The organism is Amycolatopsis sp. NPDC043885 (genome assembly GCF_056435685.1).
The window spans coordinates 304,959-417,855 of the sequence record NZ_JBWKEA010000004.1 but is presented as its reverse complement, the minus strand read 5'-3'; the positions used below and the strand labels follow the sequence as shown (position 1 = coordinate 417,855).

The 112,897-nt window shown below is 68.7% G+C and carries 108 protein-coding genes and 5 pseudogenes (1 of these 113 running past the window's edge); 61 read left to right on the top strand and 52 right to left on the bottom strand.

Annotated elements, in window-relative coordinates:
• On the bottom strand, positions 1–951 hold the 5' portion of the coding sequence (locus AC069I_RS17055; RefSeq protein ID WP_478230819.1) for a hemolysin family protein. 411 nt of this gene lie to the left of the window's left edge; only the first 951 of its 1,362 coding nucleotides appear in the window; the start codon lies at positions 949–951; the stop codon falls past the left edge of the window.
• Positions 952–1,340: 389 nt separating this feature from the next.
• Here AC069I_RS17055 and AC069I_RS17050 point away from each other — a divergent pair, with 389 nt between their 5' ends.
• The 3 genes from AC069I_RS17050 to AC069I_RS17040 all read left to right on the top strand — a co-directional run bounded on the left by AC069I_RS17050 (position 1,341) and on the right by AC069I_RS17040 (position 4,106).
• Positions 1,341–2,225 (top strand): universal stress protein, encoded by an 885-nt coding sequence (locus AC069I_RS17050; RefSeq protein WP_478230820.1) that lies wholly within the window; start codon positions 1,341–1,343, stop codon positions 2,223–2,225.
• Positions 2,226–2,553: 328 nt separating this feature from the next.
• Positions 2,554–3,291 carry an ANTAR domain-containing protein gene (locus AC069I_RS17045; protein WP_478229003.1) on the top strand — a complete coding sequence of 246 codons (738 nt, stop codon included), beginning with the start codon at positions 2,554–2,556 and terminating at the stop codon, positions 3,289–3,291.
• 590 nt (positions 3,292–3,881) lie between these two features.
• Complete coding sequence (locus tag AC069I_RS17040; RefSeq protein ID WP_478229002.1) at positions 3,882–4,106, top strand: hypothetical protein; 225 nt, start codon at positions 3,882–3,884, stop codon at positions 4,104–4,106.
• A 342-nt stretch (positions 4,107–4,448) separates the two neighbouring features.
• Here the strand turns inward: AC069I_RS17040 and AC069I_RS17035 are convergent, their stop codons facing one another.
• A complete protein-coding gene (locus AC069I_RS17035; protein WP_478229001.1) occupies positions 4,449–4,727 on the bottom strand; it encodes a hypothetical protein in 279 nt (92 codons plus the stop codon).
• Positions 4,728–4,887: 160 nt separating this feature from the next.
• Between AC069I_RS17035 and AC069I_RS17030 the strand changes: the two genes are divergently transcribed.
• Positions 4,888–5,214 (top strand): hypothetical protein, encoded by a 327-nt coding sequence (locus AC069I_RS17030; RefSeq protein WP_478229000.1) that lies wholly within the window; start codon positions 4,888–4,890, stop codon positions 5,212–5,214.
• Between the two features lie 17 nt (positions 5,215–5,231).
• On the opposite strand, the gene AC069I_RS17025 is transcribed toward AC069I_RS17030, so the two are convergent.
• Positions 5,232–7,997, bottom strand: a complete 2,766-nt coding sequence (locus AC069I_RS17025) for an AfsR/SARP family transcriptional regulator (protein ID WP_478228999.1) — start codon at positions 7,995–7,997, stop codon at positions 5,232–5,234.
• A gap of 198 nt (positions 7,998–8,195) precedes the next feature.
• Here AC069I_RS17025 and AC069I_RS17020 point away from each other — a divergent pair, with 198 nt between their 5' ends.
• The gene (locus tag AC069I_RS17020) at positions 8,196–9,179 is read left to right on the top strand and encodes an ArsR/SmtB family transcription factor (protein WP_478228998.1); all 984 of its coding nucleotides are present in this window, start codon (positions 8,196–8,198) and stop codon (positions 9,177–9,179) included.
• A gap of 49 nt (positions 9,180–9,228) precedes the next feature.
• Here the strand turns inward: AC069I_RS17020 and AC069I_RS17015 are convergent, their stop codons facing one another.
• Positions 9,229–9,591: a hypothetical protein gene (locus AC069I_RS17015; protein ID WP_478228997.1), complete on the bottom strand. Its 363-nt coding sequence runs from the start codon at positions 9,589–9,591 to the stop codon at positions 9,229–9,231.
• A 194-nt stretch (positions 9,592–9,785) separates the two neighbouring features.
• Here AC069I_RS17015 and AC069I_RS17010 point away from each other — a divergent pair, with 194 nt between their 5' ends.
• The 6 genes and pseudogenes from AC069I_RS17010 to AC069I_RS16985 all read left to right on the top strand — a co-directional run.
• Complete coding sequence (locus AC069I_RS17010) at positions 9,786–10,172, top strand: SDR family oxidoreductase (protein ID WP_478228996.1); 387 nt, start codon at positions 9,786–9,788, stop codon at positions 10,170–10,172.
• Positions 10,103–10,654, top strand: coding sequence for a Rossmann-fold NAD(P)-binding domain-containing protein (locus AC069I_RS17005; RefSeq protein ID WP_478228995.1), 552 nt, complete (start codon positions 10,103–10,105; stop codon positions 10,652–10,654). Before AC069I_RS17010 ends, AC069I_RS17005 begins: the two co-directional genes overlap by 70 nt.
• A complete protein-coding gene (locus AC069I_RS17000) occupies positions 10,563–11,831 on the top strand; it encodes a cytochrome P450 (RefSeq protein ID WP_478228994.1) in 1,269 nt (422 codons plus the stop codon). Before AC069I_RS17005 ends, AC069I_RS17000 begins: the two co-directional genes overlap by 92 nt.
• Before the next feature lie 127 nt (positions 11,832–11,958).
• A complete protein-coding gene (locus AC069I_RS16995; protein WP_478228993.1) occupies positions 11,959–12,123 on the top strand; it encodes an aspartate 1-decarboxylase in 165 nt (54 codons plus the stop codon).
• Positions 12,124–12,153: 30 nt separating this feature from the next.
• A complete protein-coding gene (locus tag AC069I_RS16990; protein ID WP_478265800.1) occupies positions 12,154–12,975 on the top strand; it encodes a CPBP family intramembrane glutamic endopeptidase in 822 nt (273 codons plus the stop codon).
• 131 nt (positions 12,976–13,106) lie between these two features.
• Positions 13,107–13,325, top strand: a pseudogene (locus AC069I_RS16985) (ANTAR domain-containing protein); the annotation flags it as partial.
• A gap of 228 nt (positions 13,326–13,553) precedes the next feature.
• Here the strand turns inward: AC069I_RS16985 and AC069I_RS16980 are convergent.
• Positions 13,554–13,910 (bottom strand): hypothetical protein, encoded by a 357-nt coding sequence (locus AC069I_RS16980; RefSeq protein ID WP_478229010.1) that lies wholly within the window; start codon positions 13,908–13,910, stop codon positions 13,554–13,556.
• Between the two features lie 422 nt (positions 13,911–14,332).
• Here AC069I_RS16980 and AC069I_RS16975 point away from each other — a divergent pair, with 422 nt between their 5' ends.
• From AC069I_RS16975 to AC069I_RS16940, 8 genes are all read left to right on the top strand, one after another.
• Positions 14,333–20,872, top strand: coding sequence for a LamG domain-containing protein (locus AC069I_RS16975; protein WP_478265799.1), 6,540 nt, complete (start codon positions 14,333–14,335; stop codon positions 20,870–20,872).
• Positions 20,873–21,765: 893 nt separating this feature from the next.
• Positions 21,766–22,881: a FecCD family ABC transporter permease gene (locus AC069I_RS16970; RefSeq protein WP_478265798.1), complete on the top strand. Its 1,116-nt coding sequence runs from the start codon at positions 21,766–21,768 to the stop codon at positions 22,879–22,881.
• Positions 22,878–23,690: an ABC transporter ATP-binding protein gene (locus AC069I_RS16965; protein WP_478228971.1), complete on the top strand. Its 813-nt coding sequence runs from the start codon at positions 22,878–22,880 to the stop codon at positions 23,688–23,690. The genes AC069I_RS16970 and AC069I_RS16965 overlap by 4 nt, the downstream gene beginning before the upstream one ends.
• Complete coding sequence (locus AC069I_RS16960) at positions 23,683–24,681, top strand: ABC transporter substrate-binding protein (RefSeq protein WP_478265797.1); 999 nt, start codon at positions 23,683–23,685, stop codon at positions 24,679–24,681. The genes AC069I_RS16965 and AC069I_RS16960 overlap by 8 nt, the downstream gene beginning before the upstream one ends.
• A complete protein-coding gene (locus AC069I_RS16955; RefSeq protein WP_478265796.1) occupies positions 24,678–26,336 on the top strand; it encodes an ABC transporter ATP-binding protein/permease in 1,659 nt (552 codons plus the stop codon). Before AC069I_RS16960 ends, AC069I_RS16955 begins: the two co-directional genes overlap by 4 nt.
• Positions 26,333–27,991: an ABC transporter ATP-binding protein gene (locus tag AC069I_RS16950; RefSeq protein ID WP_478265795.1), complete on the top strand. Its 1,659-nt coding sequence runs from the start codon at positions 26,333–26,335 to the stop codon at positions 27,989–27,991. The genes AC069I_RS16955 and AC069I_RS16950 overlap by 4 nt, the downstream gene beginning before the upstream one ends.
• A 157-nt stretch (positions 27,992–28,148) precedes the next feature.
• Positions 28,149–29,339, top strand: coding sequence for an NUDIX domain-containing protein (locus AC069I_RS16945; RefSeq protein WP_478265794.1), 1,191 nt, complete (start codon positions 28,149–28,151; stop codon positions 29,337–29,339).
• Between the two features lie 133 nt (positions 29,340–29,472).
• Complete coding sequence (locus tag AC069I_RS16940) at positions 29,473–30,438, top strand: NAD-dependent epimerase/dehydratase family protein (protein WP_478228966.1); 966 nt, start codon at positions 29,473–29,475, stop codon at positions 30,436–30,438.
• A 149-nt stretch (positions 30,439–30,587) separates the two neighbouring features.
• Here the strand turns inward: AC069I_RS16940 and AC069I_RS16935 are convergent, their stop codons facing one another.
• From AC069I_RS16935 to AC069I_RS16925, 3 genes are all read right to left on the bottom strand, one after another.
• Positions 30,588–30,803: a hypothetical protein gene (locus tag AC069I_RS16935; protein ID WP_478228965.1), complete on the bottom strand. Its 216-nt coding sequence runs from the start codon at positions 30,801–30,803 to the stop codon at positions 30,588–30,590.
• Positions 30,800–31,177, bottom strand: coding sequence for an N-acetyltransferase family protein (locus AC069I_RS16930; protein WP_478265793.1), 378 nt, complete (start codon positions 31,175–31,177; stop codon positions 30,800–30,802). The genes AC069I_RS16935 and AC069I_RS16930 overlap by 4 nt, the downstream gene beginning before the upstream one ends.
• Positions 31,178–31,486: 309 nt before the next feature.
• Complete coding sequence (locus tag AC069I_RS16925; protein WP_478228964.1) at positions 31,487–32,272, bottom strand: S1 family peptidase; 786 nt, start codon at positions 32,270–32,272, stop codon at positions 31,487–31,489.
• 445 nt (positions 32,273–32,717) lie between these two features.
• On the opposite strand from AC069I_RS16925, the gene AC069I_RS16920 reads away from it, so the two are divergent.
• Positions 32,718–33,545 carry a hypothetical protein gene (locus AC069I_RS16920; RefSeq protein ID WP_478265792.1) on the top strand — a complete coding sequence of 276 codons (828 nt, stop codon included), beginning with the start codon at positions 32,718–32,720 and terminating at the stop codon, positions 33,543–33,545.
• Between the two features lie 110 nt (positions 33,546–33,655).
• Here AC069I_RS16920 and AC069I_RS16915 read toward each other — a convergent pair whose 3' ends face one another.
• Positions 33,656–34,213, bottom strand: coding sequence for an SMI1/KNR4 family protein (locus tag AC069I_RS16915; protein WP_478232495.1), 558 nt, complete (start codon positions 34,211–34,213; stop codon positions 33,656–33,658).
• Positions 34,214–34,324: 111 nt separating this feature from the next.
• On the opposite strand from AC069I_RS16915, the gene AC069I_RS16910 reads away from it, so the two are divergent.
• Positions 34,325–35,107, top strand: coding sequence for a hypothetical protein (locus AC069I_RS16910; RefSeq protein WP_478265791.1), 783 nt, complete (start codon positions 34,325–34,327; stop codon positions 35,105–35,107).
• 16 nt (positions 35,108–35,123) lie between these two features.
• Here AC069I_RS16910 and AC069I_RS16905 read toward each other — a convergent pair whose 3' ends face one another.
• The gene (locus tag AC069I_RS16905; RefSeq protein ID WP_478228959.1) at positions 35,124–35,645 is read right to left on the bottom strand and encodes a CGNR zinc finger domain-containing protein; all 522 of its coding nucleotides are present in this window, start codon (positions 35,643–35,645) and stop codon (positions 35,124–35,126) included.
• 104 nt (positions 35,646–35,749) lie between these two features.
• On the opposite strand from AC069I_RS16905, the gene AC069I_RS16900 reads away from it, so the two are divergent.
• Together AC069I_RS16900 and AC069I_RS16895 are read left to right on the top strand one after the other, a co-directional pair.
• Positions 35,750–36,637, top strand: a complete 888-nt coding sequence (locus AC069I_RS16900) for an alpha/beta fold hydrolase (RefSeq protein ID WP_478265790.1) — start codon at positions 35,750–35,752, stop codon at positions 36,635–36,637.
• Between the two features lie 44 nt (positions 36,638–36,681).
• Positions 36,682–36,912 (top strand): hypothetical protein, encoded by a 231-nt coding sequence (locus AC069I_RS16895; RefSeq protein WP_340682811.1) that lies wholly within the window; start codon positions 36,682–36,684, stop codon positions 36,910–36,912.
• An 8-nt stretch (positions 36,913–36,920) separates the two neighbouring features.
• On the opposite strand, the pseudogene AC069I_RS16890 reads toward AC069I_RS16895, so the two are convergent.
• The 6 genes and pseudogenes from AC069I_RS16890 to AC069I_RS16865 form a co-directional block, all read right to left on the bottom strand.
• Positions 36,921–37,682, bottom strand: a pseudogene (locus tag AC069I_RS16890) (ABC transporter permease).
• An 11-nt stretch (positions 37,683–37,693) separates the two neighbouring features.
• A pseudogene (locus AC069I_RS16885) lies at positions 37,694–38,207 on the bottom strand (ATP-binding cassette domain-containing protein).
• Between the two features lie 28 nt (positions 38,208–38,235).
• Entirely contained in the window at positions 38,236–38,562 is a 327-nt protein-coding gene (locus AC069I_RS16880; RefSeq protein WP_478265789.1) for a DUF1048 domain-containing protein, read from the bottom strand.
• Between the two features lies 1 nt (position 38,563).
• Positions 38,564–38,920, bottom strand: coding sequence for a DUF1048 domain-containing protein (locus tag AC069I_RS16875; protein WP_478228956.1), 357 nt, complete (start codon positions 38,918–38,920; stop codon positions 38,564–38,566).
• Positions 38,917–39,243, bottom strand: coding sequence for a PadR family transcriptional regulator (locus tag AC069I_RS16870; protein ID WP_340682815.1), 327 nt, complete (start codon positions 39,241–39,243; stop codon positions 38,917–38,919). The genes AC069I_RS16875 and AC069I_RS16870 overlap by 4 nt, the downstream gene beginning before the upstream one ends.
• A gap of 54 nt (positions 39,244–39,297) precedes the next feature.
• The gene (locus AC069I_RS16865; protein WP_478265788.1) at positions 39,298–40,269 is read right to left on the bottom strand and encodes a GlxA family transcriptional regulator; all 972 of its coding nucleotides are present in this window, start codon (positions 40,267–40,269) and stop codon (positions 39,298–39,300) included.
• Positions 40,270–40,341: 72 nt separating this feature from the next.
• Here AC069I_RS16865 and AC069I_RS16860 point away from each other — a divergent pair, with 72 nt between their 5' ends.
• Positions 40,342–41,154, top strand: a complete 813-nt coding sequence (locus AC069I_RS16860) for a dienelactone hydrolase family protein (protein WP_340682817.1) — start codon at positions 40,342–40,344, stop codon at positions 41,152–41,154.
• A gap of 36 nt (positions 41,155–41,190) precedes the next feature.
• Positions 41,191–41,748 carry a GNAT family N-acetyltransferase gene (locus tag AC069I_RS16855; protein WP_478265787.1) on the top strand — a complete coding sequence of 186 codons (558 nt, stop codon included), beginning with the start codon at positions 41,191–41,193 and terminating at the stop codon, positions 41,746–41,748.
• On the opposite strand, the gene AC069I_RS16850 is transcribed toward AC069I_RS16855, so the two are convergent.
• A complete protein-coding gene (locus AC069I_RS16850; RefSeq protein WP_478265786.1) occupies positions 41,708–42,484 on the bottom strand; it encodes an endonuclease I family protein in 777 nt (258 codons plus the stop codon). The two genes, AC069I_RS16855 and AC069I_RS16850, sit on opposite strands and share 41 nt — an antisense overlap.
• A 176-nt stretch (positions 42,485–42,660) precedes the next feature.
• On the opposite strand from AC069I_RS16850, the gene AC069I_RS16845 reads away from it, so the two are divergent.
• The 3 genes and pseudogenes from AC069I_RS16845 (at position 42,661) to AC069I_RS16835 (ending at position 45,085) form a co-directional block, all read left to right on the top strand.
• Entirely contained in the window at positions 42,661–43,092 is a 432-nt protein-coding gene (locus AC069I_RS16845; RefSeq protein ID WP_478265785.1) for a PPOX class F420-dependent oxidoreductase, read from the top strand.
• 290 nt (positions 43,093–43,382) lie between these two features.
• Positions 43,383–43,751, top strand: coding sequence for a hypothetical protein (locus AC069I_RS16840; RefSeq protein ID WP_478232487.1), 369 nt, complete (start codon positions 43,383–43,385; stop codon positions 43,749–43,751).
• Positions 43,752–43,860: 109 nt separating this feature from the next.
• A pseudogene (locus AC069I_RS16835) lies at positions 43,861–45,085 on the top strand (HNH endonuclease signature motif containing protein).
• 66 nt (positions 45,086–45,151) lie between these two features.
• Here AC069I_RS16835 and AC069I_RS16830 read toward each other — a convergent pair.
• Positions 45,152–46,345, bottom strand: a complete 1,194-nt coding sequence (locus AC069I_RS16830) for an FAD-dependent monooxygenase (protein WP_478265784.1) — start codon at positions 46,343–46,345, stop codon at positions 45,152–45,154.
• An 18-nt stretch (positions 46,346–46,363) separates the two neighbouring features.
• A complete protein-coding gene (locus tag AC069I_RS16825) occupies positions 46,364–47,806 on the bottom strand; it encodes an MFS transporter (protein WP_478265783.1) in 1,443 nt (480 codons plus the stop codon).
• 99 nt (positions 47,807–47,905) lie between these two features.
• On the opposite strand from AC069I_RS16825, the gene AC069I_RS16820 reads away from it, so the two are divergent.
• From AC069I_RS16820 to AC069I_RS16810, 3 genes are read left to right on the top strand one after another with little or no spacing between them, the layout of a single operon-like run.
• Positions 47,906–48,541 carry a TetR/AcrR family transcriptional regulator gene (locus tag AC069I_RS16820; RefSeq protein ID WP_478228950.1) on the top strand — a complete coding sequence of 212 codons (636 nt, stop codon included), beginning with the start codon at positions 47,906–47,908 and terminating at the stop codon, positions 48,539–48,541.
• A 41-nt stretch (positions 48,542–48,582) separates the two neighbouring features.
• Positions 48,583–49,197, top strand: a complete 615-nt coding sequence (locus AC069I_RS16815) for an alpha/beta fold hydrolase (protein WP_478265782.1) — start codon at positions 48,583–48,585, stop codon at positions 49,195–49,197.
• Positions 49,142–49,471, top strand: a complete 330-nt coding sequence (locus AC069I_RS16810; protein ID WP_478265781.1) for a hypothetical protein — start codon at positions 49,142–49,144, stop codon at positions 49,469–49,471. Before AC069I_RS16815 ends, AC069I_RS16810 begins: the two co-directional genes overlap by 56 nt.
• 6 nt (positions 49,472–49,477) lie before the next feature.
• Here AC069I_RS16810 and AC069I_RS16805 read toward each other — a convergent pair.
• Positions 49,478–50,013, bottom strand: a pseudogene (locus tag AC069I_RS16805) (LuxR C-terminal-related transcriptional regulator); the annotation flags it as partial.
• A gap of 189 nt (positions 50,014–50,202) precedes the next feature.
• Between AC069I_RS16805 and AC069I_RS16800 the strand changes: the two are divergent.
• Together AC069I_RS16800 and AC069I_RS16795 are read left to right on the top strand one after the other, a co-directional pair.
• On the top strand, positions 50,203–52,512 hold the full coding sequence (locus AC069I_RS16800) for a PQQ-dependent sugar dehydrogenase (protein ID WP_478265780.1): 2,310 nt from the start codon (positions 50,203–50,205) through the stop codon (positions 52,510–52,512).
• Between the two features lie 165 nt (positions 52,513–52,677).
• Positions 52,678–53,268 carry a hypothetical protein gene (locus AC069I_RS16795; RefSeq protein ID WP_478265779.1) on the top strand — a complete coding sequence of 197 codons (591 nt, stop codon included), beginning with the start codon at positions 52,678–52,680 and terminating at the stop codon, positions 53,266–53,268.
• Between the two features lie 8 nt (positions 53,269–53,276).
• On the opposite strand, the gene AC069I_RS16790 is transcribed toward AC069I_RS16795, so the two are convergent.
• The 3 genes from AC069I_RS16790 to AC069I_RS16780 form a co-directional block, all read right to left on the bottom strand.
• Positions 53,277–53,711: a VOC family protein gene (locus tag AC069I_RS16790; protein WP_478228944.1), complete on the bottom strand. Its 435-nt coding sequence runs from the start codon at positions 53,709–53,711 to the stop codon at positions 53,277–53,279.
• Positions 53,711–54,697 carry an aldo/keto reductase gene (locus tag AC069I_RS16785; RefSeq protein WP_478265778.1) on the bottom strand — a complete coding sequence of 329 codons (987 nt, stop codon included), beginning with the start codon at positions 54,695–54,697 and terminating at the stop codon, positions 53,711–53,713. Before AC069I_RS16785 ends, AC069I_RS16790 begins: the two co-directional genes overlap by 1 nt.
• Positions 54,698–54,760: 63 nt before the next feature.
• On the bottom strand, positions 54,761–55,315 hold the full coding sequence (locus AC069I_RS16780; RefSeq protein WP_478265777.1) for a cysteine hydrolase family protein: 555 nt from the start codon (positions 55,313–55,315) through the stop codon (positions 54,761–54,763).
• Positions 55,316–55,409: 94 nt separating this feature from the next.
• Here AC069I_RS16780 and AC069I_RS16775 point away from each other — a divergent pair, with 94 nt between their 5' ends.
• A complete protein-coding gene (locus tag AC069I_RS16775) occupies positions 55,410–57,218 on the top strand; it encodes a glycoside hydrolase family 5 protein (protein WP_478265842.1) in 1,809 nt (602 codons plus the stop codon).
• 5 nt (positions 57,219–57,223) lie between these two features.
• Here AC069I_RS16775 and AC069I_RS16770 read toward each other — a convergent pair whose 3' ends face one another.
• Complete coding sequence (locus tag AC069I_RS16770) at positions 57,224–57,571, bottom strand: VOC family protein (protein WP_478229007.1); 348 nt, start codon at positions 57,569–57,571, stop codon at positions 57,224–57,226.
• Complete coding sequence (locus AC069I_RS16765; protein ID WP_478228941.1) at positions 57,549–58,118, bottom strand: PadR family transcriptional regulator; 570 nt, start codon at positions 58,116–58,118, stop codon at positions 57,549–57,551. The genes AC069I_RS16770 and AC069I_RS16765 overlap by 23 nt, the downstream gene beginning before the upstream one ends.
• A 123-nt stretch (positions 58,119–58,241) precedes the next feature.
• Here AC069I_RS16765 and AC069I_RS16760 point away from each other — a divergent pair, with 123 nt between their 5' ends.
• Entirely contained in the window at positions 58,242–58,625 is a 384-nt protein-coding gene (locus AC069I_RS16760; protein ID WP_478265776.1) for a nuclear transport factor 2 family protein, read from the top strand.
• A 610-nt stretch (positions 58,626–59,235) separates the two neighbouring features.
• Here AC069I_RS16760 and AC069I_RS16755 read toward each other — a convergent pair.
• Positions 59,236–59,892 carry a DNA alkylation repair protein gene (locus AC069I_RS16755; RefSeq protein WP_478228939.1) on the bottom strand — a complete coding sequence of 219 codons (657 nt, stop codon included), beginning with the start codon at positions 59,890–59,892 and terminating at the stop codon, positions 59,236–59,238.
• A gap of 317 nt (positions 59,893–60,209) precedes the next feature.
• Here AC069I_RS16755 and AC069I_RS16750 point away from each other — a divergent pair, with 317 nt between their 5' ends.
• Positions 60,210–60,611, top strand: a complete 402-nt coding sequence (locus AC069I_RS16750; protein WP_478265775.1) for an STAS domain-containing protein — start codon at positions 60,210–60,212, stop codon at positions 60,609–60,611.
• 22 nt (positions 60,612–60,633) lie between these two features.
• Positions 60,634–61,878 carry a PucR family transcriptional regulator gene (locus AC069I_RS16745; RefSeq protein ID WP_478228937.1) on the top strand — a complete coding sequence of 415 codons (1,245 nt, stop codon included), beginning with the start codon at positions 60,634–60,636 and terminating at the stop codon, positions 61,876–61,878.
• Between the two features lie 27 nt (positions 61,879–61,905).
• Here the strand turns inward: AC069I_RS16745 and AC069I_RS16740 are convergent, their stop codons facing one another.
• Together AC069I_RS16740 and AC069I_RS16735 are read right to left on the bottom strand one after the other, a co-directional pair.
• Positions 61,906–62,172, bottom strand: coding sequence for an STAS domain-containing protein (locus AC069I_RS16740; protein WP_478228936.1), 267 nt, complete (start codon positions 62,170–62,172; stop codon positions 61,906–61,908).
• Between the two features lie 171 nt (positions 62,173–62,343).
• Positions 62,344–62,535: a DUF2795 domain-containing protein gene (locus AC069I_RS16735; protein WP_478228935.1), complete on the bottom strand. Its 192-nt coding sequence runs from the start codon at positions 62,533–62,535 to the stop codon at positions 62,344–62,346.
• A 118-nt stretch (positions 62,536–62,653) separates the two neighbouring features.
• On the opposite strand from AC069I_RS16735, the gene AC069I_RS16730 reads away from it, so the two are divergent.
• Positions 62,654–63,592: a universal stress protein gene (locus AC069I_RS16730; protein ID WP_478265774.1), complete on the top strand. Its 939-nt coding sequence runs from the start codon at positions 62,654–62,656 to the stop codon at positions 63,590–63,592.
• 10 nt (positions 63,593–63,602) lie between these two features.
• On the opposite strand, the gene AC069I_RS16725 is transcribed toward AC069I_RS16730, so the two are convergent.
• Positions 63,603–63,962 (bottom strand): hypothetical protein, encoded by a 360-nt coding sequence (locus AC069I_RS16725; protein ID WP_478232471.1) that lies wholly within the window; start codon positions 63,960–63,962, stop codon positions 63,603–63,605.
• 70 nt (positions 63,963–64,032) lie between these two features.
• Here AC069I_RS16725 and AC069I_RS16720 point away from each other — a divergent pair, with 70 nt between their 5' ends.
• Positions 64,033–65,121 (top strand): carboxylate-amine ligase, encoded by a 1,089-nt coding sequence (locus AC069I_RS16720; protein ID WP_478265773.1) that lies wholly within the window; start codon positions 64,033–64,035, stop codon positions 65,119–65,121.
• 91 nt (positions 65,122–65,212) lie between these two features.
• Here AC069I_RS16720 and AC069I_RS16715 read toward each other — a convergent pair whose 3' ends face one another.
• The 4 genes from AC069I_RS16715 to AC069I_RS16700 form a co-directional block, all read right to left on the bottom strand.
• A complete protein-coding gene (locus AC069I_RS16715) occupies positions 65,213–65,659 on the bottom strand; it encodes a DUF6098 family protein (protein ID WP_478265772.1) in 447 nt (148 codons plus the stop codon).
• Between the two features lie 151 nt (positions 65,660–65,810).
• The gene (locus tag AC069I_RS16710; RefSeq protein ID WP_478228930.1) at positions 65,811–66,734 is read right to left on the bottom strand and encodes an alpha/beta hydrolase; all 924 of its coding nucleotides are present in this window, start codon (positions 66,732–66,734) and stop codon (positions 65,811–65,813) included.
• Positions 66,721–68,745: a CocE/NonD family hydrolase gene (locus tag AC069I_RS16705; protein WP_478265771.1), complete on the bottom strand. Its 2,025-nt coding sequence runs from the start codon at positions 68,743–68,745 to the stop codon at positions 66,721–66,723. The genes AC069I_RS16710 and AC069I_RS16705 overlap by 14 nt, the downstream gene beginning before the upstream one ends.
• 3 nt (positions 68,746–68,748) lie before the next feature.
• The gene (locus AC069I_RS16700; protein ID WP_478265770.1) at positions 68,749–70,047 is read right to left on the bottom strand and encodes an ATP-grasp domain-containing protein; all 1,299 of its coding nucleotides are present in this window, start codon (positions 70,045–70,047) and stop codon (positions 68,749–68,751) included.
• A gap of 74 nt (positions 70,048–70,121) precedes the next feature.
• On the opposite strand from AC069I_RS16700, the gene AC069I_RS16695 reads away from it, so the two are divergent.
• From AC069I_RS16695 to AC069I_RS16685, 3 genes are read left to right on the top strand one after another with little or no spacing between them, the layout of a single operon-like run.
• Positions 70,122–71,636, top strand: a complete 1,515-nt coding sequence (locus tag AC069I_RS16695; RefSeq protein WP_478265769.1) for an FAD-dependent oxidoreductase — start codon at positions 70,122–70,124, stop codon at positions 71,634–71,636.
• Positions 71,636–72,733: a carboxylate-amine ligase gene (locus tag AC069I_RS16690; protein ID WP_478265768.1), complete on the top strand. Its 1,098-nt coding sequence runs from the start codon at positions 71,636–71,638 to the stop codon at positions 72,731–72,733. The genes AC069I_RS16695 and AC069I_RS16690 overlap by 1 nt, the downstream gene beginning before the upstream one ends.
• 18 nt (positions 72,734–72,751) lie before the next feature.
• The gene (locus AC069I_RS16685; RefSeq protein WP_478265767.1) at positions 72,752–73,762 is read left to right on the top strand and encodes an iron-containing redox enzyme family protein; all 1,011 of its coding nucleotides are present in this window, start codon (positions 72,752–72,754) and stop codon (positions 73,760–73,762) included.
• Here AC069I_RS16685 and AC069I_RS16680 read toward each other — a convergent pair.
• The gene (locus AC069I_RS16680) at positions 73,730–73,945 is read right to left on the bottom strand and encodes a CDGSH iron-sulfur domain-containing protein (protein ID WP_034322975.1); all 216 of its coding nucleotides are present in this window, start codon (positions 73,943–73,945) and stop codon (positions 73,730–73,732) included. The genes AC069I_RS16685 and AC069I_RS16680 overlap by 33 nt on opposite strands.
• Complete coding sequence (locus tag AC069I_RS16675) at positions 73,929–74,621, bottom strand: methyltransferase (RefSeq protein ID WP_478228924.1); 693 nt, start codon at positions 74,619–74,621, stop codon at positions 73,929–73,931. Before AC069I_RS16675 ends, AC069I_RS16680 begins: the two co-directional genes overlap by 17 nt.
• A gap of 356 nt (positions 74,622–74,977) precedes the next feature.
• Here AC069I_RS16675 and AC069I_RS16670 point away from each other — a divergent pair, with 356 nt between their 5' ends.
• The 3 genes from AC069I_RS16670 to AC069I_RS16660 are packed head-to-tail and all read left to right on the top strand — an operon-like array spanning position 74,978 to position 77,655.
• Complete coding sequence (locus AC069I_RS16670; RefSeq protein ID WP_478228923.1) at positions 74,978–75,409, top strand: DUF4383 domain-containing protein; 432 nt, start codon at positions 74,978–74,980, stop codon at positions 75,407–75,409.
• A gap of 28 nt (positions 75,410–75,437) precedes the next feature.
• Positions 75,438–76,403 carry a glycosyltransferase gene (locus AC069I_RS16665; RefSeq protein ID WP_478228922.1) on the top strand — a complete coding sequence of 322 codons (966 nt, stop codon included), beginning with the start codon at positions 75,438–75,440 and terminating at the stop codon, positions 76,401–76,403.
• A 31-nt stretch (positions 76,404–76,434) separates the two neighbouring features.
• Positions 76,435–77,655, top strand: coding sequence for a glycosyltransferase (locus AC069I_RS16660; RefSeq protein ID WP_478265766.1), 1,221 nt, complete (start codon positions 76,435–76,437; stop codon positions 77,653–77,655).
• A gap of 217 nt (positions 77,656–77,872) precedes the next feature.
• Here AC069I_RS16660 and AC069I_RS16655 read toward each other — a convergent pair whose 3' ends face one another.
• From AC069I_RS16655 to AC069I_RS16645, 3 genes are read right to left on the bottom strand one after another with little or no spacing between them, the layout of a single operon-like run.
• Positions 77,873–78,778, bottom strand: coding sequence for a glycosyltransferase family 2 protein (locus tag AC069I_RS16655; protein WP_478265765.1), 906 nt, complete (start codon positions 78,776–78,778; stop codon positions 77,873–77,875).
• Positions 78,768–79,640 (bottom strand): glycosyltransferase family 2 protein, encoded by an 873-nt coding sequence (locus AC069I_RS16650; protein ID WP_478265764.1) that lies wholly within the window; start codon positions 79,638–79,640, stop codon positions 78,768–78,770. Before AC069I_RS16650 ends, AC069I_RS16655 begins: the two co-directional genes overlap by 11 nt.
• Entirely contained in the window at positions 79,637–80,524 is an 888-nt protein-coding gene (locus AC069I_RS16645; RefSeq protein WP_478228918.1) for a polysaccharide pyruvyl transferase family protein, read from the bottom strand. The genes AC069I_RS16650 and AC069I_RS16645 overlap by 4 nt, the downstream gene beginning before the upstream one ends.
• A gap of 70 nt (positions 80,525–80,594) precedes the next feature.
• Between AC069I_RS16645 and AC069I_RS16640 the strand changes: the two genes are divergently transcribed.
• From AC069I_RS16640 to AC069I_RS16590, 11 genes are all read left to right on the top strand, one after another.
• Complete coding sequence (locus AC069I_RS16640) at positions 80,595–81,554, top strand: NAD-dependent epimerase/dehydratase family protein (protein WP_478265763.1); 960 nt, start codon at positions 80,595–80,597, stop codon at positions 81,552–81,554.
• Positions 81,555–81,849: 295 nt separating this feature from the next.
• Positions 81,850–83,472, top strand: coding sequence for a carbamoyltransferase family protein (locus tag AC069I_RS16635; RefSeq protein WP_478265762.1), 1,623 nt, complete (start codon positions 81,850–81,852; stop codon positions 83,470–83,472).
• Between the two features lie 15 nt (positions 83,473–83,487).
• Positions 83,488–84,051 carry a D-sedoheptulose-7-phosphate isomerase gene (locus AC069I_RS16630; protein ID WP_478228915.1) on the top strand — a complete coding sequence of 188 codons (564 nt, stop codon included), beginning with the start codon at positions 83,488–83,490 and terminating at the stop codon, positions 84,049–84,051.
• Positions 84,048–85,406, top strand: a complete 1,359-nt coding sequence (locus tag AC069I_RS16625) for a PfkB family carbohydrate kinase (protein ID WP_478265761.1) — start codon at positions 84,048–84,050, stop codon at positions 85,404–85,406. Before AC069I_RS16630 ends, AC069I_RS16625 begins: the two co-directional genes overlap by 4 nt.
• Positions 85,406–86,092 (top strand): SDR family oxidoreductase, encoded by a 687-nt coding sequence (locus AC069I_RS16620; protein WP_478229006.1) that lies wholly within the window; start codon positions 85,406–85,408, stop codon positions 86,090–86,092. Before AC069I_RS16625 ends, AC069I_RS16620 begins: the two co-directional genes overlap by 1 nt.
• Positions 86,083–87,027 carry a glycosyltransferase family 9 protein gene (locus tag AC069I_RS16615; RefSeq protein ID WP_478229005.1) on the top strand — a complete coding sequence of 315 codons (945 nt, stop codon included), beginning with the start codon at positions 86,083–86,085 and terminating at the stop codon, positions 87,025–87,027. Before AC069I_RS16620 ends, AC069I_RS16615 begins: the two co-directional genes overlap by 10 nt.
• A 4-nt stretch (positions 87,028–87,031) precedes the next feature.
• On the top strand, positions 87,032–88,330 hold the full coding sequence (locus AC069I_RS16610) for a UDP-glucose dehydrogenase family protein (RefSeq protein ID WP_478265841.1): 1,299 nt from the start codon (positions 87,032–87,034) through the stop codon (positions 88,328–88,330).
• On the top strand, positions 88,327–88,938 hold the full coding sequence (locus AC069I_RS16605; RefSeq protein WP_478228913.1) for a flavodoxin family protein: 612 nt from the start codon (positions 88,327–88,329) through the stop codon (positions 88,936–88,938). Before AC069I_RS16610 ends, AC069I_RS16605 begins: the two co-directional genes overlap by 4 nt.
• Positions 88,939–88,979: 41 nt before the next feature.
• Positions 88,980–89,360 carry a hypothetical protein gene (locus AC069I_RS16600; RefSeq protein ID WP_478228912.1) on the top strand — a complete coding sequence of 127 codons (381 nt, stop codon included), beginning with the start codon at positions 88,980–88,982 and terminating at the stop codon, positions 89,358–89,360.
• Positions 89,361–89,458: 98 nt separating this feature from the next.
• Positions 89,459–90,133, top strand: a complete 675-nt coding sequence (locus AC069I_RS16595; protein ID WP_478228911.1) for a DUF6766 family protein — start codon at positions 89,459–89,461, stop codon at positions 90,131–90,133.
• A gap of 62 nt (positions 90,134–90,195) precedes the next feature.
• Positions 90,196–90,759, top strand: a complete 564-nt coding sequence (locus tag AC069I_RS16590) for a hemerythrin domain-containing protein (RefSeq protein ID WP_340682858.1) — start codon at positions 90,196–90,198, stop codon at positions 90,757–90,759.
• Between the two features lie 132 nt (positions 90,760–90,891).
• On the opposite strand, the gene AC069I_RS16585 is transcribed toward AC069I_RS16590, so the two are convergent.
• The 6 genes from AC069I_RS16585 to AC069I_RS16560 are packed head-to-tail and all read right to left on the bottom strand — an operon-like array spanning position 90,892 to position 96,594.
• A complete protein-coding gene (locus tag AC069I_RS16585) occupies positions 90,892–91,563 on the bottom strand; it encodes a phosphate signaling complex PhoU family protein (RefSeq protein ID WP_478265760.1) in 672 nt (223 codons plus the stop codon).
• Positions 91,560–92,297, bottom strand: coding sequence for a metallophosphoesterase family protein (locus AC069I_RS16580; RefSeq protein ID WP_340682860.1), 738 nt, complete (start codon positions 92,295–92,297; stop codon positions 91,560–91,562). Before AC069I_RS16580 ends, AC069I_RS16585 begins: the two co-directional genes overlap by 4 nt.
• The gene (locus tag AC069I_RS16575) at positions 92,294–93,103 is read right to left on the bottom strand and encodes a nucleotidyltransferase family protein (protein WP_340682861.1); all 810 of its coding nucleotides are present in this window, start codon (positions 93,101–93,103) and stop codon (positions 92,294–92,296) included. The genes AC069I_RS16580 and AC069I_RS16575 overlap by 4 nt, the downstream gene beginning before the upstream one ends.
• Entirely contained in the window at positions 93,100–94,155 is a 1,056-nt protein-coding gene (locus AC069I_RS16570; RefSeq protein ID WP_478228907.1) for an NAD-dependent epimerase/dehydratase family protein, read from the bottom strand. Before AC069I_RS16570 ends, AC069I_RS16575 begins: the two co-directional genes overlap by 4 nt.
• Positions 94,156–94,183: 28 nt before the next feature.
• Complete coding sequence (locus AC069I_RS16565) at positions 94,184–95,230, bottom strand: FUSC family protein (protein WP_478228906.1); 1,047 nt, start codon at positions 95,228–95,230, stop codon at positions 94,184–94,186.
• Positions 95,230–96,594 (bottom strand): aldehyde dehydrogenase family protein, encoded by a 1,365-nt coding sequence (locus AC069I_RS16560; protein ID WP_478265759.1) that lies wholly within the window; start codon positions 96,592–96,594, stop codon positions 95,230–95,232. The genes AC069I_RS16565 and AC069I_RS16560 overlap by 1 nt, the downstream gene beginning before the upstream one ends.
• A gap of 106 nt (positions 96,595–96,700) precedes the next feature.
• On the opposite strand from AC069I_RS16560, the gene AC069I_RS16555 reads away from it, so the two are divergent.
• Genes AC069I_RS16555 through AC069I_RS16545 form a run of 3 tightly spaced genes read left to right on the top strand, consistent with a single transcriptional unit; the run spans position 96,701 to position 101,354 of the window.
• Positions 96,701–98,806 carry a catalase gene (locus AC069I_RS16555; protein WP_478265758.1) on the top strand — a complete coding sequence of 702 codons (2,106 nt, stop codon included), beginning with the start codon at positions 96,701–96,703 and terminating at the stop codon, positions 98,804–98,806.
• Between the two features lie 38 nt (positions 98,807–98,844).
• Positions 98,845–100,332: an HAD-IIIA family hydrolase gene (locus AC069I_RS16550; RefSeq protein ID WP_478265757.1), complete on the top strand. Its 1,488-nt coding sequence runs from the start codon at positions 98,845–98,847 to the stop codon at positions 100,330–100,332.
• Positions 100,329–101,354: a glycosyltransferase family 9 protein gene (locus AC069I_RS16545; protein ID WP_478228902.1), complete on the top strand. Its 1,026-nt coding sequence runs from the start codon at positions 100,329–100,331 to the stop codon at positions 101,352–101,354. Before AC069I_RS16550 ends, AC069I_RS16545 begins: the two co-directional genes overlap by 4 nt.
• Here AC069I_RS16545 and AC069I_RS16540 read toward each other — a convergent pair.
• From AC069I_RS16540 to AC069I_RS16505, 8 genes are all read right to left on the bottom strand, one after another.
• On the bottom strand, positions 101,317–102,171 hold the full coding sequence (locus tag AC069I_RS16540) for an SDR family oxidoreductase (protein ID WP_478228901.1): 855 nt from the start codon (positions 102,169–102,171) through the stop codon (positions 101,317–101,319). The two genes, AC069I_RS16545 and AC069I_RS16540, sit on opposite strands and share 38 nt — an antisense overlap.
• Before the next feature lie 250 nt (positions 102,172–102,421).
• A complete protein-coding gene (locus AC069I_RS16535) occupies positions 102,422–103,435 on the bottom strand; it encodes a TauD/TfdA family dioxygenase (protein WP_478228900.1) in 1,014 nt (337 codons plus the stop codon).
• A gap of 6 nt (positions 103,436–103,441) precedes the next feature.
• Entirely contained in the window at positions 103,442–104,863 is a 1,422-nt protein-coding gene (locus tag AC069I_RS16530) for a cation:proton antiporter (protein ID WP_478265756.1), read from the bottom strand.
• A gap of 13 nt (positions 104,864–104,876) precedes the next feature.
• The gene (gene ddaH / locus AC069I_RS16525) at positions 104,877–105,689 is read right to left on the bottom strand and encodes a dimethylargininase (protein ID WP_478228898.1); all 813 of its coding nucleotides are present in this window, start codon (positions 105,687–105,689) and stop codon (positions 104,877–104,879) included.
• A gap of 79 nt (positions 105,690–105,768) precedes the next feature.
• Positions 105,769–107,022: an ATP-grasp domain-containing protein gene (locus tag AC069I_RS16520; protein ID WP_478265755.1), complete on the bottom strand. Its 1,254-nt coding sequence runs from the start codon at positions 107,020–107,022 to the stop codon at positions 105,769–105,771.
• Entirely contained in the window at positions 107,019–108,176 is a 1,158-nt protein-coding gene (locus tag AC069I_RS16515) for an NAD(P)/FAD-dependent oxidoreductase (RefSeq protein WP_478228896.1), read from the bottom strand. The genes AC069I_RS16520 and AC069I_RS16515 overlap by 4 nt, the downstream gene beginning before the upstream one ends.
• A 102-nt stretch (positions 108,177–108,278) precedes the next feature.
• On the bottom strand, positions 108,279–109,847 hold the full coding sequence (locus tag AC069I_RS16510; RefSeq protein WP_219152840.1) for a carbamoyltransferase C-terminal domain-containing protein: 1,569 nt from the start codon (positions 109,845–109,847) through the stop codon (positions 108,279–108,281).
• Positions 109,848–109,934: 87 nt separating this feature from the next.
• A complete protein-coding gene (locus tag AC069I_RS16505) occupies positions 109,935–111,395 on the bottom strand; it encodes an NB-ARC domain-containing protein (protein ID WP_478228895.1) in 1,461 nt (486 codons plus the stop codon).
• A gap of 187 nt (positions 111,396–111,582) precedes the next feature.
• Between AC069I_RS16505 and AC069I_RS16500 the strand changes: the two genes are divergently transcribed.
• Positions 111,583–112,275 (top strand): hypothetical protein, encoded by a 693-nt coding sequence (locus tag AC069I_RS16500; RefSeq protein WP_478265754.1) that lies wholly within the window; start codon positions 111,583–111,585, stop codon positions 112,273–112,275.
• Entirely contained in the window at positions 112,259–112,609 is a 351-nt protein-coding gene (locus AC069I_RS16495) for an MmcQ/YjbR family DNA-binding protein (protein WP_034319694.1), read from the top strand. The genes AC069I_RS16500 and AC069I_RS16495 overlap by 17 nt, the downstream gene beginning before the upstream one ends.
• Positions 112,610–112,897: the final 288 nt, after the last annotated feature.

The following is a 112,897-nucleotide window of genomic DNA, read 5'->3' as shown; positions in this document are numbered from 1 at the left end:
GGCGAACTCCTCACCCTCCGCCCGCAGCAGCTCCAGCACACTCGGCAGCGGCAGCGATGAGGGCACCATCACCGTCGGACGGGCCACCTCCCGCGCCGGCGACCCCGCCGCGGCCTCGGTGTCCAACCTGAGCACATCACGCAGGCAGATCACCCCGATCACGTCATCGATGTCCTCGCCGACCACCGGCAGCCGGGAATGCCCGCCGGCCATCACCGCGAGCACCTCGCTGACCGGCTGGTTCGCCGCCACGGTCGTGACCCGCGGCCGGGGGATCATCGCGTGCTCGGCGGTGCGCTCGTGCAGATCCAGCGTCCGGTCCAGCAGCGCCGACAACTCCACCGGCAGATCCCCGCTGTCACGCGACTCCGCCACGATGTGCTCCAGATCCCGCGCCGTCGCGGCATGCTCCACATCGTGCACCGGCTCGATCCGCAACATCTTCAGCAGCAGGTTCGAGGCATGATCGAACAACCGGATCAGCCACCCGAACAGCGCGAGGTACAGCTTCGTGGACCACGCCAGCCAGCGCGCGACCGGCTCCGGCCGCGCGATCGCGAGGTTCTTCGGGAACAACTCCCCGAACACCATCTGCACCACGGTGGAGAAGAGCAGCGCCAGCACCGTGCCGACCGCGACCCCGACCGCCTGTGGCACACCGACGCCGCCGAGCAGCTCACCGATCCCGGCACCGACCAGCGGCTCGGCCACATACCCGACCAACAGGCCGGTCACCGTGATCCCCAGCTGAGCACCCGACAACATGAACGAGGTCCGCCGCGTGATCCCCAAGGCCCGCTCGGCACCCACATCACCGGCAGCAGCCGCGGCCTTCAGCCGAGACCTGTCCACCGCCATGTAACCGAACTCCTGAGCGACGAAATAGCCGGTCAGAGCGGTCAGGAGCAGCACCACGACCATCCCGAGCAGGATGGTCAACACCGTCATCATCGCGCCGTCACCACCGGGAAACGGTCACCGGGAGGGCGCGTGCGGCGAACAAGAATCAACAACGTGGAAGGGCAGCGTCCGATAAGGACGCTGTCCGTACTTCGGGAGGGGTCCATGATCCTCTCACTTCGGATGTCAGTCGAGTTCGGCCGGCACCCAGTATGACGACTGAGCGTTTTGCGAAGTTCCGCCCCGCCGCCATCTGGGGAGGCGGCGCACCGTGAGGTGAGGCGAAAGTCCCCGTCGCTCGACGGCCATCGTCCCTACTCAACGCCTACACCGGCCCCCCATCATCGGAACCAGCCGGGCAAACAGGGCGTAGCACTGGGCACCACCGATCTCCCGCCGCGGCGCCATCCACAAAGGACCGGCTCGAGGAGAGGACTCTGATGACTGATGCTGCGAATCGGCCGGTCGTGGTCGGGGTGGATGGATCGGCCTCGGCCGGGCGAGCCGTGCGCTGGGCCGCACGCGAGGCCGTCCGACGTGACACGACACTGCTGATCGTGCACGTGTGCGCGCTCGTTCCCGTCGCCGTGCCGCACGCGATGGCACTCGGGCCCTACCGGCACGCCCTGGAAGAACAGGGCCGCGAATGGCTCGCGGAAGCTGCCGCCGAAGCCCGGAGGACAGCACCCGACGTGCAGGTGAATACGGAAATGACCGGCGGCTGGGCGGCCGAACAACTGATCGGCCGCTCAGCCTCAGCCGACCTGGTGGTACTCGGCTCACGCGGACTGGGCGGTTTCACCGGGTTGGTCGTCGGGTCGATCGCCGTCGCGGTCGCCACGCACGGACACTGCCCGGTCGTGGTCGTCCGAGAACCGGCCCCGCACAGCGAACCCCCACCGGACGGCCCAGTCGTGGTCGGCGTCGACGGGTCACCGGCCAATCAGGCGGCGATCCCCTTCGCCTTCCAAGCCGCCTCCTGTCGGAACGTGCCGGTGGTGGCTGTGCACGCCTGGAGCGACCTGCCCATCGCGACGGCCTGGGAACTGACAACGGATTGGCAGTCCATCCAGGAACAAGAGTCGAAACTACTGAGCCAGTGGCTGGCCGAATGCCAGGCACGCTATCCGGATGTGCCGGTCGAGCAGGTCGTGGCCCGCGACCGCCCGGCCCACATTCTGCTCGACCACGCCACCAGCGCCCAACTGGTCGTGGTCGGATCCCGCGGCCGCGGAGGGTTCCGCGGCCTGCTGCTGGGCTCCACCGGGCAAGCCCTGATCCACCACGCTGCCTGCCCAGTGGCGGTTGTCCCACCGCACCGCTAGCCCGCTCGTTCTTCGCACGCCGGACATGGTCACAAAGTGTTTGGCAGACCCGCTCGAATGCCTTCCGTGATGGAGCAACCGAAAGGAAGCGATACGTGTTTCCCTTTCCCGCGTGGAAACTTGCTACGGTGGGCAATGAATCGTGAGGCTGCTCAGGCCGTGTGGAACCGGCCGGAATGCGGTCTCAGGCGGGCCGACCGGGATCGAGGCGAGCCGTACACCTGCCAGCGGCATGTCGTACTCCCCTGCGGGTTTATTCTCCTGAGTTCACAGGTGCCCGCAGTTCAGCGCCTCCGTGGTCGGGAGCCCAAGCGAAAGGGTGGCTCCGTTGCCCACCACCGACCGTGAATTCGTTGTCGCCGAAGCCGTCCTCAACCTGGTGGACCGCGGAGACGACTTCGACCCGCTGGACATGCTGCATGACCTGACCACGCACGTGGTAGCCCTGCTGCCCATCCGGTCCGCGGGAATCACCCTCCTGGACAAGCACGGCCAGGTCGACTACGTGACCGCGTCCGACGAGATATGCCGCCGGCTCGAAGAAGACCAGATCAAGCTGGGCGAAGGACCCTGCGTGGACAGCACCCGCACCGGGACCGCCCTCGCCCCGACCGCACTGCACCGGTACGGCCCCGCCCCGCTGCGCTGGCCCCGGTTCACTCCGCGCGCCCTCCGCGCGGGCATCACCAGCGTCGCCGCCGTGCCCTTGCGTGACAGCGACACCGTTATCGGTGCCCTCAACCTGATGATCGCGGCCTCCTCAGTGCCTACCCGCCATGACCTGCGCCTGGCGCAAACGCTGGCCGACACCGCCGTCCTCTGTCTGCGGCAGCGCCGCGTCCTGCTCGGCAAAGAGGCGATCATCGACCAGCTCCAAACCGCTCTGGACAGCCGCATCGTCATCGAACAAGCCAAAGGATTTCTCGCGGCACACTGCCAGATCACCGTCGACGAGGCCTTCCTCCGACTACGCAGCCACTCCCGCAACAACCACCACAAACTCAGCGATCTCGCCTCCCAGATCGCCCAAGGAACCATCCCCACCCACTTCGGACCGCCACCCTGACGGACCCGGCCCCTCGATCAGGGTGCCGTGCTGGATCGCCGAGGCATGTGTCTCTTCCCTACGCTGTCTCGTCGGGCGGTGAGGTCGTTGCGGAAAGCCCTGACCGGATCGCTTCCGGGAGAACTCGATGAACATTCGGCGGACAGCGCCGCCAGAACCCGCGAGGCAGGCGGAACCGCCAGCATGCGCACACCGGAATTCGGGGCTGCGCGCGGGATCGCGCGCACCGCGAACCAGGTGATGCGCTCGGTCGCCGGAGCGACCACCATGATCGTCCATCGGTGCCGGCGTGCGCGGACGCGGTCTCTTCGGCGGATCACCACGGGGCCTCCGTCGATGTCGATGTCGCCACGCAGACCAAGATTCTCAGCTCAGTGATCTTGTGGCGCTGATGAGCATCGCGGTGTGCACGGCCAAGTACACCGTCCCTGTCCATGCGAGGTCGCGTCATCGGAGTGATGATCTTGGTGCGGTCGGGTGCTCCATCACGGTGATAGTGACGAACAATTCGGTCATGGACACCAAAGCGGACCACACGTCGATAGGGTGGTGTCGTCATAATCGACAACGTGTGTGAAGGGATGGCACCAGTGGCTGTTTCCGTGGACCTGGCCAAGCAGTTGGACAAGGCGTACGAGGAGCTCTCCGTATCCGAGGTCCTCGACGCGCCCGTCGCGGCACTGGCAGGGGTCAGCGAAGGCGACGCGGAGAAACTGGCCGCGGCCTTCGGGGTCAAGACGGTGCGCGACCTGGGAACCAACAAGTACTTCAAGCTCGCCGCGACGCTGGCCGAGCTCGACCAGGCCACCAAGTAAGCCCTCGGGCACAGCTGTCCTGACGGGGTGTGGGCGCTTCCAGCCCACACCCCGTCAGCTTTGTCCAGGTCATCGGGATCGCGCCGGACGGCCGTGCCCGGACTCGACGCGTGGCCGCTGACGGAACAGCCGGTCGGCGGAGAAGAGACCAAGCAGGTTTACCCTGGACGCCAATCACTGCCAGTCACCCAGTGCGCTCCTCGCCATCGCTAATGGCTAATCAGCGGGTTCGCGGCTGGCCGGCCAGTAGGAGCAACTCTCAACTTTGACCGCTACAATGCGCAGCTCCATCGAAACCCATCTGTTGTTGTGGCACTGCTGGCCGCTGCCTTTCTTCGCCGCTCAGAGCACGTTTTCCAGATAGCGGGAACGCGCCCATTCGACATCGTGAACCACCTCGGCTCCTGGCTCGCCGGGAACACGCTCACCCGCCCGGCCATGAAATGGCTTTGCGGCCACACGATCGCCCGCCTCCACCACCGTCTCAACGCCGAAACCGACTCGCCTGCGGCATGTGCTACCCGGACCGATGGGCCCTTCTTCACCGGCCAGACACACCAGGGCCAGTCCCCCGCCCTTGCCCGCGGCCGCCTGAACAGGCTCGGTTTCCGTCGTCGCCATACCGGCAGCATGTCAAAGAGGTGCACAACCGACTGCTTCGGTAAGCGACCCTCCTCGGTGCTGGGAATCTGCGAGGAGCCCGCAAGGCCGGGCTCTTACGTTCTGTCATGTGGTCGCCCACGCGGCCACGCACTGTCGTCTCATCACAGGAGGTCATCCGTTGAAGCGTCTCGCAACCGCCATCCTCATCGGCGCCGCGGCGGTCGCCCTGCCCGCCACCGCCGAAGCGGCACCCGCGTCCGCGCTGATCACCTGCGGTACCCACAGCGAGGACCGGGGCGACCACACGGCCTACTTCTACGGCAACTGCAACAGTGGCGGCAGGGAGGTCGTCGTCCAGGTGTGGATGAATTGGAACGGCGTGCAAAACATCTACCAGCACGACATCTGCGTCGCGCCGCACGAGGTGGGGCATCTCGGGAACTCGCCCAAGGACGCCGCGCCTTCGTACAGCTACTTCGGCAAGAACACCGGCCGGGCCTGCTGACCGGTGCCGCCACGAGCTTAGCCTCGATTCGACTCGGACTTCGGCGACAGTTCGTGGAGATGACCGCGTACGACGTCCGCCATCGGGTCGGCGAGGATGCCGAGCACCGGGAGGGCTTCTTCCCAAGCGTTCCTGGCCTGTTCCGGATCATCGTCGGCCCTGCGGGCGTACCCCAGGTCTACGAGTGCCGCCGCCAGTTCGAGCTGATCACCGCTTTCGCGCAGTGAGTCCACCGCCTCGTCGAAGGCGGCGAGCGCCTTTTCGGGACGGCCCATACAGCGGTACAACCGGCCGAGATTGGTGAGGGTGACACCTTCTCCCCAGCTGGAGCGAAGTTCACGATGCAGGCGCAGCGCGTCGGTACAGCAGCGCAGCGCCGAGTCATGCTCGGCCAGTACCCGATGGGCGCCGCCCAGGCTGTTCAACGCGACCGCCTCGCCCCAGGTATCCCCGAGCGCGCGCGAGGACTCGACGCAACGATGAAACACCCCGACGGCGTCCTCCGGTGTTCCCGCGGTCACGAGAACCTCGCCGAGGGTGTGCAGGATCGCGCTCTCACGGCGGTGTTCGCCGGTCTCGCGGCACTGTGTCATCGCGTGCCGCAGTGTCCGCTTCGCGTCCTCGCATCGGCCGATCCAGTATTGAAGTGTTCCCAGGGCGTGCAGAATCCGCGTCTGGCCGGGCTGTACGGGTCCGCTCTGTCCGGTGGGCGGGCGACCGGGGCGGAGCAGCTGCACCCAGTCCTCGAGCGACACCCGGCCGTGGTGTGTCGCCGTATCCGTGTTCGGTGTCAGGCTGAGACTCGTCTGATCGACGTGAGACCAGTCGACGAACTCCTCGTAACCGCTGAAGGTACGGACGAGTCCCTTCGGCATGGCGAGGCGGACGCCGGCCCGGTCGCCGGGAAAGAACCGCCGATAAGCCGCCGTCATCGTGTTCACGTAGTACTCCAGCACCCGCGACTGCGCCCGCTTGCGGTCCGGTTGTGACTCGCTCGCGAGTCCCTGTTCGCGCGCATAGGCACGCAGCAGGTCGTGGAACTGGTACCGCTCGGCCTTGACCTGCTGGATCAGGCTCGCGTCGACCAGGGACTCCACGTGCCGGTCGGCGTCGTCAGGTGAGGTGCCGAGAAGCGCGGCCGCCTCGAAGCGATCCACATCCGGACCCAGATGGAGGCCGAGGAGGTGAAAGGCCCGCCGCGAGTCCGGCGGAAGCCGGTGATACGACAGGGCGAACGCCGCGGCGACACTGCGGCTGCCCGAACGCAGCCGCGGCACGATGTCGCGTTGGTCGCTGAGCCTGCGGCGCAGTGCCGTCACCGGCAGGGACCGGGACAGCCGGGCTCCGGCGATCCGGATGGCCAGCGGCAGTTCGCCGCACAACCGAACGGTTTCGGCGATCGCCGCGCGGTCCGACTCGGCGCCGCGGGCGGTCGCGATCCGGGTGAGCAGCTGACCCGCGTCGGCGGGCGAAAGCGGATCAAGGGTGAGCTGGCACGCCCCGTCGAGGTCCAGCAGGCGATGCCGGCCGGTGATCACCACGGCACAGCCCGGTCCGGCCGGGAGCAGGGATTCGACGCGCACGCCGTCTCCCACGTTGTCCAGCACCACGAGCGCCCGCCGCTCGGCAAGGGCGTCGCGCCAGAGCATGGCCCGCGTCTCCGTGTTCTCCGGTATCGCCTCCGCGGGGACGCCGACGGCACGAAGCAATACGTGGAGCGCATCGTGGGCGTCTCGCGGTTGCAGACCCGGCGTGTGCCCGTACAGGTCGATGTAGAACTGCGCGTCGGGGAACCGGTCCGCCAGTGAATGCGCCAGATGGACCGCGAACGCCGTCTTCCCGACCCCGGCCATCCCGTCGACGGCGACCACCACCGGCGACGTCCGGTCGGCGCTCGCCGAACACAGTTCCGAGATGAGGCTCGTCTCGGCATGGCGTCCGGTGAAGTCCGCGACATCGGGCGGCAGTCCGCGCAACCCGGCGGTCCTGGGACCCCACGCTCCGACTTCGTCCCTCGGGGATTCGTCCTGTAGCCGTGGCACCGGGTCGGCCTGCTCCAGCACCCTCCGATGTGCCTGCCGCAGCCGCGCTCCCGGCTCGACCCCCAGTTCCGCCACCAGGAGTTCACGGGTCTGGCGGAACACGTCCAACGCCGCGGCCTGCCTGCCTGACCGGTACAGCGCCACCATGAGCTGCTCGCACAGCGACTCCCGCAGCGGGTAGGCGGTGCGCAACCGCTGCAGTTCGGCGATCACCTCGGCGTGGTTTCCCAGTTCCAGTTCGACCGCGAGGCGTTCCTCCTGCACCGCCAGCCGGGTCTCCGCCAGCGCGTCGGCGTTGGTCCGGGCGAACGGTCCCGGCACTCCCGCGAACGGGCTGCCCCGCCACAGTTTCATCGCGGAGTCGAACTCGACCACGGCTTCCGCCAACCGGCCGGCCGTGACGGCTTCGCGCCCCAGCGCGACATGGTCGTCGAACACGTCGAGGTCGAGTTCACCCGGGTCGACCCGGATCCGGTAGCCGCCTGCTTCCGAGACCAGCCTGTCACCGCGTTCGGCTGCGGCGAAAGCGCGCCGGAGGCGGGACACGTAGGTGCGCATCGTGTCCACGGCCGTGGGCGGCGGCTCCTCGCCCCAGAGGGCATCGACCAGCGATCCCAGTCCGACCACCCGGTTGGCGTTCACCAGCAGCGCGGCCAGCACGGCCTGGGAGCGCGGCCCGCCCAGCTCGATCCGCCCCAGCGTCCCCCACGCCCCCACCGGACCGAGAATCCCGAACCGCACCGCGCCCCCCAAGACACCGCCGAAGACTCCTCTATACCGCAGCCTCGCAGGAAAGCACAAATGGATTAACGCGGGCGTGGGGCCGCCAGTGAGATCGAGGTCGCGCTTGCTACCTCCTTTCCATTCCGGTGCAATGCCGCCGTTTTACCGTTGCCGACACGACCGAGGGCTTTCTCGTTTGAAAGGCGACTCACCTGAATGCCACTGCACATCCATTTCTCGGCCGCCGATCTGGCCCGTGTCACCCTCTCCACCGAGCCGGATCCGTTATGGGAAGTGCTCCTGAGTCTGCATGTCCTGCAAAGCCCGACGGTGGAGCCGCGCCATGAACGCTGGCGCGCGGGGCTGACGCTGAGCCCCGCCATGCGAGCCCTGTTCCACTTGGCGCCGCCACGGGGCTATTCACCGGATTTCCTCACACCGGCGGAATCGGCGGTGGGCCTCGAAAGCGGGCTCGCCGCACTGCGGCGCACGCCGCGTCATCGCCTGCGGGCCGAACTCGCGCGGCTCGCCGGGCGCGCGATGCCGTCACGGTGGGCCGCCAGGCTGGCCTCAGGTGACCACGCCGCCCTGACGGACCTCACGCGCGGACTCGCCGACTACCACCGGACGGCGGTGGAGCCATCCTGGACGCGGATCGAGCACCACGTACGTGACGACGCCGCCGCCCGGACGCGGGTCCTGGTGTCGAAGGGGACGGGCGGGCTGCTGGCATCCCTGCATCCGGCGCTCACCTGGCGTGGTGACGCGCTCCGACTGGACGGCGACCACCTCGTCCGGGACCTGTGGCTCGACGGGCGGGGATTGCGGTTGCTGCCGTCGTTCTTCTGCCACGGACGGCCGACGGTGCTCGCCGACCCCGCCCTGCCACCCGTGCTCGTCTTCCCCGCGACCACACGTCCGGCGCCGGTCACCTGTCCTGCTCCGGCGGGTGTCACGGACGCGAAGCCGCTGGAAGATCTGCTGGGGCCGACCCGCGCCGGGGCGCTCCGTGCCGTCGGCGACGGCTGCACGACGACGGAGCTGGGCCGACGGGCGGGCGTCACCGTCTCCGTGGCCAGCTATCACGCGTCGATCCTGCGCTCCGCCGGGCTGATCACCACCGAGCGGGCCGGACCGGCGGTGCGTCATCGGCTGACCCGCTTGGGAGCGAACCTCCTCGGCCACCGATTCCCGGCGTGAAAAGCGCGGGGCCGCCTCCGCGGTCTTGGAGGCGGCCCCTGGTTCACGCTCAGTCGATGTTCACCTTGTAAATGGTGCAATCGCCGAGCGATTCACTCTGCCACGCGATGAATCGCTTGGCAGGATAGTGCGTCCCGTGGCATTCGTACCAGAAGTACCCGGTGTTCGCTCCCGACTGCCAATGAACGGTGTTGAACGAGCGCGCGAGACTCGACCCGGAGTTCGCGTAACACGTCCAGGAGCCGTTCTTGTTCTTGGCCGCGAAGAAATCCGCCGGGCCCGCACAGGGCCACGCGTCGGTCTGCACCCCGGCCTCGGACGCCCCCGCCGGAGCGGCCGCGATCGAAACCGCGGCGAAAAGCGCCGCGGCACCGGCGACGACCCCCGTCATCCGCCTGCTCGGAACCTTCATTTTCCATCCTTCCCTCGGTTGCCCTTGCCGACCGAACATAACCGGACGGAGAATCCCGATCCAAGCCTTTCCACGACCGTTCAAAAGCAGGCGGAAATCGCCAGCCTCAATGGCGCTGCAAGGAATTTGCCATGTGCGCGTCGTAAGGTTTCGCGAACGCCAGGGAATCATCGTCGTTTTATGAGGAGCTGCTCATGAGGATTCTGGTCACCGGTGCCACCGGTACCGTCGGCCACCGGATCGTGGCCGGCCTGGTCGAGACCGGCCACGAAGTACGGGCGTTGACCCGCGACCCGGCGAAGGCCGGCTTCCCGCTGGGGGTGGAAGTCGTCCGGGGAGATCTCACCGAGCCCGACAGCGTCGCCGGTGCCCTCGATGGCGTCACCGGTTTGCACCTGATCACTTTCGGGGGCGATGACGGCGCCCCACTGGAAACCGGCCCGCAACTGGTGGAACTCGCCCACCGGACCGGAGTGAACTGCCCTGGACTCTTCTGCTGCCGGTGGAATTCATGGCGAACGCGCTGGAATGGGCGGACTCGGTGCGCACGGAAGGGGTCGTGCGGGTCTTCGGCAACCTGACGGGATCGGTGGTGCACGAGTCCGACATCGCCGGCGTGGCGGTGGCGGCCCTGACCGGTGACGATCATGCCGGGAAGGCCTATCCGATCACCGGGCCGGAACCGATCACGCCCGAACGGCGCGTCGCTCTGATCGCCGAGGCGATCGGCAGGCCCATCCGGTTCGAGCAGTTGTCCGATGAGCAGGAACGCGCTCGTCTCTCGGCGTTGGGCTGGGGGCCGGACGACGTGGAGTTCGGCATCCAACTCGGCCTGAACCCACCCGAAACGGGTGCCGCGGCCGAGCCGACCGTGCGGGAGGTCACCGGCAGACCACCGCGTTCCTTCGCCCAGTGGGCGGCCGAGAACGCGACCGGTTCCGGTAGCCGCCGGCAATCCGAAGGAGGAAGCGATGAACGCCTTGGGCCCCGCCGACGCGCTGCGGCTCGGTGCGCAGATCCAGGTCTCCAAGACCGTCAGCCGGCTGCTCGGCGGGCTCGGTGACCTGCTCGTACAGGTGGAGCATCCGAAATGGCGGGAAGACCCGTATCCGTTGTACGAGCGGATAAGGGCGAAAGGCCCGCTGTACCGCGGTTTGAGCGGGTCGTGGGCCACGGCTTCCTTCGCGCTGTGCGATCAGGTCCTGCGGGATCGCCGGTTCGGCATGAAGTACGCGGACGGCACGCCCGCGCTCACCGGCGCGCTGGGCATGGTGTCCCAGACCTACCCGGAGAGCTTCCTCGACCTGGATCCACCCGATCACACCCGGCTGCGCAGGCTCGCCGCGCCCGTGTTCAAGCCCGGGCGGGTGGACCACTACCGGCCGACGGTGCAGGCGGCGGTGGACTCACTCCTGGCCAAGGTGGCCGGACAGGAGACCTTCGACCTGGTCAAGGATCTGGCCGCACCGCTCCCGATCACGGTGATCAGTGACCTGCTCGGTATCCCGGCCGCCGAGCGGTCGGTCTTCGCCGAGTACGGCACTTTGATCGGCGAAGGCCTCAGCGGTGTGCACTCGGTCCGGCAAGCCGAACAACTGATCACCGTCGGCGAGGACCTGGTCGTGTTGTTCGACCGGCTGCTTCACGAGCGGACGGCGATTCCCGGTGACGACGTGATCAGCGATCTCGCGGCCGCTGTCGGGGACAAAAGGATGACCGCGCGGGAGCTGCACGGCACCGCGTTGCTGTTGCTGATCGCCGGTTTCGAGACCACGGTCAACCTGATCGGCAACGGCGTCCGGGCGCTGCTGGACCACCCCGGACAGTGGGAGCTGCTGTGCTCCGATCCGAGTCTCGCCGCCGCCGCGGTGGAGGAGGTACTGCGCTACGACCCCCCGGTGCAGGCGTCGCTGAGGATCGCGCACACCGAGGTGGAACTGGCCGGGCGCACGATCAGGCCGGGCCAGTTCGTCGCCGTGCTCCTGGCCGCGGCCAACCGTGATCCGGAGGTGTACGAAAGGCCGGGCGAATTCGACATCACCCGCTCCGGCGCATCGGACCACCTGGCGTTCTCCAGCGGAATACACTATTGCCTCGGCGCCAGGCTGGCGCGTATCGAAGGCGAAATCGTCTTCCGCACCCTCGCGGAGCGAATGCCGCTCCTGCGCCAGGCAGGTCCGCTTCGACGCCGGGAAGGCAATTCCATCCGAGGCCTGAGCCACTTTCCCGTCACGGCCTGAGTTCGCTCCTCTCGTCGGCCGGACGGTTGCCGAAATCATCGACGACATTCGGAGGACGCGACCATGGACCGAACCCTGATGAGATCAAGATCCACCGAGCCCGAGTCACCCAGGCAGGAGTATCGGCGTGGACGGCGTCGCCGCCCGACTGATCGGCGTCGGCGATCTGGTGATCATCATCGCTTACGGGATGGTGCCCGACGTCGAGGTCCGACCCGTCAAGCCGCGCGTCGTGCAGGAAAGCGCGGGCCCGGCTGATACGAGCCCGGCGCGAGGTGACATGGCAAGTTGAGGGTCAGCCAACGAGGAAAGAAGCCGTTTCGTGCCTGATGCGACCACCCGAACCGAGACGGGGGCATCGAGTCTCGGCGCCCGGTCCGCCACGGCGGCGGCCTGTCTGCTCATGGCGGCACCGGTCTTACCCGGCGCGCCATGGTTCTCCTTTGTCGTCGCCGCCGGGCTCGTGGCATCCCTGGTGGCGGCCATGCGGAGCCGCTCGGCGCCAGGCATCCGCGCCGCGACCGTCGCCGCTGCCGTCTCGGTCGTGTTCCATGTGACGATCCTGCTGGACTGGCCGCCGGCCGTGCGGATCGCGCTCGCGCTCGTCGTCGTGTTCGGCTTGTCGGCCGGACTCGGCAGGCTCCCGTCGATCGGGACGGCGTTCGGCTGGGTCGAACCGGGCCGCCTGACCTGGCCGCTTGCCGCTTCCGTCGTGGTGCTGATCGTGGGCACCACGGCGGCACTCGTCGTCTGGGCACGGTTCACGGATCCGGTGCTGCCCGGCTACATCGTCGCGGCCAAGGACAGTCCGCTTTGGCAGGTAGCACTCGCCGTCATCGCTTTCTCCCTCTTCAACGCGGCACTGGAAGAGAGCCTGTTCCGGGGTGTGCTGCTCGACGAGATGGCCGCGATCTGGACGGTACGAGCAGCCCTGATCGTGCAGGGTGCCGCGTTCGGGCTGTTCCACTTCAAGGGGTTCCCATCCGGCTGGACCGGAATGGTGATGGCAGGCGTCTGGGGCTACCTTCTCGGCGTCTTGCGTGTGCGGAGTCGCGGGCTCCTGTTGCCGTACATCGCGCACATCGGTGCCGACGCGACCATTGCCGTCATCACGGTGGCCGGCTTGTCGGGCCGACACTTGTAAGCACTGTTCGACTGTCCTGCATTTGTGTTCACAAAACCAGTTGGACCAATTCTGATCGGTCACATAAGAATATCCTGCCACATACGGTCGAGGGGCGCATAAGTTTTGACAGATAATCACTCCAAGCCGCCGTCGAAAGCCGTGCCGTCATCGGCATGACCAAAGGCATTCTCATGCTCCGCCACTGCCTCACCCTCCAAGCCTTCCAGCTTCTGGTCGAGTCCTCGGCAACCGGCGACGGGGGCCGACCGGCCCGGTTATTGAGGGGTAAGGCAAACGTGTCGGGTGCGATGGGCGGTCCGCTCATGGCCGCCTTCGATCGTGTCGCGAAAGCCACGTCGACGGCGTAGCGAAGGGCTCCTTCCCTACCTTCAGGGTAGGCAAGGAGGCCTTCACCACCACCCGGGTCGATCACTTTGAACTGACGGTGCGAAAGTGGCTTGCGCAACACGCCACATTTGCCTTACCCCCTCAATAGCCGCTGACCGCAGGTATAGTCCGTCGCATGAATACGCATCCCGCGCATGGATGCCACGAACAGGTGCTCGAGTCCCTCGGACACATCACTACCCCACGCCTCACTCAAGATCACTTGAGCGAGGCGTTTGCCTTTGGCCCTCGTCCAGCATCCGACGAGAGAGGTCGCATTCGGGTGCGAGGGTCACTCCCCCGCTGTCGCAGACCACTATCGACCCGCTAGCCCGGAGTTCCGCGGCAACAAGACAGGTGCGCACGTGACCCCGGGCATCGTGATCGTCCAGGTCGCCGAAGTGCGCGGCGATGCGATCGATCAGACGGTCTTCACGACGGTAGATCGTCTTCGGACGTCCGGCGGTGGACTGTCGGGCGCTGGAGTGGCCGTGGCGGCAGCGATAGCCGGGTCGGTCGTGCACCCAGTGCGAGTCCATCCGCCGCGCGCAGACCCCACACCGCACCAACCCTGCGAGAGCGTAACTGCGGATCGCGCCGTCCTTCGCGGCGCGTTCACCCTCGGCTGCGGCGACCCCGAACTCGGCAGCCACCTTCCGGCGCCGGTGGCACTGCACCCGGGAACACCCGCGGTGAAACCGATACTCCGCTGATCGGGAACACGTTCCTGAGCGGTGGGCCTCCTTCGGTGGCGCCCGGGCCAACTGTGTCCTGGCCGTCGACCGGAACGACCTGGCAGGCGGTCGCACCGCCCAGCGACAAACCCCGAGAAACACACTGTCGGAAAGCCATCGTCCCGAACAGGCTCACCAACCGCCGTCCGGAAAAACGGTGCGTCACCTTCTTTCACTATTCCAGGGGGCTGTCCGCGTGCTCCTGCCTCAATAACATGAAAGATCGCCGACATTTCCCCGAGTGAGGGATGGCTATGACGACCTCGGAACAGACCTGGCCCTCGACCGACTGCAACGGTATTACGCTGGTCGATCCCGTCGCTCTCACTCTCGCGGGAACAGTGGTGCTACTCGCCCGAAAAGCCGCCACGACGGTCGGTTCGCTGTACTACAACGTACGTGTCTCCGGGACGGATCCCGGTGTTCCCCAGGAATGGGCGGGCTGGAACGAACTGCGGCTCACCGGGAGAACCGCCGGGTCGGCGGACGACCGTCCACTGTTGCGGATCGCCGGCATGGACCTGATCACCGTCGATTCGGCCGCCGCCGCTCCGAAGCCCGCGGACGCGCCTTTCCGGGCCGTCACCGACGGCAGGTACATCTCGTGCTTCCGCCAGTCCGCCACCGGCACTCTCTACGTGGATCGCTTCGCGCTCGTGCGGACTCCGCCACAGCGGACCAGCGGCTCGCGTGACGGTGAGAACCAAGGCGGCTGGCGGATGGAGCGGGTGTGGGAGGTGCGGTACCGGCGCAGTGAACGCCGCGACGCACCGGCGGGCCCCGGCGACGAACTCGGCTTCCGCAACATGATCGACGAGCCGTTCCCGGAGCCCACCATCGAACTGTCGGCGCTGTCCGGTATCACCGGCGGCCGTTTCGACGTCGTTCTCGCGCCCACTTCGGACGCCGATGTCCGCCGCTGGCACATCATCGCCGTCACCGGCGAAGTCCTCACCTTCGTCTCGTATCCGCAGGACAGCACGGGCGGCATCGAGGTCGATCCGGCGCTGGCACGTACCTTCACGATCACCCCCACGCTCTGGAATTCGGGAAAGAGCACCCCGTTGACCCCGACCGCCGGTGTCGGCGCGAGCCTGTACGCCGAGCAGGAAAGGACCGGCGCGGAGCCGGGTCTGCCGTCGAGCCTGCGCCGGGCCGTCCGGCTGGGCGTCACCGTCCCGGTCGCCAACGCCGGGGCCGGACTGCCGGGAGCGCTGGCCGTCTACGACTTCGGCGTGCTGCCGGACGGGACCATCCCGACGTTCCCGGCGGGGATCGGCTGTGTGCTGATCGACGGCACACTCAACGGCGGTGGTTTCACTCCGGGCACCGGCGACCACCCCGTCCCCGCCAAGGCGGTGCGCTCGGCCGGTACCGGCACGGTGAGCGCGGTCCTGCTGGGCACGCCGAGACCGGCCGCCGCACCCGCCGTCCTCGACAGTGCCGACGGGCTCGTGCACTGCTACTTTCCCCAGCCGTCCAGCCCGGCGGGCACCGAAGCTTTCGCGGTCGCCCAGTACGACCCCACGGTGACCAGGACCCGGCTCACGATGCCCTGGAACGCCGACGACCAGAGCGGCACGTTCCCCCTGATCGCCCGGCGCAGTGGCAGCACGTTCGACGACGTCGTGGCGACCGTGGCGCCCTGCGTCCGTGACGGCCTCACCGCGTCCGACCTCTGCGACGTGACGATCGACTACGGCACCGCCGCCGGCCTGCCGCACGAGAACTGGGGCGGTGTCCCGCGAGACGTCCGGACCATGGTCTCGGTCCTCAACGGAGCGTTCTCCGACGACCCCGCCGACAAGGCGGTCCTGTCCGGAGCCCGGCCGTTCTACGACTTCCTGGGCCACCAGCCGTCGGTACGGTTGCCCCTGGCCTCCGCGGGCAGGCTCGTGCTGATCTCCCACCGTCCCGACATGCCGCTCTCCCGGGTCGAGGTCACCGCTGCGGCGAACGGGACCGTGGATCTGATCATGCGCTACACCTCGGACACCGGTGTCACCGCGGTGCAGACCTGGCAGGCAGTGCCGTCAAGCACCGTCGACGCGGCGCCGGTCCTCAACGGTGACGCGGCTCCGGCGACCTACCCCTATCACCGGGCCGCGGGCGACACCCCCGTCTACGCGTTGAGCACCGGCGGTGGCAGCATCCTGCTCTTCGGCAAGACGACCGGGAACCCGTCGCTGACGATCTCACCCGCGGACGGCGATCCGGCGCACTGCACCATTTCCCTCGTCACCGGCGGGCAGCCCGCCGTGAAACTCGAGAACGTTCCCCGTGACCAGGCGGGTTTCGTCGCGCGGTTGCGTGCCTGGAGCGCGGCCGAAGCGGTGTTCAGCCATATCTCCGCCGATCCGAAACCCGGGCCTGTCGCCGACCAGACCTTCACAACTCCCCTGGATCTGCGCGGTGGCTCGGTGCTGTTCGACGTGCTCCAACCGGCCGACGTGGGAGAGCTCGCCGCCGGGCAGGTCGACGCGGCGAACTGGCAAGGACGTTCGCTGAACCCGGCACCACCGGACACCACCGTCGGCCGGGCGATGATCGCGATGACCGCGCTCCAGCCGGAAAGCGCGCTGTTCGGCCGGGCACCGCTGGCGGTGGACGGAACGAGTACCCGGACGGTGAGCGGCGACAACGGCAAATGGCTGGCCGCGCACCAGGCGAAAGCGCTCGCGCTGAACGGCCGCCAGGCGATGAGCGTCGCGCTCACCAACACCCAGTTGGCGCCGGGATCGGTTTGGACCATGGAATCCTGGATCCGGCCGGAAGGCAGCGACCCGGCCACGGTGATCACCTACGACAACGGGCCGGCGAAGGGGCTGGGCGAACTCACGCCGTCCTACTATCTCGGCGTCGCCGGCCTGCCCACGGTGCGCTTCGGTGCCTTCACCCAGAAGAAGAACACCAAAAGCTCCTACCTCGCGGTGCCGTCGAACCCGGCGTTCACGCCCGGCCCCACCGGCTTCACCTGGGAGGCGTGGATCAAACCGGACCAGAAGCCGTGTCCCAAGGCGAACCGGCTCGGCAGCGTCCTGCAGGTCTGCGACGCGAAGAGCAAAAGCAAGCCGCTGCTCAATCTCGGTCTCGACGTCGGGCGCCACCTGTCGCTGGGCTACCGGCCGCAAAGCCACGAGCCGAAGTCGAGCTACCTCACGGCCGGGAATCCCCTGCCCGCCGGTGTTTGGTCGCATGTCGCGGCGACGGGGGCATGGCAGAACGGGACCTGGACGCTGAAGATCTACGTCGGCGCCGTGCTGGTCAACACCGTGCGGAACGTCAAGCTGCAACCACCGTCGAAGTCGACCTCGCCGTCGCTGGCGATCGGCGCGGCGATCGGCCCGCACGTCAGCATGTTCGGCGCGCTGTCGGATGTGCGTCTCTGGTCCTTCGCCAGGACGGCCGCGGAACTGCGCCAGACGAACACCGCGGCGCTGACCGGAAGCGAACCGGGGCTGGAGGGCGCCTGGTCCTTGGCCGAGGGGCACACCACCGCCAAGTCGGTCTTCGCCAACCACGCGACCGCGACCGGGCCCGCGCTCGACGCCCAACTGAAGCTCGCCAAATCCCAAGCGGTCGGCTCCAGCGATGACGACCCGTTCCTCGGCATCGTCGCCGGCGTCGGCGGGACGGCGCCAGTGCGAGCCCGGGCGCGCCTGCGTCCCGGCGAGTGGAACCATGTGGCTGTCAGCTATCAGGCGGCCGGCGCACTGAAACTGAACCTCGCGGGCGCGGCCTCGGCTCCACCGTCCTACGGCGTCTGCCCCGAACCCGGCGACCTCGCGTTCAACGGCCAGTTCAGCATCGACTGCTGGGTGGAGGGAGTGGGCTCCACCGGTCTGCAGCAGACGATCCTCTCGCAGTGGGGAGAGTCCGAAAAGGACCAGTCGTTCCGGCTCGCGCTGGACTCCGACGGGAATCCGTTCTGCACGGCCGGAATCGTCGACCCGGCGAGTGGCGACCGGAGCCGGCTGACCGTGCGGGGCAACGCATTCGTCCTGCGCGGCCCGGCCGTCCACATCGCCGTGACGCTGACTTCGGCTCAGGTCAAGGCGGGTCTGCGGTGCACGCTCACGATCTACGTCAACGGTTTCGAGAACGGAACGGCGCAGACGACACTGAGTGGCGCGAAAACCGTGACGTCCGTCGATTCCTCGGCACCACTGACACTCGGCATCGGCACTCCGCCGTCGAAGGCGGGCCGGGTGGCCTTGGAAGCGCAAGCGCGCTTCACCGGTGCCTTGGGCGGGCTGCGATTTTGGTCGGCAGGCTTGTCGGCGGCCCAGGTGCGGTCGGTGCTGCGGCGCAATCAAGCCGCCGACACCGACCACGGCGTGGTTTCGGCGTGGTGGTTCACCGAAGGTTCCGGCAATGTCGCCGCGGATTCGGTGAACGACAACGACTTCCTGCTGACCGACACGGATCTGTGGGGTGTGCTCCAGAACGTCGGCCGGTACCGGTGCTACCACGACGGCCTGCCGATCGGGTCGGTGCTGCCCGCGGGCGAAGTCGACGGCTATCTCGGGTACGACCAATGCACCTTCGGCGCCTACCAACAGGGCGCGGGAAAGCTCCAGGACACCCTCACCGGATCGCTGGCCGAGGTACGGATCTGGCGCTCCGCGCGCACCCGCTCCCAGATCACGTCCACCCTGTTCCGGAAGCTGAAGGGCGACGAGACCGACCTGGCGGGCTACTGGTCATTGGATAACACCAGCGCGGACCTGACCGGCCGGGGCGCGAACGGGCGTCTCATCGGCGCACCCGGCTATGTCGCCTCCACCGCGCCCGTCGCGAACGAGGGGCCTCAGCTCACCAACGTCTACCAAGGTCCGCGGACCCGATTCCAGCGCCCGCTTTCCGGCAAGGCCGCGGTCGTCGAATACCCGGAGATGGAAACCCACGGGGACGGCACGCCCTACGCGGTGATGCGTCGTGCCTATTTCTTCGAAGACACCGCGCTCACGTTGTCCACCGGCTACGGCATGGGCGAGACGGATCTGGTGTACCTGGGCCAGGTCCAGACCCGGCCCACGCTGATCGGGTACATCGAGGGCGCGCCGCCGGTGCCCAGCGAGAACCTGTCCCGCCCGCTCTACGACAGCCCGTTCGGCTACAACTCCTATCAGGACGCGTCCACGGTCACCGTCCGGTCCGAGGAGAGCACGTCGGTCAAGTTCACGTCGTCGGACTACAAAACCGCGTTGAAAATGGAGATCGACACGAAAGCCGGGGTCGCCGCGAAATGGGCGGACAGCGCGTCCGTGCTGGCGTGGACGCATCTGCTCACCGCCGGTACCGGGAAGATCGGCGCCCGGCACAAGTCGAACCTGGAAATCGCCCGCCAGCGGGACGAAACGTACCTCTCCGCGTGGACCCGCACCACGACGGACACCTTGGGGCTGCGGGGAATGTGGGAACAGGCGCGGCCGGACCGGTCGGACTACCTCAACCCGGTGGTCGGCCGCCGCTACCAGCCGCTGAACCTCGGGTACGCCCTCGTCGAGTCGATGACGGCCGATCTGTACGCGATGCGGCTGCGCTCCACCGGGGCGATGGTCGGCAAGATGGTGCTGCCCGATCTGGACATCCCGCCGGACCGCAACATCATCACCTTCCAGATCGACCCGCGCTATGTGAAGAACGGGACGCTGGACGGGAAGGTCGGTCTAGTCAACGACGCCGACTTCCCGCGCGCCGACGTCGCCAGAGGCAGCTACTTCAAACCGGACGAGGCCTACCGGCTGGCCGCGAAGATAGCGCAGTCCGACGCGGCCATGCGGAGCAGGTACAACCAGTTCAAGGCGGCGAGCCTCGGTGAGAAAGGCAGCGCCGACCTGGACGGGATCAAGGACGAGCAGTTCTACGACTTCGGCAGGGACGTCCCGACCCGCGGCATCGCCAACCGGTACGTCTGGACGGCGTCCGGCGGCCTGCACACCGAAACCGAGCAGTTCTCCGCCGCCCACGAACGCGTCTACACGGGATTCAGCGACTACACGCATCTGACCGGCCTCACCGGCGAGATCACCTTCACCGCCCAATACGGTCTGTACGGCGCGATCGACGCGTTGTTCGGCGGACACGTCAAAGTCCAGGTCGGCAAGTCGGAGAACGAGTCGCGAGGCTTCTCACTGGCGGTGACCTGCCCTGGCGATCCGATGCTGCAGGGCTACCACGCGGAGACCGGCTACACCCCGGATTACTGCCCCGGCAAGGTCGACGCCTACCGGTTCATGTCGATCTACCTGCCGTCTTCGGCGGACAATGGCGACACGTTCCACGATCAGGTGATCGACAAGGAATGGCTGACCTCCAGTAGCGACCCGGACGCGGTGGCCCTGCGCAACGTCCAGCTGACCGGGCAGGGCGCGTGGCGGCTGCTGCACCGCGTCACCTACGTCAGCCGGGTACCGCCGCAGTTCGACACCAATCCGGACCAGACGGTCTCCCACGAGCCCGCGCAGGTGATCGACCTGGCCGACAACCCGCTGCTGATCGAACTGGTCGAGGACGAGGTGCCGGCCGAGCACCCCTCCCCCGCAGACATCGGGAACGGGGTGGCGAACGTTCTGGCGCCGCTGGACGGCCACACGGCATCGAAACTCGGCGATCTCGTGCCGTGGTGGGCGGCGTTCCTCGCCGCGACCCGCCTCGCGAAGCCGGATCCCGCGAAAGTGGCGCTGTTGAACCGAATCCTGACCGACACGGTGGCGTACTTCCAAGCCGGATACGCCTCCGGTCTGCTGCCGCGGCCGGAAACGGGCGCCGCGGGCACCTCGTTCCGGTGACCGCGGACTTCGGAGAGTATGAGCGCATCGGTGCCTGTCGGGGCATGAGGTGGGTGCCAGGCCTCGTGATCCCGAGTACATAAACAACCTCACTCGCCCATTCGACACCACCAGCCACGACAACGGCGCCTAGAAACCCCCTACCCTCGGCTCAGCTGAGGAAACGCGACCTTCACACCTTCCCGCGGCCGAAGGCTCAAGGTAGCGGGAAGGTCTCCGAGCTGATTTCCCTCTCACTCCATTCCAAGTTACCCGGACCACGGACAACATGGGCTTCATAGGAGATGTGTTTGAGATCGGCGACGCATCGTCGGGTACGTCCACCGGGCGAGCGGCCGTTGCCCCGATTCCCTTGCGAATTAACGCATCCGAACGCCTCGGCCAGACCGGCTTGTGCCGCACCGGAACCTGGTGCGCCTTCGAGCACGACTGGCTTCATCACGCGTCCGGGAGCGCGGCCCGGGTGTGGTCCAGGTCGGAGAGCAGGGGTCGCCGAGTTGATCGACGCGGTCGAGGACGTCGTCGGCGGTGAAGACCAGGTCACTCGAGCGTCGGCACCGATCGACTTCCTCCCAGGTGATCGGCGTGGACACGACAGGTGGCGGTGTCCCATGCCGCCCAGCTATAGAAGCCACGGTCGGCGGTCAGCAACTCGTCCGGGCGCAAACGCGGGTAGAGACGCTGCGCCAGGGTGTTCTCCCCGACCGCATAGCCGCCGACCTCGCCCGCGGGGCGCGCGTGCGTGCCGCACTCGGCCAAAGCGACCGCACGATGTCGTGACCGACTCGACCCGCCAAGCTGTGATGATAATCATTACCGATTATCTGTTGATAACGATTATCGGGTGCGGTTAGGCTCCGGTGTCCTTCCACCACAGATCGATCGGCGCCCCCATGGTTGTTCGTTCGCGGCCGTCCGCGTCGCCCTCGGGCGTTCGCGACCGGCAGGCGGCACTTGCCCGGTCCCGGCTTCTGCACCGGGGGACGGTCACGGTCCTCGCTGTCGCGATCCTCGTGATGCTGGTCGTATCCGGTTCGGTGGGGACGGTCGAGGTCGGGCTCGCGGACGCGGCGCGGATCGTGGTCGGTCATCTGGTGCCGAACGTGCCGTGGATGTCGGACGGCAGCCTGACCGTGTTGCAGGACCAGGCGGTATGGCAGTTCCGGCTCCCTCGCGCGCTGCTGGCGGGGCTCGCCGGGGCGGGACTGGCGCTGGCCGGGGCGATCATGCAGGTGATCGTGCGCAACCCGCTCGCGGAGCCGTACCTGCTCGGTGTGTCGTCCGGCGCGGGTGTCGGCGCGGTTCTCGTGATCACCTTCGGTTCGGCCGCCGTGGGCGGGCTTCCCCTGGGCGCGGCGGCCTTCGCCGGGGCCTTGGTGGCCAGTGTGTGCGTCGCGCTGGTCGCCCGGCATCGCGGCATCCTGTCGCCGACCAGGATGATCCTTTCCGGTGTCGCCCTCGGTTCCCTGTTCAGCGCGATCACGAGCTATCTGACGCTGACCACTGAGGCGCAGAACGTCTTCAGCGTGCTGTTCTTCTTGCTCGGCAGCGTTTCCGCCGCCTCGATGGCTTCCTTGGCCGTGCCGGCGGTGGCGTTCGCGGCCGCCTGTGTCGTCGTCGGACTGCGGACCAGGGCCATGAACGCGCTGCTGAGCGGCGACGAATCCGCGACCGCACTGGGAGTCGACGTGAACCGGCTCCGTGCCGTGCTTCTCGTGACCGCCGCCCTCCTGACCGGGTCGATCGTGTCGGTCAGCGGCGGCATCGGTTTCGTCGGTCTCGTGATCCCGCATGTGGCGCGGATCCTCGTCGGCTCGGACCATCGCCGGATGCTGCCGGTCGCGGTACTCGGCGGCGCCCTGTTCCTCATAATCGCCGACCTGCTCTCGCGCACGGTCGCGGCGCCTGGCGAAATACCGATCGGGATCCTCACCGCGGTCGTGGGCGCGCCGTTCTTCCTGTGGCTGATGCGCCGGGACACGGCCGCGCGGGCGGGGTTCGGCCGATGAAGGTCCATTTCCACGACGTCAGCGCCACGCTGGGCGGTGACCAGGTGCTGCGGAATGTGGACATCGAGGTCCGCTCCGGCCGTTTCCTCGGGCTCGTCGGCCCGAACGGCAGCGGCAAGTCGACCTTGCTGCGCACGCTTTACCGCGCCGTCGCGCCGTCATCGGGCCGCGTGCTGCTGGGCGAGCACGACGTGTGGCGCACCGACCGGCGGACCGTCGCCAGGGCGGTGGCGGTGATGACTCAGGAGACGTCGTCCGAGTTCGACCTGACGGTCCTCGACGTCGTGCTCCTGGGCCGGGTGCCCTTCCAGCGCGGATTCGGCCGCGACACCGAAGCCGACCTCGATCTCGCGTGGACCGCGCTCGACCGGGTCGGCGCCACCGACATCGCCGACCGGTCCATCGGACGGCTGTCGGGCGGGCAGCGGCAGCGGGTGATGCTGGCCCGAGCGCTGGCGGCGGACTCCCCCGTCCTCGTCCTCGACGAACCGACCAACCACCTCGACATCGCCTTTCAGCTGGAGCTCATGCGGATCGCGGCCGGGCTCGATCGCACCATCGTCGCCGCCCTGCACGACCTCAACCTCGCGGCCACCTACTGCGACGACATCGCGGTGCTCGACGCCGGCCGTGTCGTCGCCACCGGAACGCCGGACGCAGCGCTCGCCCCACGCGTCGTGGAAGACGTGTTCGGAGTCGCCGTCGATCAGCTCACCCATCCACGCGACGGCCGGCCGGTGCTGGTCTTCGGCCGTCATGCGGAGACCCGTTCACCTCTCAGCACACCCGGAAAAGAGAACCATGCTTAAAACCCTGTCCTTTGCCGCGTTCGGTGTCGGCATGTCGCTGATCGCGGGTTGCGGTACCTCGGTCACTCCGGCCGCTCCGTCGAACAACGCGAGCACGGCGGTCACCGTGTCCAACTGCGGCCGGGATGTCACCGTCAACGCCGTTCCCCGCGCCGCGGTCGGGCTCAGCCCGTCGCAGACGGAACTGTTGCTGCGGCTGGGTCTCGCGGGCTCGCTGGTCGGCCAAGCACAGACCGCCACCGCACCGCTCCCGGAAGACGTGGCCGGACAGGCCGCCGCCATCCCGGTGCTGAGCGAGTCGGGACCGCCGAGCCGGGAGAAGCTCCTGTCCGCGAAGCCGGACTTCGTCTTCTCCCCCACCACCTACGAGTTCACCGCCGAGAAGGGCTTCGCGAGCCTGGAGCAACTGCGGCAAAGCGGCGTCGCCGCCTATGTCGCCGCGGGCGGATGCGCCGAACGCCGCATGAACGGCACGGTCGAGGATCTCTTCACCGACCTGGAGAACCTCGGCAGGATCTTCGCCGTGCCGGACAAGGCGAAGGCACTGGTCGACCAAGGCCGGGCGGATCTGGCCGCCGTGGACAAGGCCATCACGGGCCGCCCCAAACCCACCGTCGCCCAGGTGTTCCTGGAAGGTGCCACCGTCACCGCGATCGGCGCGGGCATCGAGTACGACATCATCCGCAGGGCGGGCGGCGACAACGTGTTCTCACCGAAGGACCCGCAGTTCGCCAAGTTCTTCGCCGCGCAGATCACCCCCGAGGCGCTCGCCGAGAAGAATCCCGACGCGATCGTGTTCGCCGTCAACGGGGCCGCGCAGAAGCAGGCGAGCATCGATTACCTCACCCGTACTTTCCCAGCCATGACCGCCGTCCGCGAACAGCGCTTGATCGCGATCGACGCCGCCGACACCTATCCGGGCACCCTCGGGAACATCTCGGTGGTGCGGGAGATCGCGCAACGGCTCCACGCGGACGCGTTCACCCGGTGATCCATCGCAGGCTCCTGCGGCTGGCGGGTGTGGTCCTCGCTCCCGTCCTGCTGCTCGCGGTGCTGTCGATACTCGTGTCGGCCTGCTACGTCGGCGGAGCCGTCCTGACGGCGTCCGTCCTCACCGATCTCACTCGCGGCGGGGGCTTCGCGACCGTGACACCCGCGATCGCGGCGTTGACCGGTGTCGTCGTGGTGCGCGCGATCCTGCTGTGGGCACGGGAGGTCGCCGCGGCCCGGTTCGGCATCGCCATCCGCACCAGGCTGCGCGGCAAGCTTCTGCGCCGCATCACCCTGCTGGGACCGGCCTGGACGCGGGGAGAGCGCGCGGGGGCGATCACGCACACGGTCGTCGACGGGGTCGAAGCCCTCGACGCCTACTACAGCCGTTATCTGCCGCAGCTGCTCGTGACCTGCCTGGTTCCGGCCGCCGTCGCCGGGTGGCTGTTCACCGTGTCCGTCCCCGCCGCCGCGATCCTCGCGACAGCGGTCCTGTGCGCCGTGGCCGTCCCACGCTTCTGGGATGCCCGGCTGCTCCGGACGGGCCGAACCCGGTGGAGCGCCTACGAAAAGCTGGCGGCCGACTATCTGGAGGCGACCCAGTCGATCGCCGTCATCCGGCTCTTCGGTGCGGGCCGCCGGGCGGGCGAGGCACTCTCCCACCGCGGCGACCGCCTGCACCGGGTCACGATGGCCCAGCTGCGTGTCTCGCTGGTGGAAGCCGGAGTCAGCGCCCTGGCACTGCACCTCGGCCTCGCGGCCACGGTGGTCGTCGCGTGCGCCGGGATCGTCGGCGGTCAGGCGCCCGCGGCGTCGGTGTTCATGTTCTTGTTGTGCGCCAGGGAATGCTTCCGGCCCGTGCTCGACCTGTCCGCCCACTGGCACGTCGGCTACCAAGGGCTGGGCGCGGTCGAGGGCATCGACGAGATCATGACGGCGCGTCCGCAGGTCGCCGACACCGGCACCCGCACCGAACCCGCTCGGCACGGGGCTCGGCTGCGGCTGCGGGACGTCGGATACCGCTACCCGAACGGCGCGGGCGTTTCCGGCATCAGCTTCGAATGCGCGCCGGGGAACACGACCGGGATCGTGGGCCCGTCGGGCGCCGGGAAGAGCACGATCGCCCGGCTTCTCATCCGCGAGGCCGACCCGCAGCAGGGGACGATCGAACTCGACGGAACCCCGATCGCCGGGTACACCCTCGCCGCTCTCCGCGCGAGCATCGGCGTCGTCGGCCAGCACACCTATCTTTTCCATGGCACCGTGGAAGAGAACCTCCGGCTCGCCCGGCCCGGCGCCACGCACGACGAGATCCGCGCCGCCGCCCACGTCGCGGACGCGATCGAGTTCGTCGAAGCACTCCCCCGCGGCTTCGCGACGGTCCTCACCGAGAACGGGACCCAGTTGTCCGGCGGCCAGCGGCAGCGCCTCGCCATCGCCAGGGCCGTGCTCGCCGCGCCTCCGGTGCTGCTGCTCGACGAAGCGACCTCGGCCTTGGACGTCGACACCGAGAAACGCGTCCTCACCCGGCTGGCGGAACACTGCGATGGCACCACCCGCGTCGTGATCGCCCACCGCGAGACCGCCCTGCGTGACGCCGGCGCGATCGTCACGATCGAGTCCGGCCGCGTCACCGGGCAGGCGGTCCACTCGTGAGCGGACCGCTCCGGCGGCTGCTGCCGGTCGTCGGCGAGCAGCGGGCCACCTTCGTCTGGACGGTCGCGAGCAACGCGGCCGTCCAGCTCGGTGCGCTGACGACGACCGTGCTCGGCACGTGGCTGGCCGGGCGGGCCGCGGCGACCAGTACCGCGCCACTGGCCATCGTCGCAACCGTCCTGTGCGGCCTGGCCGTGGTGACCGCGGCGATGACCTGGCGCGAGTCCTGGGTCTCCCACGATCTGGCCTACCGGCTGATCGGCACCTTGCGTGCCCGGGTGTTCGACCGGCTCCGCGTGAGCCTGCCCGACCGCCGGAAGCCCCGCAGGAGCGGTGATCTCGTGTCCGTCGCCTTCGCCGACATCGACCGTCTCGAATGGCTCTACGCCCACACCGCGGCCCAAGCACTCACCTCGGCCATGATGGTCGCCGCCACCGCGACCCTGTCGCTCCTCGTCACGCCGTGGCTGCTGCTGGCGTGGGTACCGTTCGTCGTCGTGACCGCGGCGCTGCCGTGGCTGTCCGGCCGAGCGGGAACGCGGCAGGGCACCGAACTCACCGAGGCCGCCGCGACCCTCAACGCCGAACTCGTCGACACCGTCCGGGGACTCGGCGAACTCAGCGGTGCGGGAGCCCTGCACCGTCGCACCGCCGCCCTGGAGAAACGGACGAGTGCGCTGACCGCCGTGCAAACGAGGATCGGCTCCCGGGTCGGCTGGGAGCGCGCTGTCACGGACGCGGCTCTGGCGCTCAGTGCGATCGGCGCGCTCGCGGTCTGCGCGGCGAACCTCGACACGATCGACCGCGCGCTCGCACCGGTCGCCATGGTGCTGGCCACCGCGGCACTCGGCCCGATCGCACAGATTTCGGATCTGCTGCGCAACGTCGGCACGTTGCGCGCCGCCGGTACCAGGATCACCGAAATCCTCGACCGGGCACCGGCGGTCCAGGAGCCCCGCGCGCCCCGGCCCCTGCCGTCCCGTGATCGCGCGACCGGGCTCGTCTTCGATCACGTGTCCTTCGGTTACCGCGACGACGCTCCGCCGGTCCTGCGCGACGTGTCGTTCACCGTCCGCCCCGGCGAAAGGGTCGCCCTCACCGGGCCGTCCGGGGCGGGCAAGACCACGTGCGCGCTGCTCGCGACCCGGATGTGGGACCCCGACGCCGGCCGCATCACCCTGGACGGCGTCGACCTCACCGAGCTGACCGACGACGACCTCCGCCGCGCGATCAGCGCCGTTCCCCAGGAACCCGGCCTGCTCACCGGGACGATCGCCACCAACATCCGGCTCGGAAACCCGGATGCCGGCGACACCGAAGTCGAACGAGCCGCGCGGCGGGCGGGGATCCTCGACCCGGGAGCCGGATTCCCCGCCGGACTCGCCACCGTCGTCGGCGAATCCGGTGACGGACTGTCCGGTGGCCAGCGAGCACGAGTCGCCGTCGCCAGGGCGCTGCTGGTGAATCCCCGGATCCTCATCCTCGACGAGGCCACCGCCAACCTCGACCCCGAAGCCGACGAAGCCATCACCGCGGCCCTCGCGTCGGCCGGGAACGACATCGGTGTCCTCGTCATCGCCCACCGCCCCGCCACACTGGCCGGCTGCCACCGGGTAATCGCCTTGCGAGAAGGCGGACGCGTCGGCCGATCGTGAGACGTCACGCGGTTCCCGCCTCCGGCCGTCGCGAGATCATGGCCAATCTCGTTCGCGATCGGTCAAAGGCGGAAGGCTTCCTGTGGCAGGTTCAGCTCGGCGCGGCACTGGCCGGCTCAGCGTCATCGCGATCGCGACCATCCTCCTCGTCGGGTTGATGCTGTTCTTCGGAGGTCCGGCGACCAGCGTTGCGGGGAAGGACGTCGCCTATATCTCCGGTGACGAGGCGAACGTCCGGCGATGCCCGTCAGTCGAATGCGAGTCGACCGCGACATACCACCGGGGCCAGCAGCTGATCATCCTCAAGGCCGATGTCACCGGTGGCGAGTCGCATGGTTCGCGGCGATGGCTGGAGATCCGATACGGCGACGAAGTCCGTTACACGCACTCGTATTTCGTCACCGAAAAGTCGGACTCGCGGGCAGAGACGCTCGAACTCCTGGTTTCCACGGCGGCCGTGCTGGTCGGTATCGCGATACTCGGTCTCACCGGCCGGCGACGAGGCCAGACCTGGGCGGCCATGAAAGAGAAACGACGAACTCCCTTCTCGCGGCAGGCTGGTCGGTGCGGCGGTGACCTTCGTTCTTTCCAGGTCTTTCTCAGCCGCCGAGCGCCTTCACGAGAACAGGTGGCGGAACTGCAGGCACAATTCTTCGAACTGAGGCATACTCTCGAAGGAACCCACGCGGCGGCCGCGCCACCTTTCGTGCCCGCCCAGCCCGCCGAGGAACAGCTTTCGGATCTTGCGCTTGGCTCTCCTGGCGACCGCGGTCGCGTGGATCCCGCGGCAGGCACGAACCTCCGGCAACTCCTTCCGCCGATGATCGGCTCACACCCAAGGGAGACGGCTGTACTGTCACTACCGAACTCCGGGACAGTTCTCCCGAACCCGAGAATCCGTGTCGCCGCCTACGTCATCCGCCCGAGACCACAGCCTGAACTCCTGATCTTCGAGCACATCGACGTCCCCGAAGCCGGACAACAAGTCCCTGCCGGAGGAGTGAACTCCAACGAAGACCTCCCGAAGGCAGTGCTGCGGGAAGTCCTTGAGGAAACAGGGTTGGCCGGCGTCACTGTCGTCAAGGCGCTGGCGACCGAGGACAAACCCCATCCAGAGACCGGACAACTCCGTCGCACCACTTACTTTCACCTGCTGGCGCCCAACGACACAGCCGATGACTGGATACACTGTGCCGGGGGAACCGGCAGCGACGCCGGCATGAGGTTCGCCTGCCGGTTCCAGCCGCTTCCCCTTCCGCGTCCGCTGACCGACGACCAGGACATCTGGCTCCGGCTGATGGATCCAGCACTGGCCACGCGGCCGCGATCAAGACGGCACCCAAGATGATCTACACCTGCCGGCTGGGCCGAAGTCTGCTGCGCCGGCGCCGACACGGCCCAAAAGACTCGACGGCGCCTTCAGTCAAGCGGTGCTCAGCAGGACGACAGGTACTTACCGCCCCCGATGAAAGGACAGCCCTGTGAAGGTCCTGGTAGTAGGCGGAACCGGGTTCATCGGACATCACATCGTGCGCGAACTACTGGCACGCGGGCACGACGTCACGGTCCTGGTCCGCACGCCACCCACGAATCTCCCCGCCGCGGTAACGGTCCGACTCGGCGACCTCACCGACCTGTCCGACGAACGACTCGACACGATCGTCGCCGGCCACACGGGCATCGTCATCGCATCGGCCGCCGCCGTCGCCGCACCGCGCGGCGCCGACATCGCCGCGTTCTTCCACGACACCAACGTCGCCCCCGTCGCGAGATTGCTCACCGCCGGATGCCGGGCACAATGCGACCGCGCTGTCATCCTCGGCAGTTTCTACGCCACCCTCCAGCGCGAACAGCCGGCACTCCGCCTGGCCGAACTCAACCCGTACATCGCCAGCAGAATCGAACAAGCCGAGCACGCACGCGCCGCGGTCAACACGGAAACGTCCGTGGCCGTTCTGGAACTCCCCTACGTCGCGGGCACAACCCCCGGCCGGCAATCACCTCTCGCGCCCATGCTGCACAGCCTGTCCATCGGTGACGCAGGCATCTTCGCCTACTCCGGCGCCACCGCCGTGGTCACCGTCACCCAAGTCGCGCGAGCCGCCGTCGCGGCACTGGACCGTCGCGCCAATGGCGACTATCCGATCGTCACCGCGAACCTCGCTTGGGCCGATCTCTTCACCCGCCTCGCAACCGCGAGCGGCCGCCCTCCCCAACGCGTCTGGAAGCTTCACTCACGCGTCATCGAACTCCTGATCCGCTTCGAAGGCATCCGCCGGCGCCGCCAAGGCTTCACCATCGGCTTCCATCCGGCACAGTGGAGCAAACTGCACGCCACCGCCATGATCCTCGACCCGGAAATCGCGCGAACCGAACTGGGCGTCGAGCCCGACGACCTCCACAACGCGCTCCAAGACTCCGCTCCGGACACTTCACCACGAGGTTGACCGCGGGACATCAGCTCAGCCGACGTCAGGACGGCCGGGCGCGTCACCCCTGCCGGCAAGCCTCGGCTGTACCGCGGAGGGCGGATCAACGGGAAGTGCCGCCGCAACCAGGCGGTCGAATGACCGGTGACCATGGCCTCCGGACAGCGTCAACCCGTCGCCAGTGCCCGCCGCGACACACTGCCGGCGTGCACCGGGGCGATGAACACGCTGCGAGGCGGCGCCGGTCTCTCGTCATCCGGCAGGTCAAGGGCTTCCAAGCCGTCCTGCCACCGCACCCAGTCCTGGACGCACAAGCCCAGCCAGAACTCCACATCGTCGCAGTCGCGGCGGCGGCAACGGTTTCTGCTGCTATCGATCGTCATAGACCCAAGGAACCCTCCTCCCCCCATTCAGCTCCACACAGTACTGCGACGCCCTGGCCACCCGTTTCGCGACATGCCAACGGGTTGCTATCGAACGACGTCGTCCGCCGAGTTCCCGGACGCGCGTCCAGGGGCACCGTGAGACAGGTGAGATCCGGTTCGACCTGCTCGGCTTGGGCGCCGGCTCGCCGCATCGCGCGGATCATCGCCGTGTTCGCGTCCTGGGCGATCGCGACGAGTGCCACGCTGTCGTCGGCGCGCGCGAGGGTGATCAGCCGGTCGAGCAAAGCCGTGCCGACGCGGCGGCCTTGCCACTGGCCCTCGACGGGGATGCCGACCTCCGCGCAGCGGCCGCTTCTCCGCAGCGTCGCCACCCCGGTGACCAGACCCGCCCGGGTTTCGGCGAGGAGGGTCCGAGTCCCCTTGTGCCCGAGCAGGCGCTCGATGCCGGTGGCCGGTCACGGCCGTACCGCCGGACGCGACTCTCTTCGCTACACCGAGCGTGCATCTCGTCGATCGCCGCCCCGTCGCCGGGAGTGGCGGGACGGATCACCACGTCCGCGCCGACCGGCGGCTCCGGTGGCCCCGCGAGGCGGCGGTTGAGGGCGAGGACGGCCTCGTCAGGTGTGTCGCGAAAGCCACTTCCGCGGTGCCGAAGGTGGCTTTCACGACACGCCCCTACATCACGCCACGGTCTGCGTTCGGCTCGTTTGCTCGGCGATCCAGTCCCGGTACACCGTCACATCGGTCCAGATGCCCAGACCGCTGGCGCATTTCGGATCCGCGTCACCATCGCGGCTGGTGGCGCCGACCAGTTCCCACTCACCGGGCCTGCCCTTGATCTGCGGACCGCCGGAGTCGCCGTAGCAGCCCATCGCGTCCGGAGTGTCGGAACCGGTGCAGATCTCCTTGCCCGCGGCGATGGTGCGACAGTCCTCCGCCGGCCTGACCTCGGTGTCCAGTTCCTGGAGGATCTCCGGCGCGCCGCAGTTCTGGTCGGCGCAGTGCTCACCCCAGCCGAGGATCCGGGTCGCCGTTCCCGCGTCGCCCACGGCCTCGGCGATCTTGATCGGCCGCTCGGTCACCGGTTTGTCCAGCCGCACCAACGCGATGTCCTGGCCCAGCGGCTCCTTCCCGGTGAAGTCCGGATGCACGATGATCCGGCTGACCCCGGTCTCGGTGCCCCCGCCGGCGTGCTGCCGCGCCCCGATCCTGGTCCTGATCTGCCCCGGCTGCGCTCCCTGCACGCAGTGCGCCGCGGTCACCACCCAGTCCTCACTGATCAGCGAGCCGCCGCAGAAGTGCCTCCCGCCCTGCTGCAACGACACCATGAACGAGTAATCCTCGGTGGCGTCGTGCCCGCCGATGACGTAGGGCGTCGGCCCGTCAGCCGCCGCGGCGATCCCCGGTACCAGCACCGCTCCCGCCGTGGCCAACCCGATCATCAGTACGCCTGTTTTGCGAAGCATTATCGTGAACTCCCCGAAGACGACGAATTGCTGACAGTCGTCACGCTATGGGGTGATGATCACGACTGGATCGGCTCATCGGCCGGGGTGCACATCGGCCGAATGGCCGACCCAGCGTGACGCCGCATCCGAGCAGCGACCCGATGAGTGGACGCCTGTCGACGAACTCGCCGATCGCCGCAGCGAGGCCGACCTCCGTCTTTTCCACGCGCGTCAGATGGACCACCGTCGGGCGGCCGGGATCTACCGGCGGACAGTGAGTCACCACTCCGGACTCGGCCCGGCGAGAGGACGCCGAACGGATCGTGCCCCACCTTGGCACCGCGGTGCCATCACACCCGGACAGTGGGCACCGGCCTTCGCCACCGGGCGGCAGGTCAGCGGTGGAAACCCCTTCACGACGGACCACGACTCCCTCATCCTGGGGACGCTGTTCCTTGCCCCCATGGCCTTCGGTCAAAGCGACGGCTGCCTCGACGTCCACACAGGACTTGGCGAGTTCAGGAGCCACACCTGGCCTGATCGTCCTCGACGCTTCGCGTTCCACCGCCGTTGTCGGTCGATTTCACGGCGCCTCGCAATTCAGCCACGGTTCTCGATCCAGAACATCGCCAGGCTGATCACGGCGCCGCCGGCCGCCGTCGCCGCTCCGCGGACGAAACACCGCCGCACCAGTTCGCCGAATGGCAAGTCTTTTCGACCGGATCGCCGCGCCCGCCGTCGCGACCGTCGCTCTTCTGTCATTTCGCCGACGATTCGACGCTTCATTTGCTGGCTCCTCGAACATTGCCGCGTTCCTCCAGGGGAATACGATGCGATGACGGCCGGGTGCGCCATGCGCTTCGCGCTGCAGAAGTTCAAGTCGGTGCGGAGCTCGACTGCCGATTTCGTCGACCGGCTGTTGGCTCATCATCGCCGCGGAGTCACCGTACGGACGGACTCCGATGCCGATTCTCGGGGGCAAGACGAAACGGCGGAAAGGATTTCGCAGGCTGTCCTTCCAGTGATGATTCCAGGTGTGTGCAACTTGGCTGTCGAAGCCATGCTGAAGTTCGAAGAGCTCGCCGAGGACGACGGCGTGGAGTACGCCGTCTTCACCCTGTACCTCTTCTTCCTCGTCGCCTTGTCCTTCAGCTACGTGGCGGATCTGTACAGGATCACCTTGGCCGCGGGCGAATCGACCCGGGAGCTGACGGCCGAAGAAGCACATACTTTGTTTCGAGTCCGCAGTCGCCGGTGCGGGCGTCGCGAAGATCGCCGTGGAGATCGCTGAGGCCTTGCTCATCGACGAACTCGTCCAGCACCTCAGTGAACGAGGATGACGAACAGCCCCGACCTGGCTCCGACGACACCGAAGAGCACCTCGGCGCCCGGCTCACCCGTTCAGCAAAGATCGGGGACGACGAACGTGCTGTCTTCGACCTTGACGTGCCCGGCTTCGACGAGGTCGGCGGCACGGGCGAGAAACGCGGTGAGCGACGGCGCTTTCGGCTCGTCGAGCTCAGGGACGTTGGGACGGAACACGACCTGACCGCGGGTGCCACGTTCGCCGGGATCCAGGTCCAGGAAGTGGCAATCGCCCTGGAACGCGAGGAACGGCAGCCAGGATTCCGACCACACCGTCCACCGGTAGCAGGAAGGTTGCCCGACGGGCGTGGCCATGTCGCCGACCACGTCGGTCAGCATCCGGTGCATCTCGACGATCTCGTCGATGGTCAGGAAATGCTGGAAGTTGAGCGGGCCGTTCAACTCGTCGGGGTCGTCCTGGCCCGCCGACACGCTCAGCAGGGCGCACAGTTCGGGCGGCAGGACAAGCCCGGTCTCGGTGGCGAGCCGGTCGAGGTCGCGTTCGGTCGCGCCGGGCAGGAACGGCGCGGCGCCGGGTAGTTCCCGCTCGATCAGACTTCGTAACCGTGCGAACTCGCGGGCGGTCTGGTTCATGACGGCCAGTATTACGCAAGCGCCGGTCTCTGCGGCCGCACGAACACCTGGATGACCTTGTTCGGGTCCGCCCAGTAGTCTCCAGCGGACAGTGCGACAGAGGGAGTTATCGTGGCCAGCCATTTCGAGGCGATCGGGATCGGCGTCACCAGTCAGGACGAGTTCGGGGAACTGGTGGTCTCCTCGATCAGCGCGGGCACGGCCCGGCAGATCGACAAGAAGACCAGCGAACATGTCTGGACCGACCCTTCCGGCGCCCGGCTGGTCGCGCAGGTTCGCAAGGGCGAGATCGACTTCCTTCTGCCCTGCCTGGCCGGCACGACGACGGCGGTACCGGTGCGCGACGTTCGCCTCGTCGACGCCGAGACCGCGATGCTCGACCTCCTCGACGGCGTCGCCGGGGAGATGATCTGCCCCATCGCGGTCGAGCTGGAAGACCGGGCGGTCCTCGCCAACGCCGGCGGGCGGCTCGAGTCCGGCTCCCTGGTGCTGGCGGCTCTCGCCGAAGACGTCACCGTGCACGCCGACGCCGATGCCTACGCGGCCTCCCAGGACGACGACGGACTGAAATTCGCAGCCGACCACTTCATCCCGTCCGGCACCTTCGCGCCCGAGGAGCCCTCGCCCGACTGGACGCCGTCCGCCCACGCGCTGTTCGCCGGCGAGGTCGTCGAGGCCGAAACTCCCGTGAATACGGTCACCGGCAAGGCATTCCATCGGATCCGGGTCCGCACCATCGCCGCGATCGAGCTCGACGTCGCCATCGCGGCCACCGAACTGGAGCAGCCGCCCGCGCGCGGCAACATCGTGACGGGAACCTTCTTCCTGACCGGAAGGTTGGGACTACAGCCTGCCGACACCGAGGAAAAACGGCGCCGCTGGTTCCGGCGGTAGCCCTCGAGGGCGGGCGCTAGGCCGACCGTTCGCGGCGATAGTGACGAGCGGCCTTCGCCCGGTTGCCACAGGTTTCCATGGAGCACCATCGCCTGGTGCCGTTGCGGGTCGTGTCGTCGAAGTACAGCGTGCACACCGGATACGCCGAGCATCGCTTGATCCGTTCCGGGCGCGTGCGAAGCAGGGTCAAGTAGCCGTATGCCGCGAGCCATGCCGGTCGCCAGGCCGCTTCCTCGACCTCGACCACTTCTTCGGGGCCGCCTTGCCGCAGCTCCGGCCGCAAACGTCCGCGCGCCAGGACCTCGTTCAGCGCGCGTTCGGCGGAAACGCCGGGGCTTTCGAGCACCTCGCGCAGGACGGAACGCGTGTGACGCAACGGTTCCTCCGCTCCCGGCACATCCGGGAGGCCTCGCTCGGCCAGCCAGGCGCCCACCCCGCCGGGTTCGTCGAAGACGTCCCGCTGCTCACCACGGTCGGGCCACGTGGTGTTCAGCAGGTCCAGGGCGATCGGCTCGCCGACCAGGGGGCGTTGCAGCACAGCGTCATCCTACCCTCCGTCAGCCGCTTGACAGGTTAGGTCGCCCCATGTTTACCTCTAACCGTTCAAACGTATTTAGACAGTTAGAGCAAGGAGCACCTGACATGCCCGAAGCAACCCGGTCCGCCGACGAGGTCTTTCACCGCACGGCGACCATCGACGGCCGCAGCGTGTTCTACCGGGAAGCCGGCGACCCCACCGCGCCCACCGTGCTGCTGCTGCACGGTTTCCCCACGTCGTCGCACATGTTCCGCACGTTGATCCCCGCGCTGGCCGACCGCTATCACGTCATCGCCCCCGACCACATCGGCTTCGGGTACTCGGACGCCCCGCCCGTCGATCGGTTCGACTATTCGTTCGAGAATCTGACCGCGATCACCATGGGGCTCATCGACGCGCTCGGCCTGGACCGTTTCGCCCTCTACATCCAGGACTACGGGGCACCCATCGGGCTCCGCATCGCGAGCCGTCATCCGGAGCGGGTCAGCGCGCTGCTGGTGCAGTCCGGCAACGCCTACGTCGACGGCTTCACACCGTTCTGGGATGTGCTGTTCGCGCACGCCAAGGACCGCGAAACCCACGAAGAAGCCGTGCGCGAACTCCTGGAGCCCGCGGCGACCCGCTGGCAGTACACCCACGGTGTCCCCGCCGACCGGCTGGACCGGCTCACCCCGGACACCTGGACCCTCGACCAGGCCCTGCTCGACCGCCCCGGCAACAAGGAGGTGCAACTGCAGCTGTTCTGGGACTACCAGTTCAATCTCGACGTCTACCCGGCCTTCCAGCAGTACTTCCGCGACCACCGTCCCCCGACGCTCATCACCTGGGGCGAGCACGACGAGATCTTCGGCGCCGACGGAGCCCGCGCGTTCCTTCGAGACCTGCCCGACGCCGAACTGCACCTTCTCGACGCCGGGCATTTCGCCCTCGAAACGCACGGCCCGAAGATCGCCACCCTGATCCGGGACTTCCTCGACCGCACCTCGCGCTGACCGCCCGGCGCCGCCGTATCCTCGAGGCGAGGCGGAGGTGGGAAGTGACGGACGAACAGCTGCTCATCGAATTCGCGCTGACCCGCATGGACCATCCCGAACTCGACCTCGAGGAAGTGGCGACGCTGACCGTCCGGCGCCTTGGTGAGGACCGGATGCTGGACTTCGCCGGACGCACCCTCGTCAGCCGCGGCGAACTACGCGGAGCCGCGTTCCCGGCCGCGGTCGAACACGTGCTCCGCGTGGTCCTCACCTTGCGCGGCCCGGACGACTGACCGGCAGGTCAGGAGATCTTGCGCCGGTAGGTGATCGTGGCGAAGAAGTACGCGACGACGAGAAGACCGGCACACCAGGCCAGGGCGATCCAGATGCCGTCGCCGACCGGTTGCCGGCCGAACAGGGCACGGATGGCGTTGACGATCGACGTCACCGGCTGATGCTCCGCGAAGGCGCGCACGGGGCCCGGCATGGTGGCGGTGGGCACGAACGCCGAGCTGAGGAAGGGCAGGAAGATGAGCGGGTAGGAGAACGCGCTCGCCCCGTCGACGGATTTCGCGGACAGGCCGGGGATGACGGCCAGCCACGTCAGCGCCAGGGTGAACAGCAGCAGGATGCCGGCGACCGCGAACCAGGTCAGCACACCCGCCCCCGAACGGAAGCCCATGAGCAGGGCGACGCCCACGACGATGACCAGCGAGAGCAGATTGGCGGCCAGCGAGGTCAGTACGTGCGCCCACAACACGCCCGAGCGCGCGATGGGCAGCGATGGGAATCGCTCGAAGATCCCGCTCTTCATATCGGTGAAGAGCCGGAGCGCGGTGTAGGCGACACCCGACGCGACCGTGATCAGCAGGATGCCGGGCAGCATTTAGTTCACATACGAATCCGTCCCCGTTTCGATCGCGCCGCCGAAGACGTAGACGAACATCAGCATCATGGCGACCGGCATCATCGCGGTCGTGATGATGGTGTCCATGCTGCGCGTGACATGTTTCATCGAGCGTCCCAACAGGACGGTCGTGTCACCGAAGAAATGTTCGCTCATCGTCTTCTCCCCTACTTGCCCGCGCCGACGATGGCCAGGAAGACGTCCTCGAGAGACGGCTGTTTCTCGACGTATTCGACCTCGGCGGGCGGGAGCAGCCGCTTCAGTTCGGCGAGCGTGCCGTTCACGATGATCCGTCCTTTGTGGAGGATCGCGATCCGGTCGGCGAGCTGCTCGGCCTCGTCCAGGAAGATCACCGGCGGATTCCCGATGAGGCTCATGGCGATGTCCAGCCGACGGCGCATCCTGCCCGAATACGTCGACACCTTCCGCGTGCCCGCGTCGGTCAGCGAAAACCGGGCCAGCAGATCGTCCGCGATCTTGCCTGATGCTTTCCCGCACGTTCGCCGGTCGCGTGGCGACATCCCAGCCATCGACACTCGCCTTCCCCGCGTCCGCCTTGAGCAACGTGGACAGGATTCTCACGACGGTGGTCTTGCCGGCCCTGTTGGAGCCGAGAAGGGCGAAGATGCTACCCCTCGCCACCTCGAAATCCACGCCCCGTACGACATGCAGGGCCCACACCGAACCGCCCCGAGAGCGGTACTAGGCCTTACTTCCCGGCCGTGCCGGATCGCCCGTCGAGGGACTCCTGATAGACGTCCGCGTAAGTGGGTGTGTCCTTGATCAGCTCGTCACAGAAGGCGGCGACGTCTTCACCGATGAGCTCCAGCACTCCCTTTCCGGACGCGGCTCCTTCCTCGAAGAAGTCCACGATCCCGGGCAGCAGGGGCCCGTCGGCCAGATCGACCGGTCCCACCTTGAAAAGGTACTTCTGCATCTCCTTGTAGACGATCCGATAGTCCGGCGGGAGCGCCTTGACCCGCGCCACGTGCGCACGCCACTGCTTCTTGCCCTCGATGATGTCCTGGATGCCCACGTCAGCCTCCCAGCTGCTTCAGTTTCCTGGCGACGTTCCTGTTCAGCTGCTGACGCCAGCGGTCGCGATAGCCACGGCCACGCTCCCCGCCTGCCAGCGCCGCGCAGAAGCCCTCGATGTCGTCACCCAGCACCTCGCGCGCACTCTGCCCGTCCGCCGCCGTTTCCTCGAGCAACCCCAACGCGCCGTCGAGGATCGGCATCAGATTCCGGCCGGTGAAGTCCGAATAGGATGAAAGATGCCCGGCGATCTGTTCCCACGCCGCCCGATGGTCGGCGGGCAAGGCCCCGACCCGGACCTCGAAGGCCTTCCATTCCCTGGTGAGATCGCCGCCCGTGATGGTGTCCCAGAACTTCATTTCCCGCCCTCCTTGAGCTTGTCGATCCGCGACGTGACGTACTCCCACTTCGCCCAGAACCTCGCGAGCTCCTCGCGCCCCGCGTCGTTGAGCGCGTAGAACTTACGCGGCGGCCCCTGCTCGGACGGCCGTTTCGTCACCTGGACCAGTCCGTTCTTCTCCAGCCGCAACAGGATCGCGTACACCGTCCCCTCGACCACTTCCGCGAAACCGAGCTCGTTCAACCGGCGCGTGATGGCGTACCCGTAGGTCTCCTCACCACCGACGATCTCCAGCACGCAACCCTCGAGCGTGCCCTTCAGCATCTCGGTCAGACCGTCCATCGCGCCCCTCTTCGGCTCCCGGTAGTCAGTGACACTGACTACCACTACAAAGTATCACAGAGTACTGGAGTCGCGGCGGAAGGCGGCCCGATAGTCACCGGGCCGCCTTCCCGTGTGCTTCGCGAAAAGCGCCGCGAACGTCCCCGGATCCCGATACCCGACGGCGGCGCAGATTCCGGCGACCGTCCGATCCGTCGTTTCGAGGAGATGCCGGGCGCGCCGGACACGTGAGGAATGCAGGTATTCGAGCGGCGTCTGTCCGGCCTCCTCCGCGAAGCGCCGCAGCAACGTCCGGGTGCTGACGTTGAAACGTCCGGCCAAGGCGGCGAGGTCGTAACGAACGGTCAGGTTCTGGTCCAGCCATCGCATGACCCGACGGGAAAACGCGTTGCCGGGCTGCGGCAGGAGGCGCGTGTCGACGTACGGTGTCTGCGACGACCGCGCGTCGTCCACCAGTGCCACCCGTGCCGTCGTCCGTGCCACTTCGGCGCCGCTGTGCTCACGGATCAGTTCGAGCGCGAAGTCGTACATGGCGCTGAACGCCGCCGTCGTCGTGACTCCCCTGTCGGTCACGACGAGACGCTCGGGCCGGACTTCGGTTTCGGGGCACCGCTGAGCCAGTTCGTCCGCGAAGAGCCATGAGGTGGTGGCGCGGCGATGGTCGAGCAGGCCGGCCGCGGCCAGCAGGAACGCGCCGACACAGAGCGAGACGACGACGTCGCCCGCGGCGGCATGCGACCGGATCGCTTCGATCTCCGGTGCGAGGTTCGCGATCTTCGCGTCGATGTCCTGTCCCGGCGTGAGCTCGAATCCCGGGACGACGAGGACGTCGACTTCACGCAGCGGCGAGACGGTCACCACGACACCGCCCGACGCCGAGACCCTGCGACGAGGGGAAACGACGAAAACCTCATATCCGGCGTGGTCCGGACCCGCGACGTGCGTGGCCATCGTCAGGAGATCGGGAACACCGAACACCTCGGACGCGAAGCAGCCAGGGTAGGCGAGGACTCCCACTCGCAGCATGTGGCGAGATTACCCCGATATCCGGCGATCTGGCCTATCCCTCCGAAGGCCGCGCCGGTCGAAGCTTTCGCCATGCGTGGACACCTGGACGATGCCATCACCGACTTCTCACACCGGCTCGTGGAGGTGGACGGCGTGACGAAGACGGTTCACGTCGCGGGATCCGGGCCCGGAGTGGTACTGATGCCGGAAATGCCCGGCATCAGTCCTGACGTCCTTCGGTTCGCGCGGTGGGCGCGAGACGCCGGCTTCACCGTCTACGTTCCCTCGCTCTTCGGGCGCGACGGCGCCTATCCCACCGCGGAGGCAGGCGAGGAGGTGGTCCGCCGCGCTTGTGTCAGCGCCGAATTCCGCGCGTTCGCCGGAGGCGGCACCAGCCCCGTCACGCGGTGGCTGCGGGGGCTCGCGCGGATCGCCCACGCCGAATGCGGCGGTCCCGGGGTCGGCGCGATCGGCCTGTGCTTCACCGGCAACTTCGCCCTCACCATGGCGCTCGAACCCGCCGTCATCGCCCCCGTGGTCAACCACCCTTCGCTACCCCTGGACGACCCGGGAGCGCTCGAACTCGCCGAAGAGGACGCGATCGAGGTCCGGGACCGGATCGCGCGCGACGGCCTGAAGGTGCTCGCCTATCGCTTCGACGGCGACCGCTGGTGCACCGGACAGCGGTTCGCCGCCTACCGGGCACTCCTCGGTGACGCTTTCGACGGACGGGTGCTGCCGGACAGCGCCGCGAACACCGACCCTCCCCCGTTTTTCCGTGACCTGGTGGGCACGCCGCACAGCGTCGTCACCGCCCACCTCGTCGACTCCGCCGGGAATCCCACACTGCGCGCGAGGGACGAGATCCTCGCCTTCCTCGCCGACCGGCTGACGACCCGGTAGAACGGTGAGGCGACGAGATCGGCCGAGAGGAGAGCCATGTCCGAGCCGCGCCGAGCCCACGTCTCCGACCACAGCGCGATCGTCGACCGGGTCCAGCGGTGGTGGGGCGACTCGCGCACCCCCGCCCAGGCCCGCGAACTTTCCCTGCTGCTCCCCAAGCTGTTCCTGCAGTTCTTCTCCGGCACGAGCCTGGTCTTGGAGGACGAAACCGGAATCAGGGCGTTCCTCGTCGGCTTCCACTCCCCCGACGACGACGCCGGGGCGTACATCCATTTCGTGGGCGTGGACCCCGAACTTCGCGGGCAGGGGACGGCCCGCCGCCTGTACACGACATTCTTCCAGCGCCGCCGAGGCGGGCCGCACGGAAGTCCGTGCGATCACCTCGCCGGGGAACACCGGATCCATCGCCTTTCATCGCGCCATGGGGTTCACCCTCGAACCAGGGGATCGAGAGGTCGGCGGTCTCCCCGTGCACAGCGACTACGACGGTCCCGGCCAGGACAGGATTTGCTTCTTCAGGAGAATCGCCTAGAACAGACTTACAGGACAGCGCCTAGCCGTAGATGGAGGCCGCCCATTCCGGATGGTCGATGAACGGGTTGCGGTTGTGCTGGAACTGGTCGTGGATGACCTGGTTACGGCGCTGCTCGGTGGCGTCGGGCGGGTCCTGGGTGTGCCAGCTCAGCAGGACCGAGACCCGGCCGATGTGGGGTTTGGACCCGTTGTCGACGGCGTCGTTGGGTTCGAGGTCGGGGAAACCGTCGGTGCCGTCGTACCGGACGCCCATGTACAGGATCATGCGGGCCACGTCGCCCTTGACCGCGTCGCGCGGCTCGAACGAGTCGTCATCGGTCAGGCTCCCGGGCGCTTCCTCGACCGGAGAACCACCGGCGTCGAAGTCCTTGCTCCCGCGCGTGCTGTTGACCGACGCGTCTTCCGCGCGCAGGTGGTGCAAGTCGGTACCGGGCCCGACCGCCGTGCCGAAGTCACCGTGCGACTTGGCCCAGACGTGTTCCCGGTTCCAGTCGTCGACTCCCCCGCCGTTGGCCGTCTTCGCCTGCGAGCGGCCGCTGTAGAGCAGTACGACGTTCGCCTTGTCGGCCGGATCCTCGTCGGCGACCCTGATCCCGTCCCACACCTGTTCGTACGTCAGCTTGGTGTTGGTACTGATGATCTTGTGCAACGCCGCCTTGAGCTCGGGGCCGGTCTTGCCGAGTGCGTCCTGGTAGTAGTCGTCACCGGACGGACCCGCGAGGGTCGGCGACGCGAAGGCGATCCCCGCCGCGACACCGAGCGCGAGTACGACAGAGATTCGGCGGGCTGGCCGCATGGACAGTTCCTCTCCCCAGAGGCGCCGGCCCGGATCGTCGTCTGCTCCGCCACAACCCCGGCAACGCACTAGTCGTGCAGTTGGAAAAATACTGTCATAAGTGTCAAGGGGCGACACCAGGTGACATCCGCGGTCGGCCACGCGACAATCGTCGTCCTGACTCACTGGAGGGCCCTGTGGCTGAGCTGAGCGAGCAGATCCGCGACTGGGTCGCGGCACCGAGGTTCTGGCACCTGGCCACGGTGAACCTGGACGGTTCCCCCCAGGTTTCCGCCATGTGGATCGACCTCGAAGGCGACCACATCGTGTTCAACACCGCCGTCGGCCGGGTAAAGGAGGAGAACCTGCGCCGCGAGCCTCGGGTGTCGTTGTCCTGCCTGGACAACGAGAATCCCTACGACCGGGTCGTGCTCCACGGCCGGGTCGTCGAGTTCGCCGAAGGCGTCGAGGCGGATCGGTGCATCGACCGGCTGGCGAAGAAGTACGTCGGAACCGACCGTTTCGAATGGCGGGTCCCGGAAGAACGGCGGGTCAAGGTCCTCGTCGAGCCGACCCGCGCTCGCCATGTCGTCGGCGTCGAACCTTTCCGGCGCGGACATCAGCCGTAGGACACCCGGTCACGACGCAGTTCTGTCCATTTCGGACACACAGTCGCCGGAACTCTGCGAACGAAACGGTGCTCTCGCGAGTGACGTCGTTCTCGATCGTCACGGTAGCCTTGGTCGCGTCGAGCAGGACGTTGAGGTCATGGTCGACCTCCGGCCGGAAAGATATCGCTTCGAGACCCGAACGGCGCAACCGAGGGAATGGCCCACTACGTCCACGTCACATGAGATGGATCGCGGTGTGCCTTCTACTGGTCGTGGCGGGATGCGGTGTGGGCACGGGCAAAGGACAGGTGGAGCTCGAGACCTTCACGGCACTCGGCTCAGCCCGCGGGCTGGCGGGCTTGGAACCCGCGGAGCTGGGAACGGCCGACGCACAGGATCTCCAGCGAACCCTGGAGCGCGCCAAGATCTCGAACCTGGACGAAGTCCGTGCCGCCTTGTCGTTCGCGTCGCCGGCCGACCGGCGCGGCTTCGCCTTCGTCGTGCCCGGTTGCGCCGAGGACGGCGCGGAACTGACCGTCGAAGGCGATACGTTGAACGTCAACCTCACCGGCGGGGAAAACGTCAACTGCGCTACGGCGAACTACTTCCTCACCGTTTTTTCCGTCGAACGTGACTCGATCCCGGCGACACCGAAGTTGTCGACGATGCGCCGTTAGCCCGTGTCCTGTGAGCCTGTTCGAGGATGATGTCGTGATGGCGAGTTCGGCCTGAAAGCAGCCGGCGCTTCTGGCGTAGGCCTCGGCATCGAAGCCGGGCGGTCCGGTCATCGCGTTGCCGCAAGAACTGTGGCGCGCCGACAAGCTGGAGCTTGCCCATGGCGTGCAACAGTCCTTGCGGGTGATTCGGATGGCTACCGCCGGATTGGGGCAATTCCTGGCGGAGATCGAGTCTCGTGGTGCGAAAGACTTGTACGGCTATGGCCGCACGGCCAACTGGTTCGCCGATATGGCGGGGTTGTCGGTCGGTGAAGCGCGTGCGGTGGTGAACCGGGCCGTCGCGCTGAACCCCGCCCGCGCGTTGGACGGCACCGAGGTTCCGCCTGTGGCTCCCGCGACCGCCGTAATGGCGGCAGAGGGGTTGGTCGGAATGAGCGGATCGAGCAGATCCTGGAGATCTTGAAGAAACTCCCCGCCGACACCTCTGCTGAGGACCGTGCCAGTGCGGAGAAAGTCCTGGCCGACCTCGCCCGGGATGCCGGTCCCGTCAGCTCGCCGAGGCCGAAGCGAACCTGCTGGGCTGGCTGGACCCCGACGGCAACGAACCGAAGGATCCCGAGCCCAAGGAGCCGCGCCGGGAAAACACCCTGGAGCGCCGCAAGGACGGGTTCTGGAAGCTGACCGGGCTGCTCGATGACGAGACCGGTGCCCGCACCGCCGCCGCACTGGAGGCCTACGCCGCACCACGGCCCGTGGACGAGTTCGGGCAAGCCGATCTGCGAATGAAATGCGAACGCCTGGGCCGACATCCTCGACCTCGCCATCGCCTGCCCCGACCAACCCGGCACCAGCGGCTACCGCACGTTGCTGCACGTCACCATCGGACTCGACGAACTGAAATCAGGCCTCGGCACCGCGTGCCTCGATTTCGTCGAGACGATGACCGCGCGGGAAGCCCGGCTGGCTGCCTGCGATTGCCTGATGTTGCCGGTCGTGATGAGCGCCGCGGGCGAACCCTTGGATGTGGGACGACTCAGACGCTTCGTCACCCCAGGCCAGCGGCGTGCGTTGAACATCCGCGATGGGGGCTGTGCGTTCCCCGGCGTTCTGTCATCGGAAGCCGAAGAACTGCCACGCACACCACATTCATCACTGGGCAGACGGAGGACCCACCGATCTCCGGAATCTGGTGCTGCTGTGCGGTTTCCATCACCGGCTGATTCATCACGGTGACTGGGAAGTCCGCATGGCCGCCGACGACCCACCGGAGTTCATCCCACCCCAATACCGCGATCCGTTCCGAAACCTCGGCGCAATACCTCCACCACGTCTGACCACCGAGGAGGCCGCCAGTCGCACCGGCGACGGCCCTCTCGCCCCATCACCGTCATCCTGGAACCTCAATCCGCGTCCTGATACGCCACGGTGGAATCAGGCAGGATAAGGGCGGTGTGCTCGGGTCGCCCGCCGTCCGGCGGCAAGGTGCTGAGACCACGGAGCCGGCTGTCCCGTCGCGCGAGGGCTTCGGCGGTGACCGGGAAGAGTGCCGCGTCGCCGACGCCTACCTGCGCCTGGTTCAGTTCGACGAATTCCCGCGTTTCCCTTTCGTAGGCGTCGAAAGCCCCGGTGGTGGCGAGCGACCTCGCCAGCATGTAGGCACCGACGAGCGCGAGGCTGGTGCCTTGTCCTGTCAGGAAAGACGGCGCGTAGGCGGCATCGCCGACCAACCCAACGCGGCCGCTGGACCAGCGTGGCTGGTGGATCTGGCTGACGGTGTCGAAGAACAGGTCGTCCGCGTCGCGCATGGCGCCGAGCATGGCCGGGATTTCCCAGCCGTCGCGGGCGAAGGTCGTCGCGATGAGGTCTCGCCACGCTTGGGGATCGCGGAGGATCTCGTACGGCGGTTCGGGACGGGCGGCGACCAGGAAACCGTGGAGCTGGTCGCTTCCCTTGACCGCGTACAGCGCCGCCCCTCGGCCGGGCGCGTTCCAGAGCACACCTTCCCGCGACAGGCCGAATTCGTTGGGCATGGTGAAGCCGGCGAAGCAATATCCCAAATAGCGGCGATAGTGCTGCTCGGGACCGAAAACGAGTTCCCTGGTGCGAGAGTGCAGTCCGTCGGCTCCCACCACCAGGTCGAAACCGCGCCGCGCTCCACTGCGGAAGGTGACATCGACACCGTCCTCGTGCTCGCTGAGCGTCTCGATCGAGTCGCCGAAGACGTACTCCACGTCGTCGCGCGTGGCTCCGTACAGGATTTCCGCCAGATCGCCGCGTCGCACCTCGACGTCGCGCCCTTCGACCCCGCCGGTCACCGTCTCCGGATGTACCGACGCCACCTCGCCGCCGTCGGCGCCGACGAAGGTCAGCAAACGAGTCTCGATATGCGCTTCTTGAAGCTGTGGCAGGATTCCCATGCGGCTGGCCACCTCCAAGGCGGTGCCGCGGACGTCGATCGGATATCCGCCGCCGCGCAGTCCGCCCGCCTTTTCCACCACCGTCACGGAAAATCCGTGACGTCGCAGCCAGAACGCGACGGCGGGGCCTGCGATGCTCGCTCCAGAGACCAGAACAGTGCCTTTCACGGTGTTCATTTCCTTTCTCCGTTTCCGTCAGAGAGAAGCCAGTGACGGGGTTTTGTTGCTGGAGCGCGACTCTCGCACCAGCATGACGACGAGGACGGCGGCGATCGCGAAGGCGACGGACGCGATGGTGACGTAGGTGAAGACACCCGTTCCCGAGTTCACCGTCTCGCCGCCGACGGACACGGCAGTCGACTTGAGCACCGCGGCGCCCACGAAGTCCAGCACCACCGATCCGATCGCGACGACGACCATGACCAGGCTGGAGACGATGCCCTGCCGTTCGGCCGGCGCGAGGCCGCCCGCCAGGTTGAAGCCGGAGGTCCCCAGCGCGCCGACCGTGAAACCCAGCAGGAAAGCGAAGAACACCGCGACGGGGAACTGCGAAACACCGACGAACATCCCGAGGGTGGCCACGGTTCCGAGCGCGATTCCGCCGGCCAGGGTCATCGCCGGCCCGACTCGGGTGGCGAGCATCCCGGCCACCGGGCCGCCGATCATGACGCCGATACCGGGTGCCGCGAGAAGCAGCGCCAGCGTTCCCTGACCTGCCAGGCCGTACCCGAGCCCTTGGTCCGCTGAGACATCGCTGACCAGCGGGATGAGCTGGAGCATGCTCTGGTACGAACCGGTGCCGAGGACGAGCACCAGCAACGTGAGCGCCAAAGGCGCACCGATAAGCCGGACGTCGATCAGCGAATCGGGCTTCCGGCTCGAGACGAGGAACCACCTGGACAAGGCCGCGGCACCGCCGGCGAGCAGGACCACCGGGCCCAGTCCGAGCCAGCCGAACTCCGAGCCGAGGCTGACGTAGCCGAGCACTCCGGCAAGGCCGCCGCCGAGGAGCAGCGCCCCTCCGGCGTCGATCCTGCCCGGGGTCTTGAGCACGGATTCGGGAAGGACGGCGCGGACGCAGATCGCCATCGCGATCGCGACGACGGCCGACACGAGGAACAAGATCTGAAAACCGAACTCCGCGGCCAGTTTCTCGGTGAGGAAACGGGAACCGATGTTGAGCACCGCGGACCCGGAGGTCACGATGCCCACCACGATCATGGCGATCCGCGGTGCGCAGATCTCACGGACGATCGCGACCGAAAGGAACAAGGCGGCCACGGCCGCCCCTTGCAACAGGCGCCCGGGCACGAAGACCCAGAGACTTGGTGCGACCGCGCAGACGAGCGCGCCCGCGCAGCTGAGCAGCAAGGTCAGCACGAGCACCTTGCGTTTGCCGTGCACGTCGGCGCTCTTGCCGAGCAACGGCGCCCACATCACGCCCGCCAGCATGGCGCTGGCGTTGAGCCAGGCCGTCTGATCGGTGCCGAAGTGGTCGAGCATCTCCGGAAGGACGAGCAGCGGTGCGGTGATGGCCGTGTCGACCATGAAGTTGACGAGCACCAGCACCGCCACGAGGCCGACGAGCCGTCCGTTCCATCTTGTGTGTGGTCCTGCGCCGATCCTGCTCTCCTGCATGAAGGACTCCTTGTGCGGGATTCAGGGAAAGGCGGATCCCCCGCCTCAAAAACTACACTACACGGTGCAGTTTTCTGTGGCTGAGAATACGATGAGAACATGGCGACCCCGAGAGCTACCGCACGGACACCGGGCCGTCGGCTGCAGGCCGAGACCAAACGAACGGCGATCCTTGACGCCGCCGAAGCGTTGTTCGTGTCGGACGGCTACGAACTCACCAGCGTCGACGCGATCTCGGCACGGGCCGGAGTGTCCAAACGCACCGTCTACGACCACTTCGGTGACAAGCAGACCCTCTTCCGCGGCGTGCTCGGCCGCGCCAACGAAGCCGTGGTCGCGACCGTGCGCAAGGCGATCGACGAAGAACTCTCCGACGACCGCGACGTCCGCGACGCCTTGCTCGGTTTCGCGCGGCGGGTGACGACGGGGATGTTCCCGACTTCGGACTACGCGACGTTCCGGCGGTTGAGTTCCCAGGCCCCGGTGGCGCCACGACTGCCTGAAGCGGCACGGGACGAACCCGAACGGATGATGGAGGAACGGTTCGCGAAGTTCGCGGTGGACGGCAAGCTCCGGCTGACCGACCCGCGGCGCGCCATGCAGCACTTCGTCGCCCTGACCATGCGTCTGGTCCTCGACGTGACCGACGAGGACCAGACGGGCGCGGTGGGCGAGCCGGAGGTCCTCGCGATCCTCGCCGACGGGGTGGACGTGTTCCTGCGCGCCTACGGCTGACGTCCTGTCACCCTTGAGAGCTACGCGCAGGTGCACTCCGCATGGTGACGATTCCCGGCCGCGTGATCCGTAGCGTGCCGGGTGAATCGTTCCCCCAGTACCAGGAGTTCACCATGTCCCGTAAGGCATCCGCTCTGATCGCACTGTGCTGCGCCGTCGCAGGCGTGACACTGTCGGCCTGCGACGAAGCCACGGAAGCGGAACCGGAGGCGCCCGCGAGCAGCAGCGCCGCCACACAGGATCGAGCCGCGTTCACCGGAACGCAGAAGATCAAGGTCGGCGAGCGTGCGGTGAACGTTTCGTGCGCCGGTGAGCCGGCCGTTGGGCGGCCGGTCGTCGTCCTGCTGCACGGCGGGGGCGACGACGTCACAAAGCTGGCCGGACTCCAGAACACGCTGGCCGCGCAGGGCCAGGTCTGTTCCTACGACCGGCCCGGCGCGGGCGCCAGCGACCAGCCCGACGGACCGCAGAGTTTCGAAAGCATCGGGAAGATCCTGACCGGGGTGCTCGACCGGGTCGCCGCCGGCAAGCCGGTCGTGCTGGCCGGGCATTCACTCGGCGGGCTGATCGCCGCCAGGTACTCCCCCGACCACCACCGGGATGGCCGCCGAACTACGGCAGCAGACCTTGGCGGTGTTCGCGGGTCAGGGCCCTGAGAAGCTGGTGGTCACCGACGGCGAGGTCCGCTCCGCCGGGAACATTCCGGTCGAGGTGATCCAGCACGGCAAGCCGTACCTCGCGGCCGTCCCCGAGTACGGCGCGGGCCTGGAGCGGGCGTGGTCGGATGGCCAGCGGAAGTGGCTCGCGCTGTCCGGCCGCAGCAATCTGAGCACGGCCGCGAACAGTGAGCACTACATCTACGTCGACCAGCCGGATCTCGCCGTCCGGGCGATCCAGCACGTTACCGACGAAGCCGCGAAGTCCAAATAGGACAGTTCAGGTGACGAGGCCGTGACGGAAGGCGTAGATGACCGCCTGGACCCGGTCGCGGAGCCCGAGTTTGGCGAGCATGCGTGACACGAACGTCTTGACGGTCTCCTGGCTGATCATGAGGGTCGCGGCGATCTCGCTGTTGGAGAGGCCGTCCGCGATGAGGCGGAGTACCTCCAGTTCCCGCGGAGTCAGCGGGCTGCCGTCCGGGTCCTCGTCCTCCGGGGGCCGGATCCGGGCGGCGTACCTGCCCACCAGCCGGCGCGTCACCTCGGGATCCAGCAGGGCCGCGCAGTCGGCCACGGTGCGGATCCCGTTCAGCAGCCGGTCGGGCGGGGTGTCCTTGAGCAGGAACCCGCTCGCACCGGCGCGCAACGCCCGGTAGACACGCCGGCGCCCGCCATCAGGCGGGTGGCCTCGATACCGTCGAGCACCGGCATGCGCACGTCCATCACCACGACGTCCGGGCGCAACCGGGCGGCGAGCTCGACCGCGGTCCGCCCGTCGCCGCATTCGCCCGCCACCTCGAGGTCGGGCTGGGCGTGTGTAGGGCGTCGTACCCGGAACCGAGGATGTCGCCTGGGCGCCCGCGCTGGCGTGACCATCGCGTCGACACCCGCTGCGCCGCGAAGTTCTGCGCGTTTCTCGCAGACGCGTAACAACTTTCGGCCTTCTCGCGGCATACCGGAGAGCCGTCTTGTTCCGGCCGGTCCCCGCGCGGAGGAGTTCGTGTGCTGAGTTCCCGTCGTTTCCCGTTCCCCCGAAGATCACGGCGCGCGCTGGCGGTGGGCGTGGTCGGCCCGCTGATCGGCGCGCTCGCGGTCGGTCTCGTCACCGTCGCCCCCGCCGAAGCCGCGGTACCCGCCGGGTTCACCGACACGGTGTCGATCGGCGGGCTCAGCTCGCCGACCGCCACCGCGTTCGCGCCGGACGGACGGGTGTTCGTCGCCGAAAAGAGCGGTCTGGTCAAGGTCTTCGACTCGCTCGCCGACACGACGGCGATGGTGTTCGCCGACCTCCGCACCCAGACACAGGACTTCTGGGATCGCGGCTTGCTCGGGCTCGCCGTCGACCCCGCTTTTCCCGCCAGGCCGTACGTCTACGTCTCGTACACCCTCGACGCGGAGCCCGGCGGGACCGCGCCGCGATGGGGTGACACCTGCCCGACCCCGCCCGGCGCCACGGACAAGGGATGCGTCGTGACCGGCCGGGTCTCCCAGCTGACGATGGGTTCGGCCGGCACGGCCGTCAGCGAAAAGCCTCTGGTCACGGGGTGGTGCCAGCAGTTCCCCAGCCACTCGGTCGGTGCGCTCGCCTTCGGGCCGGACGGTGCTCTGTACGCGGGCGGCGGTGACGGCGCCAGCTTCACCTTCACCGACTACGGCCAGGCCGGGAACCCGTGCGCCGATCCGCCCTCGCCTGCCGGGACGAACCTCGCGCCGCCGACCGCCGAGGGCGGCGCGCTGCGTTCGCAGTCGCCACGGCGCCCTGCCGGGCAGCCGGTCCTGCTCAACGGAACGGTGCTGCGCATCGACCCGGACACCGGCGAAGGCGTCCCCGGCAACCCCTTCGCGAACAGCGCCGACGCCAACGCCCGGCGCGTGATCGCCTACGGCGCTCGCAACCAGTTCCGGTTCGGCTTCCGGCCGGGCACCGGCGAGCTCTGGGCGGGTGACGTCGGCTGGGACACCTGGGAGGAGATCAACCGCGTCGCCAACGTCGGTGACGGCGTGGCGGAGAACTTCGGCTGGCCCTGTTTCGAAGGCAACGCCAGGCAGGCAGGCTACGACGGCGCGAACCTCGACCGCTGCGAGTCCCTGTACTCCTCCGGCGGGCACTCCGTGCCCTACTACGCCTACAACCACCGCGCCAAGGTGGTGGCGAGCGACCCCTGCCCCACCGGAGGCTCGTCGATCAGCGGCATCGCGTTCGAATCCGGCAGCAACTACCCCGCCGACTACTCCGGCGCGTTGTTCTTCTCCGACTCGTCCCGTGGGTGCATCTGGGCCATGCAGGCCGTCGACGGCCAGCCGAGCCCAAGCCGTCTCGTACCGTTCGTGACCGGCGTCAACGTCCCGGTGCAGGTGCTCACCGGACCGGGCGGCGACCTGTTCTACGTCGCGCTGGGCAGCGGCGAACTCCGCCGCGTGAGCCATCCGGGCGGCACCAACCGGCCGCCTTCCGCGGCGTCCACGGCGAATCCGACGAGCGGACCGGCTCCGCTGACCGTGCGGTTCGACGGCACGTCCTCCACCGACCCGGACGCCGGGGACACCCTGTCCTACGCCTGGGATCTCGACGCGGACGGCGCGTACGACGACTCGTCGGACTCCGCCCCCACCTGGACCTACACCGCGGCCGCCGCCGTCGATGCCGGATTGCGGGTGACGGACTCCCACGGCGCGAGCGCGACCACGACGGTGCGGGTGACCGTCGGCAACCCGGAGGGCCTCGACCCGGTGCCGGTCATCGACAGCCCGGCAAGCACGCTGACCTGGTCCGTCGGCCAGAGCGTGTCCTTCTCCGGCCGCGCCGTCGACGCCCAGGACGGACAGCTCCCGGCGGCGGCGCTCTCGTGGCGGCTCGCGATCCGGCACTGCGCGACCAACGGCACCTGCCATACGCACAACGTCCAGGACTTCCCCGGCGCCGCGGCGGGCTCGTTCGTCGCACCGGACCACGACTACCCGTCGTACCTGCGGCTGACCCTCACCGCGACCGACTCGACCGGCCGGACCGGCAGCAAGACCGTCGACCTCCAGCCCCAGACGGTGTCGCTGAGCTTCACCTCCAGTCCCAACCAGGCGATGCTCACCGTCGGCGGCACGCAGCAGCGCACACCGTTCTCCCGGACGGTGATCGCCGGCTCCACCAACTCGATCAGCGCGGACAGCCCGCAGAATCTGCCGCCGCTCAACCTGAAGTACGCCTTCACCGGCTGGGCGCACGGCGGTGCGCGGACGCAGAACATCATCGCGCCGGGTACATCCACGACCTACCAGGCGAAGTACCGGCTCTGCTGGCTGTTGCAACCCTGCTGAAGTCCAAGACGGCGGGTTCGCGTGTCACGCGAACCCGCCACAGCATGCTTTTCCTTGTCGCGGAACACCTTTCGCCACAACCGTAAGATCCTCGAAAGGGTCGGAACCCCCACCGGGAACACCTCGTCGGATCGCCGATCCAGATCCGCACGAAGGGTGAATCCGATGACCTATCCAGGCCTGCCCGACCAGCAGAACACCCAGTCTTCGACTGTCAAGCCCGGTGTGGCCATCGGGATCCTGGTCGCGGTGATCGCGCTGGTCGCCTTCTGCGTCACCGGTTTCGCCGCGCCCGGTTTCCTGCTCCGCAAAGGGCCCGGGATCTCGTTGCCCGCCCCGCTCAGCAGCCCGACGACCAGCTCTTCACCCACGAGCACCACGGAAAGCCCGACCAGCACCAGGGTCAGCCGTCCGAGCCGCCAGCGGATCACCATCACCAGGCGCCCGGTTCCGCCGCCCGAAAAGGGTATTCAGGTGATCGCGGACTTCCTCTCCAAGATCGCCGCCGGGGACAAGCCGTCGGCGATCACGCTCGCTTGCGAGGCGCAGAAGAGGTTAACGGACGACAAGATCGATTCTCTTCTCCCGCTGGGTTCACGCGTTCAAATAACGAATACCGGCGGGACGGCCAAGTTCGTCTTGGCCGACGTCGCCGGAGTCGTCAAAGGACGGTCCGCCAGGGGCACCGTGATCGCGGACCGCACGGAGGACGGCGGCTTCTGCATCACGACGTTCAGCATTCGCGACGCGCGATGAGCACGGCCTCAGTCGAGGCAGAACTCGTTGCCCTCGATGTCCTGCATCACGATGCAGGACTCGTTCTCCCCGTCGGCGAGCATGACCCGCTCGCAGACCGCACCGAGCGCCTCCAAGCGGGTGCGTTCGGCCTGGAGGGCGGCGAGACGCTCTTCCCCCACGAGCCCGGTGCCCGCCCGCACGCAGAGATGCACCCGGTTCTTGACGACCTTGCCTTCGGGGACACGCTGGAAATACAGCCGCGGGCCCACCCCGGTGGGGTCGCTGCAGGCGAAGCTGGCGTCCTGTTTCTCGGGCGGCAGCGTGCGGGTGTGGTCGTCCCAGGTGGCGAACCCCTCCGGCGGCGACGGCACGACGTACCCCAGCACCTCGCACCAGAAACGGGCGAGACGCTCGGGTTTCGCGCAGTCGAAAGTGACCTGGACCTGTTTCACCGACACCATCAGACCACCCTAGTCGCTGTCGAACCGATCAAACCCGCGGCGCGCAGATCGGCCCAGACCTGTGCGGGCACCTCCGCGGCGAAGGACTCCACGTTGCGTCGGACCTCTTCGGCGGACCGCATCCCGACCGCGATGCCGGCGACGGCCGGGTGCTGGAGCGGGAAGGCCATGGCCGCTTGGGGAAGCGTCACGCCGTGCGCCTCGCACACGTCGGCGATCCGGTTCGCCCGCTCCACGACTTCCGGTGATGCGGTCTCGTAGTCGAAGTGCGCTCCCGCAACCGGCCTCGGCACGGCGAGCAGCCCGGAGTTGAAGACCGACGCCGCGATCACCGAGACACCGCGTTCCTCGCACGCGGGCAGGAAAGTGTCGAGCGCGCTGTGCTCGAGCAGCGTGTGGCGGCCGGACTGCATGATCACGTCGACATCGGTCTCCTCGACCAAAGTGGTCAGCATGGCCGTGTCGTACATACCGGCGCCGATCGCGCCGACGATCCCTTCCGACCGCAGTTCCGCGAGGGCTGGGTAGCCGTCGCGCATCGCGTCGTCGAAGTACTCCTCGGCGTCGTGCAGGTACAGCACGTCGATCCGGTCCAGGCCCATCCGCTCCAGGGAATCCTCGACGCTGCGCCGGATCCCGTCGCGCGTGAAGTCGCGTACCCGGCGATGCGTCGCGGGGACGTGGAAGCCCGCCGGATCCCTTTGCCCGTCCGCATCCTGGGGTACCAGCAGGCGGCCGACCTTCGTCGACAGGACGAAGGAATCACGCGGCCGCGAGCGCAGGAACTCGCCGATGCGGCGTTCGGAATGCCCGATCCCGTAATGCGGTGACGTGTCGTAGTACCGGATCCCGCCGTCCCAGGCCGCGGCCAGCGCCCCCGCCGCGGTCTCGTCGTCCAGTGGCGCGAACAAGCCGCCGAGCGGCCCGCCGCCGAAACCCAGCCGCGTCACCTCGACATCGGTGCGCCCGAGTCGCCTCGTCTCCATAACAGGCCCCCTTGATCAGGTCGGCGACCACGGTGCCACATCCGGGCGATCCGGTCCCGCGATTTATTCGCCGCCGACGAGCCACTCCGCACACGAGACGACCTCGAAGCCGCGGCTCGGGAACACCTTGTCGACGAAGAAGCCGTGCATCGCCAGATCGCCGTCGGCGCAACCGTCGCGCAGCACGGTCACGTGATAGCCGCGGTCCGCCGCGTCGTAGGCCGTCGCGGCCACCATGGCGCTGGTCGCGACTCCGGCGATCGCGACCGTGTCGACCCTCCTGGCGCGGAGCACCAGATCGAGATCGGTGCCGGCGAACGCGCTGGCACGGCGTTTCAGCACGACCACGTCCTCGTCGGCGACCGGCAGATCGATCTCCGTCCCGGCCGAACCCTCGTGGAAGGTGTCCCCCACCTCGTGGAACGTCTTGAACAGCGCGTTCCCGGGCGGCAGGTCGGCCCCGTTGCCGCGGAGTGCGAAGTGGACGAACACGACGAGCGCGCCGCCCGCACGCGCACGCGGCAGCAGACTCTTGATCGGCGGCAGGACTGTTCCGGTGAACGGGTAATTCCCCGTGATACCTCGCTGGAGGTCACCGATGATCAGCGCGGTGGTCATGCACGGAAGCTACCCGATCGTCCGTATACAACCGGCCGCGCGACTGGCTAGCCTCCGGCGGGTGAGGATCAAGAGTGTGCTGCTCGCCGTCCTGATGACCGCCGGAATCGTGATTCCCCCGCCCGCCGTCGCCACGGCGGACCCGTCGGCTTGGGTGGCGCCGCTGAGCACGCGCGGCCGCTACATCGTCGACGCGGCGGGCGACCGGTTCAAGCTGAAGGCCGCCAACTGGCACGGCGCGAGCGGTACGTGGACCGGCTCGGGCGACGTGAACGATCCGGCCGCGCACCACGCCGGTGAGATCGCCTACCAGACTCCGCTCGGGCTGGACCGTGCCTCGATCGACACGATCATCGACGGGCTGGCGGAGCTGGGCCTGAACAGCGTCCGGCTTCCCTTCTCCAACGCGATGATACACGACACCAGGCCGGTCCCCGACCTCCCGGCGAACCCGGAGTTGCGCGGCCTCACTCCGCTGCGGGTCTACGACCGCGTCGTCGCGCGGCTGACCACGCGCGGGTTCGCGGTGATCCTCAACAACCACACCACGACCTCCCGCTGGTGCTGTGGCCTCGACGGCAACGAGCGCTGGAACACCGCGCAGACCGAACAGCAGTGGCAGGACGACTGGCTGTTCATGGCGCGCCGCTACGCCGCGAACAAACGGGTGGCCGGCGCCGATCTGTACAACGAGGTACGCCGCAACGTCTTCGACGATCCCAATTGGGGCTGGGGAAACGGCACGGACTGGCAGCGCGCGAGCCAGCGGGTGGCCGACCGCGTCCTGACCGAGGCCAATCCCGACCTGCTGCTCATCGTCGAGGGCATCAACTGGACCGGCCTGCCCGTGGACGGCCTTCCCCACGGAAGGCCGACGCTGGAGCCTGCCCGCACGCTGTCGCATACGCTCGTGGACTCCGGGAAACTGGTCTACGCCGCACACTTCTACGGGTACACCGGTCCGAACCATTCCGGGGCGACCGGCACCGGCGAGACCCACGACCCGCGCTACCGCGACCTCTCGCCGCAGGAACTCCGTGATGTCCTTTACCGGCAGGCGTTCTTCGTCTCGGCGGAGACCGGCAAGCACTACACCGCGCCGCTCTGGATCAGTGAGTTCGGCGAAGGACGTCACACCACCGACGCGGCGAGCCGAGCCTGGTTCGAAAACTTCGTCGGCTACCTCGCGGAGACCGACACCGACTTCGCCTACTGGCCCGCTGTCGGCTTCCACGAAGGCAGCACGGGCAACGGCTGGTCCTTGCTCTCGTGGGACGCGGCCGGCCGACGCGTCGACGTGCTCGACGGCACGGACTGGCGTGGCCCCGCGTGGCGACGGCTGGTGAACGCGCCATCCCGCTCCGGACGGATCCCCGAGACCGAACGCTGGTCGATGCTGAACCTCGACTACGCGGATTTCCAGGCCTCGCGCAAGGTTCGCGCGATGACGGACTGGAATCCGGGCGCGCGCAAGGGAGCCTGTCCCGACGGCCAGCGCCTCACCGGTCTTTCCCATACCGGGAACCGGGGCCTCTGCACCGGCAGGCTCGCCGCCCCGGCGGGTTACGTCGTGGTCCGCGGGGAGACCTATGTGGACATCGACTGGGCGTCCGGCTACACCAAGGTGCAGTGCCCGCCCGATCACGCCGCGGTCGGCTACAGCGTCACCGGCGCGGCGTTCTCCGCACTCCTGTGCGGCGGATCCACCACTCCGCTCGGCCGGACCGGCCGGACCGTCTGGTTCGACCGCGGTGACAACCGGCCGTCCGGGAGCCCCGGCGGCGACTTCGCGTCGGGCCACTACAAGGGCCAATGCGCTCCGGGCGAATACGTCGCCGGTGTCGCGTACACCGGGCGCGTCGGCTCGAATCGCACTCCCGACGCGCTGCTCTGCCGCGCCTGACGCGTTCAGGCTACCAAGATGCAGAACGGATGCCCCGCCGGATCCGCGTAGACGCGCAAGGGTTCTTCCGGGTCTTCGCTGCGGTCGTACCGGAGCCGCCCGCCGAGTTCGAGGACGCGGGTGTGCTGCGCCTCGAGCTCCTCGACCGAGTCCACGGTCAGGTCCAGGCGCAGTTGCTGAGGCACCGGTTCGGCGTCCGGCCAGCTCGCTTCGTCCAGCCGGTCGACCTGCTGGAATGTCCACACCAGCAGGCGCCGGTAGAACTCCGCCAGCCCACGGGCGTCCGTGCAGTCCAAGACCACCTGACGGAACTTCGGACCCGTTTTCCGGTCAACCAAGCCGATCACCTCCATCACGCCGATCGAGTACCGCGAGAACCGTTTCACACCAACGAATGTTCTCCTGTTCGAACGCGATCCCGCGGGCGAGGGTCAGATACGGCCCGACACGGGGAGCGGTGGCGAGGAACTCCGCTTCGGCGGACTCGCCGAGCAGACGCTCACGAAGGCGCTCGAAGCGTTTGAGCTTCGTCTCGGCGATGGCCTTCCTGTCCGCGACGGCGCGCCGGACCTCCTTGTCGTCACCTGCCTCGAGGGCTTGGACCTGGACCAGCAGCTCGTCGCGGATCGCGGTCGGCTTCGGCACCCGGGTGGTGAATGCGGCGAGCTCGGCCGCGCCCGCGTCGGTCAAGGAGAAGAGCCGCTTGTTGGGACGCCGTCGCTGTTCGACGACTCGCGCCGCCACCAGGCCCTGCGACTCCATTTTGTCCAGTTCGCGGTAGAGCTGCTGTGGTGTCGCGGTCCAGAAGTTGGCGACCGACGCGTTGAAGCTCTTCGCCAGGTCGTAGCCCGAGGACTCGCCGTCCAGGAGCGTCGCGAGGATCGCGTTCCGCAGCGCCATGGCGCGATGATAGTGCCACGCGGATTAGTCGCAAAGTTGATTAGTCACTTTGATGGACAGTGGCGCGATGATCACCTACGCTCGGCGGCATCTACTCAACAAGTTGACTATGAGGAGATCGCCATGCTCACGTTCCGTGAAGCAGTCGAAGCGAAGGACGCCGCCGCGCTCGAGGCATTGCTCGCCGACGACGTGGTCTTCACCAGTCCGGTGGCGTTCAAGCCCTACCAGGGGAAGGCGATCACCGCGGCGATCCTGCGCGGCGTGCTGCGCGTGTTCGAGGACTTCCACTACGTCCGCGAGATCCACGACGACGCGCACCATGTTTACGAGTTCGAAGCGACGGTCGACGGGCTGAAGATCAACGGCTGCGACCTCCTGACCTTCGGCGCCGACGGCAAGATCACCGATTTCAAGGTGATGGTCCGGCCGCTGCGCGCGGCCGAGGCGCTCGCGGCACGGATGGGCGCCCAGTTCGAGGCCATCAAGGCGGACGCGCTCGGCTGAGGCTTCCCGCACTTGGGCCAAGAGCGGCGATCACGCGCGGCGTCCTGCCGTCGCACTGCCCAGCCGCCACTTCTCAACTGTCCCCAAGGGACACTTTTCGCGATATGAGCGCCCGATTGGAGTACTTTGCGGGGATTGGGGCGAGGTCGTGAGCGATAAAGAGGGTTAGAACCCCAATGCCACGTAGCTTAAGTTGATCTTGGGCGGGATTGACGGGTGGGGTGAAGGCTCCCTTCGCTGCGCCTGATGCGACGAAGGGCCGGTCATGGGTCGGGTTGGTCGTGAGTGGCGTTTCGGGTTCTAACCCGAAACGCCACTCACGACCCCCTCGCGCAATCGCCCATCCGGGCATCAATCGGACATTGAGCCAGCGAAAAGTGTCCTTAGTGGACACTCAGGGGGCGCGGTCGGCTCCTGCCAGCCAGGGCAACCGAGCGCGTGACCTGCGGCAATCCTCACCGCTTACGATCAAGACCCCCATCCAAGATCAACTTAAGCTACGCGGCATTGGGTTAGAACGATCTTTACCACTCACGACCCCGCACACATTCGCCCGAATCGCCCGAATTGGACACTTCGCCTCGAACGGGCGTCCCTTGTGGACGGCGCGTCACGACTGCCGTCGCACCATCTCGGCGATCCAGACGGGAGCGAACGGCGACGTGCAGTTCGGCGGGGTCGGATAGTCCTTGAGCACTTCGAGGCGCTCCCCGATGCCGATCGCCCGGGCACGTTGCTCCGCGTGCTCGATCCCGATCTGCGCCAGGCAGTGGTTCATCGCCCACTGCAGGCGATCCGGCGCGGTCTTCATCTCCGCTTCGATGACGTCGAGCAGCCGGGTGAGGTCGAGGCCCTCGGGCTTCTTCGCCACGCGTTCGGTCGTCAGGGCCCAGCCGGCGCTCGCGACCACGGGGTCCGGATCGGCCGACCACGCCAGGCGCAGCTCTTCGGCGTGCGGGCTCTTCTTGACCACATAGTTCACGAGCCAGTCGTGCACCTTCGGGGTACGCGCCTCACGCACCATGCGGTCCAGCTCGGCGCGGTCGAACGCCTTCGGGCGGCAGATCAGGAGCGCGAGCAGTTTCGCCGCCGTGTCGTCCGTTTCCCAGAGCTCGCGCGCGAGCTCCTGCTGGGTTTTCAGCCGCTTCGCGAGCGCACGCAGCTTGCCGAGGTTCACCCCGTGGTCGTCGCCATGCTTCTCGTTCACCTGCCGTGCGCGCGGGTCCTCGAGCGCGGCCAGTTCGGCCATCACCTCGGCTGTCGTCATCTCGGCCTCCCGACGTTCAGCCTACGAGGCGTGCCGGGTGGAGGAGCCGGTCGGGAACGGGGAAACCGCTCGCCGGCAGGGTGCCGATCGCCCGGTCGCCGAACTCGCGCCGACGAGATGCACCCCGACCTCGGCCAGGTGGTGGTCGGCGAAGCCAGGGCGTGACGGCCTGCCGGGCACCGCTCACCCGGCGTACCGAGTCACGGGGCTGCTACGGTTGACCCGTCGCGGTTCAGACACCAGCCGCCGGATCCATTCTTCCGGGTTCGGCCTGTCCACCGGGCAGCGGCCGGCCCCCGTACCGGCAAGGAGTCAACTTGACCGACTACCGCGCTCCCGCTTCTCATCCAGCACCTTCGACTCGGAGATTCGTTTCCTCTCTCGACATTTCGATCATCGCTTCCGCCGATGACACGGTGGTCACCGTATCCGGTGAGATCGACCTCGGTGTCTCGGACGACCTGCGACGGGCGCTGGACGAGGAACTCCGATTCAAGCCGTCGGCGCTGATCGCCGATCTGTCCGCGGTCAGCTTCTGCGATTCGTCCGGCTTCACCGTTCTCGTCCAGATCCGGGCGAAGGCCGAGGAAGCAGGCGTCCCGTTCATCATGGTCACCCAGGAACGGGCCTTGCTGCGTCCGATGGCGCTGCTCGGCCTCGACGCCGTCTTCACCGTGCACCCGACCCTCGATTCGGCACGGGACATGCTCACTCGCTGACCGGCTGCCATGATGGGCGGTTGTGACGAGTGACAAGGGTTCGGGCTTCCGTATCGGCGGCCGTCCACTGGCGGAACGGCTGACCGAAGTCCTGCCATCGCTCGCGAAGACGGTGCTGGCCGAGATCGTCTCCCGGATCCCGGAGTACGGCCTGCTCCCCGCCGAGGAACTCAGCGGCGACATCACGCAGGTGATCGAGCAGAACCTGCGCTCGTTCATCGACACTCTGCGCACCGGGTCCACACCGGCGCGCGAGGAACTCGACTTCCTCCGCGAGTCGGCGGCCCGGCGCGCGGAGGAAGGCATCCCGCTCGACGTCGTGCTCACCGCGTACCACATTGGCATCCAGGTGGTCTGGGCGTCACTGACGCCGGACGCGCGTCCGGAGGAGGTCGCCGACGTCCTGGCCGTCAACGCGCTGACCCTGCGTTACCTGGAGGTGGTCACGCCCGCGGTCGGCGCCGGGTACCTCGATGAGCGACAGACGATGTTCGACGACGAGCGGTCGGCGCGGCACACCGTGCTTTCCGCGCTGCTCGACGGCGAACCCGCGGAGGTCGCGGCGGGACAGGCCGGATTGCGGCTGCCGCCGTGCTACCTCGTCCTCGCGGCGTCGGTCGGGGCGCATCCGGACGAGGAGATCGACGGGGTCGACCCGCTGGTCGCCGGGCGACGAAAGCTCCGGCGGCTGCGGGTCGAACTCGAGCGCCAGATCCGGGACACCGTCCTGACCTCGCTCACTCCCGAAGGCGGCATCGCCTTGCTACCGCACGAAACCCCGGCCGGCGAACTGTCCACTCGCGACTGGGCCCGGCTGGAGCGTGTCCTCGTCGACGTCGCCAGGACGGCGGGTGCCGAGGTCATCGCCGGGGTGGCCGCCGCTAAACCGGCCGAGGTGCCCGACGCTGCGAAGCTCGCGCAGGACGTGCTCGCGGTCGCCATCGGAGCCGGACGGCCGCCGGGCCTGTACCGCCTCGACGACGTCCTGCTCGAATACCAGCTTTCCCGTCCCGGACCCGCACTCGACCGGCTGGCCTCCAGGCTGGCGCCGCTCGACGGCAACGAGGAACTCCTGCTGACGCTGGAGACCTTCCTCCGCCGGGGAGGGCGACGGCAGACCGCCGCGGCCCTGCACGTCCACCCCAACACGGTCGATTACCGGCTGCGCCGGATCGCGGACCTCACCGGGCTGGATCCCACGAGGCTCGAACACGTCGCCCTGGTGAGCGCGGCGCTCGCCGCTCGCGCGACCCGAGGCCGTTCTTGAGCCTCTTGTGACACGTCACCAACGACCCTACAAAACGTGAAGGTCCTCGCTGTCGCGGAGGTCGAGCAGCCGACGGGCGGAACGGCACTCACCAGGGAAGATGAAGAGGAGCGTGTGCGTTTCCTCGGCGAGCAGATGCGCTCGTTCGAGCACCCGCATGCCGGTCGTGCCGAAGAACTCGAGTTCGGACAGGTTGAGGATCACCCTGGTACCGCAGCCGTTGAGCCGCTGGCTCAGCATGTCCCACAGCCTCGGCGCGGTGCCGAGATCGACCTCGCCATTCGCCTTGACCACGGCGGTCCTCCTGGTCGGCCTGCTCACGTGCAGTCGGAGACGTCCCCGAGATTCCTCGAGCGCCCGCGGTGCGCGGGAGGCTGAGACTGCGCGCTTGCGGTCAAGCGCGCGGGGTGTCGACAAGGAAGTCATATATGGAAGTACCCAGGCGCGTCACCAGGTGAAACCGGCCTACCCCTTCGCGATCTCCTTGTTCACGCCGCTCGGGCCTTCGTACTCCCGGTCGGGAAGGTTCCGCAGCAGGTCGAGCGTCCGGTCGTCGGCGCCGTTGCCCTCGGCGGCCCGGACGAGATCGTCCCTGCCCGCCGGGTAGTCGACGCCCGAGAGGCACTTCTGGATTTCGATCGGGTTCGCGTCGCTCACGGTTTCTCCTCGCTTCCGATGGATTGTCCACTCCGCGTACCCGGCGAGCGACCGGGGAAACGCCGCGCTTGAAGGCCGGGGAAAGCGGGTATCACCAGCGTGTCGGAGGTGATGTTCCATGTCCGCTGCACAGACTGGCACCGGGCCGGTCGTGACCGGTTTCGACGGGTCGCCCGAAGCACGCCGCGCCGTCCGCTGGGCGGTCGCCGAGGCGAAGACCCGCGGCCTCGGCCTGGTCCTCGCGTACTGCACCCATGACCGGCTTCCCCCACCCGGCTCGGACCCTGTCGCGACGCCGCTGAACGAAGCGGTTCCCCAGGCCGCCGACGAAGCGGCCGACGTGGAACCTGCCCGTCGGCAACTCGCTTCGATGGCTGAAGCCCTTAAGCGCTCCGACCCCGGGCTCGACGTCCGCACGGTCGTCCGCGGCGGCATTCCGGAGGAGGTCCTGACCTCGGTCGCGGACGAGGTGGACGCGGCGATGATCGTTCTGGGTGAATCCCACACCGGGTTGTTCACCAAGGCGGTCCTCGGCTCGACCGAATCCGGCGTGACCAAGACCGCCGGCCGTCCCGTCGTGGTGGTGCGCGGGGACGAGCCGCCGCGGGGCGGACCGGTGATCCTCGGTACCGACGGCTCCGCACAGAGCGCTCAGGCGGCGGGGTTCGCGTTCGACTTCGCGGCTCGTCACGGGCTCACCGTGCACGCCGTCCACGTCGCGCGGATGCCGATCTGGGGGCCCGCGAGCGAACCCCTGCTCGGCGGTCCGGTACTGGACCCGGCGCCCGGCCTTCCCCAGGAGGTCGCCGACGAACTCGTCGCCCGGCAGCTCGAACCGTGGCGGGAGCGCTATCCGGACGTCGCCGTGGAGATGGTGCACGGCGTCGGTCCCGCCGCGCAGGCGCTGACCGTGCAGTCCAGTGAGGCCGCGCTGCTGGTGCTCGGCCGGAGCGATCACGGCGATCTCCGGCGTCTGCTGCTGGGATCGGTCAGTGACGACGCGTTGCATCACGCGCACTGCCCGGTGGCGGTGGTCCGCGCCCAGCCGGTCAGCTGAGCACCGAGTGTCACGAAGAGGTCAGTTCTCCGAGTGTTCGCTGGGAAACTCGCAGTTCAGCGGCCAGTAAGAGGCCGCCCGTACGAGCCTGCGCGAGCGCGTAGCCGACCTCGGAGACCTTGTCCCAAGCCTGCCGCGGCGTGTCACCCGCACCCACCCGGCCGGCCAGGAGGCTCTCTTCGAGCTGTTCCTGCAAGCCCGGCAGGACGTTGGCGAGGTCGTCGGCGAGCCGCTGCAACGCCCCGATGGTGCGGCAGAGGTCGGCGGGCGAGGCGGACTCGTCGTCCCGCAGCCTGGTGTACAGGCGGCGCACGACCGTCCCGGCCTGTGCGGCCAGCAGGTACGGCGGCTCTTCCGACTTCGGACTCATGCCCTGAAGTACCCCGTCCACGACCTGCGAAAACAAGTTTGTGCCGAACGAGCCGGGGGTATCAGCGGCTGTGAACAAGGACGTACTCACCTTCGGAGTCGAGGAAGAATTCTTCGTAGTGGACCGGGCCGGTCACCTTTCCCCGACAGGCGGCGCCGTCGTCGACGCCGCGGACGAAGAACAGGGCGAACTCCAGCAGGAGCTCACCCGCTCCCAGGCCGAATCGGCCACCGGCATCTGCACGACCCATGACGAGGCGGAGCGACAGCTGTCGACGATGCGGGCGGAACTGGCCGAGGCCGCCGCCCGGCGGAGCTGCCGCCTGCTGCCCAGCGGCAGCGCACCGCTCGCGGAGACGACCTTGCCCGCCATCACCCCGAATCCGCGTTACGAACGGATGTCCGAACATTTCGGGGCGACCGCCCGGACGTCGCACACCTGCGGCTGTCACGTCCACATCGCCGTCCCCGACCGGGAAACCGGGATCCGGGTGATCAACCGCGTCCGGCCCTTCCTGCCCGCGCTGCTGACCGTGACCGCCAATTCCGCGATCTGCGACGGGTACGACACCGGGTACGCCAGCTGGCGGTATCAGCAGTGGAACCGCTGGCCCTCGGCAGGCTCGCCGCCGCTGTTCACCTCGCTGGACCACTACGAAAGCGTCGTCGACGCCTGGCTCCGGGCGGGCGCCATCCTCGATCGCGCGATGGTCTATTGGGACGTGCGGCTTTCCGAGAAGCAGCCGACCGTGGAGTTCCGGCTCGGCGACGTCGCGGCCACGGCCGGCGAAGCGGTCCTGTTCGGGGTGCTGATCCGCGGGCTGGTCGGCACGATCCTCGCGACGGAGGAGCACCCGCCGAACCTGTCCAACGAGGTCCTTCGGGCGCAGATCTGGCGCGCGTCGCGGGAAGGACTCTCCGGCCGCTGCCCGCATTTCCGGACCGGCGACCTCGCCCCGGCGAGCGACGTGCTCGACGAGGTCGTCACCTTCGCGGCCGGTGCCCTCGAAGAGACGGGTGACCTCGATTTCGTCCGCGACGGCTGCGCCCGGCTCGTCGCCGAAGGCAGCGGGGCGGACCGGCAACGGGACCGGTTCGAGAAACGGCAACGCGCGGAGGACGTCGTGGACCTCCTCGCAATCCACCCCGAACTCGCGTGATTGGAGCCGTAACTCGCGTGATTGGAGGCGGAACTCACGAGTTACGGCTGTACGCACGCGTGTTACGGCTCCAATCACGCGAGTTACGGCGTCAGGTCCGGCCCAGTTCAGGCGGGCGGCGCAAGGGGCCCCAGTCCGCGTCGTGCCGGGCCCTGTCCCGCAACAGATCGCGAGCTTCGCCGAGGACGGCGGTGGAGATCCTTCCGACCGGTTCGGGGTCGGTCAGCAGAGGCTCGTTGTCCGGACCGGAGCCCACGATCCGGCCCGCCAGTACCCAGGGCTTGGTCTCGCGACGGCGTTCGTGCCGGAGGTGGCAGTAGTCGTAAAGCCGCCTGGCCAGCCAGAGTTCGAGTGGCTGATCGCGCCACCATGGTTCGGGATCGAGGGGGTTCACCGAGAGTCCCGGCAGTTCCGCGCCGGTGAGTTCGCCCCGGCTCGTGCCGGGGCGATGTTCGGGAGTCGGCGCCCACCGGACGTACAGGCCTTGCCACCGCCGGACCAGCGCGGCGAGTTCCCCCAGTGATTCCAGCTGCTGCATCGGGCGCTCCTGCGCGACGGGTGGACACGGTGACCGGCGCGCCGGCGTCCCTGCCCCGCCGGGGTTGCCCACGCCGGTCCACCTCACGGCCGGCGGACGTACAACCTCGCTGCGCCGGCCGTTGCCTTCCGGTTACCCGCTCTTCACGCGGCTACACCGATTTCACCAGAGCCCGGTCCACGAGATGCGCGATCTCCTCCAGCGCCAGCCTCGCTTCCGGGATCGAGGCCAGCATCCACGCGTGGATCATGCCCTCGTACTCGTGATAGCTCAGCGGTACACCTTGCTCGGTGCACAACGTGTGGAGGCGCCGGGCGTCGGAAAGAAGGACGTCCTTGGTTCCGATGTAGACGGTCAGCGCACCGAGCCCGGAAAGGTCGCCGAACACCGGGCTGAGCCTGGGATCGGTACGCGGCAACTGGCCACTGTAGAGCCTGGCGGCCTCGGTGAGGCCGGTGAGCGCGAGATACGGGTCGCGCTCGTCCAGCGCGGGTTGCGCCGGATGGCTCATCGTCAGGTCCAGCCACGGCGACAACAGGACCGTCTCCTTGGGCACCGGCCTGTCTTCGTCCCGCAGCGCCTTGGTGAGGGCGAGCGCGACCCCCGCACCGGCGGAGTCCCCCATCACGATCTGCTCCTCCGGGTCGACTCCCGTGGAGAACTCGTCGTACGCGCGACGGACGAACGCGATGGTCTCGGGGCACTGGTGCTCCGGGGCCAGCGGGTAGATCGGCACGGTGACCGAGCAGCCGGTGCGGTCGATCAGCCGTCCGAAGAACCGCCAGTGATCGTGCTGGATCTGGTGCACATAGGCACCACCGTGGAAGTACAGCACCTTCCTGCCGTCCCCGCGGACGCGCGGCTTGATGGTGTAGCAGGGTCGTCCGTCCACTTCGGACCGGCTGACGTCGAACCGGCGCCTGATCGAGCGGATCGGCCCCCGATCCCCCTTCGCCTGGCTGCTTTCGATGCTCCGCCGGAAGCGGTCGAGGTCGGCGTAGGTGCGCTTCCGGCCAGTGAGGCGCAGCCACGCGAGCAGCGACTTCGCCGGAAGACTCAGCTTAGACTTGATCACGAGGAACCGTCCGATACCAGTTGCGGGAGAACGTCCTTCGCTCCCCTTCGTATGCGTCGAGCTGTGCGTCGATCACGAACTCGGTGGGAGTGCAGGACACCCGGGTGCGGGTTTCGGACCTCGCTTCCCAGTCACCGCGGGCGAAGGTCATCGACCAGGCCGTCTCCGCCACCGGGGAACAGAAGTCGTCGGCCACCCACGAGTAACGTTCGAAGACGTTCCTGGTGACGTCGAGATCGATGTCGTCGAACCGCACCTTGCCCTCGTTCTTGACGATGTCGAGCGCGGACCGGTAGTCGATCAGGTCCCGGGAGACGGTCCAGCGCTGCTCACCGGGCTCGATCTGGGTCGCGGGCAACGGTTCGGTCCCTTCGGGTTCGCCGAACGGCCGTGCCGGGACCTCGTCCGCCTCCGCCATCGGCCGCACCGGCAGTGTGAGCGTGCTCTGTCCTGTGTGGACGGTCACCATCGCCGGTTCCGGTGGCGGCCACGCCAGCGGCCAGTACGACGACGAGATCGACAGCCGGATGCGGTGCCCGGCGGGGAACGCCTGTGCGACGGCGTTGAGCTCGACGCGCACCCGGTACCGCTTGCCCGGTTCGAGCGGCTCCGGCTCGTCGTGCCCGTCCCGGTGGGTCAGGTTCAGCAGCCCGTAGGTCACGCGCGTGGCCCTGCCGTCCGGGGCGACGTCGGACAGCCGGACGGCGACCTGTGCCACCGGTTTGTCCGCGGAGACCTCCAGGTCCACCACCGGTGAGCCGAGGATTTCACACGGCTCGGTGAGTTCGTCGGTGTCGAAGACGAGCGAGCCGCCGTCCTCCTCCCGCTGGTCGTACGGAAGGTCGGGTGGAGCGCTGTAGGAAGCCCACTTCCCGGCGAACTGGCCGACCGAAAGCGGCGACTCCACCGACAGGTTCTCCACCGGGACCTCCTCGCCAGGACGGGCGATCCGGTGCCGGGCGAGCCGGTGCTCGGACGGGCGCACATGCGGCGAAGGCCAGGTCGGCTCGCCCACCCAGCGGCCGGGACGGTCCTCGTACGAAGTCGACGGTGGCACGCTGTCCTGCATCCAGGTCTGGAGCATCGGCCCGTCCATGACGCCGTTCTCGACGTCCTTCAGCCAGTGGTCCCACCAGCGGACCAGTTCCTGCAGATACCCGATGGCGGGGCCGGGCCGTCCGAGATGCGGATACTTGTGGGACCACGGCCCGATCAGCCCGCGCCGGGGCACGTCGAGATTCGACAGCAGCCGCGAGACCGCGTTCGAGTACCCGTCCGCCCAGCCGCTGGAGGCGAGGACCGGCACCTGGACGTCGCTGTAGTTCTCGCAGACCGACGCGTGCCGCCAGTAGTCGTCCCGGCGCTGGTGGCTCAGCCATTCACCGGCCCAGAGGCTGCAATTCTCCAGCCGTTCGTGCCACAGCTCGCGCCACCGCTCACCCGCCAACGCGGGGTCGGGCGGCAACGTGGCGTAGGCGAACATCGTGGAGGCTTCGGCGACGTTGTCCGAGAGCAGGCAACCGCCCATGTAGTGCATGTCGTCGGAGTAGCGGTCGTCGGTGAACGACGAGATCGCGATCGCGGTCAGGCTCGGCGGTTTGCGCGCCGCCACCTGCAACGCCGCGAACCCGCCCCACGAGATCCCCATCATGCCGGTCCGGCCGGAGCACCACGGCTGCGCGGCGATCCACTCCAGGACGTCCTCCGCGTCGAGTTGCTCCCGTTCGAGGTACTCGTCGGCGAGAACGCCCTCCGACTCCCCCGAGCCGCGGATGTCGACGCGGACACAGGCGTAGCCGTGCCCCGCGAGGTACGGATGGTGCACGGAGTCCCGCACCGAGGTCAGGTCGCGGTGGCGGTACGGGATGTACTCCAGGATCGCGGGGACCGGCTCACCGTCCGAAGCGACCGGCCGCCAGATCCGGGCCGACAGCCGGACGCCGTCGGAGACCGGGATCCAGACGTGGTCCTCCTCGGTGATCTCGTACGGCAGCGAAGCCACCGTCCGCATGGGCTATCCCTCCTCGAAGTCGAACCGCAGCGCCTCGACGCACCGGCGGTACTTGCTCTCCATCTCCCGTTCGGTCTGCGCCGCGACGAAGACATGCGCGAGCTCGTAGCTGTAGCTGTCCTGTTCGGGCAGGTCGGAGAGCCGGATGCCCTTTTCGGCCACCGGCTCGATCTTCACCCCGGGGATCTCCGCCTCCAGGTCCGCGATCTCGCCGCGGGTGGGCACCCGGGTGACCAGCCCGTCGCTGAAGCGGCGGTAGTACCACTTGCCCGCGATCCGGTAGTCGCCCCGGTTCCGCCGCGTCCGGGGATCCTGGCCGAGGCCCAGCTGGACCATGATCTGGTGGTTCGCCACGCCGTCGACGTATTCGAACAGCTCCGCGTGGGACTGCGAATGCCGCGGGTTGATCTCCAGCAGGCAGACCTGCCCGGATTCGGGGTGGCAGAAGAACTCGATGCTGAACGTGGCGTTGTCGAAGCCGATCTGCTCCATCACGCGGGCGGAGATCTCCTTCATCCGCTCGACGGCGTCCTCGGGCAGCTGCGACGGGTACTGATGCCGCTGGAACGAGGCGGTATCGGGGTAATTGATCGAATCGAGGACACCGTAGACCGTGACTTGTCCTTTGTAGACATAGCCTTCGGTCGCGGCCTGGACGCCGTTGAGCTCACCTTCCGCGAGGCACGCCGCTCCACCGGCGTCGGCCACCTCGGCGGGGAGGTCGACCGTGGCGAGCACACGCTCGAAGGGCTTGCCGACCCTGTCGACACCCGCCCGGATCTCGGCGACCGCCTTGTCGAACTCGTCTTCGTCGGCGACGTGGAAGGCCAGCTCCGACGAGAAGGACTTCACCGGCTTGAGCCACATGGGGTAGCCGACGCCCTCCGGCGGCCGGGGATCGTCCTCATCCAGGTCGACGATGCCGAACGCCGGTACCTCGTCGATCACCTTCGACTGTTCGAGGCGGCTCCAGTACTTGTGCTCGCACTTCAGCACGGCCTCGAGCGAAACACCGGGAAGACCGTACTTTTCGCACAGCATGGCGACCATCGTCGAGGACGGGAAATCCCAGTAGCTGACGATCGCGTCGACAGAGCAGTCGAAGGTGTCCAACTGCGCCACCGCCTTCTCCACGAGTTCCACGATCGGGATCTCGCCGTGCTGGAGTTCCCCGGGCGACAGCAAGGCATGGAAGCGATACCGGTCGGCGCCGGGGATTCGTCTCAGCACCTCGTCATTGCCGTCGTCGAGACCGATGACGAAGATGTTCTTTTCCTCTGGGGGCCTGGAGGATGTGGTCATAGGGCAGTGCTACCCGCTCCGAAGTTCCGGAAAACCCTGGTTTGCCCCCGTGGTCACCTGGGAATCCGGCCGTCATGACCGAGTTGCCCGGAACGCGTTCACTGTGGCTCGACACCGCGCCCGCTCCCGACCGCACCGGAACGCCGTTGCCGCCGGAGGTCGACGTCGCCGTGCTCGGCGGCGGTATCGCCGGGCTCACGACGGCGTACCGGCTGGCCAGGGCCGGGCGCTCGGTCCTGGTGCTGGAAGCAGGCCGCCTCGCGGCCGGGGTTTCCGGCCACACCACGGCGAAGATCAGCGCCCAGCACGGGCTCAAGTACGCCACGCTGGCCAAGACCAAGGGCTCCGAAGCCGCCGCGATGTACGCGTACACGCAGGCGGCCGCGTTGGACTGGATCGCCGCGGCCACGGCCGAACTCGGCATCGACTGCGGGTTCACCCGCGCCGACAGTTTCGTCTACACGACCAACCCCGGAACGGTCGAAAGCCTCGAACGTGAGGCGGAAGCGGCCGCCGAGGCCGGTCTCCCGGCCTCCTACGTCACCGAGGTCGACCTCGACGTACCCGCCCTCGGCGCGGTGAAGTTCGCGTCACAGGCGCATTTCCACCCGCGCCGCTGGTTGCTCGCCCTGGCAGACGAGATCGAACGCGCGGGAGGGACAATCGTCGAGGGGGTGCGGGCGGAAGGCGTCGACGAACTCGGCGGCACCACCGTGCGCACCAGTTCCGGCGACGTGCGTGCGAGCGAAGTCGTGGTGACGACCCATTACCCCGTGTTCGACCGCGGCCTGTTCTTCGCCCGGCTCGACCCGGTCCGCGATCTGGTGGTCGCCGGGCCGGTCGAAGGCAACCGGCCGCCGGAAGGGATGTACCTCGACGCGGACACTCACCACTCCGTGCGGAGCTACCTCAAGGACGGTGTCCCGTACGCGGTCGTCGGCGGCGAGCACTACCGTGTCGGCGACTCCGTCGACGTCGAAAGCCGCTACGAACGGCTGGCGAGTTGGGCGAGCGAGCACGCGGCCGTGCACCGGGTCACCCACCGGTGGTCCGCTCATGACCTGTCCACTTTGGACTCCGTGCCGTACGTCGGGCGTTATCACCCGGCGAGCCGCCATCTCTGGGTCGCCACCGGGTTCGGCCAGTGGGGCATGACCGGCGGCACCGCGGCCGGGCTGCTGCTCGCGGATCTCCTCACCGGACGCGAAAACCCGTCCGCGGGTCTGTACGACCCGAACCGCTTCGACCTCCGGTCCGCGATCTCGTCCGTGGAGAACAACGCCACCGTGGCGAAGTTCCTGGTCGGCGACCATCTCAGCGCGCTGCGCAAACCCGCCTCCGTGGACGAAATCCTGCCCGGTGAGGCGAAGGTGACCCGTGACGGCGGTGAACTCGTCGCCGCCTACCGCGATCCGGGCGGCGAACTGCACGCCGTCGGCGCCCACTGCACCCATCTGGGCTGCCTCGTCGCGTTCAACAACGCGGAGAAGACCTGGGACTGCCCTTGCCACGGTTCGCGGTTCGGCCTGGACGGGTCGGTGCTCCAGGGGCCGGCCGTGCGGGCGCTGCCGAAGAAGCGGGAGCGCTGATGACCGGTATCGGTATCGAAGAGGAGTTCCTGCTGGTCGATCCCCGGACCGGGGTGAGCTGTCCCCGGGCCGAGGCGGTGCTCGAACGGCACCGGATCTGCTGTCCGCTGCCGGACGGCGCCGCGGTCCACCGCGAACTGCGGCCGACCCAGATCGAGGCCGCCACGGGTGTCTGCGAAACCGCCGACGAGCTGTACGAGCACCTGACCGCCGGACGCCGCACGCTCGCCGAAGCGGCCGCGGGCGAGGATTGCGCCATCATCGCCGCCGGCACTCCCCCGCGTCCCTCATCCGAACGCGACCACGGTGCCGACGACCGGTTCGGCAAGGTCGACGCGCTGTACGCGGGCGTGATCAAGGCGTACGAGGCCTGTGGATGTCACGTGCACGTCGGCGTGCCCGACCGGGAGACCGCGGTCGCCGTCGTCAACCACCTGGGTGAATGGCTGCCCACGTTGCTGGCGCTGTCGGGCAACTCGCCCTTCGAGGACGGCCGCGACACCGGTTACGAGAGCTGGCGGATGGTCGAGCAGAGCCGTTTCCCCGGCTCGGGCGTCGCACCGTACTTCGCCGACGCCGCCGCCTACGAGGAGCAGGTCGGACGGCTGGTGGACTGCGGTGTCCTCGTGGACGAGAACCAGACCTTCTGGCTCGCGAGGCCGTCCGCGCGGTGGCCGACGGTCGAGGTCCGCGCCGCCGACACCGCGTCCACCGTGGACGAGGCCGTCTTGCAGGGGCTGCTGACCCGCGCGCTGGTGCGCACCGCTCTCACCGAGCTGGACCACGGGGTGGAGGCCGCGCCGCTGGATCCGCAGATCGCCGCCGCCGCGGTGTGGGCGGCCGCGCGTCACGGTCTTTCGGGGTCGGCCGTCGACCCGGTGGCAGGAAAGCCGGTCCCCGTGGGCGACCGGGTCGCCGCGCTGCTGGCGCATACCAAGCAGGCACTGGAGGACACCGGCGACGCGGAACTCGTCCGCACCCTGCTCGGGCAACTGGAGCGGGAGGGCACGGGCGCCGAACGGCAGCGCCGGGCCGCCGCCGACGGAGAGGTCGCGGTCTTGCGGATGCTCACCGAAGAGACGGTTCCGCACGGCTAGATCGGGTACTCCCGGGGCATGACGACGACCGACGGTGCGGTGGCCGCGAGGCTGCCCGAGATCCGCGGCCCGCTCTCGGCCGCCGTGGTGGACACCCTGGCGGGCGGACGCCGTGACGACTTCGACCTCGAGGCGGCGACCGACGCCGACCCGTTCGGCGAGGACCTGCAATTGGCCCTGTACGTCTGCTACGAGCTGCACTACCAGGGCTTCGACGGTGTCGACTCCGAATGGGAATGGGACTCCCGCCTGCTGGGCTTCCGATCCGTCCTGGAGCACGCGTTCCTCGACGGGATCCGCGCCGCCGTCCCCGGCGGGGACGACGTAAGCGGGCTGCTGGACGAATTGCTCGTCGAACCGGTCGACGGCGGCGGCGTTTCGCACTTCCTGCGTGACGAGGGCGAATGGTGGCACGTCGAGGAGTACTTCGCGCATCGGTCGATCTATCACCTCAAAGAGGCGGACCCCCACGCCTGGGTGATTCCCCGGCTGCGCGGCAGGGCCAAGGCGGCGCTGGTCGCGGTGGAGTTCGACGAGTTCGGCGGCGGGCGGGCCGAGCAGGCGCATTCCCGCCTGTTCGCGGATCTGCTGACCGCGGCGGGCCTGTCCTCCGGGTACCTCGCCTACCTCGACCACGTCCCGGCCCAGATGCTCGCGACGGTGAACATGATGTCGCTGTTCGGCCTGCACCGAAGCCTGCGCGGTGCACTCGTCGGGCACTTCGCCACCGCCGAGATCACCACCGCGCCCGCCGCCAGGCGGCTGGACCAGGCCTTGGAACGCCTCGGCGGGCCGGCCGAATGCCGGTACTTCTACACCGAGCACATCGAGGCCGACGCGGTGCACGAACAGGTGCTGCGGCACGACGTCGTCGGCGACTTGCTCGACCGCGAACCGGAACTGGCGGCGGACATCGCGCTCGGCATCCAGGCCACCGATCTTCTGGAGGGCCGGCTGACCAGGCACCTGCTCGACGCGTGGTCAGCCGGGGAGAGCTCACTCCTGAGGCCGCTGCACCCCTTGCCGTGAACGGCGGCGGTGGCTGGTGTCGCAGAACGGGTAGCGCTTGCTGCGGCGGCAAGCGCAGAGGGCGACCACGAAGCGATCCGAGGTCACCGTCTCGCCGTCTTCGGTGACGATCTCGACCGGCCCCTCCACCAGGAGGGGCCCGCCGGGTTCGATCCGGACCCTGGTCTCACGGCCGGTCGGCACGGATCACCACCAGTTCCTCGTGCCGCTGCTCGGCGCCGATCAGGCCCGCCGCTTCGAGGAAGGCCGCCCGTGCCCGCATGACGGGCCCGAAGGGGATCGACCGGGTGGCGACCACCGAAGGCGTCATTCCCGCCGCCCGCAGCTGCTCCAGCGACTTGTCGGGTCCGGCGACCGCGGAATGGACCATCATCAGGTAACCGCCCGGCGCCACCAGGGACGACGCCCCGGCGCACACCTGGTCGAGCACGATCCGGCCGTCCGGCCCGGCGTCCCACGCCCGCGCGGCCCCGGCCGCGGGCACCGGGGACGGGACATACGGCGGGTTCGCCAGCACGACGTCGAACGGCCCACCGCGCGCCGCTTCGGCCAGGCCGCCCCGAAGCGGCCGGACCGGGAGCCGGCGCAGCCGCGCATTGACCCAGACCGCGGCCAGCGCCCGCCGGGAGATGTCCACCGCGGTCACGGACCCCACGCCGTGCGCCGCGGCCGCCAGCGCGAGAGCGCCGGTCCCGGTACAGAGGTCGAGAACTCTTGCCCCGGCGGGCATTCCTGACGTGCTCAACGCGCTCGCCAGCATCCAGGTGTCGTGTTGCGGGCGGTACACCCCCGGGGGCCGCAGCAGCCGTGGCCGCGCCGGGGCAAGTGGAATCGCTGCTGCGTTGGAGATCGCGGTCATGTCCCCTCCGGGTTCGCCGATGTTGCTCCCGGCTACCCCGGCCGCACGGTGCCAAACGTCCACAATGGCCTGCGACCGGAGGGTTGGACGCGCTCGGAACGGGGTAGCCGCAGGAAAATGACCGAAGGAGGCCCCGATGGAGAGAAAGGCCGACACCGGCGAGAAACGGGACGAGGAAGAACGCGAGGAGGTCCGAGGGGAGCAGGGCACGTCATCCGGTGATCCCCACGACGACACCGACCCGCAGTCCGGCTGAGCCGGTGCGCGGAACTCCCCCGGCTCGCCCGGCCGGGGGAGTTTCACGGCGTCTCCACGGGGTATCCGACGGGTCTTCTGGCGAAACGGAGGCGTTTCCGATGAATCCGCGTACGACAGGCTTTCTTCTGCGACCGGCGGTGCTGATCATCGCACTGGTCCATCTCGTCTTGGGGGTGCTCGGCTTCTTCTTCCTTCCCGAAGCGAACCAGGCGGGCGAGAACACACTGTGGATCTTCAGCGCGACCGGGATGCTCGACGTCATCCGCACCGTGCTCGGCGTGCTCGGCCTGGTCGCGGTGCTCAAGCCGTCCGCGATCCCGGCCTACTGCTGGCTGGCTTTCGTGGCCTTCGCGGGTTTGACCGCGTTCGGGGTGCTCTCGGCGGGGACCGACACGTCCGGTGACGCCGTCAACTTCAGCTGGGCCGACAACGCCCTCCACGCGCTGACCTCGCTCGCGGCACTCGCGGTGGGCATCGCCGCCACGCGTGTTTCCCAGCGGAAGCAAAGTGAGGCAAGGGAAAACGTTTAGTCCGTCCACAACCGGCAACCTGGCGGGTATGACGAAAAAGGCCCCGCTCCGGATCCTCCTGTGGCACGTCCACGGGTCCTGGACCGAATCCTTCGTGCAGGGCGGCCATCGTTACTACCTGCCGCTGCTCGCCGAGGGCGGGCCTTGGGGACGCGGCCTCAGCGGCCGTGACTGGCCCTCCGCCGAGGAGATCCCGGTCGACGAGCTGAAAGACCTCGACGTCGATGTCGTCGTTCTTCAGCGGCCCGAGGAGATCCAGCTGGCGGCGCGGTGGCTGCGCCGCCGCCCCGGCAAGGAAGTACCCGCCGTCTACGTCGAGCACAACACGCCTCGGGAACACGCGGCCACCACCCGGCACCCACTGGCCGAGCGGGACGACATCCCGCTGGTCCACGTGACCCACTTCAACGAATTGATGTGGGACTCCGGTCTCGCACCCACGGTGGTCGTCCCGCACGGGATCCCCGACCCGGGTGAGCGCTACACCGGGGAACTCGCCCACGGCGCGGCCCTGATCAACGAACCGGCGAGGCGTGGGCGGATCACCGGAACCGATCTGCTGCCCGGTTTCGCGGAGATCGCGCCGGTCGACGTGTACGGGATCGGCAGCGAAGATCTCGAAGGCCGCCACCCCGCGCTCCGTCCAGGCGGCGACCTGCGCAGCCGGGAACTGCACGCCGAGGTCGCCCGGCGCCGCGTCCACCTGCACACCGCCCGGTGGACGTCGCTGGGGCTCTCGTTGCTCGAAGCGATGCACCTCGGCATGCCGGTCGTCGCACTGGCGACTACCGAAGCCGTTCTCGCGGTCCCGCCCGACGCAGGCGCCGTCTCGACGGATGTCGAAGTGCTGGCGAGGGCCTACCGCGAATTGATCCATGAACCAGATTTCGCCGTACTGGCAGGGAAATCCGCGCGCGAGTTCGCGTTGAGCCACTACGGGCTCGACGCGTTCCTCGAACGCTGGGACGCCCTGCTGACCGAGGTGACCGCTTGACCACGCCGACCGCGGTGGGAAGGAGCCCCCGATGAGGATCGCGATGGTTTCCGAACACGCCAGCCCGCTCGTCGCGCTCGGCGGAGCCGACGCCGGGGGCCAGAACGTCCACGTCGCCGAACTCTCCGCCGCGCTGAGCAGGCGGGGCCACGACGTCACCGTCTACACGCGCCGCGAGAACCGGCGCGTCGCCGCGACGGTCGAGACGCCGGACGGCTACCGCGTCGTCCACGTCCCGGCGGGCCCGGCGAGGAAGCTGCCGAAGGACGAACTGCTGCCGTATATGGGAGAGTTCGGCCGGGTGCTGCGCTCCCGCTGGGCCAAGGACCGGCCGGACGTCGTCCACGCGCATTTCTGGATGTCCGGCCTGGCTTCGATTCTCGCGGCGAAGGATCTCGGTATCCCGGTGACCCAGACCTTTCACGCGCTGGGCGTGGTGAAACGGCGCTATCAGGGCAAAAAGGACACGAGTCCGCCCGACCGGAGCCGGCTCGAACGGATGATCGCCAAACAGGCCGACAGGGTGATCGCGACCTGTTCGGACGAAGTCTTCGAACTCGTGCGGATGGGCCTGCCGCGCTCACGCGCCTCGGTCGTCCCCTGTGGAGTGGACTTGACCGAGTTCACCCCGGACGGCGAGTGCGCTCCCCGCACGGCTCGGCAGCGGATCGTCAGCGTCGGCAGGCTGGTGCCGCGCAAGGGTTTCGACCTCGCCATCGCCGCGCTGCCCTCGCTCCCGGACACGGAACTGGTCATCGCGGGCGGCCCGGACTCGGGCCCGCTCGCCGAGGCTCCGGAAGTGCGGCGGCTCCAGGCGATCGCCGATCGGGCCGGCGTCGCCGACCGCGTGCACATGCCGGGGCTGGTGTCCCGCGAGAACATGCCCGCGCTCCTGCGTTCCGCCGACGCGGTGGTCTGCACACCTTGGTACGAACCGTTCGGCATCGTGCCGCTGGAGGCGATGGCTTGCGGTGTCCCGGTCGTGGCGACCGCCGTCGGCGGGCTGACCGACACCGTCGTCGACGGCGTCACGGGCCTGCTGGTCCCGCCTAGCAGCCCGAAGGACTTGGCGGGAGCGTTGCGACGGCTCCTCGGTGACTCTTCGGCGCGCGAGTCGTTCGGGATCGCCGGGACCGACCGGGTGCGGGCACGGTACTCGTGGGACCGGGTGGCCGCGGACACCTTGCGCGCTTATGGGCGCGTTGTGAGCGAGGAGACGGAAGTGGCGGCGGCTGCCGCTTCGCCTTCCTGACCCGCCGTGCGGTGACCGAGTTGTTTCGTCCGTGATCGGCCGCGTGCGTTCCCTCGGAGCCTGGATCCCGCACCTGATGTCCCACTGTGGCTTTCGCGACGCCGACCGGAAGGTGTGTGGAAACAAAGACACTGAACGTCTCTATTTCCACACACCCGTCACACTGGGTCACTCAGCTGGATCTTTGCGGTGCGCTGAGTCGTCCTCGTCCGTCTTCTCACCCCACATACCGTCGCGCGACCGAGTTCCGCTGCGACTCCTCCAGCAGCACCAGCCCGCGCTCCACTCCGGCCGGAACCACCGCCCGCTCCCGCAGCACCCACGGGATCCCCCGCACCGCTTCCGCCACCGCCGCGAACGTGGCCCGGTCGAAGGGCGCAGAACGCAGCACCGCGGCCATCCGGCGCACGATGCTGCCGAGCGGACGCCGCAGCCACAGCGTCCACAGCGTGTTCCGGATGCCGAGCTGCCGTCGCCGCCGCGGATCGCGGACGGCCGAGGGGGCGTGGTGGATCACCATCTCCTCGTCCCAGCACATCCACCAGCCCTTGGCCGCGAGGTCGAGGGCGAACAGCTCTTCCTCTCCCCCGAGCCACATGCGGTCGGAGAAGCCGCCGACGTCGTGGAAGGCGCGGACGCGGACGGCCGAGAGGCCCGCCATGACGCCCAGCAGCGCCGGCCCGGGCAGCCAGTCCGGGCCGGGGAGCGGGGAGTGTCGCAGTTCCGGGGTGATCGGGTCCTCGGTCAGCGCCGGCTCCACCAGGCACCGCCCGGTCACCACGCCCAGTCCGGGGTAGGTATCGAGCTGCTCGACGGCGCGCCGGAGAGACCCCGGCTGCCACCGGGTGTCGTCGTCGCAGAACGCGACATACGGCGTCTCCACCTCGCGGACGGCGAGATTGCGCGCGACGGCGCCGAGGTTCCGCGGCGAGCGGATCACCCGGATCGACGGGAACCGTTCTTCGACGGCGTCCGCCGTGCCGTCGCCGGAAGCGTTGTCCACCACCACGATCGGCGCCGCGTCGGGCAGCGCGGTCATCGAGTCGAGGGTCTCCAGCAGTTGCGCGCGCCGGTTGTGCGTGATCACCACGACCGTGATCCGGTCCGTCACTTCATCCTCCATGGGCGTGTTCCAGAACGCGGATGCGGCGCTCCACCGAAGCGGGCAGCCGTTGCCGGTCGGCGAGCGCGCGGGGCAGCCGCCGGAGCACTCCGGCGAGCGCGCCGAGCACGTGGGGTTCCCGGGGAGCCCTGGCCAGCGCACGGAATCCTTCGGCAAGACATCGGCGCACGGGCCGTCTCATCACCGTGATCAGCATCCGGTTGCGGAGTTCGGCGCGCTCACGCCACGACGGCGACGGCCGCATCGGCGACGGGTGGTGATGCGCCCGCACGTCCTCCGCGTAGCAGAGCCACCAGCCGCGCGCCGCCAGGTCGTAGGACAGCAGCCGCTCCTCGGCACCGAAATGCAGCAGCGGATGGAAACCCGCGGCCTGCAGATAGGCGGTCCGCCGGACGACCGCGGAGCAGGCGAGGAACCCGAGCACGGCCGGTCCGGGAAGCCCATCAGGTCTGCCGAGGGGGCTGGCGGCCATCAGCGAGACGACCGGGTCCTCCCGTTCTTCCTCCCCTACCAGGGTTTTCGCGGCGAGGAGGCCGACGTCGTCGTGAGCGTCGAGGATGCGCTCGGCCTCGGCGAGCGCATCCTCGGCCCACCAGGAATCGTCGTCACTGAAGGCGACATAAGGCGTCCGCGCCACGGCGACCCCGAGATTCCGCGCGGACACGCCGATGTTGCGCGGCAACCGGACGACGCGCACGCACGGGAACGCGGCGGCCATGGCCGCGGTGCCGTCGGAGGAGCCGTTGTCCACCACCACGATCGGCGGAGGCGGCCGTAACGCCGTGAGCCGCCGCAACGTCCGTTCCAGTTCCGGTGCCCGATCGCGGGTGGCGATCACCACCGTCGTCGCGGCCGCGCTCATCGCACCGGCCGGGTCTTGAGCGCCTTCACCATGTCCCGCACGAGCCCGTCGTCACCGGGCAGCGCGCGCAACGCGGCCACCGCCCGGCCCTGCACCGAGGAGCACCAGCGCCACCAGGAGTCGAGCACGTCCCGGTTGCCCGCCTCCTCGGCCGGGACGAGGGCGGGCCACCCGAGCGCGTCGGCCTGTGCGGTGACCTTGCCACCGCCCTCGACCGGGTCGATGGCCAGAGCGGGCACTCCCGCCTGAAGACTCAGCACCAGCCCGTGCAGCCGCGTCGTGACCACGACGTCCAGATGCGACAGGATCGACGTGAACTGGTCCGGTGTCTCACAGCGTTCCCAATCCGACGCCGCCAGCCGCGTGTCGAGCGGCACTCGGGCGCAGTCGACCCCGGCGATCCAGTCCTTCACCGAGGCGTGCACCGCCGTATGGCGGCCGGAGTCGCCGTACTCCCGTTGTTCCGGCGCCAGGATCACACCCGTCACCAGCACCGTGTCGGTCGGCACGCCGAGGGAGAGATCCGGCGCGCCGACCCCGTCGTGGTCCCGCGCGAAGACCTGATCGAAACCCGTGACCGTGTCGTCCTCCGGATCGATCACCGAGACCCCGACGGCGATCCGATGGCAATGGGCGAACCTGCGGTGCACTTCGCGCACCTGCCTGCCGTGCGCGGGCCCGCAGACGAACACCACGTGACTGTACCGTGCCGGATCCACCTCTTCGTAGTTCACGTCGTTCGGCCGGTACACCGGGCTCCACGCCAGGTCGTGCGGAAGCCCCATGGTCGACAGCGCTTCGTCGACCCTGCGCATACTGAGTACGTCCCCTGCCGTCGCCTCGCCGTGCCGGAAGCTCGCCCAGCCGATCACCAATGCACGCATATCCGATGCTTACCCGGCATCTCCCGATTCACACGGTTTTTCCCGCCCTCACCGCGGGTAGCCAGTCGCCATGAACAGAGTGCTGGTGACCGGAGGCGCGGGTTTCGTCGGCTCGCATCTGTGCGAACGCTTGCTGGACGCGGGCACGGAGGTCGTCGCGGCGGACAATTTCGCCACGGCCGTCATGGCCAACGTGGCGCATCTCCTCGACCGTCCGGGTTTCCGGCTCCTCTCCCGTGACGTCACCGGGCCGATGAGCGCGCCGGGCCCGTTCGACGTAGTCTTCCACCTCGCTTCCGCCGCCTCGCCCCGTGACTACTTCCGCCTTCCACTCGAGACGCTGCGCGCGGGCTCGCACGGCACCGAGCGGGCGCTGGACATCGCCGAACGCGACGGCGCCCGGTTCGTCCTCGCCTCGACGAGCGAGGTCTACGGCGATCCGCAGGAGCACCCGCAGCGCGAGGAATACTGGGGGCACGTGAACCCGATCGGACCGCGCAGCGTCTACGACGAGGCCAAGCGGTACGCCGAAGCGCTCACTTCGGCCATGCGCCGGGAACGGGACGCGAACACCGGTATAGCCCGGATCTTCAACACCTACGGCCCGCGTATGCGCCCCGACGACGGCCGCATGATCCCGACGTTCATCGGCCAGGCGCTGGCGGGCGAACCGCTCACCGTGACCGGCAGCGGCGACCAGACCCGTTCCCTCTGCTACGTCGACGACACGGTCCGCGGTCTGATCGCGCTGGCGGACTCCGACGTGCCCGGCCCGGTGAATCTGGGCAATCCGCACGAACTCACCGTGCTGCGGATCGCGGAGGAGATCTTGGCCGTCACCGGCAGCGCGTCGCCGATCGAGCACATCGACGCGGCCGTCGACGATCCGGCCCGCCGATGCCCGGATATCTCCCGCGCCCGCCGGGAACTCGGCTGGGAGCCGGAAATCCCGATGACGGAAGGGCTTCCGCGCACCGTCGCCTGGTTCGCGCGGCCGCGGTCCGGCCCATACCCGGCCGCCGGAGCCTGAACCCGTAACTCACGTGATCCAAGCCGTAACACGCGTGCTTGAAGCCGGACCGCCTCCAAGCACGCGAGTTCCGGCTTCACGCACGCGAGTTACGCCTCCGAGCACGCGAGTTCCGTGCCTGGACACGCGAATGACGGGCCGGACGCCGGGCACCCCAGATCCGCCGAGAGACGCTTCACTCCGTAGCGACGTCCTGGGCTTTTGCGCCGCGTCGTTTATCACCGACTGCACCGGGTAGCGCTACAGGAGTAGGCGCGGGTCACGGCCCGCATCCCCCGACCGGAGAGGTGGCCCGGTGCGCATACTCGGTATCAACGCCGTTTTCCACGACCCGGCCGCGGCCCTCGTGGTCGACGGCGAGATCGTGGCCGCGGCGGAGGAAGAACGGTTCAGCCGTCGCAAGCACGGCAAGCGGCCGGTGCCGTTCTCCGCTTGGGAACAGCCCGCCGAAGCCGCCGCGTGGTGCCTGGCGGAGGCGGGAATCTCCGCGCAGGATCTCGACGCCGTCGGCTATTCGTACAATCCGGCGCTCGTCGAGCCGGGTCTGACGGGGCACGACGGGAAGAACGAAGGTCTCCGCACCGACTTCGCCCGCCGGGCTCCCGCGTTCCTCAAGGCGGCCTTGCCGGGGCTGGATCCCGCGACCGTCCGGTTCATCCGGCACCACGTCGCGCACGCCGCCTCGGCCGCGCTCGCCGCGCCGTTCGAGGACTGCGCGGTGCTGGTGGCCGACGGCCGCGGCGAGAGCACGTCCTACCTCGCGGGTGAGTACCGCGACGGCAAGTTCGAGGAGCTCGCCGAGCAGCGGCTCCCCCATTCGCTCGGGCTGATGTACGAGGACCTGACCGAGCACCTCGGATTCGCCCGGTCCAGTGACGAGTACAAGGTGATGGCGCTGGCCTCCTACGGGAAGCCCCGGTTCCTCGACCGGATCGCGGAAAGCGTGCACACCAACGGGATGGGGTTCCGTACCGACGAGATCGACTGGACCTCGTTCGCGCCCGCCGTCGAGCCGGGGCAGGAGCCCGGGCAGGTCCACGCCGACCTGACCGCGAGCGTGCAGCGCTGCCTGGAGGACGTGCTGCTCGAACTCGCGGCCAAGATCCATGAACACACCGGGCACACGGACCTCGCGATGGCGGGCGGGATCGCACTCAACTGCGTGGCCAACACCCGGCTGCACGCCGAAGGACCGTTCGAGCGCATCTGGGTCCAGCCCGCCGCCGGTGACGCCGGCACCGCGCTCGGGGCGGCGCTGCAACTCGCGGCCGACTTCGGCGAACGCGGCGGCCCGATGGCCGGCGCGGACCTGGGCCGAGGCTGGACGGACGACCAGCTGGAGAACGCTCTCAAGACCGCGAACGTGCGCTACGAACGGCCGGACGACGTCGCCGAGGCGGTCGCCGAAGCCCTGGCCGAAGACCGGATCGTGGCCTGGTTCCATGGCCGGTCCGAATTCGGCCCCCGCGCGCTCGGCCACCGGTCGCTGCTCGCGCATCCCGGGCACGAGGCCAATCTGGAACGGCTGAACGACGTGAAGGGCCGCGAACAGTTCCGCCCGGTCGCCCCGATGGTGCTCGCGGAACGCGCGGGCGACATCTTCTCCCGCGGCCCGCTTCCCAGTCCGTACATGCTTTTCGTGCACGACGTCGCGCAGGAGTGGCGGGATCGCCTCCCCGCCGTCACCCACGTCGACGGCACCGCCCGCGTGCAGACCGTCGACGCCGACGGCGAACCGCTCGTGGCGAGAATGCTCGGCGCGTTCGAACGGCGTACCGGCGTGCCCGCCGTGGTCAACACCAGCCTCAACACCGCGGGCAGGCCGATGGTCGATTCCCCGCGGGACGCGCTGGAGTGCTTCGGTTCGGCCCCCATCGACCTGCTCGCCCTCGGACCTTTCGTGGTCCGCCGTCCCTGACCTCGGAGGTGTGTCGTGATCGAAGAACACTTCGCAGCATTGAGCGAGGCCGCCGGGAAGTCCGCTTCCTGGTCGCCGAAGATCCGTGACTGGGGTGACCATCTGGCCACCGTGCTGTCGTCCGGCGGACGGCTGCTCGCGTGCGGCAACGGCGGGAGCGCCGCCGAGGCGCAGCACCTCACCGGTGAGCTGGTGGGCCGGTTCCGCAACGACCGGCAGCCGTTTTCGGCGATCGCCCTGCACGCGGACACCTCCGCCGTGACGGCCATCGTCAACGACTACGGCGAGCAGGAGGTGTTCGCCCGGCAGGTGCGCGCGCACGGCCGTCCCGGCGACGTCCTCGTCTGCCTTTCCACCAGCGGGGGCAGCCAGAACGTCGTCGCGGCCGCGAAGGCCGCCCACGAACTCGGCGTGACCACCTGGGCGATCACCGGCCCCTCCCCCAACCCGCTGGCCGCGCTGTGCGCCGACGCGATCCCGGTGGAGGCGCCGTCGATGGCCACCGTGCAGGAGGTCCACCTCGCGCTGGTGCACGCCCTGTGCACCGCGTTCGACCACGCGCTCGGAGTGCCCACGTGAGGCCGCTGGTCGTGCTGGGCGATGCCCTGCTGGACGTCGACGTCGACGGCACGTCGCACCGGCTCTGCCCGGACGCGCCCGTCCCCGTGGTCGACCTCGCCCGCGAATGGCGGCGGCCGGGCGGCGCCGGGCTGGCCGCGTTGCTCGCGGCGCGGTCCACCGCCGAGGTCGTCCTCGTCGCCCCGCTGGGGGACGACCAAGGAGGCCGGACCCTGTCCGGACTCCTGGAGCGCGAGGTCCGGGTGGTGCCGATGCCGTTGTGCGGCACCACCGTCACCAAAACCCGCGTCCGCGCCGCGGGGCAGTCGCTGGTCCGCCTCGACAGCGGTGACGGGAGGGCGGAGTACTCGCCGCTCACCGCCGGCGTCCGTGAAGCGCTGCGCTCGGCGGGCGCGATCCTCGTCGCCGACTACGGCCGCGGCGTCACCGGCCATCCGGAGGTCCGCAGGCTACTCGCCGAACTGGCGGGCACGATCCCGATCGTCTGGGATCCGCATCCGCGCGGAGCGGAGCCCGTGGCGGGAATCCGGCTCGTCACCCCGAATCTCGCCGAAGCCGAGCAGCTCACCGAAGCCCGCGCCGGCGCCGAGGAACTGGCGAAGCAGGTGCACTCGCTCTGGAAGGCCGCCGCGGTCTGCGTCACCACGGGCTCCCGCGGCGCGGTGCTGACCGAGGGCGGCCCGTGCACGACGTTCCGGCCGCCGTCGGGCGTCGTCGCCAAGGACACTTGCGGCGCGGGTGACCGCTTCGCGTCCGCGGTCACCGCCGCGCTCCTCGACGGGGCGTCCACCGCCGACGCGGTGGCCACCGGGGTCGAGACGGCCGCACGCTTCGTCGCCACCGGCGGCGCCGCCACCTTGTCCACTGTGGACAGCGAACCGCGGCCGGAGACCACGCACCACGGTGCTTCGGCGTTCGACGTGGCCGCGCGGGTCCGCGCGCGAGGCGGCAGGCTCGTCGCCACCGGTGGCTGTTTCGACCTGCTGCACCCCGGCCACGCCAGCCTGCTCCGGCAGGCACGTGCGTTGGGTGACGCCCTCGTCGTATGCCTCAATTCCGACGCCTCCGTGCGCGGCCTGAAAGGACCGGGACGGCCGATCGTGACCGCGCGGGACCGCGCCAGGTTGCTCACCGAACTCGCCTCGGTCGACGCCGTCGTGGTGTTCGACGAGCCCGATCCCGCCGCGGTGCTGGACCGCCTCCGCCCGGACGTCTGGGTCAAGGGTGGCGACTACGCGGACACGGAGCTCCCCGAAAGCGCCGTCGTGCGCAGGCACGGCGGCGAGATCGTCCTGATCCCGACCATCCGCGGCTATTCCACCTCCCGGCTGCTGGCCGCGGCGGAAGGAGCATGATGCGCCCTCTCGGCAACGTCCTGATCACCGGCGGCGCCTCCGGACTCGGTGCCGCGACCGTCGAAGCCGTCCGTGAAGCGGGTGGTACACCCCTCGTCGTCGACCGCGTCGAACCTGCGGCCGACGTCGCCTTCGTCCAGGCCGACCTGGCCGATTCCGCCGCGGCCGCGAGCGCCGTGAACGCACTCGCCGAACGGGCGGGCGGGATCGACGGCGTCTTCACCGCGGCGGGGACCGACGCGTGCGGCGCGCTCGACGAAGTGTCCACAGAGGAATGGGAACGCGTGGTCCGGGTCAACCTGCTCGGTACGGCCGCGGTCGTCCGCGCGGCGCTGCCCCATCTGCGGCTGAGCCACGGCACGGTGGTGACCTGCGCGTCGACGCTGGGGCTGCGGGTGGCCGGGGACGCGAGCGCCTACTGCGCCTCGAAATTCGGCGTCGTCGGCTTCACCAGGGCACTCGCCATGGAGCTGGCGGGCCGGGTCGGGGTGACGCTGCTCGTCCCCGGCGGCATGCACACCGCGTTCTTCGACGATCGGGCCGAGCAGTACAAGCCGCCGCCGGACGCGAAACTCAACCAGCCCGAGCACGTCGCGGCGTCGGTGGTGTTCGCCCTCTCCCAGCCGCCCGGCTGCGAGATCCGCGAACTCGTGGTGTGCGCTTCGGAAGAAGGGTCCTGGCCGTGACCGGTGGCATCCTCGTGCTGCGCGCGCTCGGTCTGGGTGATCTGCTCACCGCGGTTCCCGCGCTGCGGGCACTGCGCCGCGCCTTCGACGGCGAGCGGCTGGTGCTCGCCGCGCCCGAGAACCTGCGCGACATCGTCGAACTGATCGACGCGGTGGACGAGCTGCTCCCGACGGCCGGGCTCGGCGAGCTGTCCTGGCCCGGCGAGCCGCCGCGGCTGGCGGTCAACCTGCACGGCCGCGGCCCGGAGAGCATCCACGACCTGCTCGCCCAGGACCCGCTCGAACTGATCACGTACCGGCATCCGGACTTCCCCGGCGTCGACGGCCCGGACTGGCCTGCCGAAGCGCACGAAGTCGACCGCTGGTGCCGTCTGCTCGAGGCCGCCCGCATCCCGGCCGACCGCACCGATCTCGCGCTGCCACCGCCGCCCGGCCCCAGCCCGGCGGCGGGCGCGGTGGTGATCCATCCCGGTGCCGCGTTCGCCGCCCGGCGCTGGCCGCCGGACCGGTACGCGCGAGTGGCGCGGGCACTCTCCGGACGGCACCGGGTGGTCGTCACGGGAAGCGCGCCGGAAGCGCCCCTCGTCCGCGACGTCACCGAGGCGGCCGGGCTTCCCGGCGAGGCGATGCTCACCGGTGGCGATCTCGCCGAACTGGCCGCGACCGTGGCCGAAGCTCGGCTGGTGATCTGCGGTGACACCGGCGTCGGGCACCTCGCCACCGCCTATGGGACGCCGTCGGTCCTGCTGTTCGGGCCGACCCCGCCGCGGCTCTGGGGCCCGCCTGCCGACGCCCGGCAGCACACGGTCCTCTGGGTGGGCGACGTCGGCGATCCACACGGCGAAGCCCCGGATCCCGGCTTGCTGCTGTTGCGCGAAGAACGCGTCCTCGCGGCGGCCGAAGAACTGCTGGCGACGGGGGCTTCCCGTGGGTGAGCGGGTGGGCGTGATCGGCGCCGGCTACGTCGGGCTCACGAGCGCCGCGTGCTTCACGCATCTGGGACATCAGGTGGCCTGCGTCGACAACAATCCGTCCAAAGTGGACACGTTGCGGCGCGGCGAGGTCACGATCGTCGAGCCGGGGCTCACGGAACTCGTCCGGGACGGGCTGGGCAGCGGCCGGCTCCGGTTCACCACCGCGCCGGACGAGCTGTCCGATGTGGACTTCGTCTTCCTCTGCCTGCCCACTCCGGAAGGAAAGGACGGCGCCGCCGACGTGCGGGTGCTGGAAGAGGTCGTGGCCACGCTCCCCGGCCTGCTGCGGCCCGGCTGTGTCGTCGTCACGAAGTCCACCGTGCCGGTCAGCACCGGGACCCGGCTGGCGGAGCTGCTCGGACGGCCGGATCTGCCCGTGGTGAGCAATCCCGAGTTCCTCCGTGAGGGGCACGCCGTCGAGGACTTCCTGACGCCCGAACGGATCGTCCTCGGCTCGGTGCCGGAGAACCGGGGGTCCGCCGAACGGGTGGCCGCCTTGTACGGCGAGACGAACGCGCCGGTGTGGTTCACCGATCCGGCCAGCGCCGAGCTGGCGAAATACGCCAGCAACGCGTTCCTGGCGCTGAAAGTGTCCTATGTGAACGTCCTCGCCGAACTGTGCGAGCACTACGGCGCCGACATCCGCGACATCGGGCGGCTCATGGGGCTCGATTCCCGGATCGGCCCCGCCTTCCTCGTGCCCGGTCCCGGCTGGGGCGGCTCGTGCCTGCCCAAGGACACCGCCGCGCTGCTGCGGACCGCCGAACACGCGGGCGTCGACTTCGGCCTCCTGCGCGACGCCATGAAGGCCAACGCCCGCCAGCGGGCGGCCGTGGTGCGGAAGATCCGCCTCGCGATCACCGGTGTTTCGGACGGTTCGCTCTCGGGCATCCGTATCGGGCTGCTCGGTTTGGCGTTCAAAGCGGGGACCGGGGATCTGCGCGATTCCCCCGCGCTCGCGGTCGCGCGGGAGCTCGCCAGGAGCGGCGCGGTGCTGACCGCGTACGACCCCGGCGTCGAGTCCGTCGAACCGGACATCGTCCAGGTCGTCGACGACCCGTACCTGGTCGCGAAGGACGCGGCGGCGCTGGTGGTGCTCACCGAGTGGCCCGAGTTCCGCGAGCTCGACTGGGACCGGCTCGCCGCCGCCACCGAACGCGCCGTCGTCGTCGACGCCAGGAATCTCCTGGACCCGGCGACCGTCGGCGAAGCGGGCTTCACCCATACGGGGATCGGTACCGATCCGAACAGGAGGACAGGATGACCCAGCCGTTGAAGGCACTCGCACTGGTGTGCTCGCTCAAACCGTCCCCCGCGCCGTCGAGCAGCGCGCTGATCGCCCAGCAGCTGCTCGACGAACTGGCCGGACGCGGCGCCACCGGTGAACTCGTGCGCGTGGTCGACCACGACGTCAAAGCCGGCGTGGAAGGCGACATGGGCGACGGCGACGCCTGGCCCGGGATCCGCCGGAAGATCGCCGCGGCCGACATCCTGCTGATCTCGACGCCGACCTGGGTCGGCCACATGTCCAGTGTGGCCCAGCGCGTGCTGGAACGGCTCGACGCCGAACTGTCCGAAACGGACGACGAAGGCAGGCCCGCGATGTTCGGCAAGGTCGGTGTCACCGCCGTCGTCGGCAACGAGGACGGCGCGCACAAGATCACCGCCGACCTGTTCCAGGCCCTCAACGACGTCGGTTTCACCGTACCCGCCCAGGGCGGAACGTATTGGAACGGCGAGGCGATGAAGGGCGGGGACTACAACGACCTCGTCGAGACGCCCGAAGCGGTCGCCTCGACCAACGCGACCCTCGCGCGCAACGCCGTCCACTTGGCGAATCTGTTGCGGGAGACGCAGTACCCCGCTTCCTGACACCAGGTGTGAACGACGCCACGGCCGGGTACCCCGGTTCCGTGATCGTCAAAACGCTGGCGTTCGGTGTTTGCCTGCTGCTCGCCGGCTGCACCGGAGCGAGCGGGCAAGAGCCGGTGAAAGAGGCAGCCGCGCGGTTCATCGGCGCGCTCGCGTCGGGTGATCACCGCTCGGCGTGCGCGCTGCTGGCGCCCCGGGCACAGGAGTCCTGGGCGCCGGAGAGCTGCGAACGTGGCCTCGCGAGGGCGGACGTCCCGGGCGGAACGCCCGAAACGGTCTCGATCTGGAGCGAGGAAGCCCAGGTGAAGACCGGCCGCGACACGCTTTTCCTGCACGAATCGTCCACCGGATGGGTGATCACGGGCGCGGGCTGCCGCCATCGGAACGAACAGGTCTACGACTGCTCGGTGGGCGGACCGTGAAAGCGCGCCCGGTGTTCACCGTCTACCTCGTCTTCGTCGTGGCCGTCCTCGGCTACTGCGTCCTACTGGGCCTGCTCCACCGGTGAAGGAGGCGGACGATGCGGCGCTTTCTCCGGGACAACGCCCTCTCGCTGGCGTTCGGGCTGCTGTTCCTGCTGAGCCTCGCGGGACAAGCGTTCGCGGGCCTCGCCGACTACAACGACCGGCGGCTCAGCCACGCCGCCGAACCGATCGGCCTGCTCGACTACCTGGCGTCCGCGGACTTCGCCGTCGACGTCGCCGAAAACTGGCAATCGGAGTACCTGCAGTTCTTCCTGTACGTGTTCGCGACCGTGTGGCTGCTGCAACGCGGCTCCCCCGAATCGAAACCGGCCCGCCGGGTCGGCCTGGAAACCGACAAGGAGCAGCAGGTCGGGCGGCATTCGACGGCCGACTCACCGAAATGGGCCAGAGCGGGAGGCTGGCGCACGGGGATCTTCTCGATGTCACTCGGGCTGGTGATGCTGGGACTGTTCCTGCTGTCCTGGCTGGCCCAGTCCGTGGCCGGGATGAGCGCCTACAACGCCGAGCAGCTCACCGAATTCGGTGATCCGGAGTCGTGGTTCGGCTATCTGGCGTCGTCGGACTTCTGGAACCGCACACTCCAGAACTGGCAATCGGAATTCCTCGCCATCGGCTCGATGGCGGTGTTCAGCGTGTACCTGCGCCAGCGCGGCTCCCCGGAATCCAAACCCGTGGGCGCGCCGCACCACGTCACCGACGAATCCGGGTGATTGAACCGCGGGAAACGGGTATCCGTGCGGCGTCGGACTGACGACCACGGACAGGAGTGTCCATGACCACCACCACGAAACACGACCTCGTCTCGGTGATCACCGAAGACCACCGCGCCTTCGAACGGATCTTCAAGGAGCTCGAATCCGGCAAGGGCGGTGATCGGCACCGCAAGGACCTCGCGGACCACGTGATCGCCGAACTCGTGCGGCATTCGATCGCCGAAGAGCAACATATGTACCCCGCCGCGCGGAAGAAGCTCCCCAACGGCGACGAGGTCGCCGACCACGAGATCGAGGAGCACGCCGAAGCAGAACGCGTGATGAACGACCTCATCGGCCTGGAGCCGACCGACAAGCGGTTCGACCAACTGGTCGGGAAGCTGATCGAGGACGTCCGGCACCACATCGAGGAGGAGGAAAGCGACCTGCTGCCGAAACTGCAGGCCGCCTGCTCGCCGGGAGAATTGCAGGAACTGGGCGAGAAAGTGTTGCGGGCCAAGGAGATCGCCCCGACACGGCCGCATCCCGCCGCCCCGGACCGGCCGCCGGCGAACCGGATCCTGGCGCCGGGGACGGCGTTCATCGACAAGATCCGGGACGCGCTGACGGACCGCGCCACCTGAGCTTGACGCCAGCAGATGTCCGTGAAGGCCTCCTTCCCTACTCTCAAGGTAGGGAAGGAGGCCTTCACGGCGTTTGCCGGTGGTGTGTCGGTTCCGGTGGGGAAGGATGTTGCGAAAGTGGCCTTCGCAACCTCAAGGCTCGGCAGGAACATCCCGCACCGAGGACTCGGGCAGCTCCCCCGTGAGCGCGAAGTCCACCCGCCGCGCCACCGAAACGGCCTGGTCCGCGAACCGCTCGTAGAACCGCGCCAGCAACGCCACCGAGATCGCGGACTCGACGCCGTGCGGCCAGTCCGGCTCGGTGACCAGCGTCATCAGCTCTTCGTACAGCGCATCGACACACTGGTCGGACCGGGCGAGCGAGTGGAACACCTCCGCGGTCGGTCCCTCGATCGCCGCGCCGAGATCTTCCGCCATCGATCCGACGAGCCCGGCCATCTCGCCGAACCGGCCGGCGAGCGCGTCGGGGACGGCGAATTCCGGCGCTCGCGCGGCCTGGTCCGCGATGTGCTGGGCGAGGTCGCCCATCCGCTCCAGCCGGTCGGCGCAGTACACCGCCGCGAGCACGGTCCGCAGGTCGCGCGCAACCGGCGCCTGCAGGGCGAGCAGCTTCTGGGCGGTCTCCTCGCATGTGGTCCGTGCCGCGTTCAGTTTCGCCTCGACGGCCGCGAGTTCGGCGGCGGCTTCGGCGTCCCGGTCGAGTAAGACCCGGTTCGCGAACCGTAGTTCCTCGCAAGCCATCCCGCACATGCTCGACAGGAGCTCGCCGAGAACGCTCAGTTGACCATGGAATCGATCCCTCATGTCAGCACTTTCGCAGGTTCGAGGACGTACGTGGCGTACGCCGCGCGGATCACCGGCTGGGCGACGTTGCGCACGGGGACACCGCCCGGGCTGACGCCTTGTTCGCTGCCGTAGTGCGCGTGTCCGTGCACGGCGAGCGCCACCTGGGCGTCGTCGATCGGCTCGCACAGCAGGTACGACCCCAGGAACGGGTGGATTTCCGGCGGTTCGCCGTGCAGGGTGCCGGGGATCGGCGAGTAGTGCGTCAGCGCGACGGTCACGTCGGGCTGCTCGTGTTCGAGCCCCTCCAGCGCGGTGCGCAGCCGCCTGGCGGCCGCCATGGTGTGTTCGACGAAGTCCTTCATCTCGCGTTCACCGAACCGGCTCGCGCATTTGCCCGCGAACCCGCCGCCGAAGCCTTTCACCCCGGCGACGCCGAGCTTTCCGCCGTCCAGGTCCACGGTGGTGGCCGAACCCTCCAGAACCGTGATCCCGCTTTCCTCCAGCAGCCCGCTGACCGCTTCCGCCTCGTCCGAGTGGTAGTCGTGGTTGCCGAGCACCGCCACCACGGGGACGTCGAGCCCGGCGAACTCGTCGGCCACCACCCTGGCCTCTTCGACGCTGCCGTGCCGGGTGAGGTCGCCCGCGAGCAGCAGCACCTCGGCGTGTTCGGCGATGTTGTCCAATGCCGGCCGCAGCAGGCCCCGGTTGTCCTCCCCGAGGTGGACGTCCCCGACCGCGGCGACCCGGATCACCGGATCTCCTCGGCGTGCGACGGCTCGCGGACGTCCGCCGTCCGGACGTCGTTGTGCACCAGCTCGGCCGCGATGTGTTCGCAGACCACCGCCTCGATGTCGGCCTTGCGGTTGGCACAGGGGACCTCGCCGCTGAGCCGGACCTGGTCACCGCGCACGGTGACGTGCACGCCGAGTTCGGCGGTCCTCGGATCCTCCGCCAGCGCCTTGGTCAGCCTGGCGACCAGGTACTGGGGCGCTTCCTCGGGCATCGGAAGCTCCTTTCCGTCGATGATGGACAGTGCCGCGAGCAGGGTCAGGAACGACCAGGCGTACGGCGATTCGGCGGTCTCCTCGGCCACGCGGTGCCAGTCGACCTGCTCGCGGAGGTCACGGGCGATCCGCAGCAGCGGCCCGAAATCGCACCGGTGCGGGCTGAGCACGAGTATCTTGTCGACGAGCAGATCGGTGCCGTTGAGCACGGGAGCGGCGGTCGCCCCGACCCGCATCAGCGAAGCGCGGTCGAGCATCTCGTCGGTGACCGGCCGATGGTTGGGCCGGAAGATGAGGTCCACGAGACAGTCGCCGTCGTAGACCTTGGTGAGCCAGTCCTCCGGCGGACGCACCCGTCTCAGCCCCGCGGCTTCCAGCGCGTCCGCCGCTTCCTCGATGTCCTCGTGCTTGAGGAAGAGGTCGACGTCGTGATCGGACGGCGGGCCGCCCCGCGCGTACACGGCGAGACCGCCCGCGATGGCGAACCGCACCGACGTGCCGTCCAAAGTGGACACCACCTTGGTCAGCGTATGCAGCAGCTCCTTCTCGTTCACGGCCGCTCCCCCACCCCGGTGGCCAGTTCGTGCCCCCGGCCGACGTCCGGTTTCAGGGGTTCGGTCGGGAACCCTTCGCCTTCCCGCAATCCTTTGAGGAACGCTTCGATCGCGTCCTCCGACGAGTATCGCGGCGTCCAGCCCAGCTCTTCCCTGGCGCGCGTGCAGTCCATCACCGGGAGACGCAGCACGGCTTCGAAGAGCCCTGGCGTGGCCGGAATCAGGTGCAGCGACCAGGCCGCGGCGAGCGCGTGCCGGACGAAGGCAGCCGGAACCTTCACCGGCCTGGCGCCGAAGATCCGTGCCAGCGCGCGGGTGTCCAGTACCGGGTCGGCGGCGATGTTGAAGGCGCCCTTGACGTCCTGAAGCGCGCAACGCCGGTAAGCGTCGGCCACGTCTTCGGTGTGCGCGGTCTGGATCCTCAGTTGCGGGATGTCCGGAAGGATCGGGACGAGCGACGGCCTCAGCAGTTTGCCCGGAACGAGAGGCCCACCGAAAAGGCGGCGCTGTCCGGGCGCCGCGGCCTTCTGGAACAGGAATCCCGGGCGCACCCGTACTACCCGCAGCCGTGGATGACCGCGGTCGAAGGCCTCGAGAACCCTTTCCACATAAGCCTTTTCCCGGGTGTACGCCGCCTTGGGCGAGCCGTGCGTCGGCCAGTCCTCGGTCACCGGGTGGTCGTCGTCCCTCGGCGAGTACGCCCCGATCGACGACGCGTACACCAGCGACGGCACCCGCATCGCCTGCGCGGCTTCGAACACTCGGATCGAACCCAGCACGTTGGCCCGCCAGGTGACCTCGGGCCGGTGGGTGGGCTGGAAGAGCCAGGCCAGGTGGATCACCACGTCGGCGCCGTCGAACACGGCCCGGAGGTCGTCGCGGGCCACGTCGGCGGTGACGAACTCGGTCTTCGGGCTCTCCCAGCGGCTGGGGCGCCTCGCCAGCCCGACGATCGAGCCGACCTCGGGGTCCGCACCCAGCGCGCGCACCACCGCCGTCCCGACGTTACCGGTGGCGCCGGTGACCACGATCCGCTTGCCATTGCTGCTCATGGGTACGGTTACCCACCGTCGCTCTGGCTTAATCGGCGCGGAGCCGCTGGACGAGACGGCGAGCAGGCAACGCCATCGCCCCCAGGCCGATCGACGTCGCGACCTCGTCCGTGGGCGTGACGAGCAGGTGGTCGATCTCGTCGAGCAGCCTGCGGCACCGATCGAGTTTGTCCGGGTCACCCGAACGGGCAACCTCGGCGAGTGCTTCGAGCAGGTCGGCGACGATCCCGCGCGCGTGCTCACCGGGATGCCGGAACGGCTGCTCACTCCGGGCGGCCTCGCTCACGGCGTCGATCAGCTGGGCGAGCGGCTGCCACAGGGAAATGAGGTTCGACAAGGGCTCCTCGCGGATCTCACGCTGTCCGCGGAGGTTCAGGTACCGGCCCTCCCGGGTCCAGCCGATCGCGTCTTCCGCCTCCGCGGCCAGGCTGCGGACGTCCCGCAGCCGGTCGTCGAGACCGTCGGCCGAATCGCCGCCGCGGACCAGTTCCGCGGTCTCGTCGAGGACGTCGGCGATCGCCCCGGCCAGCCTGGAGGTCGCCTCCCGCAGGCGTTCGCCGTGCAGCGGCGGCAGGATCACCGCGTTGAGCACCGCGCCGATCGCCGCACCCAGCGCGGTCTCCAGCAGCCGGTCGGCGAGCAGGACCGGTTCGGTCGCGCTGCCGTAGGAGACCAGGAGCATGCCGGTGATCCCGACCCACACCCCGGAATCACCGAACCCCCGCCACGAGCCGAGCAGCAACCCGGTGAAGACGACCAGTCCGAGCGCGACCGTGACGGACGGGATGACCTGGCCCGCGCCCGCCGCGAGCAACACCCCCACGCCGACCGCGCCGACCTGCTGCGCCCAGCCGCGCAGGGAGCGGTAAACGGTGGCCTGCACCAGGAACACCGCGGCGTACGGCGCGAGGAAGGGTTGCGGCAGCCGCAGCACCGAGGTCGCCACGATCCACGCGATCACCGCCGCGGCCGTGGCCTTCGTGGTCTGGATGAGACTCCGGCGTTCCTCCCCCGGAACCCGGAACGCCCGGCCGGCCCAGGCGAACGGCGCCGTCCATGGGTGCCGGGCGCCCATCACAGCCCCGGAGGCGCCAGGTGGACGACCTTCGTCTGCGTCATCTCGTCGAGCAGTTCGGGCCCGTAGCCGTAACCGCTGCCGCTGGCACCTCGTGGATGGGCGGCTCCGCCGGGCGCGCCACCGAAGACGTTGTTGATCTTCACGGTCCCGACCGGGAGTTCGCGCCATGCCCGCTGCGCGTGCGCCATCGAGGAGGTCAGCACCGTGGCGGCGAGCCCGTACTCGCCGTCGGCGGCCTGGCCGAGTGCCTGCTCGAAGTCCGCGACCACCGTCACCGGCGCGACCGGGCCGAACGTCTCCTCGCGCAGAATCCGCATCCCCGAGGTACATCCGGTGAGGACGGTCGCCGGGTAGAAGGCGCCGGGACCGTCCGGCACGACGCCGCCGACGAGCGGATCGGCGCCTTGCGCGATCGCTTCCGCGACCTGGGCGTGCACCCCCTCGCGGTGACGCCGGTCGACGAGCGGGGCCAGTTCGCGATGCCCCGCTTCGGCGACCAGCGCGGTGAGGAAGGCATCCGCGACGTCCTGGTGCACCAGGATCCGTTCGACCGAGACACAGATCTGCCCTGAGTTGGCGAACGCCCCGGTCGCCGCCTGACCGGCCGCCCAGACCGGATCCACGCCGGCGTCGACGACGAGCGGATCGTTGCCACCGTTCTCCAGCAACGCCTTGGCGCCGGTCTTCGCCGCGCTCGCCGCGATCGAACGACCCGCGACGCTACTGCCGACATGCGCGATGACGTCGACATCCGCATGGGCCGCGAGTTCGGCACCGACGGTCCCGTCACCCTGCACGGTCTGGAGCACTCCCTCGGGAAACGCCTCGGACAGCACGTTCCCCAGCCAGGCGCCGGTGTGCGGGCAGCGTTCACTCGGCTTGTGCACCACCGTGTTCCCCGTGACCACCGCGGCACCCAGCAGCCCGCAGGCCACGGCGACGGGGTCGTTCCACGGCGTCAGTGCCACGACCACGCCCCGCGGTTCGGGCACCATCAGGTCGGTGGCCGACCGATCACCCAGCAGGGACCGCCCGCGGTGCACCGGACCCAGTTCGGCGTACTGCTCCAAGGTCCCGGCTCCGGCGAGAACACCTTCCTCGGCTTCGTCGCGGGGCTTCCCGGTCTCGCTCTCGATGAGGACGGCGAGTTCACCCGCCCGCGCCCGGAGCGACCTGGCCGCGTCCTTCAGCGCGATCCCGCGTTCGGCCGCCGGTGTGGCGGCCCAGCCCGGGGCTCGCCGTTTCGCCGTGGCGATCGCCGTTTCGACGCCATCGGGGGTCGCCGCCTTGACGCTGCCGACGAGCCTGTCGTCGGCGGGGTCGCGGATCTCCAGCACGGCAGGCCGGTCCACCGTCGTCATTCGCACCTCCTCGAAAGTGTTCGCAGACCGGTTACCCGGTGTCGTTTCGCCGAAACGGTGCCGGGGTAGCCGCGAGGGAACCCACCACCGCGAAGGGGCGAGATCTGTGGCACAACATCGAGAGGACGCGAAGGACGAGCAGCTGGGCGCGAACCGCGTGGATCCGGAGCGGTCCGCGCTGACGACGCAGCAGGGTGTCCGCGTCGATCACACGAACGACTCCCTGACCGCCGGAGCCCGGGGCCCGACACTGCTGGAGGACTTCCACGCACGCGAGAAGATCACGCATTTCGACCACGAGCGCATCCCCGAACGGGTCGTGCACGCGCGCGGCGCGGGTGCCTACGGCTTCTTCGAGGCCTACGACGACGCGCTGGCCGACTACACGGTCGCGGAATTCCTCACCAGCGGCGAGAAGATCCCCGTGTTCGTGCGGTTCTCCACCGTCGCCGGTTCGCGCGGTTCGGCCGACACCGTCCGCGACGTCCGCGGCTTCGCGACGAAGTTCTACACCCGTCAGGGCAATTACGACCTCGTGGGCAACAACATGCCGGTGTTCTTCATCCAGGACGGCATCAAGTTCCCCGACTTCGTGCACGCGGTCAAACCCGAGCCGCGCAACGAGATCCCACAAGCGCAGTCGGCGCACGACACCTTCTGGGACTTCGTTTCGCTGCAACCGGAGAGCCTGCACATGGTGCTCTGGCTGATGTCCGATCGCGCGCTGCCGCGCAGCTACCGGATGATGCAGGGCTTCGGCGTCCACACGTTCCGGCTCGTCAACGCCGACGGCAAGGGCACCTTCGTGAAGTTCCACTGGAAGCCCGTGCTCGGCACGCATTCCCTGGTTTGGGACGAATGCCAGAAGATCGCGGGCAAGGACCCCGACTTCAACCGGCGCGACCTGTGGGACGCCATCGAGGCCGGGCAGTACCCGGAATGGGAGCTGGGCGTCCAGCTGGTGGACGAGGACTCCGAACACGAGTTCGACTTCGATCTGCTGGACGCGACGAAGATCATCCCCGAGGAGCAGGTGCCGGTGCGGCCGGTCGGGCGGATGGTCCTGGACCGCAACCCCGACGACTTCTTCGCCGAGACCGAGCAGATCGCCTTCCACACCGCGAACGTGGTACCCGGCATCGACTTCACCAACGATCCGCTGCTGCAGGCACGGAACTTCTCGTATCTCGACACTCAGCTGATCCGGCTCGGCGGCCCCAACTTCTCCCAGCTCCCGGTGAACCGGCCGATCGCCCCGGTGCACACGAACCAGCGCGACGGTTACGGGCAGCAGAGTATCCACAAAGGACGGACGAGCTACTTCCCGAACTCGCTCGGCGGTGGCTGCCCGGCGATCGCCGATTCCGGCGTCTTCCGGCACTACACCGAAGCCGTGGCCGGCCACAAGATCCGGGAACGCAGCGAGAGCTTCAAGGACTTCTACAGTCAGGCGACGCTGTTCTGGAACAGCATGTCCCCGGTCGAACGCGAGCATATCGTCGCCGCGTTCCGGTTCGAACTCGGCAAGGTCGAGGACCGGGAGGTCAGGGCGCGGACCGTCGCCGAGCTCAACAACGTCGACCACGGCCTGGCGGCCCGGGTGGCCGAGGGGATCGGCGTGACCGTGCCCGCCGCTCCGGCCATGCCACACCATGACCGCTCCTCCCCCGCGCTTTCCCAGCTCAACCAGCCCCCCGTCGCTCCGACCAGCCGGAAGGTCGCGGTGCTCGCCGCCGACGGGGTGGACACGATCGGCGTCGGCCGCCTGGTCGAGGCGCTGACCGAGCAGGGCGCGATCGCCGAGGTCCTCGCGCCGGCCGAGGCCGAACTCCGACCAGGCGGTGAGGGGGACCCGCTGCGGCCGGACAGGCAGCTCAACACCATGGCTTCGGTGCTCTACGACGCCGTCGTCGTCCCGTGTGGTCCGAGCGCGATCAACATCCTCGAACGCGACGGGTACGCCGTGCATTTCGTCGCCGAGGCGTACAAGCACGGCAAACCGGTGGCCGCCTTCGGTTCGGGTCTGAACCTGCTACGCCGTGCCGGGGTGACGTCGAAGCTGGCCGACGACACCGAAACCCTGATCGACCAGGGCGTGGTGACCACCACGGCGGCCGAGGCGACCCTGCCCGACGGCTTCTTCGCCTCGTTCCTCGCGCAACTGGGCGAACATCGCTCGTGGGTGCGGAAGACCGACGCGATCCCGGCGTGACGGAGTTTGCGGCGGTGGCTCCCGGGTACCGGAAGAGGGTGAGCGACCTCGACTACACGATCGTGATTCCGACGACCGGCCGGGAGAACCTCCATACGCTCCTGGCCGCGATCGAAGCCGCCGGGGGACCCCGGCCCGCGCGGATCGTCGTCGCCGACGACCGGCCCGGCGGCGATGAGCTGCGGCTTCCCCCGTCCAGTACGGAAATCGATGTGGTCCGCTCCGGCGGACGCGGTCCCGCCGCAGCCCGTAACGCGGGCTGGCGGCGCGCGGAGACCGAGTGGATCGCCTTTCTCGACGACGACGTGGTGATCGGCTCGGACTGGCCGCGGAAACTCGCCGAAGACCTCCTGCCCCTCGGGCCGGAGACGGCGGCGTCGCAGGCGCGGCTCGTCGTACCGCTGCCGCCGGACCGTCGTCCGACCGACGACGAACGCGGAACCGCCGGGCTGGAGACGGCCAGGTGGATCACCGCCGACATGGCCTACCGCCGGTCCGTGCTCGCCGACGTCGGCGGATTCGACGAACGGTTTACCCGTGCTTACCGGGAGGACTCGGATCTGGCCTTGCAGGTCGCCAAGGTGGGTCACCGCATCGCACGGGGTGAACGCGTCACCGTCCATCCGCCCAAACGATCGGGTCCGCTGGCCAGCCTCCGCGCCCAGCGGGGCAACGCCGACGACGCGCTCATGCGGCACAAGCACGGTGTCCTCTGGCGACAGCAGACCGGAGCCGGACACGGACGGCTCGAACGGCACGCGCTGGCCATCGTGAGCGCGGCGGGCGCCGTGGCGCTGTTCGCGCTGGGACGCCGTAAGGCCGCCACCGCGGCGGCCGGAGTGTGGGCGGGGCTGACCGCCGAGTTCGCCGCGCGCCGGATCGCGCCGGGGCCGCTCACCCCAGGCGAGGTGTCGCGGATGCTCCTGACCAGCGTCCTCATCCCGCCCGCGGCCTGCTATCACCGGCTCCGCGGGGAACTGCGGCACCGGCTCTCACGGCGGCCGCAGGCCCTGCTGTTCGACCGGGACGACACCCTCATCGTCGACGTGCCCTACCTCGACGATCCCGGCGGCGTCCGTCCCGTGCCCGGCGCCAGGGAACTCCTGCACGGCATACGGGCAGCGGGGATCAGGATCGGTGTGGTCAGCAACCAGTCCGGGGTGGCGAAAGGACTGATCACCCCGGATCGGCTGGCCGCCGTGAACGCCCGCGTCGAACAGGTCCTCGGCCCGTTCGGCACCTGGCAGGTCTGCGTGCACGACGACGGCGACGGCTGCGCCTGCCGCAAACCCGCGCCGGGCCTGGTGCGCCAGGCCGCGGAGGCGCTCGGCGTGGACGTCCGCCGCTGTGTGGTCATCGGCGACACCGGTGCCGACGTGGACGCCGCCCTCGCGGCCGGAGCCCGCGGGATCCTCATCCCGACCGCGCGGACCCGGCCGGAGGAGATCGCCCGCGCCCGTCGCCGGGCGACCGTCGCGCGGGACCTCGCCGAAGCCGTGCATCTGGCCGTCGCGGGTACTCGATGAACGTCCTGGTCGCGAGGATGGACAACCTCGGCGACGTCCTGCTGGCCGGTCCCTGCGTCCGCGCGGTCGCGGCCGGGGCGGAACGGGTGGTCCTGCTGACCGGGCTCCGGGGCCGTGCCGCGGGCGAACTGCTGCCCGGAGTGGACGAGGTCATCAGCTGGTGCGCCCCGTGGATCGACCCCGAGCCCCCGCCCGTCACCCAAGAGGACACCGACGCGCTCGTCCGGCGCTTGCGCGCGTTCTCCTTCGACGCGGCCTTGATCTTGACGTCGTTCCATCAGTCCCCGCTCCCGCTGGCGCTACTGCTGAGGATGGCGGGCGTGCCGTGGATCGGCGCGGTCTGCGAGGACTACCCCGGATCGCTGCTGGATCTGCGGCATCGCGTTCCCGGTGATCCGCCGGAGCCGGTCCGGATGCTTTCCCTGGCCGAGGAAGCGGGATTCTCGTTGTCACCCGGCGACGACGGCGGTCTCGCGATCCGTGAACCGCTGCCGCCCGTGGACGGGCTCGTCGGCGATGAGGGCTACGTGGTCTTCCATCCGGCCGCGTCGGTTCCGGCCAGGCAACCGTCGGCCGAGCGCTCGGCCGCCATCGTGCGGGCGCTGTCGGACGCCGGGCACCTCGTGGTCGTGACCGGGTCCCCGTCGGAAAGCACGCTGACCAAGGAAGTGGCCGGAGACGCGCTCGATCTGGGCGGCCGCACGGGACTGTCCGAACTGGCGGCCGTGCTCGCCGAGGCGGACGTCGTGGTGGCGCCGAACACCGGCCCCGCCCATCTCGCGGCCGCCGTCGGGACGCCAGTCGTCTCGCTGTTCGCGCCGGTCGTGCCGGCTTCGCGCTGGGCGCCGTACGGAGTGCCGTCCGAAGTGCTCGGCGACCAGCACGCGGCGTGCAGGGACAGCCGGGCCCGGGTCTGCCCCGTGCCCGGCCACCCGTGCCTGGACCGCCTCGCGCCCGAAGCCGTCGTCGACGCCGTGGCGCGCCTCAGCCGGGTGTCGTCTCGCCACCCAGCGCGGCGATGACCTCGCCGCTGTAGTACGACGAAAGCCGGTTGGACGCCAGGAAGACGTACGACGGCGCGAGGTCGTCGGGATGCGCCGCCCGCTCGAACGGGACCTGGAGGCCGAACTTCTCCACCTTCTCGGGCGGGAAGGTCGACGGGATCAGCGGTGTCCACACCGGACCGGGCGCGACACAGTTGATCCGGACGCCGCGATCGGCCAGTGCCTGCGCCATCGCGTACGTCCAGGCGTGCACGGCACCCTTGGTCGCGGAGTAGTCGATGAGTGATTTGTTGCCCCGCAAGCCGTTCACCGAGCCGGTGTTGATGATGACCGAGCCCTCACCCAGATGGGGCAACGCGGCGTTGGTCACCCGGAAGAAGCTGTGGATGTTCACGTCGAAGGTATGCGTCCACTGCTCGTCGGTGAGCTCCTCCGGAGAGTCGACCGGCCACTGCGTGGCGACGTTGTTGACCAGGATGTCCAGGCCGCCGAGCTCCTTCACGGTCCGGTCCACGATCTCGCGGCACTGCGCCGCCTCGGCGAGGTCACCCGGTAGGAGGAGACATTCGCGCCCTTCAGCGCGTACGCGTTCCTCGGTGTACTTCGCGTCTTCGTGCTCGTTGAGGTAGGCGATCGCCACGTCGGCGCCCTCCTTCGCGAAGGCGATGGCGACCGCGCGGCCGATCCCGGAGTCACCGCCCGTGATCAACGCGCGCTTGCCTGCCAGCAGCTCGCGCCCCTCGTAGTCCTCCATGGAATCACGAGGCGGCGGGTCCATTTTCGACGTCACGCCCGGTGGTTCCTGCTGCTGCGGCGGCCGTAACCTGTCTGCCATCGGGTTCCCTCCCGTCGGATGCTTTCGCCGACGGTTACCCGGATGGCCGCTTTCTCGAACATGCCCGCTCTCGTGCCTGACGGCGGTGTCGCGAAAGCTTTCTTCGCATCACCACGGCCGCGCGTCCTTCCTTGCGCCTGGCGCAGTGAAGGAGGCCTTCATGTACTAGGCCGGGCAAAGACTGGTCCAGAGCCGGTCGGGGCTTGTGAGGCAGGTGTGAAAGGGCACCAGGCATGCCGGTCCGGAACCCTCAGTGCACCCGCCGGTCCTCCGCCGTCCCCCGGTACCGGATCGTCCACAGGCTGCGCCGGATGTACGTCCGCTGCAACCACCGGTCCCGCCCGTTGTGCCGCGCGAAGAACTGCGACCGTGCGTGCAGGCCCTTCCGGTTGTTGATCAGCAGCGCGGTCCCCGGCTCCAGCTTGACCTGATGCGCGACCTCACGGCAGACCCGCTGCAGCTCCTCCAGCGCCTGCTCCGCCTCGACGGTCTCCCCCACCACGCCGTTGGCCGAGATCGCCACTTCCGGGGATTCCGCCGGCCCGGAGATGACAGCCACGGGATCGGAGAGCACGTCGGCCCCCTTGGCCACGTCACGCACGTAGCTGCCGGGCGCGTTGAGCCGGAAGAGCGGGCGGCGCAGGATGTCGAGCACCTCCGGGGCCAGGGCGGCCGAGATGTCCCTGCCGTCGGCGTAGTAGGTGACGGCTTCCTTGTTCCCGTCCTGGCGGACGCAGTTCAGCACCAGGAAGTCCGGATTGGACACGTCGTAGCGGCCGACCTCGTCGTGCACGATGTCGTTGTGGAAGTTCAGGAACACGTGCGAGCTCTGGTTGGTCTGGCTCCGCGCCCCAGCCGACACCGGGACGACGTCGTGCACGAGCCGCCCGCTCTTCTCGGTGGTGAACCCGACCGGCTCGCCGAGTAGCTGGCTCAGTCCCAAAAGGACGGTCTCGGCGACGAACGTCTTCTTGTCCTTGCTGGGTTCCCCGTCGATCGGCGTCTCGGGGAGCTCCGGGTCCACCGGCAGATTGCGCACGAGCGCGACGCCGGGGGTGTCGACGTGTCTGCCGAAGTCCAGGATCGTCTGCAACTGGTCGATCGGCAGCTTCGAGAACGCGACACGGAGCATCGCCAGCGAGCGGTCGATATCGTCGACAGGGTTCGGGAAGGACCGCAGCTCGCTCCCGATGGTGTCCCGGACCTCGTCGGTGAGCGCGACCTCGGCGAAGGTGCTGACTAGGGTTTCCTGCTTGCTGGTCATGGTGTCCTATCTACTTTCCGCCGCCGCTGGACCGGCGGTCTTGTCCGAGTCCTTTCCGGACTTCTTCCCGAACTTGGCGATGAAGGCGAGCGCCGGGGCGGTCGCGATCGTCGACACGAGCGTCATGATCACGAGCATCGCGAACACCGCCGGGCTGATCACCTTCAGCTGGAGGCCGACGTTGAGCACCACCAGTTCCGTCAGTCCCCGGCAGTTCATGAGCGCCCCGAGTGACAGCGATTCGCGCCAGCCGACGCCGGTCAGCCGAGCCGCCGTGGTGCTGCCCGCCCATTTCCCGAACACCGCCACCGCCGTGATCACCACGGTCCACAGCCACAGCGATCCGGAGCCGAGCAGGCTGAACTCGGTGTGCAGCCCGGTGTAGGCGAAGAACAGCGGCAGCAGCAACGTCAGGGTCACGCTGCCGAGCTTCCCGGCCGCGCGGGTGACGACCGGCTCGTTCCTCGGCGCGATCACCCCGAAGAGGAAGGCGCCGAAGATCGCGTGGATGCCGATCTCGTTGGTGGCCAGCGCCGACAGCATGATCCCGCCGAGCAGGATGGCCAGCACCGCGGACTCCGGCACGCGGGCGAGCGCCTTCGCCAGCAACGGCCGGACGACGGAGAGCATGACCACGACGAACACCAGGGTCAGCCCGACGGTAATGAAGACCTCGGACGGAGTTCCGCCCTGGCTGACGGCGACCACGACGGCCAGCAGGCACCACGCGGCGACGTCGTCGACGGCGGCGCAGGTGAGCGCCAGCGCCCCCAGCGGCGTCTTGGACAAGCCACGATCGGTCAGGATCCGCGCCAGTACCGGGAACGCGGTCACGCTCATCGAGACCGCGATGAACAGTCCGAAAGCGAGGAAGCCGACGTCACCGCCGAAGGTCGGGTACATGCCGAGCGCGAGCACGATGCCGCAGACCATCGGCAGCGCGATGCTGACCTGGCTGACCGTCACGGCGGTGAACCCGCGCCTCCGCACCGCGCCGAGATCGATCTCCGAACCGACCAGGTACATGAAGAAGATCAGGCCCAGCTGCGAAAGGATGTTGATCGCCGAGACCACCCCGCCGGGGAACAGCCAGCCGAACGCGCCGGGCCAGACGAGCCCGAACAGCGATGGCCCCAGCAGGATGCCGGCGACGATCTCGCCGATCACCGCGGGCTGGCCGAGCCGCCGGGCCAGGACGCCCGCCAGGTAGCAGGCGCCCAGGATCACCGGCAGCGCGACCAGGAGGCGTGCGTAGGTGTCGGGCCCGCCGCCCGCGGCCTTGGCACCCGTGCTCGCGACAGGCGCGTAGGCCGACCCCAGGCCGAGCACCACGACGACGACCACCGCCGGAACCGCGATCAACGCCGTCCCGACGACGATCCGGCGCAGCGTGGTGCGCCCGCCCCGGTCCCGCACAGCCGAATCCATCGATTCTCTCTCCCTAACCGGCACGCAGTTCCAGCGTGCAGCACTTGACACTGCCGCCCGCCTTCAGCAATTCGGACAGGTCGGCACCGATCGGTTCGAAGCCGCGTTCCCGCAGTTGGGCGGTCAGCGCGGTGGCCGCCTGCGGCAGCACGACGTGCTTGCCGTCGGAGACGGCGTTGAGGCCGAAGACGGCGGCGTCGTCTTCGGACGCCAGGATCGCGTCGGGATACAGCTCTTTCAGCAGCAGACGACTCTCCTCGGAGAACGCGCCCGGGTAGTACATGACCATGTCGTCGTCGAGGACGGCGAGCGCCGTGTCGAGGTGGTAGTACCGCGGGTCGATCAGCGTCAGCCGGGTCACCGGGCGGCCGAAGAACTCGCGCGATTCGTTGTGCGCCTCCGGGTTCGTGCGGAACCCGGTCCCGGCGAGGATCGTATTCCCGGCGACGAGGTAGTCGCCCTCCCCCTCGTTGACCCACTGCGCCTGCCGTACGTAGCGGTATCCGTTGTCCCGGAACCATTCCAGGTACGCGGCGGACTCGCCGGCGCGTTGCACGTGGTGGAAACGCGCGACGAGCACCTGCCCGTCGACCACGGTGGCGCCGTTGGCCGCGAACACCATGTCGGGCAGACCGGGCAGCGGATCGAGCAGCTCGACACGATGCCCCAGGTCGACGTACAGGTCACGCAGCCATTCCCACTGCGCGATGGCCAGCTCGGTGTCCGTCGGTTTCTTCGGGTCCATCCAGGGATTGATCGAGTACTCGACGTCGAAATACGTCGGTCTGACCATCAGGTAGTGCCGTTGGGTGGCAGTCCGTGACACGCTTCCTCCACGCGGTTTTGGGCGTCTTCCGCCACCGGGCCCTGGGTAAGGGCCCGGTTTCGCCTAACAGAATCCGTTGCTACTTCTGGGTTTCGGAGAGTTTGACCTCGATCTTCCCGGCGAGGTCGTTGGCATTGCGCATGGCTTCGTCGAAGGACGAGCCGAGCGCGCCGATGCCGCCGAAGATGTTGTTGCCGAGCGGCGGGCGCTTGATCAGGTCACCCGGCTTGGCGAAGATCTTCAGGTAGTACAGGGAATCCGATTCGTTCACCGCGGGCGGGACGTCGATCGAGGCGATCACGCCGCCGGGGCAGATCAGGCACATCGCGGCGGTGTGCAGCCCGGTCGGGCTGAAGTGCCCGACGGCCGGCCGTACGCCGCGAGAGACGTCCATGAGTCCCTTGATCGGGTCGTATCCCGCCGAAAGCCGCGCCATGTGGTCGAGTCCCCCGCCGCCGGGCCGGACGGCGATCTCCAGCAGGAACGGTTTGCCTTGGTGGAATCGGACCTCGGCGTGCAGCGCGCCGCGGGTGAGCCCCTGCGCCCGCACTCCGGCGGCCACCACCGCGTGCACTTCGGCCACCTGCTCTGCGGTGAGCGACGTGGGCGCGTGGTGCACGTCGTCGTCGAACGTCTCGCCCTCCGAAGTGACCCGGTCCACAATGGACCCGAGGTAGACCTCGTCTTCCCATGCCACCGCTTCGATGAGGTGTTCATGACCGTCCAGAAAGGACTCGACGAGCAGGCCGTGCGGGCCGAGGTCCAGCCCTTCGGCCTCCATGTTGTACCAGGACATCCCGTCGATGCCTTCGCGCGCCTGCGCGTAGCGCTCCCGCATCTTCTCTTCGTCGTCGACCCGGAAGACGAAGTTGCTGGCCGCGCCGAGTGTCGGCTTGAGGATCACCGGATAGCCGAAGTCCTCGGCCGCTCGAAGAGCCGAATCGAGGTCTTCGACGAACCGGTAGTCCGGATGCGCGGCACCGCCCTTTTCGTGCGCCTGCCGCATGATCAGCTTGTTCCGGCTCGTCCGCGCCGCGTCGACGCCGATACCGGGCAGGCCGAGCGCTTCCGCGACCGCGGCGACCAGGACCACGCCGGATTCGGAGAAGGTGAGCACGCCGTCGAAGGACTCTTCCGCGTGCCAGGCCTTGGCGTGCCGGATCAGGTCGTCGATGTGGTTGCTGCCGGCGATCCGGTAGCGCTCGGACGGCCAGAGATCCTCGGTCCCGATCCCGTTGAGCACGTACAGCACGCCACCGAAGTCCTCGATCTGCTGATACCGGGGCAGGTAGTAGTAGGAGTTCTGGCTGGCTTCCAGCGCGAGCAGTTTCACGACACACCTCGCAGAGCAGGACGGATCGGGTGGACACCGCCCGCTCGCGCGAGCGGCCGGTCGAGCGGTTCGAGTCCGGTCTTGACCGGGTCGGCGCCGGTCAGGCGCGCGGCCAGGGACCGGGCGATCAGCGGGGCGAACTTGAACGACGAGCCGCCGCACGCCGCGTAGGTCAGGACCCGGTCGCCGAGGACGGCGAGCATCGGGCCGAGGGTGGAGCGCCGGGCGAGGTAGTGGCAGTCCCGGGTGTCGACCAGCCAGTCCCGGCGGAAGCCAGGGATCAGCGTGGCGAACGTGTCGATCAGGTGTTCACGCCACCACGAGGGCACCGTGGCGCCGCCGATCTCGTCGACGACGCGGCACGCGCTCGCGGCGCTGAGCTTCAACGGCGTCCCGGCCACGGGCGGCACCAGCCACGCGCCCCCGTCGGAGCCGAGCGACGTGATCGCCGGGGTCGCGGCCCACGCGGCGGCGTCGGCGGGCGGGACGTCGCAGTAGAGCATCGTCTGCCGGTGCAGCACGAGTTCCCTGGACAGCGCGGGGGCCAGCAGCTCCCGGGACCACGGGCCCGCCGCCACCAGGACGGCGTCACCGCGGAGGGTCCCCCCGTCGGCCAGCCGGACCTCGGCCCGGTCTGCGTCGATCCCGGCCACCTTGCGATGCGGATGGAGTTCCGCGTTCGCGTGCCACCGCAGCCGCGTGGCGCACGCGGTCAGTACGCGATCGGCGAGCAGGACCCCCGCGTGCGACTCGAAGATCGCGCCCGTCCCGGGGACGAACCCGGCGTGCGGGAATTCCGCGGCGAGTTCGTCGGCGCCGAGCACTTCGGCCTTCGATCCGGCCGCGGTGAGCAATTCCCGCGCCGCCGTCGCCGCGTCCGCCGAAAGCGCGGTGAGCGCGCCGACCTGTTCGTAGAAAGACGTGGACAGCAGGTGTTCGAGCTCGATCCACGCGTGATGCGCGCCGACGGCGGCCGCCGTGGTGGCCGGGTCACCGGTATGCAACGCGCGCAGCACGCGGTGCCGGTCGAACGAGGTCGCGCCGGAGAACGGGATGTCCGCCTGGTCGGCGATCACCACTTCGTGCCCGGCCGACACACACTCCAGCGCGGTCAGCAGCGCGATGACACCACCGCCCGCGAACACGACTCGCATGGTCTTCCCCCTCCGGGCGAGACTTCGTTCGGGCACCACGAGGTACCCGGATGCCACTGCTGGGTGGTGGCATCCGGGCCTTGCCCCCGTCGGGCAAGGATTTCAGGAGGCGCGCGGGGTCACGAACGTGTCGTTGATGACGTAGCCGTCGAGGCCGTACGTCTCCCCGTACTCGATGAGATCGCTGGTGCGGTTGAGGAAACCGCGCCCGTTGTTGTTCAGCGAGGTGTTGCACAGCACGCTGAACCCGGTCTGCTCACGGAACGCCTCGAGCAGGTCGGTGATACCGGCGTTGCGCTCGCGCGTCACCGTCTGGGTGCGCGCGGTGCCGTCGACATGCGTGATGGCCTTCAACTCGTCGGAGGTGACGTGGTTGAAGTACAGCATGTACGGGTCCTGCACCGAGCCGACGAACCACTGGGGAGCGTCGGATTCCAGCGCGATCGGGGCGATCGGGCGGTAGTCCTCGCGACGCTTGATCTTGTTGAGCCGCACGGTGGTGTCCACGGTGAACGGCGCGGCGAGGATCGACCGGTTGCCCAGCGCCCGCGGGCCCATCTCGTACCGGCCGCGCGCCCAGCCGATGATGTTGCCGTCCTTGAGATACTTCGCGACCTCACTCGCCACGAGCGGCCGTGTCTCGTACTTGGCGGGATCCGGGACGACGTCCTCGACGAAGTTCTCCCCCGCGTAGACGTCCCATTCGATGGTCGCCTGCCCGGTGTAGAACCATTGCGCGTCGATGGCCGTGCCCAGTGCGGAACCGCTGTCGTTGGGGCACGGCGGTACGAACACCGACGAGAACAGGCCGCTCTCCCGCCACAAGCGGTTCCAGTCGCAGTTCAGGCCGCAGCCACCGGAGATCAGCAGTGGCAGGCCTTCGGTCAGGTTCTTTTCGGCGTAGTCGTAGAACCGGTTGAAGATCGCCTGCGAGTGCTTCGCCGCCGCGTTGCGGTATTCCTGCGACCAGACACCGGCGTTGTACAGATGGGACCAGGACATCTCCTCTTTGGACAGACCGAGGATGATGCCGTCGCGGTCGAGGATGAAGTCGATCGTCTTCTGCTCGTCCGGCGTGAGCGGGCCCGGCTCGGCGAACCCGGTCAGCGCCATCTGCTTGCCGGCGTCGTTGAACCGGAACTTCCCCTTGCCCAGTGGGAAACCCGGGTCGGCCAGCGCGAAGAGATACGCGTACTTCGCGCCGGGGTCGGTCAGGACATGCTGCAGGTGCGTGGCCTCGCCGCGCTCGTCGATCCGGTAGAAGTCACCGATGTTCCCTTCCCACACCAGGGAGTAGTACGCCTGGCCGGGCGCCGCGGGGGCCATCCCGAGGGAGGTGTAGATATGCGAGCGTTCGTGGGTCGAGGAGAAGTACCGCACGTCCTTTCCGAAGAACTTGCCCGCCTCATCGGAGATCGCGCCTTCGCCGACACCGAAGTATCCGGTGCGGGACGGCGGTTCCACCGAGAACTCCCCCTTGACCCAGCCGCCGAGCGCGACCACGTCGGGCTGCTTGTCGAGCATGCCCGCCGCGCGCGCCATCAGCTCGCCGGTGATCCGGTCGTAGCGCGGGTAGTTGTCCTTTTCCGACTCCAGCGCGAACAGCAGCTTGCCGTCCTCGATCGCCACGATCCCGCCATCGTGACCCTCTTTCATCGACAGAATCAGCATTGTGTCACCGAATTTCGCTCGCCTTCATTCGTCGACTCATTCAAGCCGCGCGGCCCGTTGACCGGAAGCGCCGCGCGGGGAGAACAATCAACCTTCGGACGAGCCTCCCGGCAGCGTGCGCACCGCCTCGTGGCGCAGCGATTCGAAAGCGTTCTTGCGCGTCCTGCGGCCCGCCATCGGGACGGCGGCGGCGAACGGGCCAGGTTCGCGTTGCCGCTCGGCGGCGAACGCGCTGACCAACCGGGACACCGCGTAGCGCCCGGCCACGTTGGCACGCTGGAGAAGTCCGGCGTCCACCACGGATTCGAGGAGTTCGTCGGCGGTCTCGATCATGATGCCCATCGCGGCGGCGATGCCGATCGACGTCGTCCAGCCCGCGCCGCTCTGCCCGAAGTGCCGGATGGCCTCCCGTTCGGTGGGCGACAGATGGTCGTACGCCGCGGAGAACCGGTCCCGCACGTTGACGTCACCGACACAGAGACTGTCCATGAGCCGTTCGCGATCGGCGAGCTGGCCCGCGGTGTACGCGATCGCCCATTCCGGGCGCGCGGCGATCTTGCGGCCGACGATGTTGACCGCCAGCGGAAGATCCCCGCACAGTTCGGCGATCGTGTCGGTGGCGTCGTGCTCCGCCCGTACCCGGCCCGGTCCGGCGATCCGGCCGATCAAGGCCAGCGATTCCTTGCGGGAGAACGTATCGAGCTCGATACGGTTCGTGTCCTCCAAGCCGAGCAGCCGGGCGCGGCTGGTGACCACGACCTGGCTGTGCGGGGTCTGCCCGAGCAGCGGCCGCACCTGGCCCTCGTCCCGGACACCCGTCAGGAGCACGAACAACCTGCGTTCCGCCAGCAGGGACCGGTACAGCCCGATCCGCTGCATCGGATCGTCGGGCACCAGATGGGCAGGCACGCCGAGCGCGCGCAGGAACCCGCGCACGATCCCGTTGGCCGAGCGGCCGCCGGAGCCGCTGTCGCCCAGCTCGGCGTAGAGCTGCCCGTCCGGGAAGTCCGCCGCGACCTCTTCCGCCAGCCGCAAGGCGAAAGCCGTCTTCCCCACCCCGATCGGGCCGCTGACGAGCAACGGCACCTTGACCGGCCCGCTCGCGCCGATCATCTCGGCGGCGTCGGCCAGATCCCTTTCCCTGCCGACGAAAGTCCTCGATGCCATGGGCAGCTGAGCCGGACGGGCGAGGCGGATGACGCCGGATGCCGTCGCGTGCGCGCCGTCCGGCGGAGTGTCCGCCGGCGCGGGCGCACGATCCTCCCGTACCTCGGCGCCGGCGCCCGGCTGCCCGGCGACGCTCCGCCAACGTCGTTCCCACACCGCACGGTCCCCACCGCACGCGGAGACGAACGCCAACGTCACGGCGAGCGTCGGCAAGCGGTGGCCGCTCGCCGCGCTGGACAGCACGGAAGGTGCGAACAGTGCGGTCCTGGCGAGTTCCCGGTAACTCGGGTTTCCCGCCCGGTTCCTCAAAACGCGCAGATCGTGAGCGAATGCGGCGATCGGACCAGTGGAGCCGTCCAACGGTCGCTCGGGTCTGCCCATGCCCTCTCCTCCCCTGGATGGGTTAACGCAATCGCGCTGCGTGACCGCCATCCTTGTGACCTTCCTGACCACAACCCTAAAGGACCAATGAAGGATGCAGCAGATACAAATAGGTGACTCAATGTACAAAGTCCAATAGTTGGACGCGGAAATTCACCCCCTTGGTGGCACCGGATAGGGTTCGCCCATGTCTGCTCCCCTGCCCCCGCTCGCCGAACTGCGGCGGGCCGCCGAAGTGTTCAACGGCTTCGCGAATGTGGACGCCTCTTGGCTTCGGCTGCTGAAGGAAACGCGGTCCGCGATCGACCTGTCACAGCCCGCGCATCGCACAATTCTTCTTCGCTGGCTGAACTCGTGGGGATGCCGTATCCGGTACCCGCGGGACGGCGAACCCGCCCCCTTCGACGACGGTGTCCGCACCTGGTGGGAGATCTGGGGGACCACTCTCCCGTCGGCCGACCTGGCCGACTTGACGGACGCGGAGATCGACACCGCCGCGAAGGCCTACGCGGACCTGTCAGGTGTCGTCGTCTCAGCGGGACGGACCAGGCGTACGCTGGGCCCGACCGCCGCGTCCAAGGCGCTGTATGCGTTGCGGCCCAACACGATCATGCCGTGGGACGCTGCCATCGCAGCCACCCTCCACGGTGCCCGTGACGGCGCCGCGTTCGGCGCGCACCTGCGACTCGGCCGCGCGTGGGCCGCCGCGGTGATCGCCGAGGCGGGGGACGACGGGGCGGAAATCCCCGCACTGGCGGGCAGGCCCGTGTCACTGGCGAAGATCCTCGACGAATACCTTTACGTCGCCTTCACCATGGGCGCCAAGGGTGACTGGGGAACAGACAGTGGAGAATGGTGGAAAAATGGTAACCGGGGATGACGTCAGACGGATCGTTTCGGACCTGCCTCGCGCCTATGAAGCGCTGGTCCGCGACCGAGCGAAGTTCCGCGTGGGGCGAATCGTGTTCCTTTCGCTCTCGCCGGACGAAACCGTGATGGGATTCGGCTATCCCAAAGAGGAGCGGGAAGCACTGGTGGCCGGCGAACCGGAGAAGTTCATGATGCCGATTCCGTCCGATATGCGCTATCAGTGGGTCCGCGTCCGGCTGTCCGCGATCGATTACGAAGAGTTACGAGAACTGATCGTCGACTCGTGGCGAATGTGCGTGCCGAAGAAGGTCTGGACGGAATACCTGGAAAAGAACCCGAGCTGAACACTCCTTTCGGCGTGCGCCGTTCAGCCCTCTCGCTTACCCTTTTCGGTCGCGTGAATTCACCTTCGGGCGACAAAAGAGGGTAGAAATCCGGTGCCGCCCGACGCGAAGTCCGTGAAGGCCTCCTTCCCTACCCTGAAGGTAGGCAAGGAGGCCTTCACCACCTACCGGGGTTCTTGCGCGACATGATCGCCGGGTTCGCGTTGGGTCAGGGGGGTCGGGGGGGGGGGGTTTGGGTGGGGGGGAAAACAGAAACCCCCCCACCCCCCCCCCCCCCCCCCCCCCCCC

Bases quoted from the DNA above. Each gene is read 5' to 3' on its own strand.
- AC069I_RS17050 (WP_478230820.1), top strand. From the start codon at position 1,341: ATGACTGATGCTGCGAATCGGCCGGTCGTGGTCGGGGTGGATGGATCG.
- AC069I_RS17035 (WP_478229001.1), bottom strand. From the start codon at position 4,727: ATGGCGACGACGGAAACCGAGCCTGTTCAGGCGGCCGCGGGCAAGGGC.
- AC069I_RS17020 (WP_478228998.1), top strand. From the start codon at position 8,196: ATGCCACTGCACATCCATTTCTCGGCCGCCGATCTGGCCCGTGTCACC.
- AC069I_RS17015 (WP_478228997.1), bottom strand. From the start codon at position 9,591: ATGAAGGTTCCGAGCAGGCGGATGACGGGGGTCGTCGCCGGTGCCGCG.
- AC069I_RS17010 (WP_478228996.1), top strand. From the start codon at position 9,786: ATGAGGATTCTGGTCACCGGTGCCACCGGTACCGTCGGCCACCGGATC.
- AC069I_RS17005 (WP_478228995.1), top strand. From the start codon at position 10,103: ATGGCGAACGCGCTGGAATGGGCGGACTCGGTGCGCACGGAAGGGGTC.
- AC069I_RS17000 (WP_478228994.1), top strand. From the start codon at position 10,563: ATGAACGCCTTGGGCCCCGCCGACGCGCTGCGGCTCGGTGCGCAGATC.
- AC069I_RS16975 (WP_478265799.1), top strand. From the start codon at position 14,333: ATGACGACCTCGGAACAGACCTGGCCCTCGACCGACTGCAACGGTATT.
- AC069I_RS16970 (WP_478265798.1), top strand. From the start codon at position 21,766: ATGGTTGTTCGTTCGCGGCCGTCCGCGTCGCCCTCGGGCGTTCGCGAC.
- AC069I_RS16965 (WP_478228971.1), top strand. From the start codon at position 22,878: ATGAAGGTCCATTTCCACGACGTCAGCGCCACGCTGGGCGGTGACCAG.
- AC069I_RS16960 (WP_478265797.1), top strand. From the start codon at position 23,683: ATGCTTAAAACCCTGTCCTTTGCCGCGTTCGGTGTCGGCATGTCGCTG.
- AC069I_RS16945 (WP_478265794.1), top strand. From the start codon at position 28,149: ATGCTGTTCTTCGGAGGTCCGGCGACCAGCGTTGCGGGGAAGGACGTC.
- AC069I_RS16935 (WP_478228965.1), bottom strand. From the start codon at position 30,803: ATGACGATCGATAGCAGCAGAAACCGTTGCCGCCGCCGCGACTGCGAC.
- AC069I_RS16925 (WP_478228964.1), bottom strand. From the start codon at position 32,272: ATGCTTCGCAAAACAGGCGTACTGATGATCGGGTTGGCCACGGCGGGA.
- AC069I_RS16920 (WP_478265792.1), top strand. From the start codon at position 32,718: ATGGCCTTCGGTCAAAGCGACGGCTGCCTCGACGTCCACACAGGACTT.
- AC069I_RS16915 (WP_478232495.1), bottom strand. From the start codon at position 34,213: ATGAACCAGACCGCCCGCGAGTTCGCACGGTTACGAAGTCTGATCGAG.
- AC069I_RS16900 (WP_478265790.1), top strand. From the start codon at position 35,750: ATGCCCGAAGCAACCCGGTCCGCCGACGAGGTCTTTCACCGCACGGCG.
- AC069I_RS16875 (WP_478228956.1), bottom strand. From the start codon at position 38,920: ATGAAGTTCTGGGACACCATCACGGGCGGCGATCTCACCAGGGAATGG.
- AC069I_RS16870 (WP_340682815.1), bottom strand. From the start codon at position 39,243: ATGGACGGTCTGACCGAGATGCTGAAGGGCACGCTCGAGGGTTGCGTG.
- AC069I_RS16865 (WP_478265788.1), bottom strand. From the start codon at position 40,269: ATGCTGCGAGTGGGAGTCCTCGCCTACCCTGGCTGCTTCGCGTCCGAG.
- AC069I_RS16860 (WP_340682817.1), top strand. From the start codon at position 40,342: ATGCGTGGACACCTGGACGATGCCATCACCGACTTCTCACACCGGCTC.
- AC069I_RS16855 (WP_478265787.1), top strand. From the start codon at position 41,191: ATGTCCGAGCCGCGCCGAGCCCACGTCTCCGACCACAGCGCGATCGTC.
- AC069I_RS16850 (WP_478265786.1), bottom strand. From the start codon at position 42,484: ATGCGGCCAGCCCGCCGAATCTCTGTCGTACTCGCGCTCGGTGTCGCG.
- AC069I_RS16830 (WP_478265784.1), bottom strand. From the start codon at position 46,345: ATGAACACCGTGAAAGGCACTGTTCTGGTCTCTGGAGCGAGCATCGCA.
- AC069I_RS16825 (WP_478265783.1), bottom strand. From the start codon at position 47,806: ATGCAGGAGAGCAGGATCGGCGCAGGACCACACACAAGATGGAACGGA.
- AC069I_RS16820 (WP_478228950.1), top strand. From the start codon at position 47,906: ATGGCGACCCCGAGAGCTACCGCACGGACACCGGGCCGTCGGCTGCAG.
- AC069I_RS16815 (WP_478265782.1), top strand. From the start codon at position 48,583: ATGGTGACGATTCCCGGCCGCGTGATCCGTAGCGTGCCGGGTGAATCG.
- AC069I_RS16810 (WP_478265781.1), top strand. From the start codon at position 49,142: ATGGCCGCCGAACTACGGCAGCAGACCTTGGCGGTGTTCGCGGGTCAG.
- AC069I_RS16795 (WP_478265779.1), top strand. From the start codon at position 52,678: ATGACCTATCCAGGCCTGCCCGACCAGCAGAACACCCAGTCTTCGACT.
- AC069I_RS16790 (WP_478228944.1), bottom strand. From the start codon at position 53,711: ATGGTGTCGGTGAAACAGGTCCAGGTCACTTTCGACTGCGCGAAACCC.
- AC069I_RS16785 (WP_478265778.1), bottom strand. From the start codon at position 54,697: ATGGAGACGAGGCGACTCGGGCGCACCGATGTCGAGGTGACGCGGCTG.
- AC069I_RS16780 (WP_478265777.1), bottom strand. From the start codon at position 55,315: ATGACCACCGCGCTGATCATCGGTGACCTCCAGCGAGGTATCACGGGG.
- AC069I_RS16775 (WP_478265842.1), top strand. From the start codon at position 55,410: ATGACCGCCGGAATCGTGATTCCCCCGCCCGCCGTCGCCACGGCGGAC.
- AC069I_RS16770 (WP_478229007.1), bottom strand. From the start codon at position 57,571: ATGGAGGTGATCGGCTTGGTTGACCGGAAAACGGGTCCGAAGTTCCGT.
- AC069I_RS16765 (WP_478228941.1), bottom strand. From the start codon at position 58,118: ATGGCGCTGCGGAACGCGATCCTCGCGACGCTCCTGGACGGCGAGTCC.
- AC069I_RS16760 (WP_478265776.1), top strand. From the start codon at position 58,242: ATGCTCACGTTCCGTGAAGCAGTCGAAGCGAAGGACGCCGCCGCGCTC.
- AC069I_RS16755 (WP_478228939.1), bottom strand. From the start codon at position 59,892: ATGACGACAGCCGAGGTGATGGCCGAACTGGCCGCGCTCGAGGACCCG.
- AC069I_RS16730 (WP_478265774.1), top strand. From the start codon at position 62,654: ATGTCCGCTGCACAGACTGGCACCGGGCCGGTCGTGACCGGTTTCGAC.
- AC069I_RS16725 (WP_478232471.1), bottom strand. From the start codon at position 63,962: ATGAGTCCGAAGTCGGAAGAGCCGCCGTACCTGCTGGCCGCACAGGCC.
- AC069I_RS16715 (WP_478265772.1), bottom strand. From the start codon at position 65,659: ATGCAGCAGCTGGAATCACTGGGGGAACTCGCCGCGCTGGTCCGGCGG.
- AC069I_RS16705 (WP_478265771.1), bottom strand. From the start codon at position 68,745: ATGCGGACGGTGGCTTCGCTGCCGTACGAGATCACCGAGGAGGACCAC.
- AC069I_RS16700 (WP_478265770.1), bottom strand. From the start codon at position 70,047: ATGACCACATCCTCCAGGCCCCCAGAGGAAAAGAACATCTTCGTCATC.
- AC069I_RS16695 (WP_478265769.1), top strand. From the start codon at position 70,122: ATGACCGAGTTGCCCGGAACGCGTTCACTGTGGCTCGACACCGCGCCC.
- AC069I_RS16690 (WP_478265768.1), top strand. From the start codon at position 71,636: ATGACCGGTATCGGTATCGAAGAGGAGTTCCTGCTGGTCGATCCCCGG.
- AC069I_RS16685 (WP_478265767.1), top strand. From the start codon at position 72,752: ATGACGACGACCGACGGTGCGGTGGCCGCGAGGCTGCCCGAGATCCGC.
- AC069I_RS16675 (WP_478228924.1), bottom strand. From the start codon at position 74,621: ATGACCGCGATCTCCAACGCAGCAGCGATTCCACTTGCCCCGGCGCGG.
- AC069I_RS16670 (WP_478228923.1), top strand. From the start codon at position 74,978: ATGAATCCGCGTACGACAGGCTTTCTTCTGCGACCGGCGGTGCTGATC.
- AC069I_RS16665 (WP_478228922.1), top strand. From the start codon at position 75,438: ATGACGAAAAAGGCCCCGCTCCGGATCCTCCTGTGGCACGTCCACGGG.
- AC069I_RS16660 (WP_478265766.1), top strand. From the start codon at position 76,435: ATGAGGATCGCGATGGTTTCCGAACACGCCAGCCCGCTCGTCGCGCTC.
- AC069I_RS16655 (WP_478265765.1), bottom strand. From the start codon at position 78,778: ATGGAGGATGAAGTGACGGACCGGATCACGGTCGTGGTGATCACGCAC.
- AC069I_RS16650 (WP_478265764.1), bottom strand. From the start codon at position 79,640: ATGAGCGCGGCCGCGACGACGGTGGTGATCGCCACCCGCGATCGGGCA.
- AC069I_RS16645 (WP_478228918.1), bottom strand. From the start codon at position 80,524: ATGCGTGCATTGGTGATCGGCTGGGCGAGCTTCCGGCACGGCGAGGCG.
- AC069I_RS16640 (WP_478265763.1), top strand. From the start codon at position 80,595: ATGAACAGAGTGCTGGTGACCGGAGGCGCGGGTTTCGTCGGCTCGCAT.
- AC069I_RS16620 (WP_478229006.1), top strand. From the start codon at position 85,406: ATGCGCCCTCTCGGCAACGTCCTGATCACCGGCGGCGCCTCCGGACTC.
- AC069I_RS16605 (WP_478228913.1), top strand. From the start codon at position 88,327: ATGACCCAGCCGTTGAAGGCACTCGCACTGGTGTGCTCGCTCAAACCG.
- AC069I_RS16595 (WP_478228911.1), top strand. From the start codon at position 89,459: ATGCGGCGCTTTCTCCGGGACAACGCCCTCTCGCTGGCGTTCGGGCTG.
- AC069I_RS16590 (WP_340682858.1), top strand. From the start codon at position 90,196: ATGACCACCACCACGAAACACGACCTCGTCTCGGTGATCACCGAAGAC.
- AC069I_RS16585 (WP_478265760.1), bottom strand. From the start codon at position 91,563: ATGAGGGATCGATTCCATGGTCAACTGAGCGTTCTCGGCGAGCTCCTG.
- AC069I_RS16570 (WP_478228907.1), bottom strand. From the start codon at position 94,155: ATGAGCAGCAATGGCAAGCGGATCGTGGTCACCGGCGCCACCGGTAAC.
- AC069I_RS16565 (WP_478228906.1), bottom strand. From the start codon at position 95,230: ATGGGCGCCCGGCACCCATGGACGGCGCCGTTCGCCTGGGCCGGCCGG.
- AC069I_RS16560 (WP_478265759.1), bottom strand. From the start codon at position 96,594: ATGACGACGGTGGACCGGCCTGCCGTGCTGGAGATCCGCGACCCCGCC.
- AC069I_RS16545 (WP_478228902.1), top strand. From the start codon at position 100,329: ATGAACGTCCTGGTCGCGAGGATGGACAACCTCGGCGACGTCCTGCTG.
- AC069I_RS16540 (WP_478228901.1), bottom strand. From the start codon at position 102,171: ATGGCAGACAGGTTACGGCCGCCGCAGCAGCAGGAACCACCGGGCGTG.
- AC069I_RS16535 (WP_478228900.1), bottom strand. From the start codon at position 103,435: ATGACCAGCAAGCAGGAAACCCTAGTCAGCACCTTCGCCGAGGTCGCG.
- AC069I_RS16530 (WP_478265756.1), bottom strand. From the start codon at position 104,863: ATGGATTCGGCTGTGCGGGACCGGGGCGGGCGCACCACGCTGCGCCGG.
- AC069I_RS16515 (WP_478228896.1), bottom strand. From the start codon at position 108,176: ATGCGAGTCGTGTTCGCGGGCGGTGGTGTCATCGCGCTGCTGACCGCG.
- AC069I_RS16510 (WP_219152840.1), bottom strand. From the start codon at position 109,847: ATGCTGATTCTGTCGATGAAAGAGGGTCACGATGGCGGGATCGTGGCG.
- AC069I_RS16505 (WP_478228895.1), bottom strand. From the start codon at position 111,395: ATGGGCAGACCCGAGCGACCGTTGGACGGCTCCACTGGTCCGATCGCC.
- AC069I_RS16500 (WP_478265754.1), top strand. From the start codon at position 111,583: ATGTCTGCTCCCCTGCCCCCGCTCGCCGAACTGCGGCGGGCCGCCGAA.
- AC069I_RS16495 (WP_034319694.1), top strand. From the start codon at position 112,259: ATGGTAACCGGGGATGACGTCAGACGGATCGTTTCGGACCTGCCTCGC.